We start from the raw sequence: 96,294 nt of genomic DNA, 5'->3' as shown, positions 1-96,294 counted from the left end.
GTGGCCTCCTCGGTGGTGCCCCGGCCCCCGGCCTCCGGCCTCCGGCCCCGGCCTTTGGCCCCGACCTCGACCCCGACCTCGACCCCGGCCCCGGCCTCCGGTCTCTGGCCCCCGGCCCCGGTCTCTGGCCCCCGGCCTCCGGTCTCTGGCCCCCGGCCTCCGGTCTCTGGCCCCCGGCCCCGGCCTCTGGCCCCCGGCCCCGGCCCCGGCCGCCGGCCTCCGACCCCGGCCCCGGCCCCGGCCTCCGACCCCGGCCCCGGCCTCCGGCCCCGGCCCCGGGTCGCCTTCGTGCGGCCGTGCCCCGAGGGTGCCGCTGTTTCGCGGCGAGGCGTTTCCTGTGGGCGCCGAGGTTTCCGGACGAGACCCTCCCTGTGGGTGACGCCGTTGCCGGACTGGTCGCTCCTCGCAGGTGCCGCCGTTGCGCGGCGAGGCCCTACCTGCGGGCGCCCCCGTTTCCGGACGAGGCCCTCCCCGCAGGTGCCGCCGATTGCCGCCGGCCCTCCCCACAGGTGCCCCCGTTTCCGACAAGCCCCTCCCCGTGGTTCTCGCCGTTTCGCGACAAGACCCCGGCAGCCCCTCCCCGTGGTGCATACCGGTCGGTATGCTCGGCCTCGGTGTCGCGTGCTCCGTGCGCGCGGCCCGCCGTCCGAGCGTCACCGTCGCCGCCGCCCCCTCCGGGAGGACCCGTGTCCACCACCACCGACTCCCGCACCGCCCTGCGGGTCTGCCCGCTCTGCGAGGCGACCTGCGGACTCACCCTCACCATCGAGGGCACCCGGGTGACCGGGGCCCGCGGCGACCGGGACGATGTGTTCAGCAAGGGGTTCATCTGCCCCAAGGGTGCCTCGTTCGGGGCGGCCGACGGCGACCCCGACCGGCTGCGCACCCCGCTGGTCCGCAAGGACGGGGAGCTGCGGGAAGCCACCTGGGCGGAGGCCTTCGACGCGGTCGCCGCCGGGCTGCGACCGGTCGTCGAGGCGCACGGCCCGAACGCCGTCGGCGTCGTCCTCGGCAACCCGAACGTCCACACCATGGCCGGCGCCCTCTACCCGCCCGTCCTGCTCGCCGGACTCGGCACCCGCAGCCTGTTCACCGCCTCCACCGTCGACCAGATGCCCAAGCACGTCTCCAGCGGACTGCTCTACGGCGACGCCCACGCCATCCCCGTCCCCGACCTGGACCGCACCGACCATCTGCTGCTCCTCGGCGCCAACCCGCTGGAGTCCAACGGCAGTCTGTGCACCGCCCCCGACTTCCCCGGCAAGCTCAAGGCCCTCAAGGCGCGCGGCGGCACCCTCACCGTCGTCGACCCCCGCCTGACCCGCACGGCCAAGCTCGCCGACCGGCACATCGCCATCCGGCCGGGCACGGACGCCCTGCTGCTGGCGGCGATGGCCCAGGTGCTGTTCGAGGAGGCGCTCACCGACCTCGGGGACCTCGCCCCGCATGTGCAGGACGTCGACGAACTCGCCGCCGCCGTGCGGGAGTTCACCCCCGAGGCCGTCGCCGGCGCCTGTGACGTCGACGCCGGCACCATCCGCGCGCTCGCCCGCGAGCTGGCCGCCGCGCCCACCGCCGCCGTCTACGGCCGCATCGGCAGCTGCACCGTCCCGCACGGCACCCTCGCCAGCTGGCTGGTCGACGTCCTCAACATCCTCACCGGCAACCTCGACCGGCCTGGCGGCGCGCTGTTCCCGCACTCCGCGACGGACAAGACCCCCCGCCCCGCCGGACCCGGCCGGGGCTTCGGCCTCGGACGCTGGCACAGCCGGGTCGGCGGCCACCCCGAGGCCAAGGGCGAACTGCCGCTCTCCGTGCTCGCCGAGGAGATCGACACCGCCACCCCCGAGGGCAGCCCCGTCCGTGCCCTCATCACGATCGCCGCCAACCCGGTGCTTTCGGCACCCGACGGGGACCGTCTCGACAAGGCGCTCGGCTCGCTGGACTTCATGGTCAGCGTCGACCCCTACCTCGGCGAGACCGCGCGCCACGCCGACGTGGTCCTGCCGCCGCCCCCGCCCTCGCAGGCCCCGCACTTCGACTTCGCGTTCAACGCCTTCGCCGTGCGCAACCAGGTCCGCTACAACCGCGCCGCCGTCCCCCTGGAGGACGGCCGCATGGCCGAGACCGAGATCCTCGCCCGCCTCACCCTCGCCGCCACCGGCATGCACGGCGCCGACCCGTCCGCCGTGGACGACCTGGTGATCGGCCAGACCCTGGGCAAGGCCGTGCAGGAGGCCCACTCGCCCGTCCAAGGCCGCGATCCGCGCGAACTCGCGGGCCTGCTCACCGGCGACACCGGCCCCGAGCGCCGGCTCGACATGATGCTGCGCCTCGGCCCGTACGGCGAGGGCTTCGGCGCGAACCCGGACGGACTGACGCTGGCGAAGCTCCTCGCCCACCCGCACGGCATCGACCTCGGACCGCTGAAGCCCCGGCTGCCGCAGCCGCTGAAGACGGTCAGCGGCCGGATCGAGCTGCTGCCGGGGCCGATCGTCGACGATCTGCCGAGGCTCCGCACCGCCCTGCGCGAGCGCCCGGACGGCCTGGTCCTCATCGGCCGCCGCCATCTTCGCTCCAACAACAGCTGGCTGCACAACATCCCCGCCCTCACCGGCGGCACCAACCGCTGCACCCTCCACATCCACCCCGACGACGCCGACCGCCTCGGCCTCGCCGACGGGGACGCCGTACGGATCAAGGGCGCCGGGGGAGAGGTCACCGCTCCCGCCGAGGTCACCGACGTCGTACGACAGGGTGTCGTGAGCCTTCCGCACGGCTGGGGACACGACCGTCCGGGCACCCGTATGAGCCACGCGGCGGTCGACCCCGGGGTCAACGTCAACCAGCTCCTCGACGGCTCCCTGCTCGACCCGCTGTCGGGCAACGCGGTCCTCAACGGCATCCCCGTCGAGCTGTCCCGAGCAGGCGCAACGCTGTGACCTGGAGTTCTGCGCTTATTGCTCGCATGTCAACGTCTTGTTAACGCTTGTGGAGCCGCCCTAACGTCGTCGCACCGCCGGTGCCCTGGTGGGAGTTCAAGGGCGAACGTTAGGTATCCACATGTTGACCATCCTCGGCTTCGCCATGATCGCGACCTTCCTGGTCCTGATCATGATGAAGAAGATGTCGCCGATCGCGGCACTCGTACTGATCCCCGCGCTCTTCTGCGTGTTCGTCGGAAAGGGAGCCCAACTCGGCGACTACGTCATCGAGGGGGTGGGCAATCTCGCGCCCACCGCCGCGATGCTGATGTTCGCCATCGTCTACTTCGGCCTCATGATCGACGTCGGCCTCTTCGACCCGATCGTCCGAGGCATCCTGAAGTTCTGCAAGGCCGACCCGCTGCGCATCGTCATCGGCACGGCCCTGCTCGCCGCGATCGTCTCGCTGGACGGCGACGGCTCGACCACCTTCATGATCACCGTCTCGGCGATGTACCCGCTGTACAAGCGCCTGAAGATGAGCCTGGTCGTGATGACCGGTGTCGCCGCCACCGCCAACGGCGTGATGAACACGCTGCCCTGGGGCGGCCCGACCGCCCGCGCCGCCACCGCGCTCAAGCTCGACGCCGGCGACATCTTCGTCCCCATGATCCCGGCGCTCGCCGTCGGTCTGCTCTTCGTCTTCGTCCTCGCCTACTTCCTCGGTCTGCGCGAGCGCAAGCGCCTCGGTGTGCTGAGCCTCGACGAGGTCCTGGAGCAGGAGAAGATCGTCAAGGACGAGGAGACGTCCGGCTCCGAGGAGACCGTGCTCGTCGGCGCGGGCGCCTCGTCGGCCGCCGGATCCGGTGCGGGTTCCGCCTCCGCCTCCGGTGACGACAAGGTCCGTACGACGAAGAGCACCGGCGGAGCGGGCTCCGGCACCGACGCCGAGGACGACGACGCGGACGACGTCCGCCTCCAGGGCCTGGACCCCAACCGCCCGACGCTGCGCCCCAAGCTGTACTGGTTCAACGCGCTGCTCACGGTCTCGCTGCTGACCGCCATGATCATGGAGTGGCTGCCGATCCCGGTGCTGTTCATCCTCGGCGCCGCGCTCGCGCTGACGGTCAACTTCCCCCACATCCCCGACCAGAAGGACCGGCTCGCCGCCCACGCGGACAACGTCCTCAACGTCTCCGGGATGGTCTTCGCCGCCGCCGTCTTCACCGGCGTCCTCCAGGGCACCGGCATGGTCGACTCGATGGCCAAGTGGATCGTCGACGGCATCCCGGCCGGCATGGGCCCGCACATGGCCCTGGTCACCGGCTTCCTGAGCCTGCCGCTCACCTACTTCATGTCCAACGACGGCTTCTACTTCGGTGTCCTCCCGGTCCTCGCCGAGGCCGGTGCCGCCCACGGGGTCTCCCCGCTGGAGATCGCCCGCGCCTCCCTCGTCGGCCAGCCGCTGCACATGTCCAGCCCGCTGGTCCCCGCCGTGTACGTGCTCGTGGGCATGGCCAAGGTCGAGTTCGGCGACCACACCAAGTTCGTGGTCAAGTGGGCGGCGGCGACCTCGCTGATCATCCTCGGCGCGGGCGTGCTGTTCGGCATCATCTGACGGCATCGCCCGAACCGTCGGACCCGACTCCCGCGCCATGGAGCGAAGTTCGCTCGGACCGGCGTGAACTTCCCCCAGGAGGACCCGCATCGTGAGGCCCGGTAGGAACCGAGGCTGGCTGCTCCGCCTCGTCATCGCCTTCAGCTTCGCGCAGGGGGCGGTGTCGATGGCGCGGCCCGCCGTGTCCTACCGGGCCCTCGCGTTGGGCGCCGACGAACGGGCCGTCGGTGTGATCGCGGGGGTCTACGCCCTGCTCCCGCTGTTCGCCGCCGTCCCGCTCGGCCGCAGGACCGACCACGGCCGGTGCGCGCCCCTGCTGCCGGTCGGCGTCGTCCTCATCTCCGGCGGCTGCGTCCTGAGCGGTCTGGCCGACTCCCTGGTGGCGATGGCCGTCTGGAGCGGCGTGATGGGCCTCGGACACCTCTCCTTCGTCATCGGCGCCCAGTCCCTGGTGGCCCGCCAGTCCGCGCCGCACGAACACGACCGCAACTTCGGCCACTTCACCATCGGCGCCTCCCTCGGCCAGCTGGTCGGTCCGATCGCCGCGGGCGCCCTGATCGGCGGCCCGGACATGGCCCGTACGAGCGCCCTGGCGCTGGTGGTCGCGGGGGCCGGGGCGGCGGTCGCGTTCACCTCGCTGTGGCGGATAGAGCGCCCGGTCGAGCCCAAGTCCCGTACGGCACCGGGCGATCGCGTGCCCGTGCACCGCATCCTGCGCACCCGCGGCGTGCCGGGCGGCATCTTCATCAGCCTCGCCGTGCTGTCGGCGACGGACATCCTCACCGCGTATCTGCCGGTGGTCGGTGAACACCGGGGCATCGCGCCGTCGGTGATCGGCCTCCTGCTCAGCCTGCGGGCGGCGGCGACCATCGCGTGCCGTCTGGTGATGACACCCATGCTGCGGCTGCTCGGCCGGACCGCGCTGCTCACGGTCACCTGTGTGCTGGGGGCCGTGCTGTGCGCCGGGATCGCGCTGCCGGTGCCGGTGTGGGCGCTCGCCCTGATCCTCGCCGCGCTCGGGTTCTGCCTCGGGGCCGGGCAGCCGCTGTCCATGACGACGGTGGTGCAGGCCGCGCCGGACGACGCCCGCTCCACCGCGCTCGCCCTGCGGCTGACGGGGAACCGGCTGGGACAGGCCGGGGCACCGGCCGCCGCGGGTCTGATCGCCGGCGTCGCGGGCGTGGCCGCGCCGTTCGTGATGCTGGGAGCACTGCTGCTGGTGTCGTCGGTCATCGCCCTGCGCTCGCCGGCGGAGCCGGGGCGGGGGAGCGGCACCTCGGGGAAGCGCAAGGGGAAGGGCGCGCGGTCGGGTGCGTCGGACGCGTCCCTGCGCCGTAAGGGGGACATCTGAGGGGTCGTCGGGCGCGGCTCCCCCCGTGTCCGGTGCGATGTGACAGAGAGTCAGGCGAAAGAGCGATTTGTGTGAAAATCGTCTGACTCGGAGGTTCTGCATGTCCACCTCGTCCCGCCCGCGCCCCGCCGGAGTGCGCGCGAGTGCCGCCGCCGTCCTCGCGGCACTCACCGTCACGGGAGCCAGCCTGATCACGGCACCGGCCGCCGTCGCCGCTCCGGGCGACCCCGACGTCGTGATCCACAAGGTGGGCTTCCCGTTCGACAACCAGCGCAACCAGCCGCTGGTCTGCGACTTCTACCTCTCCGCCTTCAACTTCCCCGAGGACCCCACGCCGTCGCAGCGCATCAGCTGGACCATCGACCGCCAGCCCCCCGCGCCGCGCACCGACCCCGTCGCCACGGGCGAGATCACCCTCGCGGCCGACGGCACCGGACACAGCACGCCCGTGGCGCCCCCGAACGCGGCACGCCTGCCCGACGGCAACTACGTGCTGACCTGGAGGACCATCGGCGGGACACTGGAGGAGGGGCGCCGGGACATCAACGTCGACTGCCCGCTCAACGGCCTCGCGGGACCCGAGGGCGCGGTGCCGGCCGGTGGCGGCGGTCTCGCCCTCACCCAGAACTTCTCGCCGGTCGCCGGCGCGGCCGCCGTGGGTCTCGCCGCGGTCGGCGGCGTGGCCTATCTGCGGCTGCGCCGTCGCCGCGCCGATGGCGCCGCGTAGACGCCGGCGCAGGCCCTGGCACCGGACGCGCGCCTACCGCCTGGCGCGGACGGCCGTCATGGCCACCGCGCTGGTGGTGGGCGGCGTCCACCTGACGGAGGGCAGGGAGCGGACCGGGACCGCCGAGGCCGGCTCCGCCTGGGCCGACTCCGGGGCGCGCGGTGCGGCCGCGCCACGCGCCCGGGCGTCCCTGTACTTCACGCCCCCACCACCCGACGAGCCCGCCTCCCCGCCGCCCTCGACGGCGACGCCCGACCAGGGGGCCGAACCGACCGCGTCGGCCGCCCCGGGGACCGCGCGGGAGACCGGGCCGTCGTCCGGGTGGGAGACCCGGCCGCCCACCCCGCCGACGGTGTCCACCCCTGCGACCCTGGCGACGGGCCGGACCCCCGCCGGGTCCACGAGTCCGACGCCCGCCGCGCCCACCCCCGCCCAGCCGGTGCGGCCCGCGCCGCCCGCACCCGGCCCGGCCGGCCCGAGGAAACCCGCCCGTCCCCGTACGCTGCCGCCGTCCCCGGCCAGGACCGTCAGCATCCCCTACCTCGGCATCGAGGCGCCGGTGACCGGTCTGCGCCTCGACGCCCGGCGGCGGCTCCCCGCGCCGCCGGACGACCAGCCGAAGCTGGTCGGCTGGTACGCGGACGGGCCCGCGCCCGGCGGACCCGGCACGGCGGTCGTCGTCGGTCACCGGGACACCCGCACGGGCCCCGCCGTGTTCGCCGCGCTCGACGTGATCAAGCCCGGCCGCCTGGTGGAGGTCCTGCGGGCCGACGGCCGCACCGCCGTCTACACGGTGGACGCCGTGCAGTCGTACGAGAAGGACCGCTTCCCCAGCAAGAAGGTGTACGGCCATCGCGGGCGCCCCGAACTGCGCCTGATCACCTGCGGCGGGACGTACGACCGGAGGAAGGGGTACGCGAGCAACGTCGTCGTCTTCGCCCACCTCACCACAATCAAGGAACCGGCGCGCAAGCCGTGAACCAGCGTGCGGGGCGTGCGCCGCACGCCTCGCCGAGCCCCGGGGGCGTACGGACGCACACGGGAACCGGCACCGGCGCGGCCCACGCAACCGGAAGCAGCGGTACCGCTAGAGGTGGACGCATGAACGCACTCCCCACCTCCCCCCGCGCCCACCGCCGTACCCGCGCCCGGGTCGCCCTCGCGGCCACCGCCTGTCTGCTGGTGGTGGGCGCCCCGACCGCGTACGCCACCCTCGCCGAGGACGCCCCCGCCGGGTCCGTGATCGCCCCGGCGCGCGGGACGCCGTACATGGAGACCCGGCTCCTCTTCGGCACCGAGCGCCCCGACGGCGGTCCGGCCGTCACCGACGAGCAGTTCATGACCTTCGTCGACCGCGAGGTCACCCCCGGCTTTCCGGACGGGCTGACCGTGCAGGAGGGGCGCGGGCAGTGGCGGGACGCGGGCGGGACGATCGAGAAGGAGCGGTCGTACGAGCTGATCCTGCTGTATCCGCCGGCGTCGGCCGCCGAGAGCGACCGGCGGATCGAGGAGATCCGCGGCGACTACCGCGAGGAGTTCGCCCAGGAGGCCGTGGCCCGGGTCGACGACAGGAAGCGGGTCGACTTCTGAGCCGGTCGACGCCCCGTCACCTCTCGACCCGTCGCCCGCCCCCCTCGACCCATCACCCGCCCCCTCAGCCGCCCTTCCGCGACGCGCCGCCGACGAGTCCTGCCTCACTCCCCGGAGGCCTGGTGCCGGAAAACTATCAGGGCTAGTTTTTGGGGCGGACGACCACGCCCGCCCGGGAGGCAGCACGATGAAGGCACACGACGGTATGTACATCGGCGGTACCTGGCGCCCCGCCGCCGGGACCGACACGATCGAGGTCGTGAACCCGGCCGACGAGCAGGTGATCGGCCGTGTCCCGGCGGGCACCGCCGAGGATGTCGACGCCGCCGTGCGGGCCGCCCGCGCCGCACTCCCCGGCTGGGCCGCCACCCCGCCCGCCGAGCGGGGAGCGATCATCGGCGCGCTGCGCGACGTGCTCGCCGCGCGCCGGGAGGAGATCGCCGAGACGGTGACGGCGGAGCTGGGTTCGCCGCCGCCGTTCTCCCAGAAGGTGCACGCGGACCTGCCGGTCGCGGTCGCCGGCTCGTACGCCGAACTGGCCGCGGGGCACGCCTTCGAGGAGAAGGTCGGCAACTCCACCGTGCACCACGAGCCCATCGGCGTCGTCGGCGCGATCACCCCCTGGAACTACCCGCTGCACCAGATCGTCGCCAAGGTCGCCCCGGCCCTCGCCGCCGGCTGCACCGTGGTCCTGAAGCCCGCCGAGGACACCCCGCTGGTCGCCCAGCTCTTCGCCGAGGCCGTCCACGACGCGGGCGTACCCGCCGGAGTGTTCAACCTGGTCACCGGCCTGGGTCCGGTCGCAGGACAGGCGCTCGCCGAGCACGACGGCGTCGACCTGGTCTCCTTCACCGGCTCCACGGCGGTGGGCCGTCAGATCGCCGCGACCGCCGGGGCCGCGATCAAGAAGGTCGCCCTGGAACTCGGCGGCAAGTCCGCCAATGTCATCCTTCCGAGCGCCGACCTCGCCAAGGCGGTGAGCGTCGGCGTCGCCAACGTCATGTCCAACTCCGGTCAGACGTGCAGTGCCTGGACGCGGATGCTCGTCCACACCTCCCAGTACGACGAGGCCGTCGAGCTGGCCGCCCAGGCCGCCGCGAAGTACGGCGACCGCATCGGCCCGCTCGTCAACGCCAAGCAGCAGGCGCGGGTGCGGGGTTACATCGAGAAGGGCGTGGCCGAGGGCGCCCGCCTGATCGCGGGCGGCCCCGAATCCCCGCGCGAGCAGGGCTACTTCGTCAGCCCCACCGTCTTCGCCGACGTCACCCCCGAGATGACGATCGCCCAGGAGGAGATCTTCGGCCCGGTCCTGTCGATCCTCCGCTACGAGGACGAGGCCGACGCCCTGCGGATCGCCAACGGCACGGTGTACGGGCTGGCCGGCGCGGTCTGGGCAGGCGACGAGGACGAGGCCGTGGCCTTCGCCCGCCGGATGGACACCGGCCAGGTCGACATCAACGGCGGCCGCTTCAACCCGCGGGCCCCGTTCGGGGGGTACAAGCAGTCGGGCGTGGGGCGCGAACTGGGCGCGCACGGCCTGGCCGAGTACCTCCAGACCAAGTCCCTCCAGTTCTGAGCCCCTGCTTCCGAGTCCCCTCGTTCTGACCCGGTTCCAGGCGAACCAGTAGGAGAGTCGTTCCCATGGCCGTTCGAGCCGCCGTACTGCCCGCCGTCGGTGCCCCGTTGGAGATCACCGAGATCGAGCTGCCGGACCCCGGGCCCGGCCAGGTCCGGGTGCGGCTCGCCGCTGCCGGGGTCTGTCACTCCGACCTGTCGCTGTCCGACGGGACCATGCGGGTGCCGGTGCCCGCCGTGCTCGGCCACGAGGGCGCGGGCACCGTCCTGGCGGTCGGCGACGGGGTCACCCATGTCGCGCCCGGCGACGGAGTCGTCCTCAACTGGGCCCCGTCCTGCGGGAGTTGCCACGCCTGCTCGCTCGGCGAGGTCTGGCTGTGCGCGAACGCGCTGCTCGGCTCCGGGAACGTGTACGCCCGGCGCGCCTCGGACGGCGCCGACCTCCACCCAGGCCTGAACGTCGCCGCCTTCGCGGAGGAGACGGTCGTGGCCGCCGGCTGTGTGCTCCCCGCGCCGGACGGCGTTCCGCTCACCGACGCGGCCCTCCTCGGCTGCGCCGTCCTCACCGGCTACGGCGCGGTCCACCACTCGGCGCGGGTCCGGGAGGGCGAGACGGTCGCCGTGTTCGGGGCGGGCGGCGTCGGGCTGGCCGCGCTCCAGGCCGCGCGGATCGCCGGCGCGTCGCGGATCGTCGCCGTGGACGTCTCCCCGGCGAAGGAGGAGCTGGCCCGGGCGATGGGGGCCACGGAGTACGTGGTCGCCTCCGAGAACACCGCCCGTGAGATCCGCGCGCTCACCGGCAAGCAGGGCGTGGACGTCGCCGTGGAGTGCGTGGGCCGCGCGGTCACCATCCGGACGGCCTGGGAGTCGACCCGGCGCGGCGGCCGCACCACGGTCGTCGGCATCGGCGGCAAGGACCAGCAGGTCACCTTCAACGCGCTCGAGATCTTCCACTGGGGCCGCACGCTGGCCGGGTGCGTCTACGGCAACTCCGACCCGGCCCGCGACGTACCGGTCCTCGCGGACCACATCGCCGCCGGCCGCCTGGACCTCGCCGCCCTGGTGACCGACCGCATTGCCCTGGAGGACATCCCGGCGGCCTTCGACAACATGCGAGCGGGCAAGGGCGGCCGGGCGCTGGTGACGTTCTGAGACTTCGGGCGCCGCCCATGCTTTCAAGGGGCGCGGGGAACCGCGCGACCAGCCCCCACCACCCGCGCCCGAAAAACTCGCCGGCCGAAAAACCCGCCGACGCGAAGAAGTCCCCTCACCCGAAGCACTCACTCCGTAACCCAAAGCAACCCACGCACGACCGTTGACCGGCATACCGTCCGGTCAGTACGTTCCCGGGAACGTCCCCGCACCCACCGGAGTGTGCTCGCATGGACACCGCTCCCGTTTCCTCCCCCGTCACCACCTCCCGCCCCCAGAGCCACCGCAAGGTGGCCACCGCCGCCGCGCTCGCCTCGGCGGTGGAGTGGTACGACTACTTCGTCTTCGGCATAGCCGCCGCCCTCGTCCTGGGCGACCTCTACTTCCCGGCCGGCAGCTCCTCCGCGGGAGTGCTCGCCGCGTTCGCCACCTTCGCCGTCGGCTTCCTCGCCCGCCCCCTCGGCGGCGTCGTCGCCGGTCACCTGGGCGACAAACGGGGCCGCAAGCCCATGCTGGTGCTGGCCCTCACGCTCATGGGTCTGGCCACCACCGCCATCGGCCTCCTCCCCACCTACGAGACCATCGGGATCGCCGCTCCGATCCTGCTCGTCCTGCTCCGCGTCGCCCAGGGCGTCGCCGTCGGCGCCCAGTGGGGCGGCGCGATGCTGCTGGCCACCGAGTACGCCCCCGAGGGCAAGCGCGGCGTGTACGGCAGCTTCGTCCAACTCGGCGTCCCCATCGGCGTGGTGAGCGCCAACACGATGTTCCTGGTCGTGGGCGCGGCCACCAGCGACTCGGCGTTCTCCGCCTGGGGCTGGCGCGTGCCCTTCCTGGTCGGCCTGTTCGTCCTCGGCCTCGCCTGGTACATCCACCGCCATGTCGAGGAGACCCCCGAGTTCCGGGCGGCCGAAAGGGAACTGGCGGAGCAGGAGAAGGGCGAGAAGAGCTCCCCGCTCAGGACGATCCTGCGCGGTCATCTCGGCACGGTCTTCCTGGCCGGCGGCTCCTTCGCCGTGAACACCGCGACGTTCTACATCCTCATCACCGGTGTCCTCGACTACACCACCCGCGAACTCGACATGAAACGCAGCGCCGTCCTCGCGGTCTCCCTGTGCGTCAGCCTCACCCAGCTGGTGTTGATCCCGGCCGCGGCGGCCCTCTCCGACCGCGTCGGCAGGATCCGGATCTACGCGTTCGGCGCGGCCGGCATCGCTCTGTGGGCCGTCCCGCTGTTCCTGCTCATCGACACCGGCTCCCTGCTGTGGCTCGCCGTCGGCACCTTCGTCGCCAGCTGCTTCCTCAGCATCATGTACGGGCCCCAGGCCGCCCTGTTCGCCGAGTTGTTCACCCCCGAGATGCGCTACACGGGGGCCTCCCTCGGCTACCAGATCGCCGCGGTGTTCGGCGGCGGCCTCGCCCCGTTCCTGATGGTCCTCCTCCTGGAGGCCACCGGCACGTCCATGGCGGTGTCCGCGTACATCATCGGGCTCTCGGTGATCGCCCTCGTCTCGATCAAGATCCTCGCGGGAAGGGCGAGTTCACGAGCCGAGAGCTAGTGCCGCGTCAGGCCAAGCCCCTCGCGTCGACGGCCGCGGCTCCGGACTCCGGTCCGGGGCCGCGGCCCGGGCCGTTCGCGGCGCGAGGTGCCCCGCACCCGCGCCCGGAGCCCTGTCGGCACCGCCCTACCGGGGCCCGACCTGCTCGTACTGCTGCTCCAACCCGTCCAGCAGCGCCCGCAACCCCACCTCGAACGCACGCTCGTCGACCTTCTGCTGCTGCTCGGCCAGCAGGTGGGCCTGGCCGAGATGCGGATAGTCGGCGGGGTCGTAGGCGCTCTCGTCGTCCACGAACCCGCCCGCGAACGACCCGATCGCCGACCCCATGATGAAGTACCGCATCAGCGCCCCGATGGACGTCGCCTGGGCCGCCGGCCACCCCGCCTCGACCATCGCCCCGAACACGACGTCGGCGACCCGCAGCCCCGCCGGCCGCCGCCCGGGTCCCCGCGCGAGGATCGGCACGATGTTGGGGTGGTCGCGCAGCGCCGCCCGGTACGACACGGCCCAGTCGTGCAGCGCGGTCCGCCAGTCCCGCCCGTCCCGGAACATCGACAGGTCGACCTGCGCGCTCACCGAGTCGGCGACCGCCTCCAGGATCTGGTCCATGGTGCGGAAGTGGTTGTAGAGGGAGGGCCCGCTCACCCCGAGCTCGGCGGCGAGCCGTCGCGTGGAGACCGCCGCCAGTCCCTCCGCGTCGACCAGCGCCCGCGCCGTCTCAATGATGCGGTCGGTGCTCAACAGGGGCTTGCGCGGTCGGGCCATGGCGCACATAGTAGGGCTGCGGCATAAAACTAGCAGTGGTAATTTAACGGGGAACGGATGAGAGGCGGGCCGCGTGAACCTGGAGCTCAGCGAGGAACAGACCGCCGCGCGCCGGCTCGCGAGCGACTTCGTGGAGCGCGAGATCGCCCCGCACGTCATCGAGTGGGACCGCGCCGAGAGCGTCGACCGGGCGATCGTGAAGAAGCTCGGCGAGGTCGGCTTCCTGGGGCTCACCGTCGACGAGGAGTACGGCGGCTCCGGCGGCGACCACCTCACGTACTGCCTGGTCACCGAGGAGCTGGGGCGCGGCGACTCCTCCGTGCGCGGCATCGTCTCCGTCTCCCTCGGTCTGGTCGCGAAGACGATCGCGGCCTGGGGCGACGAGGAGCAGAAGCGCCGCTGGCTGCCGGGGCTCACGGCGGGGGAGTACGTCGGCTGCTTCGGCCTCACCGAACCCGGCACCGGCTCCGACGCGGGCAACCTCGCCACCCGGGCCGTCCGCGACGGCGACCACTACGTCATCAGCGGCACCAAGATGTTCATCACCAACGGCACCTGGGCCGATGTCGTCCTGCTCTTCGCCCGCTCCACCGACGCCCCCGGCCACAAGGGCGTCTCCGCCTTCCTCGTCCCCACCGACACCCCCGGCCTGACCCGGCGCACCATCCACGGCAAGCTCGGTCTGCGCGGCCAGGCCACCGCCGAGCTGGTCCTGGAGGACGTCCGCGTGCCCGCCTCCGCCCTGCTCGGCCCCGAGGGCAAGGGCTTCACCGTCGCCATGTCCGCGCTCGCCAAGGGCCGGATGTCGGTCGCCGCCGGCTGCGTCGGCATCGCCCAGGCCGCGCTGGACGCGGCGGTCCGGTACGCCGGCGAGCGCGAGCAGTTCGGCAGGCCCATCGCCCACCACCAGCTCGTCCAGGAACTCATCAGCGACATCGCGGTGGACGTCGACGCGGCCCGGCTGCTGACCTGGCGCGTCGCCGATCTCGTCGACCGGGGGCAGCCCTTCGCCACCGAGGCGAGCAAGGCCAAGCTCTTCGCCTCCGAGGCCGCCGTCCGCGCCGCGAACAACGCCCTCCAGGTCTACGGAGGTTACGGCTACATCGACGAGTACCCGGCCGGAAAACTCCTGCGCGACGCCCGGGTGATGACGCTCTACGAGGGCACCAGCCAGATACAGAAGCTGCTCATCGGGCGGGCACTGACCGGCGTCTCGGCGTTCTGATCCCGGCCCGAGCGAGGGCCCGGGTGCGCGCGGGCCTGAGTACGGGGGAGCGCCGGCTGAGTATCCCGACGGATGTGGTTCGGGCCACATCCGTCGGACCATGTCCCCATGAGTGAGACACCGGTCAAGCAGCAGAACACGGCGGCCTTCTACGGCCAGGCCGTCGCCTCCTTCGCCGTCGCCATGGCGGCCACCACGGTCGGCATCTACCAGCTCGACGCCGACACCTGGGTCCGCGCCTTCCTGGCCATCGCGGTCCTCTACCTCGTGACCTCGTCCTTCACGCTGGCCAAGGTGATCCGCGACCGCCAGGAGGCCGGGCGGATCGTCAGCAGGGTCGACCAGGCCCGGCTGGAGAAGCTCCTCGCCGAGCACGACCCCTTCGAGAAGCTCTGAGGCCGGGCGCGCGGCCCCCGGCGCGCGACCCCGCTCCCGTACGGCACGGCCCTGAACGGGCCTTCTAAGCGCTCGCTCACCTTCGGCGGTATGGTGGTGCCGAGCCATCGGAAGGGGCGAACGAGCGATGAGTACGGCGGAGGAGACGGCGGGCGGCGAGCCGCAGCCGTGGGGCGAGGTCAACCCGGACGCGGCCCGGCGGCTGCTGGTGGCCGCCGTGGAGGCCTTCGCCGAGCGTGGCTACCACGCGACGACGACCCGGGACATCGCGGGCCGCGCGGGGATGAGCCCCGCCGCGCTGTACATCCACTACAAGACCAAGGAAGAGCTGCTCCACCGGATCAGCCGCATCGGTCACGAGAAGGCCCTCGACGTCCTGCGTACGGCGGCCCGTTCCGAGGGAGGACCGGCCGACCGGCTCGCCGAGGCCGTGCGCTCCTTCGTCCGCTGGCACGCGGGGCAGCACACCGTCGCCCGTGTCGTGCAGTACGAGCTGGACGCCCTCGGCCCCGACGCCCGCGCCGAGATCGTCACCCTGCGCCGCGAGAACGACGCTGCCGTGCGCGGCATCATCGAGGACGGCGTCGCCTCGGGTGACTTCGACGTCCCCGACGTCCGCGGCACGACGGTCGCCATCCTCTCCCTCTGCATCGACGTGGCCCGCTGGTTCAACGTCAACGGTTCGCGCACCCCGGACGAGGTCGGCGCGCTCTACGCGGATCTGGTGCTGCGCATGGTGGGCGCGAAGAAGTGACCCCCGGCGATCGGGCCGACCTTCGAAACATTCGAAGGTTGCGGCCGTTCCGCTGATCCCGCCCTCGACGGTCTTGGCGGGTAGTCGCTGGTGCGGGGTGCGAATGTTTCGGGTCCGGTGCCGAAAGCATTGACAGTTGGCAGGGGCAGGCCAACACTCCCGGGGTGACAGGGCGAACCCCACGAGCCCGAGGAGGACGCGCGCGTATGAACGACGCTCCCGCACCCACTCCCACCCCACCCCCCAGCCGCCGGCTCTTCATGAGCGGCGTCTGCGCGACCGCCATGGCGGCGGCGACCACGCTGGCCCTGCCCGGCCCGGCCCGCGCGGACACGGTGGTCACCACCAACCAGACCGGAAGCAACAACGGCTTCTACTACTCGTTCTGGACCGACGCCCCGGGAACGGTCTCCATGACCCTGGCCGCCGGCGGCACCTACCGGACCTCCTGGCGGAACACCGGCAACTTCGTCGCCGGCAAGGGCTGGAGCAACGGCTCCCGCAGGACCGTGACCTACTCGGGCTCGTTCAGCCCGTCCGGCAACGCCTATCTGACCCTCTACGGCTGGACCGCCAGTCCGCTCGTCGAGTACTACATCGTCGACAACTGGGGCACCTACCGGCCGACGGGCGCGTACAAGGGCACGGTCACCAGCGACGGCGGCACCTACGACATCTACCGGACCACGCGGTACAACGCGCCCTCCGTCGAGGGCACCCGCACCTTCGACCAGTACTGGAGCGTGCGCCAGTCGAAGCGGACCGGCGGGAACATCACCACCGGCAACCACTTCGACGCCTGGGCCCGCGCCGGGATGCCCCTCGGCAGCTTCCGGTACTACATGATCATGGCCACCGAGGGATACCAGAGCAGCGGCAGCTCCAGCATCACGGTGTCCCCGTGACCGCCGGACCGCACCGCCCGGCGCACCGCTCGCCGCGCCGGTCGGTGAAGCGGCTGGCCGCCGTCGCGACCGCCCTGGCGAGCGTCGTCCCGCTGACGCTCACCGCCGCCACCGCCGCCACGGCCGCACCGGAGCGGGCCGCCGCCTGCACCGGCTATGTCGGGCTCACGTTCGACGACGGTCCGTCCGGCAGCACGTCGGCCCTGCTGAACGCGCTCCGGCAGAACGGCCTCAGGGCCACCATGTTCAACCAGGGCCAGTACGCCGCCGCCAACCCCGCCCTGGTCCGGGCGCAGGTCACCGCCGGCATGTGGGTGGCCAACCACAGCTACACCCACCCGCACCTCACCCAGCTGAGCCAGGCGCAGATCGACTCGGAGATCTCCCGCACCCAGCAGGCCGTTGCGGGCGCGGGCGGCGGCACCCCGAAGCTGTTCCGGCCGCCGTACGGCGAGACCAACGCGGCCGTGCGGTCGGCGGCGTCCAGGTACGGCCTGACCGAGATCCTCTGGAACGTCGACTCGCAGGACTGGAACGGCGCGAGCACCGACGCGATCGTGCAGGCGGCGGCCCGTCTGACGAACGGCCAGGTCATCCTCATGCACGACTGGTCGGCCAATTCCCGCGCGGCGCTCCCGCGCATCGCGCAGCAGCTGTCCGGCCGTGGTCTGTGCGCGGGGACGATCTCGCCGCAGACCGGCCGGGCCGTGGCGCCGGGATAGGGCACGCGGGTGGCGCGGCGGTCGCGAACGCCGCGCCACGGCGCGCTCAGAAGTAGTACCGGGACACCGACTCCGCCACGCACACCGGCTTCTCCCCGCCCTCGCGCTCCACGACGACCGCGGCCGTCACCTGGACGCCGCCGCCGACCTCCGTGACGTCCTGGAGTGTCGCGGTGGCCCGCAGCCGGGAACCGACCGGCACCGGCGCAGGGAAACGGACCTTGTTGGTGCCGTAGTTCACCCCCATGGTGACGTTGTCGACCTTGAGGATCTGGGGGACGAGCAACGGCAGCAGGGACAGGGTCAGATAGCCGTGGGCGATGGTCGTCCCGAAGGGCCCGGCCGCGGCCTTCTCGGGGTCCACGTGGATCCACTGGTGGTCACCGGTGGCCTCGGCGAAGAGGTCCACGCGCTTCTGGTCGACCTCCAGCCAGTCGCTGTGCCCCAGCGACTCACCCACCGCCGCCTTCAGCTCCTCGGCGGACGTGAAGATCCTCGGCTCTGCCATCTCTCGGCCTCCCTGGTCCCATATCTAAGCGACTGCTTAGCATGGTCGGCCGGGCGGTCCCTGTCAACGGACCACGACCCTTTCGGGTATGGGTAGGCTCGGAGGGGTGCCCCAGATCCCTGAGAAGATCCACGAGTTGACCGTCGGCCAGCTGTCGGCCCGTAGCGGTGCCGCCGTCTCCGCACTGCACTTCTACGAGTCCAAGGGGCTGATCAGCAGCCGCAGGACCGCGGGCAACCAGCGCCGCTACAGCCGCGACGCCCTGCGCCGGGTGGCGTTCGTCCGGGCCGCGCAGCGCGTCGGTATCCCGCTCGCCACGATCCGCGAGGCGCTCGCCCAACTGCCCGAGGAGCGGACGCCGACCCGCGAGGACTGGGCCCATCTCTCCGAGGCCTGGCGGTCCGAGCTGGACGAGCGGATCAAGCAGCTGAACCGGCTGCGGGACCACCTCACCGACTGCATCGGCTGCGGCTGTCTGTCCATGGACGCCTGTGTGCTCTCCAACCCCGACGACGTCTTCGGTGAGCGGCAGAGCGGCTCCCGCCTCCTGGTGGAGCGCCGCAGGGCCGAACGGCGGGAACCGGGAGCCGACACGGCGGCTCCCGGGCCCCGGGCCCCGGACACTCGACCCGAGGGCGTCACTCGTACTCCGTGCCGCCCTTACGGGTCAGATACGCCGGGCTGACCGCCTTGGCGACGGCCCGCCCACCGGTCACCGGGCTGTACCGCTCGGTGGCCGGCCGGATCACCACGCCCTCGCGCAGGTGCAGTTCGCGCCCGGAGACCGTCTCCCGTCCGCTCGCCACCTCCAGGACCCGGTCGACGGCGTACGGACCCTCGTACAGCCGTGGCACCAGCGGCAGTTCGCCGTCGAGCAGTTCCGGCAGCTCCGCCGAGTCCAGCCAGCGGACCCGGCCGTCGATGTCCGCGGAGACGTCGAACACGGCGTACCCGAGGGTCTCGCGGCGGCCGTCCGCGCCGTACGTCAGGTCCTGCACCCCGGCGCCGTAGACCTCGCCGAAGATGCCGACCCGGCGCGCGCCGAGCCGCTCGGCGAGCCGGGCGGCGACCTCGCCCACCCGGTGACCGTGGACGGCACGCCAGTACAGATTCCGCGGATCCTCCTTCAGGGCCAGGGACTTCGACCCGAAGCCCTTCGAGGAGACCTGGACGCGGCCGTCCTCGGCGAGATAAGTGACCAGGCAGGCCGTGCCGTGCAGTTTCTCCGTCAGGACGACCGACTCGCCGGGCGTGAAGATGCCGGGGTGCCGCTGGATGTTCTCGATGTCCACCCAGGGCAGCAGCTCCGGCGCCGACTCGACCTCACCGCTCATGGTGGGCGGGATCGGCGGCACCCACTTGACGATGCCGAGCCGCTCCGCGAAGTCCGTGCCGTCGGTGGCGGCGGCCGTGAGATCGACGTCCGCGAGCGCCCGGGGGCGGCAGACGATGCCCTGCGACAGCTCGCCCCGCAGCCGTACCGCCTTCACCCGGTCCGCGTTGCCGCCGGCCAGCCGGCCGGTGAGCCCCAGCTCCTCGATCAGCGGGGCGGGGAGCACGGACTGCTCCGGGATGTACACGGCGGTGTCACCGGTGCGGTACGCCCCCTTCGCCACGACGGCTCGGTACAGGCCCACCTGGGCCAGTTCGAGGGCGTCGGCGTTCGGGTGTTCGTGGATCGTCAGCACTTCGGCGGTGACGCGCAGCGTCGACATCGGCCTCTCCTCGGTCCTGGGTCGCTCAGGGCTGTGTCATCGCCCCCAACTGTCCGGACGGGAAAGGGGTGGAGCGAGGGAATTTCGGACTGGTAAGAGCCCCCGCGCCGCAACCGCTTTCACCCCCACGGTGTCATGGACACGGAGGGGCGGCACGGTGCGTCCCCGGCCGGGCAGGGCACATGCACAGCCAGGGCACAGTGAGGGCAAGGAGCGCCGATGAGCGTCGTCATCAGTTCGCTGAAGTGGGAGCGGGCACACTCGGGTCCGCAGCGGATCACCTACGACGCGGACGGCTACCACCTGGTGCGCTTCCCCTACGAGGCGACCGAGGAGTCGTACGACCCCTGGAAGATGCACGACCCGGCGAACGGCGCCGGAGCCCCCTCGAAGTTCCCCGACCCGCGCTCAGGGCTGATCTGGCCCAGCCACGACGGCTGGGGCGTGCTGTCGGCGATGGTCTTCTGGGAGGCCGACCCCAGGACGCTGGAGTACCGCACCCGCTTCGTGCGCGACCCGCTGAGCCTGACGAAGAAGAAGTACGACTCCACGGGCACGACGGACAGCGTGAGCACCCGGGGCGGCCAGTACCGCACCTGTGTGTGGCAGATGTTCGTGCACAAGGGCATGCCGTTGGGCCTGAAGATATCCGCGCGCGGGGCGGGGGACACCAGGCGGGCCACGGCGATCACCCTCGCCGAGTTCAAGCTCGCCATCCACACGGACGTCAAGAGGCCCTAGGAGTCCTTCCGGCGGATCTCCGCGGCGTCGTCCTGGTCATCGCGCCGTACCTGAGTGTCGTCCACGCACATGCACGGGGGTGCGGCATCCCCGGCGCACCCCCGCCGGGCTAGGCCGAGACCAGCAGCCGTCCGCGCCTGGACTCCGCCAGGGCCTCGGGTGTGAGCACCGGTCGCGGCACCACGATTCCGCACTCCGTGCAGACCGGGCCCGAGGACGGTTCATGGGCCAGGTCGTACATCCAGACGAGGCGCTCGCCCTCGCACACCGGGCAGGTCGAGCCCGGCTCGCGCTCCAGCGCGGCGATGAGCCGGCGCAGCACCTCCGCCAGGGGTTCCCGGGGGTGGACCTTCGGGTCGTCGCACCACGCGACACCGAAACCGCCCCAGGTCAGCCGGTGCCAGTCGTCGACACTGCCCGGCCTGCGCAGCCCGTCGTACTTCTCCTTCTTGCGGCGCCGCGCGAACTGCACCTCGTAGTCGAGCCAGACGGAGCGGGCCTCTTCCAACTCCTCCAGTGCGGCCACGAGCCGCGCCGGGTCGGGGTTGCGGTCCTCGGGGCCGAAGCCGGCCCGCGAGCACAAGTGGTCCCACGTCGCCCGATGCCCGTAGGGGGCGAATCGCTCAAGGCACTTGCGCAGCGAATAACGCCGCAGTGCCAGATCGCACCTGGGATCTCGCACCTGTCTTGCCAGACTCCGGAAACCGGCCATCGCCCTGCACCTCCGTCACACCTGCACCTGTACTTCGGTCACTTCGGCGTCGTCGTCGGGACGTCGCCGAATAGACGTATCGACACGCGATTCGGCTCCATCCGATTTCCGATGACCTCCATAAGTCGTCTGCTGAGCCGTTCACGGACCGTTCCTGCCTACGCCTGACTGCCTCTGACGTCTTGTCGCGCTTCTTGTTGTACTTCCTCTTGGGCTTACGACTACTTCTGAGTACCTGTTCACGCTGTGCGTCACCTGTCCGTCGACGGTGATCCCAAAAACGTGACGCTTGCTCATCTTCAAAGTCGGGGATACCGGCGGTAACATCCGGCCCACCCCCGTCAGGAGGAGCTGCCATGCCCTGGCGCACCCCACGCACCTCACGCAACGCACCGGACAGACTGAGAACTCCCCACAGATTCCCGGAGTTCCTCAAGGCCGCCTCCCTATGCGCACTCGTTGCCGGTCTTTTGTCGCCTCTTTCCCCGGCTTCCCCGGCGTCGGCCGCCGACACCGGCGCCGTGCAGGCCGCGGCGGTCACCGACCACTGCGGCGGACAGTGCTCCGACATCCTGCCGCCCGGCCAGAACGGCAACGCCACCCTCGCCCAGATCCTGCTCAACCAGGGGTTCGGCTCCATGCCGGAGAACGCGAGCAACCAGCTCGGCCCCTACAACAACCTGGCCACCGGCTACCCGGGCCTCACCAACTCCACCATCAACACCTTCTTCAACGACGCCTCCTTCGGCGTGGCCTCCGACCAGGTCGCCTCCACCCTGAAGCCGGCCGGCCGCACCGACGTCACGATCGTCCGCGACAAGAAGACCGGTGTGCCGCACATCACGGGCACCACCCGCTACGGCACCGAGTTCGGCGCGGGCTACGCCGCCGCCCAGGACCGGCTGTGGCTGATGGACGTCTTCCGGCACGTCGGCCGCGGCAAGCTGACCCCGTTCGCGGGCGGCGCCGCCTCCAATCAGGGCCTGGAGCAGGAGTTCTGGCGCCACGCCCCCTACACCGAGGCCGACCTCCAGGCCCAGATCGACAAGGCGGTCGCCACCAACGGCGAGCGCGGGCAGCTGGCCCTCGCCGACGTCAACGCCTACGTCGCCGGCATCAACGCCTACATCGACGCCTCCGACAGCGGGCGCTACTTCCCCGGCGAGTACGTCCTGACCGGCCACAAGGACTCCGTCACCAACGCCGGCACCATCGAGAAGTTCAAGCCCACCGACCTGGTCGCCCTGGCCTCCGTCATCGGCGCACTCTTCGGCTCCGGCGGCGGCGGCGAGGTCAACAACGCCCTCTCCCTGCTGGCCGCCCAGGAGAAGTACGGCGTCACCGAGGGCACCAAGGTCTGGGAGTCCTTCCGCGAGCGCAACGACCCCGAGGCCGCCCTCACCGTCCACGACGGCAGCTTCCCGTACGCCACCAAGCCCGCGAACCCGCAGGGCATGGCCCTCCCCGACGACGGCACGGTCACCGAGGAACCCCTCGTGTACGACCGCACCGGCAGCGCGGCCACCTCGGCCAGCGCGGGCCTGTCCGCCGAAGCCACCGACAGCGCCCTCAGCTCCGCCCGGCGTGGCATGTCCAACGCCCTCGTCGTCAGCGGCGAGCACACCGCGAGCGGGCACCCCGTCGCCGTCTTCGGCCCGCAGACCGGTTACTTCGCCCCGCAGTTGCTCATGCTCCAGGAGATCCAGGGCCCGGGCATCAGCGCCCGCGGCGCCTCCTTCGCCGGCCTGAGCATGTACGTCGAGCTGGGCCGGGGCCAGGACTACGCCTGGAGCGCCACCACCTCCGGCCAGGACATCATCGACGCGTACGCGGTCGAGCTGTGCCAGGACGACGTCCACTACCTCTACCACGGCACCTGCACGGCCATGGAGAAGATCGAACAGACCAACGCCTGGAAGCCCACCACCGCCGACTCCACCCCGGCCGGCTCGTACCGTATGCAGGTCTGGCGCACCAAGTACGGCCCCGTGACCCACCGCGCCACGGTCGACGGCAAGAAGGTCGCCTACACCACCCTGCGCTCCTCGTACCTCAACGAGGCCGAGTCGATCATCGGCTTCCAGATGCTGAACGACCCGGACTACGTCAAGGGCCCGGACACCTTCCAGAAGGCCGTCCAGAACATCAACTACACCTTCAACTGGTTCTACGCCGACTCCACCCACACCGCGTACTACAACAGCGGTGACAACCCGGTGCGCGCCGCGAGCGTCGACCCGGAGTTCCCGGCCTGGGCGCAGTCCGCGTACGAGTGGCGCGGCTGGAACCCCACCACCAACACCGCCGACTACACCCCGCCGTCCCAGCACCCCAACTCCGTCGACCAGGACTACTACATCTCCTGGAACAACAAGCAGGCCGCCGACTACACCACCGCCCCCTGGGGCAACGGCTCCGTCCACCGCGGGAACCTCCTCGACGACCGGGTCAAACGCCTGGTCGCAGCGGGAGGCGTCACCCGGGCCTCGCTGACCAAGGCCATGGCCGAGGCGGGCCTCGCCGACCTGCGGGCCGAGGACGTCGTCCCCGACCTGCTCAAGGTCATCAACAGCAGCACGGTCACGGACACCGCGGCCGCCGCGGCGGTCACCAAGCTCCAGACCTGGGTCACCTCCGGCTCGAAACGCACGGAGACCTCCGCCGGTTCGAAGACCTACGCCAACGCCGAGGCGATCCGCATCCTGGACGCCTGGTGGCCGCTGCTGGTGAAGGCCGAGTTCGAACCCGGCCTCGGCACCGACCTGTACACCGCCATCACCGCCAACCTCCCCGTCGACGAGTCCCCGTCGGCCGCGCACGGCCCGACCGGCTCGCACGCGGGCAGCTCGTTCCAGTACGGCTGGTGGAGCTACGTCGACAAGGACATCCGCTCGGTGCTGGGCGAGACGGTGCGGGGCCCGCTGGCGAACCAGTACTGCGGCGGCGGCAGTCTCAGCGCCTGCCGCACCCTCCTGATCAACACCTTGAAGGAGGCGGCCGGCAAGACCGCCGCACAGGTCTACCCCGGTGACGCGTACTGCTCGGCGGGCGACCAGTGGTGCGCCGACTCGATCATCCAGCAGCCCCTGGGAGGCATCAAGCACAACAAGATCAGCTGGCAGAACCGGCCGACCTACCAGCAGGTCGTGGAGTTCACCTCACACCGGTGAGCCCCGGCCGTCGCCTGCGGGTGACGCCGGTGAACGTGTGACGGCGGCGGGCCGGGATCAGCCGATACGGCCCGCCGCCAGCACCACCCGGGCCAGCTCACGGTGGCAGATGTCACTGTGGGCGCCGGAGGGCGCGCCGCCGCGCTTCACCACGGCCGACGCGTCGATGTTCACGCACCCCGCCGCCGGCAGCCGGGCCTTGAGCGCGTCGGCCAGGCTGAACGACCGCGTGCCCTCGACCGCCTGCACCCCGTCGTAGCCGAGGGCGCCCCATTTCCTGCCCAGCAGGCTGTTCACGCTCAGCCCCAGCACCGTGCGCGCGTCGCCCGCCATCCGGGAGGCCAGCGGGTAGATCGTGCCGAGCGCCGAGTCGTGCTTGGAGTGGCAGCACACCAACGGGCCGTCCACGCGCTTGTGCTGCCCGTTCAGCACGCCGCTCGTCCGGGTGTCGTGCGGCAGCCGGGCCGCGAACGCGTAGTGCGAGAAAGCGGCCTGAAGGAGCGTCACCGACTTCACGCAGCGCGCGCCCTCCGGCAGACCGGGCAGCGCGAACGACACCAGCCGGGCGCCGAAGCTGTGCCCGACGAGGTGCACCCGCACCTTCGGCGAGGTCCGCGCGAGCCGGCCGAGCAGCGGTCCGAGCCCCCGCTCGCCGACGGTCCCCGCCCTGCGCTTCATCGCGAAGTAGGTGGCCTGCCGCAGGAGTTCGTGCGCGCCGTCCCACACCTGGGGCGGGGCGAGGGCGGCCCCGGCCGGCCCCGGCGGGGTCTCGACCTCCGCCAGCGCCGCCGCGAAGTCCGCGCACACCGCCGCCGCGTCCCCGCAGAGCATCCCGGGCGTGCCCTCCGGCACCCCCTCCGCGACGGTGTCCGCCGTGAACGCGCCCTGCGGCCCCTGCGGCTCCACCTCGACCAGCAGCCGTACGAGCCGCCCGAACTCCTCCAACGAGGCCCCGTCGTCCGGCCGTTGCTCCAGCAGCCGGGCGAGCTGCTCGACGACGACGGCCCGCCCGGGGAAGACCTCCACCAGCGCGTGCCGGGTGTGCTTGTCCAGCGCGGGGCGGCCGGGCGCCAGGGCCGGCACCGGCTTGAGGTCGGGGATCGGCTCGTCCGAGAACCGCATCGAGGGCCACAGCACACCGACGTACCCCAGCTTCGCGTGCGGCGCGAGCACCGGGAACGGCTCGAAGAAGCGGCTGTAGAGCCTTGTCGCGCCCGACCGGTCGCTGTTCCAGCCGTGCGCGAAGACGACCAGATCCGCCACCCCGCGCCGCGCGACCCCGTCGAGCAGCCGGTCCCGCTGACCGGTGTCCACGTCCCCGTCCGCGTCGAAGGTCAGTTCCCAGTAGGGAGTCACGCTCATTTCCGGATCCGCCATGACGAGCCCCCTTCGGCCCCCGCTGGTGGTGCGCTCAGGCGCATGGTCCTGCCAACGGCGAAAGATGGCCATACGTCACGTACAAGCACATCCGCGATGGGGCGGCCTAGCGGTACAGCAGATACTCCTCGCGCACCCGGCGGAACGCGGCCAGCTCCTCCTGCCAGCCCGCCACGACCTCCTCCGTGTCCGCCCCCGCGTCGATCATCGTCCGCACCCGCGCCGAACCGGTCAGCTTGTCGATCCAGTTGTCCGGCCGCCAGGCGAAGCCGCTCCACACCCTCTTGGCGGTCACCAGGAGGCCGATCCCGGTGCGCACGGGGTCGTACGCGGCCCGGTCGTGGACGTGGATCTGCACACCCCCGATGGTCTTCCCCTGGAACTTGGAGAACGTCGGCGCGAAGTACGCCTCCCTGAAGTGCGCGCCGGGCAGGCCGAGGTCGTTCGCGGCGGCCGCCCACCGCCGGTCGATCCCCTCCGCGCCGAGCAGCTCGAACGGCCGCGTGGTGCCCCGCCCCTCCGACAGGTTCGTCCCCTCGAACAGACACGTCCCGGAGTAGACGAGCGCGGTGTCCGGCGTCGGCATGTTCGGGCTGGGCGGCACCCACGGCAGCCCGGAGGAGTCGTAGAACCGCGACCGCTTCCACCCCGACATCAGTACGGTCTCCAGCGGTACGGGCGTGGTGAGGAACTCCCCGTTGAACAGGCGCGCCAGCTCCGCCACCGTCATCCCGTGCGCCTGCGCGACGGGCTGCCGCCCGACGAAGGACGCGAACTCCTTGTGCAGCACGGGCCCCTGGGCGCGACGCCCGGTCACCGGGTTCGGCCGGTCCAGCACGACGAAGCGCTTCCCGGCCAGCTGCGCCGCCTCCATGCAGTCGTACAGCGTCCAGATGTACGTGTAGAAGCGGGCGCCCACGTCCTGGATGTCGAAGACGACCGTGTCCACGCCGGAGGCGGTGAAGACGTCCGCGAGGGCGCGGCCGCTCTTCTGGTACGTGTCGTGGACGGGCAGCCCCGTCGCCGGGTCGTCGTGACGGCCCTCGGAGCCGCCGGCCTGGGCGGTGCCGCGGAAGCCGTGCTCGGGCCCGAAGACGGCCCTGAGGTCCACCCGGTCGTCGGCGTGCATCACGTCGACGATGTGGCGGGCGTCGCGGGTGACGCCGGTCGGGTTGGTGACGATGCCGACCTTCTGGCCGCCGAGGAGTTTGTAGCCGTCGTGGGCCAGGCGCTCGAAACCGGTACGGGGCCCTGGGCGGGCTGCCTCGGCGGGGGGTGCGGTGGTGAGGCCGGCGGTGGCTGCGGTCGCCGTGGCCGCCGTGGCCGCCGTGGAGGCGGCGAGGAAGGTGCGGCGGGAGAGGTGCATAGGGGTGACCTCCGGGTCGCGGGCGCGTCGCTGTCATGGAAGCGGTGCTTGGGGAAAGCTAAGCGCTTCCGCCGGTGGTTTGTCGTCTGCGGGTGGGGTGTGGCTGGTCGCGCAGTTCCCCGCGCCCCTTTGGGGCGGGGTTGGTGGCACCCTTTCTCCGAGACATACCGACCGGTTAGTCTGGGCCCCTTGGTGGGCGTTGCTGATGTGTCGCGTCGAAGGAGACCGATCGTGGGAGACGTACAGGGTGCGGGTGCGGGTGTGGTCGTCACGGGAGCCGGTGGCGGGATCGGGGCCGCCCTGGCGCGGCGGTTCGCGGCCGAGGGGGCCCGGGTCGTCGTGAACGACCTCGACGCGGACCGGGCGAAGGCCGTGGCCGACGAGATCGGCGGGATCGCGGTGCCCGGGGACGCCTCGACGATCGTTCCTCAGGCGCGTGACGCGCTCGGTGGGACCGTGGACGTCTACTGCGCGAACGCCGGACTGGCCTCCGGGGGGACCGAGGCCGCCGACGAGAAGGTGTGGGCGCTCGCCTGGGACGTCAACGTGATGGCGCACGTCCGGGCGGCCCACGAGCTGCTGCCCGCGTGGCTGGAGCGCGGCGGCGGGCGATTCGTGTCGACGGTCTCGGCGGCCGGCCTGCTGACGATGATCGGCGCGGCGCCCTACAGCGTCACCAAGCACGGGGCGTACGCCTTCGCCGAGTGGCTCTCGCTCACCTACCGCCACCGGGGCGTCAAGGTGCACGCGATCTGCCCGCAGGGGGTGCGCACCGACATGCTGACGGCCTCCGGCAGCGCGGGCGACCTGGTGCTCGCGCCGACCGCGATCGAGCCGGAGGACGTGGCCGACGCGCTCTTCGAGGGCATCGAGAAAGACCGCTTCCTGATCCTGCCGCACCCCGAGGTGGCCGGTTACTACCAGGCCCGGGCCGCCGATCCGGACCGCTGGCTGACCAACATGAACCACATCCAGCAGAAGTGGGAGACGACGGGCTGACCGCCCTGCCCGCCGCACGGGCGCCGGAGAATGGGATGATCCTCCGGCGGGAGCGCCCGATTCCGCCCGATCGGGAACCGATCGAGGCGGGACGGACGACCAGTAGGCGACAACAGAACCTCGGAAGGCAGGTGGCGGCAGTGCCCAGGACGACGGACGGAGACGGTACGCCCGTCCCGCAGCGGCTGCTGGCCGCCGCCACCCGGCTCTTCGCCGAGCGGGGGTACGACCGCACCTCCGTGCAGGAGATCGTCGAGGCGGCCGGGGTCACCAAGGGCGCGCTGTACCACTACTTCGGCTCCAAGGACGACCTGCTGCACGAGGTGTACGCGCGCGTGCTGCGGATCCAGCAGGAGCGGCTGGACGCGTTCGCGGGGGCCGACGCGCCGGTGGAGGAGCGGTTGCGGGGGGCCGCGGCGGACGTCGTCGTCACCACCATCGACAACCTCGACGACGCGTCGATCTTCTTCCGCTCGATGCACCACCTGAGCCCCGAGAAGAACAAGCAGGTCCGCGCGGAGCGCCGCCGCTACCACGAGCGCTTCCGCGCGCTGGTGGAGGAGGGCCAGGAGGCCGGGGTCTTCTCCAGGGCGACTCCGGCGGACCTGGTCGTCGACTACCACTTCGGCTCGGTCCACCACCTGTCGACGTGGTACCGCCCCGACGGCCCGATGACCCCCCAGGAGGTAGCGGACCACCTGGCGGACCTGCTGCTGAGGGCACTGCGACCGTAGGGGCGGTAGGGCGCATTACGCTCGGGGGTGCGGGTTCGTCGGCGGGTGCGGGTGGTTCGTGGTTGCTCGCGCAGTTCCCCGCGCCCCTCAAGGGCCTACAGCCCCTTCGGGCCGAAAAAGCACGGGGCGCAGCCCCTGCTTTTTCAGGGGCGCGGGGAACTGCGCGAGAAGCCCCACCGGACCCGCACCCGCCGACGAACCCGCACCCCTCACCCCCTAGGCGCCCCGGCCTCACACGTACCGCTTCAGCTCCCGCCGAGCCAACGACCGCTGATGCACCTCATCAGGCCCGTCCGCGATCATCAGCGTCCGCGCCCCCGCGTACAGCTCCGCCAGCGGGAAGTCCTGACTGACACCCCCCGCGCCGTACAGCTGGATCGCCCGGTCGATGATGTCCACGACCGTCCGGGGCGTGGCGATCTTGATCGCCTGGATCTCCGTGTGCGCCCCCCTGTTGCCCACCGTGTCCATCATCCAGGCCGTCTTCAGCACCAGCAGCCGCAGCTGCTCGACGGCCACCCGCGCGTCGGCGATCCAGTTGTGCACGACCCCCTGCTGCGCCAGCGCCTTGCCGAAGGCCTCCCGCGCCACCGCCCGCCGGCACATCAGCTCGATCGCCCGCTCGGCCATCCCGATGAGCCGCATGCAGTGGTGGATGCGCCCGGGACCCAGCCGCGCCTGCGCGATGGCGAACCCGCCGCCCTCCTCGCCGATCAGGTTCGACGCCGGCACCCGCGCGCCCTCGAAGATCACCTCGGCGTGACCGCCGTGGTAGTGGTCCTCGTACCCGAAGACCCGCATCGCCCGCTTCACGGTGACGCCCGGGGTGTCACGCGGCACCAGGATCATCGACTGCTGACGGCGGATGTCGGCCCCGTCCGGGTCCGTCTTGCCCATCACGATGAAGATCCGGCAGTCGGGGTTCATGGCCCCGGAGATGTACCACTTGCGTCCCGTGACGACGTAGTCGTCGCCGTCGCGCTCGATCAGCGTGGTGATGTTGGTGGCGTCCGAGGAGGCGACCTCCGGCTCGGTCATCGCGAACGCCGACCGGATCTCACCGGCGAGCAACGGCTCCAGCCACTGCTTCTTCTGCGCCTCGTCGCCGAACTGGCTCAGCACCTCCATGTTGCCCGTGTCGGGCGCGGCGCAGTTCAGCGCGGTCGGCGCCAGCTGCGGGGACCGGCCGGTGATCTCGGCGAGCGGGGCGTACTGGAGGTTGGTGAGGCCCGCGCCGTACTCGGAGTCGGGCAGGAAGAGGTTCCACAGGCCCTGCCTGCGGGCCTCGGCCTTCAGCTCCTCCACCACGGCCGGCGTGTCCCACGGCGAGTCCAGCTCGGCCCGCTGCTCCTCGGCCACGGCCTCCGCCGGGTACACGTGCTCGTCCATGAAGGCGAGGAGCTTGGTACGCAGCTCCTCCGTACGCGCGTCGAATGCGAAATCCATGGGGATCAGCCCTCCTGGGAGCCGGAACCGGAGCCGGTACGAAGAGTCGTCAGGCCGTGTTCGATGAAGACGGGGACCAGGTCGCCGATGCGGTCGAAGCCGCGGCCGACCGTCTGGCCGAGGGTGTACCGGTAGTGGATGCCCTCCAGGATCACGGCGAGCTTGAACCACGCGAACGCCGTGTACCAGGACACCGCGGAGACGTCGCGGCCCGAGCGCGCCGCGTACCGCTCGACGATCTCGGCCGGATCCGGGTGCCCGGCGGCCGTCGCGGTCGTCGAGACGGGGGAGTCGGGCGTGGCCAGCGGCACGCTGTACATCACCAGCAGGCCCAGGTCGGTGAGCGGATCACCGAGCGTGGACATCTCCCAGTCGAGGATGGCCTTGATCGCGTCGTCCTCGCCGAGCAGCACGTTGTCGAGGCGGTAGTCGCCGTGGATGACCGTCGCCGCGGGGGAGTGGGGGAGCCGGCGGCCCAGCGTCGCGTGGAGTTCGTCGATGCCGGCCAGCTCGCGGTTGCGGGACGCGTCCAACTGCTTCCCCCAGCGCCGCAGTTGGCGGTCCAGGAAGCCCTCGGGGCGCCCGAAGTCGGCGAGGCCCACCTCGGCCGGGTCCACCGCGTGCAGTTCGACGAGGGTGTCGACCAGGCCCAGCACGGCGGCCCGGGTGCGCTCCGGACCGAGCGGGGCCAGCTGTTCGGCGGTGCGGTACGGGGTGCCCTCGACGAAGTCCATGACGTAGAAGGGCGCGCCGAGCACGTCCTCGTCCTCACACAGCAGCACGGGACGGGGCACCGGCACATCCGTCGGGTGCAGCGCGCTGATCACGCGGTGCTCCCGCTTCATGTCGTGCGCGGTCGCCAGCACATGGCCCAGCGGCGGCCGCCGTACGACCCACTTCGCGGTGCCGTCCGTGACCTCGTAGGTCAGGTTCGACCGCCCGCCCTCGATCAGCCGGCCGGTGAGCGGGCCGCCCACGAGTCCGGGCCGCTCGGCGTCGAGCAGGGCACGGAGCCGGTCGGGGTCGAGACCTGGCGGGTGGTCTGGGTGCATCATCGCTCCTACACGCGAACGCGTTCTACCGGGACCCGTCTCATGATGCCGACCGGTCGGTATGTCGTCCAGTGGGCCACACGAAAGTGATCGGCGTCTCCACGCGATCCGGCCGCTCGGGAGCGGCCGGATCCGACGCACCCCGGCACACGCGCCGTGACGCGTACCGCCGGGCGGGCCGTCAGGCGTGGCAGGTCATCATCTCCCCGCCGTTCAGGGTCGCCATGTCCATGAACCCGGCGAACGGGTCGACGCCCTCGCCCTCAGGCTCCCCGTCCAGCTCGGCGTACGCCCGCCGCAGGTTCGCCACCAGCCGCTCGCTCTCCGGCAGTGCGGCGTACTCCCCGAGATCCGTGTTCCGGGCGGCCTCCAGCGGCGTGAGCCCCGCCGCGTGCGACTTCTCGGCGACCTCGGCCACGAACCGCATGTACCGCTCGGCCCTGTCGAACGCCGACGGGTCGGTCACGGGCCCGTGCCCCGGTACGACGGTCTCGGCGCCCAGCTCGCGCAGCATCGCCAGCGCCCGCAGCGAACCGCTCAGCGACCCCATGAGGAAGAACGGCGTCCCGCCCTCGAAGACCAGGTCCCCCGCGAACAGCACCCGGCGGTGCGGCAGCCACACCACCGAGTCGCCGACGGTGTGCGAGACACCGGGGTGGATGACCTGGGCCTCGATGTCGCCGACGTGCAGCGTCACCCGGTCCTCGTACGTCAGGTCCGCGCCCTCGATGCCCACGTCGCCGAAGTCGGTCTGCGGCCACAGCAGATGCAGGTGCTGCCCGCTGGCGAGGGCCTCGCGGCGGCAGGCCGCGTGCGAGACGAGGGTGGCGGCCGGCGTGAAGAAGCCGTTGCCGTAGGTGTGGTCCCCGTGGTGGTGGGTGTTGACCAGGAGACGGGGCCTCGGGACGCCGGTCGCGTCGAGCGCGGCGGCCAGGGCCCGGGTCCGGCGCTCCGTCGCCGCCGTGTCCACGAGCAGGGTGGAGGTGCCGTCACTGACGAAACCCGAGTTGTTCAGACACCATCCGCCGTCCGGCTGCACATAGGCGTACACGTCACTCGCGAGCTCGACGGTGTACGGCTCTTCCGCGGTCATAGTGATTCCCTTCATCCCCCCGGATCGTCGCCAACTGCCGGTCAGAGCCTGCCAGTCGGTGACGATCCGGTGGAATCCGGGGTGCGGCGACGGCGTGGGTCAGTGGTCGTCCCAGTGCCCGTCGTGGGCGGCGTGCCGGTGTCCGTCGTGCACGTAGTCCACATGGTCCCCGTGTGTGACCGCCTGGTGCCCGCAGTCCTCGCCGTGCTCGTGGGAGTGCCCCTCGTGCGACGCGTGCCCGCTCGGCTCGCACTCGTCCCAGTGCCCGGAGTGCTCACGGTGCAGATGCCCGTCGTGCGCGTAGTCCGTGTGGTCCCCGTGCGCCACGGCGGTGTGCCCGCAGGCCGGCCCGTGGTCGTGGTCGTGGACGGGGTGTTCCTGGTGAAGGGTGGTCATGGTGCTCGCCTTCGCTGGTACGAGGGGTGACCTGTCCAGGCTAGGCACAGAAGTCTCAATTCTTCCTTTCTGAAACTCCATGCACACACCAAGACTTGCACCTCAGAACACCAGCGCCGTGCCGCACACCGCGAGGGCGATCACGCACAGGACGGCCGTCGTGGCGGCCGGGGGCGCGAGGACGGGCGGCCGGGCGGCGGCCAGGGCGGCGATACGGCGGTGGGCCAGCGCCAGGAGGCCCAGCCACAGCACCGCGCACAGGGCCGCCGCCAGTACGCCGCCCGTGGACGGTCCACCGTGCAGCGCGGACTTCGCCGCCAGTACGGCGATCACGGCTCCCGTGAGGGTCGTACGGCGCCAGGCGAGCCGGGTGCGCTCGGGCTGGAGCCCGGGATCGCGGTCGGGGGACGCCGGGGGAGCGGACGGCGTGCTCACCCCTCCCATCCGAGCAGGACGACGGCGACCATCGCCACGGCGACCACGGCGACGACGACGCCGAGCAGCGCCGGGAAGCGCGAGACCGGCAGGTCCTCCCCGCGCCGCATCGCCCGCTCGCAGCGCACCCAGTGGTTGACCGCCCGCAGCGCACACAGCACCCCTGCGGCCAGCAGGGCGAGCGCGAGTCCCACCCGCCAGCCCCAGCGCAGGTCGGGCAGGAACTGGTCCACCGCGAAGCCGCCGCCGATGAGCGCGAGCGAGGTGCGCAGCCAGGCCAGGAACGTCCGCTCGTTGGCCAGGGAGAAGCGGTAGTCCGGGGTTCCGCCGTCCTTGCGGACGTCCTCGGGGACGAACCAGAGCCGGACGTTCCGTGCAAATTCGATCACATGTAGGACACTACCGGTCGGCTTCGAAGCCTCCGCCGCCCCTGTGCTGCTTCCACCGCTCGTACGCCGCTGTCCCGTCCGGCACCCACGGCCACTCGCCCAGCCGCCGCTCCACCTCGTCCTCCGTGAGGAAGTCGTGCCAGGCGACCTCCGCGACCTGCGGGCTGACCGGCGACTCGCAGCGGACCTCGTACACGGCCGACCACCAGCCGGACCCAGCTCCGTCCTCGTAGAGGAACGTGAACAGCGGGGTGGGGCGCGGCAGCCCCGTCACCCCCAGCTCCTCCTCGGCCTCGCGCAGCGCGGCGTCGTCGTAGGACTCGCCCGCGCCGACGACGCCGCCCACGAACATGTCGTACAGCGACGGGAAGGTCAGCTTCGTCGCCGTGCGCCGATGCACGAAGATCCGCCCCTCGCCGTCCCTGGCCAGCACGAACACGACCCGGTGCCGCAGACCCCGGGCGTACACCTCCCCGCGCGGTGCCTGCCCGATGACCTGGTCGTCCTCATCCACGATGTCAAGGATCTCGTCGGCGCTCATGCCCCCATCCAAGCAGGGGGTGGGGCGGCGCGTTCTCGGCTGCCGGCCCGGTGGGGCTTCTCGCGCAGTTCCCCGCGCCCCTGAAAAGCAGGGGCTGCGCCCCATGCTTTCCAGGCCCGCAGGGCCGTGGTCTTTCAGGCCCGCAGGGGCCTGAAGCTTTCAGGGGCGCGGGGAACTGCGCGAGGACCCCCACTCAGCCGCAGTCGCCGACACACCCGCACCCCCGAGTTACCGGGCGCCCCGCTGCAGCTCCCTCACCCGCCCACCCCCGGCGGAGCCGCACGGCATGGCCGGATGCATCCCGAGCAGCACCACGCCCACCACGACCCCCGCCAACCCAACGCCCTCCCACGCGAGCGCCCCCGCGTCCATCCGCAGCCGGTCACCCAGGAACCCCACCCCGCACGCGATCCCCGCCAGCGGCTGCGCCGCCGTGAGCGCCGGCAGGGACATCCGCAGCGGCCCCGTCTCGAACGCGCTCTGCACCAGCACCAGGCCGGTCACGCCGAGCGCGGCGACCCCGTACGGCTGCCACGAGGTGAACAGCCCGCCCCAGCCCGTCTCCGCGAACAACTGCCCGCTGACCCGCGTGAGCGCGTCCTGCACGCCGTACAGCAGCCCGGCGGCCACCGCCAGCAGCACCGGCGCGGCGCCCATCCGCGACCGCTTCGCGTACGCCGTGAGCAGCAGCGCGAGCCCCACCATCACGCCGATGATCAGCCACTGCCGGAACGGCCCGCCGACCGCCGCCCCGCCCTCCGGCCGCCCGGCGACGATGAACGCGGTGACACCGCCCGCGAGCAGCAGCAGACCCGCCCAGCCCTGGCGGCCCAGCGGCTGCCGGGTCTGCCGCCGGGACAGGACCAGGGCGAAGAGCAGGTTCGTGGCGAGGAGCGGCTCGACGAGGGTGATCTCGCCCTGACCGAGCGCGACCGCCCCGAGCGCCATGCCGCACACCATCAGCCCGATGCCGCCGAGCCAGCGCGGCACCCGGATGAGGTCGAGCAGCAGGCGGGGCGAGAGGAAGTCGCTCAGCGGGGCGTGTGCCGCGGCCTGCTGCTGCAGGACGAAGCCGAAGCCCAGACAGCAGGCGGCGCCCACGGAGAGGAGGAGAACAAGAACCGACACGCGGAATACCTCGGGTCGTCGGACGGGCCGCGGCGGGTGCCCCCGGAGGGGGTTTCCGCTCGACTTCCCGGTCGGAGGGGGATTTGTCCCTCGATGGGTGGCCCGATACGTAATCAGCCGACTGTAACCGCCCCGCCGTGGGCTGTCCGTAAGAGGAGACACATCTCGGCAGTTGACTAGGTCACGCCTTCTGCCGAAGGATCTGATCCCTAAGCTGCTGACCGGCCGGTAACAAAGCGCGGGGCCGTGCCCGGCCCGTTTCGGCGTGCCCCCGTTCGCCCGCGCTTGCCTGACCCGTTCCCGAGAGGACGTCCTCCATGTCGTACGACGCAGATGTGATCGTGATCGGGGCGGGCCTCGCCGGGCTCGCGGCGACCGCGGAGCTCGTCGACGCGGGCCGCAAGGTGATCCTGCTCGACCAGGAGCCGGAGCAGTCGATCGGCGGCCAGGCGCACTGGTCGTTCGGCGGGCTCTTCTTCGTGGACTCGCCCGAGCAGCGCAGGATGCGGATCAAGGACAGCCACGCCCTCGCCCTCCAGGACTGGATGGGCACGGCCGCCTTCGACCGCGAGGAGGACCACTGGCCGCGCAAGTGGGCCGAGGCGTACGTGAACTTCGCGGCCACCGAGAAGCGGTCCTGGCTCCACCAGCAGGGCGTCCGCTTCTTCCCCGTGGTCGGCTGGGCCGAGCGCGGCGGCTACGACGCCAACGGACACGGCAACTCCGTCCCCCGGTTCCACATCACCTGGGGCACCGGCCCCGGCCTCGTCGCGCCCTTCGAGCGGCGGGTGCGCGAGGGGGTGGCCCGGGGACTGGTCCAGCTGAAGTTCCGGCACCGGGTGACGGGCCTGTCGCGCAGCGCGGGCGCCGTCGACACCGTCACCGGCGAGATCCTGGAGCCGTCGGCCATCGAGCGCGGCCAGGCCAGCAGCCGCGAGGTCACCGGTGCCTTCGAACTGAAGGCCCAGGCCGTGATCGTCACCTCCGGCGGCATCGGCGGCAACCACGACCTGGTCCGCGCCAACTGGCCCGAGCGCCTCGGCAAGGCCCCGGAGAAGATGATCTCCGGCGTCCCCGCGCACGTCGACGGCCGGATGCTCGGCATCGCCGAGGAGGCGGGCGCCAACCTGATCAACCGCGACCGCATGTGGCACTACACCGAGGGCATCCAGAACTGGAACCCCATCTGGGAGAACCACGGCATCCGGGTCCTGCCCGGCCCGTCCTCGCTCTGGCTGGACGCCCGCGGCAAGCGACTGCCCGTGCCGCTCTTCCCGGGCTTCGACACCCTCGGCACCCTCGAACACATCATGAAGACCGGGTACGACTACACCTGGTTCGTGCTCGACCAGAAGATCATCGGCAAGGAGTTCGCCCTCTCCGGATCCGAGCAGAACCCCGACCTGACCGGCAAGTCCATCAAGGACGTCTTCATCCGGGCCCGCGCGGACGTCCCCGGCCCGGTGAAGGCGTTCATGGACCACGGCGTCGACTTCGTCGTCGAGAAGGACCTCGGCTCCCTCGTCCGCGGCATGAACGCGCTCACCAAGGAACCGTTGATCGACGAGGCCGAGCTGCGCCGCGAGATCGTCTCCCGGGACCGCGAGGTCGCCAACCCCTTCACCAAGGACCTCCAGGTCATGGCGATCCGAGGGGCCCGCAACTACCTCGGCGACAAGCTCATCCGCACCGCGACCCCGCACCGCATCCTCGACCCCAAGGCCGGCCCGCTCATCGCCGTCCGCCTGAACATCCTGACCCGCAAGACCCTCGGCGGTCTGGAGACCGACCTCTCCTCCCGCGTCCTCACCGAGGGCGGCGACCCGCTGGAGGGCGTGTACGCGGCGGGCGAGGCCGCCGGCTTCGGCGGCGGCGGCGTCCACGGCTACCGCTCCCTGGAGGGCACGTTCCTCGGCGGCTGCCTGTTCTCGGGCCGCACGGCGGGCCGGGCGGCGGCGAAGGCGACGGGCTGAGCCCCGGCCCCGTCGAGGCTTACGGAACTCTGACGAATCTCCGCCGCCGCTGGCCGGACAGGGGCGGCGGATGGTCGAATCAATAGGTGAACCCTGAACATCCCGAGGCGCGACAGGCGCCGCCGGAGCACCCCGACGACGACACCAGGGAGGCGGAGCGCGGCAAGTCGATCGGCCGCCGCGTCCTCCTCGGCACCCTCGGCCTGGGCGCCCTCGGCGTCGTCGCCGCGCCGGTCCTCCAGCGCGGCATGGAGGCCTTCCTCGGCGAGGCCGCCCAGAAGGACCCCACCGGACTGACGGGCCTGCTCCCCAACGGCGGCGGCTTCCGCTACTACTCGGTGACGGCGTCGGTCCCCCGCAAGTCCGCCACGAACTACCGCCTCACCGTCGGCGGACTGGTCGACAAGCCCGCCACCTACACCCTCGCCGACCTGCGGGCCCTCCCGCAGACCCGGATGGTGAAGGACGTCCAGTGCGTCACCGGCTGGCGCGTGCCGGACACCCCGTTCGAGGGCGTACGGCTCTCCGCGCTGCTGGACGCGGCGGGCGTGCGCCCCTCGGCGACGGCGGTCCGCTTCACCTGCTTCGACGGGGCGTACAGCGAGAGCCTCACCCTGGAGCAGGCCCGCCGCGCGGACGTCCTGGTGGCCCTGCGCATGCAGGACAAGGACATCAGCCACAACCACGGCGGCCCCGTCCGCCTCTACGTGGCCCCCATGTACTTCTACAAGTCGGCGAAGTGGCTCTCCGGCATCGAGGTGACCGAGGAGGTCGAGCCCGGCTACTGGGAGGAGCGGGGCTACGACATCGACGCGTGGGTCGGCCGATCGAACGGACGGGACGATGAACCGACGACTTGAGGAGCGGCCGGTCGTCACCGACGCCCGGGTCGCCCGCTTCACCGCCGCCGAACGCTGGATCCACCGGACGACCGCCGCCCTGATGGGCATCTGCGTGGCGACGGCGGCCTGCCTCTACCTCCCCGCCCTCGCGGAACTCGTCGGCCGGAGGGCTCTGGTGGTGACGGTCCACCAGTGGGCCGGTCTGATCCTCCCGGTCCCGGTCCTGGCGGGCCTCGCCTCCCGCGCGTTCCGCGCGGACCTCGGCCGCCTGAACCGGTGGGGCCCGCACGACCGCCACTGGCTCCGCGCCGCCCGCCGCCGGGTTCCGGGCCCGCGCCCCGCCGCCAAGTTCAACGCCGGCCAGAAGCTCTACGCCGCGTGGATCGCCGGTGCCACCCTCGTCATGCTCGCCACCGGGCTGATGATGTGGTTCACCCACCTCACCCCCCTGATGTGGCGCACCAGCGCGACCTTCGTCCACGACTGGCTGGCGTTGACGATCGGCATCGTCCTGGCGGGCCACATCGGCATGGCCCTGGGCGACCCCGAGGCCCGCCGAGGGATGCGCACGGGGCTGGTGAGCCGGAAATGGGCGGACCGGGAGCATTCGCTCTGGCGCCCGTAGAACCGTGGGCCGCCGCCCCGTGACCCTGAGCCCGATACGGCGTCCCGTCAGGTGCCGAGATCCTCGATGATCGCGCTCACCTGCCGGTTGACCTTGGGCGCCCACCACAGGGGGAGGGGCGCCAGCCGGTCGACCGCCGCGCCCAGCCACTCCGGATCGCCGAGACGGCGCAGCGCCTTGGCCTCGGACGTCTTCCGGAACAGCGCTTTCAGGAGGAAGACATGGGCGCTCGTGTACCCGCGCTCGTGGTGGGTGTAGCGCACGGACCAGTCCTCGTACGGATGGCGCAGATATCCGCCGACGGCACAGCCGTCGGGCCCGGACTCCATGCGGCTCCCGCCGAGCGCGTCGAGGACGCCCGCGGTGCGTGTGGTCTGCCACGCCTTGTAGGCGGCGGTCACCCCGGCACTCACGAACCTGGTCCACGGGACGAAGACCAGCGGTTCCGGCACATCCCGCTCGTGGTGCTCGACGCCTTCGGCGGTGAGCACCACGCACAGGCCTCTCTCGCGCTTCGGATCCCCGATGACCCAACGGTCCCCGACCAGCTCCAACGGCCCCAAGTACGGCACCCTGCCCCCCGTCGATCACGCGTTCGCCCGGCCCGAGATCCTATCCGCCGCGACGCCCGCGGACGCGGGGCTAGATCACCAGGGACAACAGCAGCACGATCGCCCCGGCGACCACCGAGATGATCGTCTCCATCACCGACCAGGTCTTGATGGTCTGGCCGACGCTCATCCCGAAGTACTCCTTCACCATCCAGAAGCCCGCGTCGTTGACGTGGCTGAAGAAGAGGGAGCCCGCGCCGATGGCGAGGACGAGCAGGGCGGTGTGGGCCGTCGACATGTCCGCGGCCAGCGGCGCCACCAGGCCCGCCGCCGAGATCGTGGCGACCGTGGCCGACCCGGTCGCCAGCCGGATCGCCACCGCGATCAGCCAGGCCAGCACGAGCGCGGGGATCGACCAGTCCTCGGAGATCTCCAGGATCATCCGCCCGACCCCGGAGTCGATGAGCGTCTGCTTGAAGCCGCCGCCCGCGCCGACGATCAGCAGGATGCCCGCGATCGGCGCGAGGGACTTCTCGACGGTCGACCCCAACCGCTCCTTGGTGAACCCGGCCGCCCGCCCCAGCGTGAACATGCCCACGATGACGGCCGCGAGCAGCGCGATCAGCGGCGAGCCGGCCACGTCGAAGACCCGCTGGACCATGTTCTCGGGATCGTCCACGACGATGTCCACGAGCGCCTTGGCCAGCATCAGCACCACCGGCAGCAGCACCGTCGCGATGGTCGCGCCGAACCCGGGCCGCTTCTCCAGCTCCTCCGAGGCGCGCGGCGGAATCATCCGCTCGGGCACCGGCACGTCCACCCAGCGGGCCGCGTACTTCGAGAACAGCGGCCCGGCGATGATCACGGTCGGTATCGCGACGACCAGCCCCAGCGCCAGCGTCACGCCCAGGTTGGCCCCCACGGCGTCGATCGCGACCAGCGGGCCGGGGTGCGGCGGGATCAGGCCGTGCATCACGGACAGACCGGCGAGGGCCGGGATGCCGATGCGCATCAGCGAGTAGTTGCCGCGCTTGGCGACCATCAGCACGACCGGGATCAGCAGCACGATCCCGACCTCGAAGAACAGCGGCAGCCCGATCACCGAGGCGATCAGCACCATCGCCCAGGGCATCGCCCGCCCGCCGGCCTTCGCGAGGATCGTGTCGACGATCTGGTCGGCGCCCCCGGAGTCCGCCAGCAGTTTGCCGAGGATCGCGCCGAGCGCGATGAGCACACCGACCCCGGCCACGGTCGTCCCGAGGCCGGTGGTGAAGCTGGCGATCGCCTTGTCCAGCGGGGCCCCGGCGAACGCGCCGAGCGCGAGCGAGCCGATGGTCAGCGCCAGGAAGGCGTGCACCTTGAACCTGGTGATGAGCACGACGATCACGGCGATGCCCGCCAGTACGGCGATGCCCAGCTGTGCGTGCCCCGCCGAGGTGATCGGCTCGACGGGGTCCGCTGCCAGCAGCTCGACGTTGAGTCTGGTCACGGTGATTCCTTGGTGGGTGGGTTTCGGGGGAGGTGAGGGGTGGGGGAAGGAAGACGACGGGCCGAGGGCCTACGACGACGCCGGATCCGACTCCCGCAGCGCGGTGACCGCCCGCTCGGCGATCTCCTCGGGCGCGCCCGACACGTCGACCGTGACGCCCGCCTCGTCCGCCTCCAGCGGCTGGAGCGTGGCGAACTGCGAGTCGAGCAGCGCCGTGGGCATGAAGTGGCCCTGCCGGTGTGACATCCGGTCCTCGACGAGGGCCCGGTCACCGGCGAGATGCACGAAGACGACTCCGGGCGCCGCGGCCCGCAGCCGGTCCCGGTAGGCCCGCTTCAACGCGGAACAGCTGACCACCCCGCCGAGTCCGGCCCGGTCGTGCGCCCAGGCGCCGATGGCGTCCAGCCACGGCCCCCGGTCCGTGTCGTCCAGTGGTGTTCCGGCCGACATCTTGGCGATGTTGGCCGCGGGGTGGAAGTCGTCGCCCTCGGCGTAGGGAACGCCGAGCCGGGCCGCGAGCAGGGGACCGATCGTGGTCTTCCCGGTCCCCGCCACGCCCATCACCACGACGACATGAGGGGTTCGCATCACTACCTCGCTGTCTTCGTCGACATCTGGGACGTCATCCGACGCCGACGACACTGAAACCCATTAGGTACGACGAATTCAAGCCCCCGACACAATTAAGTCTGACTTTTTCTTCACTCCCCGCTCCTCGTACCCTGACCCCATGACCACACCGGGCCGGGGGCTGCACGGCCGAGTACTGGAGACCCTCGGACCGGCGATCACCGCGGGCGAGTACCCTCCGGGCAGCGTGCTGCGCACGGACGAACTCGCCCAGACCTTCGAGGTGTCCCGCTCCGTGATGCGGGAGGCGGTCCGCGTGCTGGAGTCCATGCACCTGGTCGAGTCCCGCCGCCGCGTCGGCGTGATCGTCCGCCCGCCCGCCGAGTGGAACGTCTACGACCCGCAGGTCATCCGCTGGCGGCTGGACGGCGCCGACCGCCCCCGCCAGCTGCGCTCCCTCACGGTCCTGCGCTCCGCGATCGAACCGATCGCCGCCGGCCTCGCCGCGCGCCACGCCACCGCCGAGCAGTGCGCCGCGCTCACCGAGTGCGCCATCGGCATGGTCGCCCACTCACGCGGCCACAAGCTGGAGGGCTACCTCCGGCACGACGTCGCCTTCCACCGCCTGATCCTCGACGCCTCCGGCAACGAGATGTTCGCCCGCCTCGGCGACGTCGTCGAGGAGGTCCTCGCCGGCCGCACCCACCACGCCGTGATGTTCCACGACCCCGACCCCGCCGCCGTCACCCTCCACGTCCAGGTCGCCGAGGCCATCCGCGAGCACGACGCCCCCCGGGCCGAACGACTCACTCGCGAGATCACGGTCGGCGCCCTCCAGGAACTGGACATCCTGGCCCCCAACGGCCATTCCCCGGCCGCCGGTTGACCGGGACGGAGGGTCCGCTAACCCCGGTCGTCCGCCAGGAACTCCCCGTCCACGTACACCCACGCCCCGTCCACCCGCTCGAACCGGCTCCGCTCGTGCATCGAGCCGCCCCGGAACGAGGCACGGAAGGTGACGGTGCCGGTGGTGTGGAAGGCGGAGCCGTCCCGGGTGTCCAGGATCTCCAGGCCGGTCCACCGCATGGTCGTGTCGAAGGCGACGTCGGCGGGCCGCGTGCGGGGATGCCAGCTGCGCAGCAGATAGGCCTCGTCGCGCATGACGAACGCGCTGTACCGGGACCGCATCAGGGCCTCGGCGGTCGGCGCGCCGGCGCTCCCGGAGTGGTACCGCCCGCAGCACTCCTCGTAGGTCTTCCCCAGCCCGCAGGGACACGTGCGAGGGGCCGGCGAAGACACCCCGGAGGCGCTCTTCGACCTGGCCCTGGAACCACTGCGGCGCGACGACATGCCCGCCATTGTGCCCGCTACCCGACCGCCCCCGCGCACGCCGGCCGCTACGCCGACCCCGCGTTCGTCGGCGGATACGGCGGTCGTGCCGGGACCCCGGAGCCCCTCGGGGCGGGCAGGGGCGGCAGCGACGGCTCCCGCAGCCAGGCCCGGAACAGGGCGTCCAGCGGACCGTCGGCGTAGCGGCCGGCGTGCGCCGTGAAGCCGGCCGTCGTCACGGCACCGCCGCGGTGCACGGGCGCCCAGCCGCGCAGCATCCGGAAGAACGCCTCGTCACCGAGGGCACAGCGCACGGCGTGGACGGTGAGACCGCCGCGCTCGTAGAGCCGGTCGTCGAACATCAGCTTGCGGCCCGGGTCGGCCAACCGCAGATCCTGCGGCAGCGCGGCGAGCTTCTGGTGCGCCGCGGCGGCCAGTTGATGCGCCGTGCGCCCGCCGGAACGCTCCGACCACAGCCACTCGGCGTACTTGGCGAACCCCTCGTTCAGCCAGATGTGCCGCCAGTCGGCGATGGAGACGCTGTTGCCGAACCACTGGTGCGCCAGCTCGTGCGCCACCAGCCGCTCCGAACCCCGGGCGCCGTCCACGTGGTTGGCGCCGAACAGCGACAACCCCTGGGCCTCGACCGGGACATCGAGCTCCTCCTCGGTCACCACCACCGCGTACTCCCCGAACGGGTACGGCCCGAAGAGCTCCTCGAACAGCTCCATCATGGCGGGCTGCCGCGCGAAGTCCCGCGAGAACTCGGTGAGCAGGTGCGCCGGGATGTGCCCGTGCTGCGGCACCCCGCCCGGCCCCGGATCGCCCAGCAGCACCGTCTGGTACCGGCCGATCGCCAGCCCCACCAGATAGCTCGACGTCGGCGCCGACTGCTCGTACACCCACGTCGTCGTGGACGCCTTCGCCGTACGCGTGAGCAGCCGCCCGCCCGCCACCACCTGGTACGCCGACGGCGTCGTCACCGAGATCTGGTACGAGGCCTTGTCGGCGGGCCGGTCGTTGCACGGATACCAGGACGGCGCCCCCACCGGCTGGCTCGCCACCAGCGCACCGTCCGTCAGCTCCTCCCAACCCAGCCCGCCCCAGGGGCTGTTCACCGGCTTGGGATTGCCCGACCAGTGCACCTCCACCGTGAACGCGGCCCCGGGCCGGATCGGCTTGGCGGGCCGGATCCGCAGCCTGCCGCCCCGGTGCGAGTAGTGCGGCGCCCGCCCGTCGACCCGCACCCGACCGATCTTGAAGTCGGCGAGGTTCAGCTGGAACTCGGCGAGCGCGGCCCGGCCCGCTATGGCGTTGAGCCGCGCGGTGCCCGACAGCCGGTTCGGCCCCGGCCGGTAGTCCACGGCCAGCTCGTACCGATGCACCCGGTAACGGGAATCGCCGTTCGCCGGGAAGTACGGGTCCGGACCCACTGACTGCACAACCGCCACTGCCGCTTCTGCTCCCCGCTCCGCTCTCGTACGACGTCCATCGTCCCCCGGGTTCCCCGGCGCCGCACGAGCCGCGTTCAGCGGCGCCACGACTCGATCGGGTTGCCCAGCCACCGGGTGTCGTCGGGAACGGACTCCGCGGCCATGACCAGCGACGCCGGACCCAGCGTGGTGCGGGCCCCGACCACACTGCCGGGCAGGACGATTCCGCCCGGGCCCAAGGTGGCACCCTCACGGAGTTCAACAGTATCCGTCCGCAAGATCCGGTCGTGGAAGAGGTGGGTCTGCAGGACGCATCCCCGGTTCACCGTGGCCCCGTCGCCCAGCGTCACGAGGTCGGTCTCGGGTAGCCAATAACTCTCGACCCACACCCCCTTGCCGATCCGCGCCCCCAGCCCGCGCAGCCACACGGTGAGCACCGGCGTACCGGGCACCGCGCCCGCCAGCCACGGCACGGCCAGCACCTCCACGAAGGTGTCCGCCAGCTCGTTGCGCCACACGAAACCGCTCCACAGCGGATGCTCACCCGTGCGGTGCCGCCCCACCAGCAGCCACTTCGCGACCACGGACACCAGACCCGCCAGCACGCCCGCCGCGAGCAGCACCAGGCCGCCCGCCGGCCACGCCCAGCCGCCCAGCGCGCTCAGCGCCGCCACCGTCAGCAGCGCCAGCCCGGCGGAGCAGAACACCGGCACGATCCGGCACAGCTCCACCAGCGCCCGCGCCCACAGCAGCCGCGCCGGCGGCTCGTAGGTGAGGCTCTGGTCGCTGTCCGCCGCCGCCCGGGGCAGCCTGACCGGCGGCAGCCCCAGATACGAGCTGCCCTTCTTCGCCTTCTTCGGCGTCGCCGACAGCACCCCCACCAGACCGCCGTCCGGCACCGAACGCCCCGGCGCGGTCATCCCGGAGTTCCCCAGGAACGCCCGCCGCCCGATCTCCGCCCGCCCGATCCGCATCCAGCCGCCGCCCAGCTCGTACGGCGCGGTCAGGGTGTCGTCCGCGAGGAACGCCCCGTCCCCGACCGTCGTCAGACTCGGCAGCGCGAGCACCGTCGACACCTCCGCGCCCCGGCCGATCCGCATCCCGAGCAGCCGCAGCCACACCGGCGTGACCAGCCCCGCGTACAGCGGGAAGAGCGTCTCGCGCGACCGGTCCATCAGCTGGGTGACCGTCCACGCCTGCCAGCCGACCCTGCTGTGCGTGGGATGCGTGCCCTCCCGCAGCCCGAGACTCAGCAGCCGCACGGCGACCAGCAGGAGCAGCGCGTACGCCGCCCCGAACGCGAGCGTGGCCGGCACCAGCCCGAGCGCCGCGCCGCGCAGGGCTCCGCCGAGCCCGGCGTCCGGGTCCACGAACAGACTCAGCACCACCAGCGCGGCGACCCCGGCGAGCACCGGCAGCGCGGTCAGCCCGAACCCGGTCACCCCGTACGACGTCCGCCAGATCAGGCCCCGCCGCGGCCGCTGCTTGGGCCAGTTCCGCTTCGCCTTGCCCAGCTTGACCGCGGGCGCCCCGGCCCACCGCTGCCCGGTGGGAACCTGGCCGACCACGGCCGACCCGGGCGCCACCTCGGCCCGCTTGCCGACCCTGGCCCCCGGCAGCAGCATGCTCCGCGTCCCGACGACCGCGCCGGCGCCCACCTTGACCGGCCCGATCTCCAGCCGGTCCCCGTCGATCCAGTACCCGGAGAGGTCCACCTCGGACTCCACCGCCGCGCCCCGCCCGAGCTTCAGCATCCCCGTCACCGGCGGCAGCGCGTGCAGATCGACATCGGCGCCGACCCTGGCACCCAGAGCGCGCGCGTACCGCTCCAGCCAGACCCCGGTCAGCGAGGTCGCCCCGCTGAACTCGGCCAGCCGCTCGGCCGCCCACAGCCGCAGGTGCACGCTCCCGCCGCGCGGGTACCGGCCCGGCTCGACGCCGCGCAGCAGCAGCCGTGCCCCGCCCGCCGCGATCGCCAGCCGCCCCGGCGGGGTGAAGAGCAGCACCGCCCCGACCGCCACGGCCCACCAGGGCGCGGTCGGCAGCCAGGCGTACGAGCCGAGCAGATTCCCGAGCGCCGCCAGCGGGACGACCCACCGCAGACCGAGCAGCGTGAACAGCGGCAGCAGCAGCGCGAGCTGCACGAGCCGCGCCCGCGCCGGCACGGGGACGACGGCTCGCCGGGCCCCGTCCTCGCCGCCGGACTCCTCCAGGTACCGGGCCAGCTTCTTGAGCGTGGGCCGCTGGTAGACGTCCACCACCGCGACGCTCGGGTACCGGGTCCGCAGCCGCGTCGTCAGCTGCGCGGCGGCCAGACTGCCCCCGCCGATGGCGAAGAAGTCGTCGCCCGCGCCGCCGACCGGGATCCCCAGCACCTCGGCCCACTGCTCGGCGAGCCACGCCTCGGTCCCGTACAGCTCCTCGGCGGGACCGGCGGTCTCCAGGTCCGCGAGCGGCCACGGCAGCGCGTTCCGGTCGACCTTCCCGGACGTCCGGGTCGGCAGCTCCGCCACCGGCGCCAGCAACGGCACCAACGCGGCCGGCAGCCCGGCCCGCAGCTTCTCCACGGCCGCCGCGTGGTCCCACCCTTCCTGGGTGACCACATAGCCGACGAGCAACTGGTTGCCGCTGCGCGCTGTCCGTACGGCCGCCGCGGCGCCCGCGACTCCGGGCAGGGCCTGCAACGCGGCGTCGACCTCGCCCAGCTCGATCCGCCGGCCGCCGAGCTTGATCTGCTCGTCGGCCCGCCCGAGGAAGACCAGCCCCTCGGGCTCAGCCTTCACCAGGTCACCACTGCGGTAGGCGCGCTCCCAGCCCAGCGACTGGAGCGGCGCGTACTTCTCCGCGTCCTTCTCGGCGTCGAGATACCGCGCGAGCCCGACCCCGCCGATCACCAGCTGTCCACTGCCGCCCATCGGCACGGGTTCCCCGGCCTCGTCCACGACGGCCAGCTCCCACCCGTCGAGCGGCAGCCCGATCCGGATCGGCTCCGCGCCGGACATCAGCGAGGCACAGGCGACGACGGTGGCCTCGGTCGGCCCGTACGTGTTCCAGACCTCCCGCCCCTCCGTCACCAGCCGCTGCGCCAGCTCCGGCGGACACGCCTCACCGCCGAAGATCAGCAGCCGTACGTCGTTGAGGGTCTCGGGCTCCCACAGCGCGGCCAGCGTCGGCACGGTCGACACCACCGTGATCTCCTGCTCGACCAGCCAGGGCCCCAGATCCGCGCCGCTCCTGACCTGCGCGCGCGGCACCGGCACCAGACAGGCGCCGTACCGCCAGGCCAGCCACATCTCCTCGCAGGACGCGTCGAAGGCCACGGACAGCCCGGCCATCACCCGGTCCCCGGGGCCGATCGGCTCCTCGGTCAGGAACAGCGCCGCCTCGGCGTCCACGAACGCGGCGGCGCTGCGATGGCTGACGGCCACCCCCTTGGGCTTGCCGGTCGACCCGGAGGTGAAGATGATCCACGCGTCGTGCTCGACGCCGGGCCGCGTGGCGGGGTAGCCGGACGCGCCGTGCGCCGTCAGTTCGTGCCCGGCCCCGACGACCGCCCGTACCTCGGCCTCGCCGAACACCAGCTCGGCCCGCTCGTCGGGGTCCTCGGCGTCGACGGGGACATAGGCGGCCCCGGCGGCCAGCACCGCGAGGATCGCGACATACAGCTCGTTGGTGCCGGACGGCACCCGCACCCCGACCCGGTCCCCGAGCCCGACGCCGGCGGCTCCCAGCCGTCTCCGCAGGTGCTCCACCTCGACGGCCAGCGCGCGATAGGTCAGCCGCCGCTTGCCGTCGTCCAGCGCGGGCTCGTCCGGGTAGGACCGCACGGACGCCTCGAAGACGTCGACGAGCGTGCGGGGGGAGGCCGCGGGACCGGCCGAGAAACGCGCCGCACCGCCGAACCGCCCGGCCGCCTCGGCCAGCTCCCCGTCGAGCAGCGTCAGGTCAGGACTCTCGTACACGGCGGCCATCGGATCCTCGCCTCTCGAACCCGGACCATCCGGGGGCGCCGGAGGGCCACAGGTCTGCCTGGGGATATTTCCGTACCGGTGCCGAACAAGCCCCATACTCTAGTGCTCGGGTGACTACGGCCTGTCGTGACGGCCAAGCGAGGGCATCCGGACGGCGGCCCGCAGGGTTCGATCGGGCGGCTGTGACCTGGGGTTTCTCCAACACGGAGAGATATGTCCCACATTTCGTCCCCGTCAACGCACGAAGGCCGCGACCCGAGGGTCGCGGCCTTCGCCACTGTGTGTCCGAGGGGGGACTTGAACCCCCACGCCCGATAAAGGGCACTAGCACCTCAAGCTAGCGCGTCTGCCATTCCGCCACCCGGACAAGGTGTCTGTCGCGCGGGGTCTCCCTCGCGGCGACGAAGGAAACATTACCAGGCTTTCGAGGGCCCCCGATCACACCCCGTCCCCGGGGACGGGCGGGCGTGAACGGCGTGTGACGGGCCGGTCCCGGTCTTGGGGCGGGCGGTGGGGCAGGAGGAGGATGAGGGGGAACCACCAGCAGCGACAGCGGGAGGAACCAGCGTGAGTGAGACGGACACGGGCAGGCGCGTGACCGGCGAGGACGAGGTCGTCGACCTCTGCAGCGAGCTGATCCGCATCGACACCAGCAACTTCGGCGACCACTCGGGCCCGGGTGAGCGCGTGGCCGCCGAGTACGTCGCCGAGAAGCTCGCCGAGGTGGGACTGGAACCGCGGATCTTCGAGTCGCATCCGGGCCGCGCCTCCACGGTGGCCCGGATCGAGGGTGAGGACCCGTCCCGGCCCGCGCTGCTCATCCACGGCCACACCGACGTCGTCCCGGCCAACGCGGCGGACTGGACCCACCACCCGTTCTCGGGCGAGGTCGCGGACGGCTGTGTGTGGGGCCGCGGCGCGGTCGACATGAAGGACATGGACGCCATGACGCTCGCGGTCGTCCGCGACCGCATGCGCAGCGGCCGCAAGCCGCCGCGCGACATCGTGCTCGCCTTCCTCGCGGACGAGGAGGCCGGCGGCACGTACGGGGCGAAGCATCTGGTGAAGAACCATGCCGATCTCTTCGAGGGTGTCAGTGAGGCGATCAGCGAGGTCGGCGGCTTCTCGTTCACGGTGAGCGAGCAGCGACGCCTCTATCTGATCCAGACGGCCGAGAAGGGCATGCACTGGATGAAGCTGACCGTGGCCGGAACGGCGGGCCACGGTTCGATGATCCACCGCGACAACGCCATCACCGAGCTGTCGGAGGCCGTCGCCCGTCTGGGCCGCCACCAGTTCCCGGTGCGGGTCACCAAGACCACCCGCGCCTTCCTCGACGAACTCGGCGACGCGCTCGGCACCGAGCTCGACCCGGAGGACATGGAGGGCACCCTCGCCAAGCTGGGTGGCATCGCCAAGCTCATCGGCGCGACCCTGCGCAACACCGCCAACCCCACCCAGCTCGGCGCCGGTTACAAGGTCAACGTCATCCCCGGCGAGGCCACCGCGCATGTCGACGGACGGTTCCTGCCCGGGTTCGAGGAGGAGTTCCTCGCCGACCTCGACAAGATCCTCGGCCCGAAGGTGCGGCGTGAGGACGTGCACTCCGACAAGGCGCTGGAGACCTCCTTCGACGGGGCGATCGTCGACGCCATGCAGTCGGCGCTGCTCGCCGAGGACCCGGCCGCGAAGGCGGTCCCGTACATGCTCTCCGGCGGTACGGACGCCAAGTCCTTCGACGACCTCGGCATCCGCGGCTTCGGCTTCGCGCCGCTGAAGCTGCCGCCGGAGCTGGACTTCGCGGGCATGTTCCACGGCGTCGACGAGAGGGTGCCGGTGGACGGCCTGAAGTTCGGTGTGCGCGTCCTCGACCGCTTCATCGACGCGTCCTGATCCGTCCTGGCCCGTCCGGCACTTAATTCGGCCGGGCGTACGAAGGTCGACCGTGACGAGTGAATCCGACCATAAGCTCGTAGCTCCATTACTCCCTCCTCGTTACAGGTGATGCGACTCGCTACTTGGGGTCGCTTTGCCAACAAGGAGGAATAATGCTCAAGAAGGTCGTCGCCGCTGCGGCAGCCACCGGTGGTCTGGTTCTCGCGGGCGCGGGTCTGGCCGTCGCCGACGCCGGGGCTCAGGGTGCCGCCGTCGGCTCCCCGGGTGTCGCGTCCGGCAACGTCGTCCAGGTGCCGGTTCACGTCCCCGTGAACGTGTGCGGCAACACGATCTCGGTGATCGGGCTGCTGAACCCCGCCTTCGGCAACACCTGCATCAACAAGTGACGTTGTGCCTCACCCGGTGAGGGTCTGAACAAACCGTCGGCCCCGGAGTGCGCGCCATGCACTCCGGGGCCGTTCGGTCTCCCGACAAGGTGTACAAGATCACAACATAGGGCTTAAGGCAGGTAATTCAGCAATGCGACAGGTCACCCGCAAAGGCCTCATGACGGTGGCGGCCGCGTCCGGGGTCTTCGCCGCGGCCGGAGGCATGGCGCACGCCGACTCCGGCGCGCAGGGCTCCGCCACCAACTCCCCGGGCGTGCTCTCCGGCAACACCGTGCAGGCGCCGGTGGAGGCCGAGGTCAACGTCTGCGGCAACACGGTGAACGTGGTCGGGCTGCTCAACCCCGCGGCCGGCAACAAGTGTTCCAACGGCGGCGGCAAGCACGCCGGCGGCGGCCACGGCGACCAGGGCCGCGGTTCCTCCCACGGGGGTTCCCAGGCCCGGGGTCACGCCAGTGACTCGCCGGGCGTGGCCTCCGGCAACGTCGTGCAGGCCCCGGTGCACGCGCCGGTCAACGTGTGCGGCAACAGCGTCAACGTGGTCGGCGTCGGCAACACCGCCGTGGGCAACGACTGCGCGAACGGCTCGGGCGGCGGCGGTTACGGCGGCGATTACGGCGACGACGGCCACGGTCCGTCGTACGGCGGCTCCCACGCCGGCGGTCACACCGGTGACTCGCCGGGGGTGGCCTCCGGGAACCACATCCAGGTTCCGGTCCACGTGCCGGTCAACGTGTGTGGCAACAGCGTCAGCGTGATCGGCATCGGCAACGGGGTCGCGGCCGACGACTGCGGGAACTCGGGCGGCGGAGGGGCGCACGAGAACCCGGGCGGCCCGCAGAACCCGCCGGGCGACTCCGAGGAGGCGTCCCCGCAGGCGCCGAGCAAGCCCGACCGGCCGGGCGGCCCCGGCGGCGAGGTCCCCGGCGGTGACAGCAACACCCCGGGTACGCAGACCGTCACCCAGCCCGACGGTGCCGCGCAGCTCGCCCAGACCGGCGGCGACCTTCCCCTGGGGCTGATGCTCCCCGTGGGCGCGGGCGCACTGATCGGCGGCGCCCTGATCTACCGCAAGGCACGGGCCGCCGCGCTGTAACCGGCCCGGGCGTCCACCGAACGGAGCGGGCCCCGCACCAGCGGGGCCCGCTCCGTTCCGTCGCGCCCGCTCACCATGTGGCGCGCACCTGGCGGATGATCCGTCGGCGCAACCGCACCCTGCGGCTGCCGTCACGCAGCAGGCTCAGTCGGTCCAACTCCCAGTGTCCGTACTCGGCATGGTCCGTCAGCAGGCGTGTGGCGTCCTTGCGGGAGACCCCGCGCGGTACGTACACGTCGACAAATTCGTATTCCGGCATCGGTATCTATTGTGCGGGCTGGGGCCCGGTACGGATAGCGTCTGCACTATGTCTGATGCTGCGCAGCCCACCGCTGCCGAGGTACGCGCCGCCGCCGAGGCGGTCAAGACCGCGCTCGACCGCCACCTGGCCGCGGTCGAACGCCGGTCGGGGGAGGACGACCCGGCCGTCTACGAGGCGTTCAACGAGCTGGCCGCGGCCGCCGAGGAGTACGACGAACTGCTCTACGACCGCTATGACGAGGTCACTCCCTTCGAGATCCCCGGCACCGAGGACAGGCCGCCGTACATCGGCCCCGACGAGCCCGGCGCGCTCAGTGTGCTGATCCGCCGCGACTACACGGTGGGCGAGCCGCAGCGGCTGCTGGCACAGGCACAGCGCGTGGAGGCGGCCGAGGAGCCGACCGCCTCCGAGGGGGCGGCGAGCACCGTGCTCGGCGCCCTGGGTGTGCTGTTCGGCGAGTTCGAACCGGACGAGATCGCCTCCCGGCACAAGGAGTTCGGCCTGGAGGAGGGCGACTCCACGCTCTGGGTGACCGCCGCGGACGACGCCGCCGAGCCCGGGGAGTGGCTGGAGGCCCCCTTCGAAGGGGTCGACACCCAGCTGACCGTCTGCCGCTTCGACGTCAGCGCGGTCTTCGACGACGAGCCGGACGACGACGACCTGGACGACGACGTCACGCTCGTCACGGAGCTGGACGAGGACGAGGATCTGGAGCCGCTGGACGTGGACCGGTAGGGGTCCACGGCGGGGCCCTGTGGCCGGGAACGCCCCCTGGCTCGGGGCTTTCCGTCGTCGGGCGGCCTCGGGTCGCATGTGGTTGCTCGCGCAGTTCCCCGCGCCCCTGGAAGACGGCCCTGCGGGCCGCCCCAGGGGCGCGCGTCCGTTGTCGGGCGGCGCCTCAATCGGCCGACGGCACCTGGGCCTTGAGCAGCGCCGGCAGCCGGGTCGTGCGGGGCTTCGGCGGGACCTCGGCGACCGCGCGGGGCAGGGCCTGCTCCACCCCGTGCACCACGGACAGGTGCCGCTCGGCGCGGCCGAAGGCCGTGTAGACCCAGGGGCGTGTGAGGGCCTGCGCCGCGTCACCCGGCAGCACCACCACCGCCGCCGGCCACCGGTGCCCCACGGCCTGGTGCGCGGTCAGCGCCCACCCGTGCCGCACGGTCTGCTCGACCCGCTCCTTCGGTACGACGACGGCCGTGCCCGCGCACTCCAGGTGCAGCCCCTCGGCATCGGCCTTCACCACGCGGCCCGGCGTCGTGCGGCCCGGCGCGGGGGAGTGGGCCACACGGTCGCCCGGGTCGAAGCCGCCGAAACGGCCGGGACCGGGGTTCAGCCGCTCCTTGAGCGCGGCGTTCAGCGCGCGTGTGCCGGCGGCGCCGCCATGACCGGGGGTGATCACCTGCACCTGCTCCGCGGGGATCCCGAACGCCCTCGGCACCGAGTCCACGACGAGCTGCGCCGTCCGGTGCACCGCCTCACCGGCGTCCCGCACCGGCACGATCACGACCTCCTTGCCGGGCGCGTCGACCTGGTTCAGCTCGCCGATCCCGATGCCGGAGACCAGTTCGCCGATGGGACCCGGGTCGGGCGTCCGCGAGGCCACCTGCGGGCAGGCGCGGGCGGCGAGCAGGTCGGCGAAGACCCGGCCGGGCCCGGCGGACCAGAGGACCCCCGGGTCGCCGCTGAGCACCAGCCGGGACCCGTCGGGCAGCGACTCGGCGAGCAGCGCGGCGGTCTCGACGTCCACCTGGGGAGCGTCCAGCACCACGAGCAGGTCCAGGGCGAGCGCACCCTCCGCGTCACGGCCGGGTCCCTCCGCGCCGGACAGCAGCCCGGCGAGGGTCGTCACCACGGATTCGGCCCCCTCGACGGTGCCGGCCCCCTCGGCGGGCTCGGCATCGGCGGAGGACAGCTGTGCGGCGAAACGGCGCCTGCCGTCCGCGCTGTGCGTCGCCGCGTAGGCCCGTAGCCCGAGCGTCCGGGCGGCCGTGACGAGTGCCGCCGGTTCCGCGCGGGCCGCCTCGCCGCCGGTGTGCAGCACGAGGCTGTGTCCGGCGACGGCGCGGATCAGCTCGGCCGTAGAGCGCGGTGCAGACGCCGCTGCCGGGGCCCAGTCGGTCGGACCGTCCTTGGGCAGGGAGTTCATGACGCGGGCCAGGCCGTCGGCGAGGCTCTCCTCGGCGAGGGCGTAACGCTCCAGACCGATGAGAACACGGACCGGGCGCTCCTCCTCCGCCTCATCGTCCTCGCCGTCCCCCTCGGAGCCGGAGCCGGCGTTCGCGGAAGCCGGCGTGGGGGCTGGGGCGGACCGGGGCGTGGACGGGGCGTCGTCCAGCGCGTCCTGGAAGACCAGGGCCTCGCCCTCGGCCACGGTGCTCTGGACGGCCTCGTCGGGGTCGGGGACGGAGCGCTGACCCAGCGCGGCGATCAGGGCCGGGGCTTCCAGCGCCGTGTGGCCGGCCACGGCGGCCTGCTCCAGCAGCCACACGGTGACCGCCCGGCCCCGCCGCTCGTCGTCCGGGCGGCACTCCGTGCCGAGCAGGGCCCGCGCGAAGCCGTCCGCCTGCTCCGGCCGTACACCCGGGACGCGCAGCAACTGCCAGGGATCCTCCCGCAGCCGGGCGCCCGCGCCCTCGCCGAGCGCCTCCGCGACCTGCGGCACCAGCGCCTCGGGAGCACCGCCCTCGGTCAGTACCGCGCGCACCGCCTCGACCGTCTCGCCGGAGGGCGCCGCCGCGCCGGCCGGGGGCGCCACGGGCCGCGGTCGCCGCGCCGGTTCCTGCGCGGGCCGACGGGGCGCGGGCTCCGGCTCGTCGAAGACGGTGGCCGTGGGCTTCCGGCCGCCCTCCACGGCCCGCACGGCGGCCAGCAGATCGGCGGCCGTCCCGCTGAGCTTGGTCCCGCTGGTGACCGGTGTCTTCTTCTCCGCCTTGCGCTTCTCGATCCGCTCCCGCTCCAGCCGCTGAGCCGCCAACTCGGCCTGGGCCTCGGAGACTTCGGCCGCGGTCTCGGAGGCGGCCCCGGAAGCGGTCTCGGGCACGGCTTCGGACGCGGCCTCGGAAGCGGTCTCGGGCGTCTCGGCGGTCTCGGCAGTGCCGGCGTCGTCGGCGGAGCCTTCCGGAGTGCCCCCGGCGGTCGCGTCGTCGGGCGCCTCGGAGGCCGTCGCGTCGCCCCGTCCTCCCGGCTCGTCCGTCCCCGTGGTCGAGGGCTCCGTGCTCACAGCGTGCTCCAGTCGTGATCGGGATAGCGGTGCACGGGCGCCGACACGTCGTCGAGCGCCCGGCAGATCTCGTCAGGAAGACTAAGGCTCTCCACTGACAATGCCCCCGTGAGCTGCAGCGCGTTGCGCGCGCCCACGACGGGCGCGGCCACGCCAGGCCGGTCGCGCACCCAGGCGAGGGCCACCTGGAGCGGGGTCACGGCGAGACCGTCCGCGGCGGTCTGCACCGCCTCCACGATGCTGGTCGCCGTCTCGTCGAGGTAGGGCGCGACGAACGGCGCCATGTGCTCGGAGCCGCCCCGCGAGTCGGGGGGCGTGATGTGGCGGTACTTGGCGGTCAGCACACCGCGCCCCAACGGTGACGAGGGGAGCAGACCGATGCCCAGGTCCAGCGCGGCGGGCAGCACCTCGCGCTCGACGCCGCGTTGCAGCAGGGAGTACTCCAGCTGCGTACTGGCGAGGCGGGTGCGTATACCGGGGGCCGCGAGCTGCCAGGTGGCCGCCTTCGCGAGCTGCCAGCCGCAGAAGTTGGAGACCCCGACGTACCGGGCGCGACCGCTGCTGACGGCCAGGTCGAGGGCCTGGAGCGTTTCGTCGAGCGGCGTCTCGGGGTCGTAGGCGTGGATGTGCCAGAGGTCGACGTAGTCGGTGCCGAGGCGGGCGAGGGAGGCGTCCAGGGCGGCGAGCAAGTGGCCCCGGGAGCCGTCGAAGCGGCGGTCGGGGTCGGGGACGCTGCCGGCCTTCGTGGAGATGACCAGGTCGCGGCGGGGCACCAGGCCGGCCATCAACTGCCCGAGCAGATACTCCGCTTCGCCGTCCCCGTACACGTCGGCCGTGTCCACGAGGTTGCCGCCCGCCTCCCAGAACACCTTCAACATGTCCGCGGCGTCGTGCTCGTCCGTGTCACGGCCCCACGTCAGGGTGCCGAGCCCGATCCGGGACACGCGCAGGCCGGTACGGCCGAGATGCCTCTGCTCCATGAACGCCGACATTACTGGCCACGGTTGGTCACGTGGCGGCCTGTGGATAACCGATTTGGCAGTTGCGGGCCGATGCCGAAAGGCCGCAGGCCTTTCAGGGGCGCGGGGAACTGCGCGAGCAACCACGACCGACCCGCGCTCGCCAGACAACCTCAGCCTCCCGAGCTCCCCCGCCCCCTCAGCGGAGCGCAAGGGTAGGGTCGGCGGAAACACGGACGTTACCGATGGGTAAGGGAAGGCGGTCTCTATGAAGCTCGGGATCAACCTCGGCTACTGGGGTGCCGGAATGGACGGGGACAACCTGGCCGTGGCCCAGGAGGCCGACCGGCTGGGGTACGCGGTGTGCTGGGCCGCGGAGGCGTACGGCTCCGACGCCGCCACCGTCCTCAGCTGGGTCGCCGCCAAGACCGACCGCATCGACGTGGGCTCGGCCATCTTCCAGATCCCGGCGCGCCAGCCCGCGATGACCGCGATGACCGCCGCGACGCTGGACTCGCTCTCCGGCGGCCGCTTCCGGCTCGGCCTCGGCGTCTCAGGGCCGCAGGTCTCCGAGGGCTGGTACGGGGTCAAGTTCGACAAGCCCCTCGCCCGCACCCGCGAGTACGTGGAGATCGTCCGCAAGGCGATGACCCGGGAGCGCCTGTCCCACGAGGGCGAGCACTGGACGCTGCCGCTGCCCGGCGGCCCCGGCAAGCCGCTGAAGCTGACCGTGCACCCCACTCGTGAGCACATCCCGCTGTACATCGCCGCGATCGGCCCGAAGAACCTGGAGCAGACCGGCGAGATCGCCGACGGCGCCCTGCTGATCTTCCCCTCCGCCGCGCACCTGGAGGACACGGCGATCAAGTACCTGCGGGCGGGACGGGAGAAGGCCGGCAAGACCCTCGACGGGTTCGACGTCTGCCCGACCCTGCCCCTCGCCGTCGGCGACGACAAGGACGTGACCACGCTCGCCGACACCTTCCGCCCGTACACCGCGCTGTACGTCGGCGGCATGGGCAGCCGCAAGCAGAACTTCTACAACCAGCTCGCCCAGCGCATGGGGTACGAGAAGGAGGCCGCCGAGATCCAGGACAAGTACCTGGCCGGCGACAAGGCGGGCGCCGCGGCGGCGATTCCGCACGAGCTGATCGACCAGACGACGCTGCTCGGTTCCGTGGAGCGCATCGCCGACCGGATGAAGGCCTACGCCGAGGCCGGCGTCACCACCCTCACCCTCGCCCCGGCGGGCTTCACCCTGGACGAGCGGATCGCCTCGCTCCGGGCCGGCACCGAGGCCATGGAGCTGGCCGGGCTCGCGTAACCCGAACGGAGCAGCGGCCGGCGCGCGGCGGAACCGGCCGGAATCGGCCGGACCGGGGGCCGGGAAAGTTCCGCGGCCGTGGTGGGGGCTCGGGGGTCTTCCCCGCCACGGCCGTCACGGAGGACAACGCGGCGGTACCCGCTCGGTTACGCGTTCGCGCCGCCCCGGCATCCTTCGTTCGGCGGATTTGTCCGACACAGCTGTTGCCCGGCTCCTGGTACCCCATTTGACTCGTTTTCTGCAGGACCCCTGCCAGGACCCCTGCAGAGAGGTGCCTCAGATGCTTTCGGCCAAGAGTCTCTTCCAGGAGATCGTCGACAACGACGAGTCGTTCCGGCTGTTCTGTTCCATCGCCGCCAGCGGCGAGACACAGGGCGGCTGGGAGAACGCGCGCATCGCCGCGCTCGTCCCGCAGAGCGAGCGCGCGCTCGCACCGAAGATCACCCGTCACGGTGCCGACGAGGACAAGCACGGGCGGATCTTCAACGCCCTGATGAAGAAGCGCGGCCTCCAGCCGGTGGAGGTCCCGCCCGAGACCGACTACACCATGCTCCTCGAACGCCGTGGCATCGGTCTCGCGCACGAGAAGCTCAAGGCCGACCAGGCCCTCACGCTGCGGGACGTCATCGTCTACCTGTCCCACAGCCGGGTCACCGAACAGCGCGCCTCCGACCAGATGGTGATGCTCCGCAAGCACTTCGCGGACCACCCCGAGATGGGCAAGGCCGTCCGGATGATCTCCGACGACGAGGACAACCACCTCGCCTACACCCACGAGGAACTGCTGCGCTACGCGGCCGCCGGACACGGCCGTCTGATCCAGCGGACCCTGCGCGAGTGCGCCCTCGCGGAGATCGCCGTCTACCGGGACGTCAGCCTGGCCGTGATGGACCGGATGGGGCGCGTCCTCGGCTGGCCCAGGGCGAAGGCGGCCGTCCTCGCCGCCGGTATCCACGCCGTGTACGCGTACGAGCGGGCCGTCGGCTGGCGCCGCATGGTGACCCTGGCGATGCCGGAACGCCGTGACGCACTGGGCGGACCGGCTACTGCCGCCCCCGAGTTCGCCTGAGCACCTCGGCACACCCGTCACGCGCGCGTGGAGCCGCACGGTCCGCCCACGCGCGCGTACGGCACGGGCGGACGGTCCGCCCTCGCGCGCGTACGGCACGGGCGACGGCGGCACGGGGCGTTCGCTCGCTACAGCCAGCCGCGGCGCTTGAAGAGCCGGTACACCAGCACCTCCGTCATGACCATCAGGGCCATCAGCGCCGGGTAGGACCACACCCAGCGCAGTTCGGGCATGTGCTCGAAGTTCATGCCGTAGACGCCGGCGGCCATGGTCGGGATCGCGGCCATCGCCGCCCAGGCGGAGATCTTCCGCATGTCGTCGTTCTGGCGGACGCTCATCTGCGCCAGATGCGCGGAGAGGATGTCGGAGACCAGCCGGTCCAGCCCCTCGACGGACTCGTTGACGCGGGTGAGGTGGTCGTTGACGTCACGGAAGAACGGCTGGGCCTTCTCCTCGACGAAGGGCACCGCGAGGGTGGAGGTGCCGGTGCCCGAGAGCCGGGCGAGCGGTGCGGCGAGCGGGCCGGTGGCCCGGCGGAACTCCAGGACCTGGCGTTTGAAGGTGTAGATCCTGGACGCCGTGTTCCGTGAGCCGCCGAGGTCGGGGGAGAAGACCTCCGTCTCCAACTCCTCCAGGTCGGTCTGGAGCTCGGTCGCCACCTCCAGATAGTGGTCGACGGTGGCGTCCGTGATCGCGTACAGCACCGACGTGGGCCCCTTGCCGAGCAGTTCGGGCTCCCGCTCCAGACGACGGCGTACGACGCCCAGCGGTGAGCCCTTGCCGTGGCGGACGGTCACGACGAAGGCGTGGCCGAGGAAGACCATCACCTCGCCGGAGGTCACGGTGTCACTGGACGGCTCGTACACGACCGGCTTGAGGACCATGAACAGCGAGTCGTCGTACACCTCCAGCTTCGGCCGCTGGTGGGCCTTCAGGGCGTCCTCCACGGCCAGCGGATGCAGCGCGAACTCCTCGGTGACCAGGGCGAACTCCTTCTCCGACGGCTCGTGCAGGCCGATCCACACGAAGCCGCCGGAGGCACGGGCGGCGGCCAGGGCGTCGGAGAGGTCGTCGGGGCCCTCGATGCGGTGCCCGTCGCGGTAGACGGCGCAGTCGACGATCACGGGGAGTTTCCTTTCGCGGGGCCTTGTCCACAGGGCCGGGGGAGGTCGTCGGGCAGGCGTCTAGGCTGGGGCGCATGCCCACGTTGATCCTCGTCCGGCACGGACGTTCCACCGCCAACACCGAGGGCGTGCTCGCCGGGTGGACGCCCGGGGTCGCGCTCGACGAGCGAGGCGCCGCGCAGGCCGCGGCGCTGCCCGGCCGCCTCGCCGGGCTGCCGATCGCCGAGGTCGTCACCAGCCCGCTCCAGCGCTGCCAGGAGACGATCCGGCCGCTGCTCGACAGCCGGCCCGGCCTCGTCCCCCACACCGACGAGCGGATCGGCGAGTGCCACTACGGCGACTGGTCCGGCCGCAAGCTCGCCGAGCTGAACGACGAACCGCTGATGCAGGTCGTCCAGACGCATCCGACGGCCGCCGCGTTCCCGGGCGGCGAGTCGATGCGGGCCATGCAGCACCGGGCCGCGGAGGCGGTCCGGGAGTGGAACGCGCGCGTGGAGCGCGACCACGGCGCGGACGCCGTGTTCGTGATGTGCTCGCACGGCGACATCATCAAGTCGCTCGTCGCGGACGCACTCGGACTTCATCTGGACCTCTTCCAGCGGATCTCTGTCGAACCGTGTTCCATCACCGCGATCCGTTACACCCGACTCAGGCCGTTTCTCGTCCGTCTCGGCGACACCGGGGACTTCTCGTCCCTGGCGCCGCGCGAGGAGCCCCCGAGCGGTGACGCGACCGTGGGGGGCGGTGCGGGGGCACCGTGATCGTCAACCGCAGTAGGGTGAAGCGGTCGCGGCGGCGCTGAACCTTCTCAGCAGCCGACGCGGCCGGTCCCGACGTCGATTCCAATGGAGACAGGACGTGTCCCGTCAGGTGTTCCTCTACGACCCCCCGGACCGCTTCGTGGCCGGTACGGTCGGGCTGCCCGGGCGCCGTACCTTCTTCCTGCAGGCCTCCTCGGGGCAGCGCGTCACCAGCGTCGCCCTGGAGAAGACCCAGGTCGCCGCGCTCGCCGAGCGCATGGACGAACTGCTGGACGAGGTCGTGCGGCGCAGCGGCGGCAACGCCGCGGTGCCGGCCGTCGCCCCCACCGAGGTGTCCGACACGGCACCGCTGGAGACCCCCGTCGAGGAGGAGTTCCGGGTCGGCACCATGGCCTTGGCCTGGGACGGCGACGAGGAGCGGATGATCGTCGAGGCCCAGGCCCTGGTCGAGCTGGACGCCGACTCCGAGGAGGACCTGGCCGAGGCGGAGGAGCGGATGCTCCAGGACGAGGAGAACGGCCCGCCGATGCTCCGCGTCCGCCTCACCGGCTCCCAGGCCCGGGCCTTCGCCAAGCGCGCCCTCGACGTCGTCAACGCGGGGCGGCCGCCGTGCCCGCTGTGCAGTCTGCCGCTCGACCCGGAAGGACACGTATGTCCGCGCCAGAACGGATACCGGCGCGGGGAGTGACCTCCTCCGCCGAGCTGTCGCCCACCCCGGCCGAGCCGTCGGTCCGGCTGCTGGCCGAGGGCGAGCTGACCGTGCGCGGACAGGTGCGGGAGGCGTCCAACGCGGTGCTGTACTGCACGGTCTCGCTCGACGGCCGGGAAGCCGCCTGCGTCTACAAGCCCGTCGCCGGGGAGCGGCCCCTGTGGGACTTCCCCGACGGGACGCTCGCACAGCGGGAGGTCGCCGCGTACGAGGTGTCCGAGGCGACCGGCTGGGGGCTGGTCCCGCCCACCGTCCTGCGCGACGGGCCGTACGGGCAGGGCATGTGCCAGCTGTGGATCGAGGGCGCGCCCGGATCCGAGCTGCTGGCCCTCGTCGAGGGCGAGGAGGCCGGGGAGGGCTGGAAGGCCGTCGGCTTCGCGGAGGTCGGGGAGGGCGAGACCGCGCTCCTCGTGCACGCCGACGACCAGCGGCTGCGGCGGCTCGCGGTCCTCGACGCGGTCGTCAACAACGCCGACCGCAAGGGCGGGCACCTTCTGCCCGCCGCCGAGGGGCGGCTCTACGGCATCGACCACGGAGTGACCTTCAACGTCGAGAACAAGCTGCGGACACTGCTCTGGGGCTGGGCGGGGGAGCCGCTCACGGACGAGGCCGTGGGCGTGCTGGAGCGGCTGCGGGACGCGCTCGGCGAGGGCGGGGCGCTGGCCGAGAAGCTCGTCGCGTTGATCACACCGGCCGAGCTGGACGCGACACGGGAGCGGGTCGCCGCGCTGCTGAAGAGCGGACGCCACCCGGAGCCGAGCGGCGAGTGGCCGGCGATCCCCTGGCCCCCGGTCTGAGGCGCGCCCCGTCAGGGGCGCGGGGAACTGCGCGATCAGCCACATCCCGGCGGCAGTCGCCGCACAGCCCGAACCCCCGAGTCGGCAGGCGGCCCACCCGCCTGGCGGCACTCGCGCGACAGCCCGTACCCCCGAGCCACCGGGCGACCGGCCGAACCCCCGGAGGGCCCCGCATGGCAACGCGGCGATCGGGTTAGGCTCGTGGCATGCATGCCTGGCCCGCTTCTGAGGTCCCCGCCCTGCCCGGCAAGGGCCGCGACCTTCGGATCCACGACACCGCGACCGATGGGCTCATCACCCTTGACCCCGGTCCCGTCGCCCGTATCTACGTCTGCGGCATCACGCCGTACGACGCGACCCACATGGGTCACGCGGCGACCTACAACGCGTTCGACCTCGTTCAGCGTGTGTGGCTCGACACCAAGCGGCAGGTTCACTACGTCCAGAACGTGACGGACGTCGACGACCCCCTGCTGGAGCGGGCCGAGCGCGACGCCATCGACTGGGTGGCCCTCGCCGAGAAGGAGACCGCCCTCTTCCGCGAGGACATGACCGCCCTGCGGATGCTCCCGCCCCGCCACTACATCGGCGCGGTCGAGGCCATCCCCGGCATCATTCCGCTCGTCGAGCGGCTCCGTGACTCCGGCGCCGCGTACGAACTCGAAGGGGACATCTACTTCTCCGTCGAGTCCGACCCCGACTTCGGCAAGGTCTCCCGCCTGGACGCCGCCACGATGCGCCTGCTCTCCGCCGAGCGCGGTGGCGACCCGGACCGGCCGGGCAAGAAGAACCCCCTCGACCCCATGCTCTGGATGGCCGCACGCGAGGGCGAGCCCAGCTGGGACGGCGGCTCCCTCGGCCGCGGCCGCCCCGGCTGGCACATCGAGTGCGTCGCCATCGCCCTCGACCATCTCGGCATGGGCTTCGACGTCCAGGGCGGCGGCTCCGACCTCGCCTTCCCGCACCACGAGATGGGCGCCTCCCACGCGCAGGCGCTGACCGGCGAGTTCCCCATGGCCAAGGCGTACGTCCACGCCGGCATGGTGGCGCTGCACGGCGAGAAGATGTCGAAGTCCAAGGGGAACCTGGTCTTCGTCTCCGCGCTGCGCCGCGACGGGGTCGACCCGGCCGCGATACGGCTCGCGCTCCTCGCCCACCACTACCGGTCCGACTGGGAGTGGACCGACCAGGTGCTCCGGGACGCCGTGGCCCGGCTCGACCGGTGGCGCGCCGCCGTCTCCCGGCCCGACGGACCGCCCGCGGAGGCGCTGGTCGAGGAGATCCGCGAGGCCCTCGCGCACGACCTGGACGCGCCCACCGCGCTCGCCGCGGTCGACCGCTGGGCCGCCCTCCAGCAGGAGCGGGGCGGTACGGACGAGAGCGCGCCCGGCGTGGTGTCGCGCGCCGTGGACGCGCTCCTCGGCGTGGCCCTGTGAAGCCGTTGCAGTAACGACTCCGCCGTTGCAGTAACGACTCTGCGCAGGCGTCCCCGACGCCACACCTGCCCGAGGGACCTCGATGGGGCGCGTTCTCCGACCGGAGGACGCGCCCCATCGCTCGGCGCCGGGCCGCACGCCGGGCGGACGGCCGACCCGCGAACGGCCAGGCCCGGACCCGAAGACGCGGTGCCCCGAGGGAAGTTCACGGGGCAGCGGGGGAGGAGCTGTTCGGCCGAGTCGGCCAGACCGGCACAATCCGGCCGCGAGCCGTTCCGGGGCTGTCAAGGCGCTGTCGGTCGTGGGGCGAAGGGCTGCGGGGCCGGTCGGCATGTGATGGGGTGACAGACGTCAGTTGAAGCCGGACCGGCCAGCTGCCGGTCCCTTCGTGGAAGGGACGCACAGTGGCACCCCCGCTCCCCCCGCATCCCACGCACTCCCTGTCCGCCCGCCCCGCCCCCCACCTCAGTCGGCGAAGACTGCTCACGGCGTCGGCCGCCACCGCCGGCGCACTGCTCGTCGGGACCTCCGCAGCCTCCGCCACGTCCGCCGCCTCCGCGACCGGCTCGGCCTCCGGGGACCCGTGGCCCGACGTCATCCCCCTGCCGAACGGCTTCCGCCCCGAGGGCATCACCATCGGCGCCGGCCCGTACGCCTACCTCGGCTCCCTCGGCGACGGCTCGATCTACCGCGCCGACCTGCGCACCGGCGCGGGCCGCGTCATCTCGGCCGGCCCCGGTACGCCCTCCGTGGGGCTCAAACTCGACGACCGGGGGCGGCTGTTCGTCGCCGGGCGCGGTCAGGGCGCTCGGGTGGTGGACGTCCGTACCGGCAGGATCGTCGCGTCGTACACGCTCACCACCAGGACGCCGACCTTCGCCAACGACGTCTTCCTCACCCCGAGCGCCGCCTGGTTCACCGACTCGTTCCAGCCCGTCCTGTACGCCCTCCCGATCGGCCGCGACGGCCGGCTGCCGGGCCCGGACGAGGTCGTCACGGTCACCCTCGGCGGCGCCTGGACCCAGACGCCGGGCGAGGCGGTCAACGCCAACGGGATCACCCGCACCCCGGACGGCAAGGCGCTCCTGGTCGTCCAGTCCGGTGTCGGCGGACTCCACCGGGTGAACCCGCGGACCGGCGTCACGACCCTGGTCGACCTGGGTGACGCGGCGCCCCTCACCAACGGTGACGGCCTGCTGCTGCTGGGCCGGCGGCTCTATGTCGTGCAGAACCGGCAGAACGCGATCGACGTGTTCCACCTCTCGGCCGACGGCCGCAGCGGCATCTTCGAGGGCCGCCTCCACGACGCCGACTTCGACGTCCCGACCACGGTCGCGGCCCACAAGAACCGCCTGTATCTGCCCAACGCCCGCTTCACCACGACCCCGACCCCGGACACGACCTACGCGGTGGTGGCGATCAAATGCTGAGCACCTGACAACTCCCGGTCCACTTCCCCGCGCCGCCCAAAGGGGCGCGGGGAACTGCGCGACCGGCCACGACAGACCCGCGGATCCCGCGCAGCGTCATCCGCGGCTGCCGGACTCACTCGTCCGACGAATCGTCATCCTCGGTCTCGGTCTCGGCCTCGGTCTCGGCGTCGGCCTCGCCCGAGGCCTCCGGCCGCGACGGCTTCGCCGGTCGCGTACGCCCGCCGGGGTTCTCCTTCGGGTTCCACGCGCCGGGGCCCGTGTCGCCCCCGTCGGCCGTGGCATGACCCCCGGCCGGACCGGCGGAGCCGGGCCCGCCGTCCCGCCGCCGCAGATACCGCTCGAACTCGCGAGCGATCGCCTCGCCCGACGCCTCCGGCAGCTCCGCCGTGTCCCGGGCCTCCTCCAGCGTCTGCACGTACTCGGCGACCTCGCTGTCCTCCGCCGCCAGCTGGTCCACGCCCACCTGCCAGGCACGCGCGTCCTCGGGCAGCTCGCCCAGCGGGATGCGTACGTCGATGAGGTCCTCCAGGCGGTTCAGGAGGGCCAGTGTCGCCTTCGGGTTCGGCGGCTGCGACACGTAGTGCGGCACCGCCGCCCAGAGCGAGACCGCGGGGACACCGGCGTGCGTGCACGCCTCCTGGAGGATGCCGACGATGCCCGTCGGTCCCTCGTACTTGGTCTCCTCCAGATCCATCCGCTGCGCCAGGTCCGGGTCGGACGTGACACCGCTGACCGGCACCGGACGTGTGTGCGGGGTGTCGCCGAGCAGCGCGCCCAGGACGACCACCAGCTCCACGCCCAGCTCGTGGGCGAAGCCCAGCAGCTCGTTGCAGAACGAGCGCCAGCGCATCGACGGTTCGATGCCTCGGACGAGTACGAGATCGCGGGGCTTGTCGCCGCCGACCCTGACCACCGACAACCTTGTCGTCGGCCAGGTGATCTTCCGTACGCCGCCGTCCAGCCACACTGTGGGACGGTTCACCTGGAAGTCGTAGTAGTCCTCGGCGTCCAGCGCCGCGAACACCTCGCCCTTCCATTCCCGGTCCAGATGCGCGACCGCGGTGGAGGCGGCGTCGCCGGCGTCGTTCCAGCCTTCGAACGCGGCCACCATCACTGGGTCGATCAGCTCGGGAACCCCCTCCAGCTCGATCACCCAGCGCCTCCTTCCGACGTGCCCTCGCGTACGCCCCAACCTTACGGCGTGCCGAGGGGCCCTCCGCAGCCCCCTTGCACGGGGGAGTGAACGGATCACTGCCCCGTTCGCACGACTCAAACACGCGTCGGCGGCCGGAGCCTGAGGTGATCGACTTCTCGGGGCGACGTCAGAGTGACGATCGCAGCCACTGCTCCACGCTCGCGATGTGCACCGTCGCCCAGGAACGCGCGGCGTCGGCGTCGCGGTCGCGGAGGGCGGCCAGGATGGCGCGGTGCTCGTGCAGGGTCCGGCTGACGGCGTCCTCCTGGGTCAGTCCGCGCCAGATGCGGGCCCGTGTGGTGGGGCCGGACAGACCGTCGAGCAGCGAGCAGAGCACGGAGTTCCCCGAGGTCTGCACGATGCCTCGGTGGAACTCCAGGTCGCAGGCGACCAGTTCCTCCACCGACGGAGCGGTGCCGAGCTTGTCCAGCTGGGCCGAGAGCGCGTCCAGTTGCTGCTCGCTGATCTTCAGGGCGGCCATCGCCGTCGCCGCCGGTTCCAGGATGCGGCGCACGGCGAGGAACTCCAGGACCGTGTCGTCGCGATGGAAGTCGACGACGAAGCTCAGTGCCTCCAGCAGGAGTTGGGGATCGAGACTGGTCACATACGTGCCGTCGCCCTGGCGTACGTCCAGGATGCGGATCAACGACAGGGCGCGCACGGCCTCGCGCAGGGAGTTGCGGGACAGTCCGAGGTCGGCGGCGAGCTCGCTCTCCTTGGGGAGCCGGTCGCCGGGGCGCAGCGCGCCGGAGACGATCATGCCCTTGATCTTCTCGATCGCCTCGTCGGTGACTGCCATGGCGACCCCTCCCTGTCATACACGATCGTTCCGGACATTCTTCGTGCTTCGGTCGTTACGGGTCGTTCAGACATCCGATGTATCAGGCCATTATGAGGGCTCCACCGTGTCCATCAGGCCAAAGCCTCCAGGTCCGCCAGGGCCGCCGCCTCGTCCAGGGTGGTGAGGACCCGCTCGCGCATCAGCACCCTCCCCTCGACGACGGTGTCGCGTACGTCCGCCGAGTGCGCGGCGTAGGCGAGGGTGGACCACGGGTCGTGGTGGGGCCGCAGATGCGGGGCGCCCAGGTCGAGCACGATCAGATCGGCCCGCTTGCCCGGCTCCAGGGACCCCAGGTGATCGCCGAGACCCAGCGCGCGGGCCCCCTCGATCGTCGCCATGCGCACCGCCCGCTCCGCGCCCACGGCGGTGGGGTCGCTGGCCGCCTCGTGCACCAGCGCCGCCTGCCGGACGGCACCCAGCACGTCCAGCGTGTTGGAGCTGACCGCCCCGTCCGTGCCCAGCCCGACCGTGACGCCCGCGCCCAGCAGCCGGGGCACCGGCGCGATCCCGCAGCCCAGCTTCAGGTTCGACACCGGGCAGTGGGCGACCGAGGTCCCGGTCCGGGCCAGCGCCGTGATCTCCGGGCCGGTGAGGGCGACCGCGTGGGCGAGCAGCAGGTCGGGGCCGAGCAGCCCGAGCGAGTCCAACAGCTCCACCGGGCGCTTGCCGTACCGCCTCTCCACCGTGGCGACCTCGGTGGCGTTCTCCGCCGCGTGCAGGTGCAGCAGCGCCCCGAACTCCCCTGCCAGGGCTGCCGTGCCGAGCAGCTGCTCCGGGCTGAGCGTGTAGGTCGAGTGCGCGGAGAGGACCGGGCGCGTCCCCGGCCGGCGGGGGCGGTCGGCGAGGTCCCGCCGGGCCCACTCCAGGCGGTCCCCGTACGCCCGGCCGTCCGGGGGGTCGGGCACGTCCATGAAGGTCGGGCCGGTGTGCAGCCGCCAGCCCGTCTCGCGCGCCACCCGCTCGGCCGCCTCGTGGAACCAGTACATGTCCAGCGCGGACGTCACCCCGGCCCGCACGCTCTCGGCGATCGCCACCCGCACCGCCGCCGCCACGTTCCTCGGCGACAGCAGTCGCGCCTCCCACCGCAGCACCCGCTCCAGAAACCCCTGGAGGGTGACGTCGTCCGCGCGGCCCCGCAGCAGCGTCATCGCCAGGTGGGTGTGGGCGTTGACCAGCCCGGGGAGCACCAGACAGCCCACGGCGTCGAGGCTCTCGGCCGGCGCGTACGCCGTGCGGAGCCGGTCCGCCGGTCCGACCGCCAGGATCGTGCCGTCCCGGACGGCGACCGCCCCGTCCCGCAGGCGCGTTCCGGCCGCGTCGACCGTCAGGACGTCACCGCCGTGGACCAGCAGATCGACGTACTCGCTCACGCGGCGTCCCCCTCGGCCCCGTACTCCTTCGGCGAGGCCGGGATGCAAGGCCGCCCTCGTCCCTACGATGCCCTGCCGGCCAGGCGCGGACTCTCGTGCGTCAGTTCCCGAAACAGACTGTTCTTCGAGGTCATGTACGGTGTCGGGCACCTTCGAAACACCAGGAGTGCCCCGCTATGCCCCAGGAACTGCGCGCCGTCGACTGGACGGGAGACGGCCTTGCGCTCATCGACCAGACGGTCCTGCCGCACCGCACCGAGACGGTCGAGATCCGTGACGTCGACGCCCTGGTCTCCGCCATCCGGCGCCTCGTCGTGCGCGGCGCTCCCGCGATCGGGGCCGCGGGCGCGTACGGGGTGGCGCTCGCGATCCTGGAGGGCGAGCGCGAGGGCCGGTCGGCCGAGGAGATACGGGCCGCGGTCGCCCGCGTCCGTGAGGCCCGGCCGACCGCGGTGAACCTGATGGTGTGCGTGGACCGGGTCATGACCCGGTTCGACGAGGGGCTGGACGCGGTGCTGGAGGAGGCGGCCGCCGTCCAGCGCGAGGACGTCGAGGCGAACCGGGCCATGGGGGCCTTCGGCGCCGACTGGCTGCTGAAGCGCGTGGGCCTGGACCGGCCGCTGCGCGTGCTGACGCACTGCAACACCGGGGCGCTGGCGACCGCCGGCTGGGGTACGGCACTCGGCGTCATCCGTGAACTCCACGCGCGGGGCCGGCTCGAAGTCGTCTACGCCGACGAGACGCGTCCCCTCCTCCAGGGGGCCCGCCTGACCGCCTGGGAGCTGGTCCAGGAGGGCATCCCGCACTACGTCCAGGCGGACGGCGCCGCCGCCGGCACGATCCTGCGGGGCGACGTCGACGCGGCGATCGTGGGCGCGGACCGTATCGCCGCCAACGGCGACACCGCCAACAAGGTCGGCACGGTGGGCGTCGCCCTCGCCTGCGCCGACGCGGGCGTCCCGTTCCTCGTGGCCGCACCCACGACCACGGTCGATCTCGACACCGCCTCCGGGGCCGACATCCACATCGAACTGAGGGGCGAGGACGAGGTGTTGGAGTGGGGCGGCATCCGCACGGCCCCGGCCGGGTCCCGGGGGCACAACCCGGCCTTCGACGTGACCCCCGGCCGCCTGGTGACGGCCCTGGTCACGGAGCGCGGGGTGCTGGAGGTGTCGACGGGCGAACTGCCGGGCGGGCACCTGGAGCCGCACGCCTGACCACCGGTGAGGGTCCGGGCGGCAGTGGCGCCGGACCCTCACCCGCTCACCGGTTCAGCGGCCGGTGAGTTCCAACTCCAGCAGCCACTCCACCACTTCGGTGTGGTGGCGGGCCTGACGGGGCGTGGCGCCCCAGACGTACAGGCCGTGTCCGGCGACGACCACCGCCGGCATACGGGGGTCACGGGCGGCCTCCAGACGGTCGCCCAGCTCCTTCATGTCCTGGCTGTTGGCGATGACGGGGAGGGTGACCTCGACGTCGTGGGCGGGCTGGCCGACGCCCTTGAGCATCTCCAGGTCCCGGAAGACGACGCCACCGGGCTCGCGGCGCCCCATGGCGACCGAGGCGACCGTGTGGACGTGGACCACGGCACCAGCCCCGGTCAGCGCGGCCACGCGCGCGTGCAGCTCGGCCTCGGCGGACGGCCTGCCATCCCGTACGGCGGCTCCGTTCCCGTCGACCAGCACCACGTCCGCGGGCGTCAGTTCACCCTTGTCGTGACCGCTCGCCGTCACCGCCAGCCGCAGCGGATCGCGCGAGAGCACCACCGACAGATTGCCCGAGGTGCCGCGCATCCAGCCGAAGGAGGCGAAGCGGGCCGACTCGGCGGCCAGGACCGCGCCCGCCTCCTCCAGGTCGAGTGCCGAGATCTCGGTGGTCATGCGGTGCTCCTCGTGATGGTGATCTCGTCGAACGTCCCCGCCTGCGCGTGGTCGCCGACGCCTTGCTCGTAGTACGGCTCCCCGGGCCGCCGGATGCCGACGGTCCGCCAGCCGGCCTCCCGCGCCGCGTCCAGCTCGCCGGGCCGGTCGGAGAGGAAGAGGATGCGCCCCGGGGTGGCGGCGAGACCGAGGGCCGACGCGATCACGCGGTACGACCCCGCCTCCTGCTTCGGCCCGGCGTTCTCCGTGTCGTACAACCCCTCGACCAGCGGCAGCAGATCCCCCTCGGGGCTCGACCGGAACCAGGCGCGCTGGGCGGCCACGGAACCCGACGAGTACACGTGGAGGCGTACGCCGGCCGCGTGCCAGGCGCGCAGGGCCGGCAGGACGTCGTCGTAGAAGTGGGAGACGAGGTCGCCGCGCGCGAAGCCCTCGGACCAGATGATGCCCTGGAGGGTCTTCAGCGGGGTCGCCTTGCGGTCCTCGTCCAACCAGGCGTTGAGCGCCTTCTCGACACGGGCGTCGTCCGCGTCCGGCTCGGCGAGGAGTTCCCGCACCTGGGCGACGGCCCGCGCCACGTCCGGATCGCCGCGCCGCTCGACGAGCAGTTCCCCGAAGCGGGAGCGGGAGTACGGGTAGAGCACGTCGACGACGAACCCCGTGGCGCTCGTGGTGCCCTCGATGTCGAGCACCACGGAGTCGGGGGAGCCGATGCCGAGGTCCTGGCTCACACCGCTGCCTTGTCCTGCTCGTCCTGCTGGTACCCGGCGTCGATCGTGTCGTAGTCGGGGAAGCGGGAGGCGATGGTGGAGCCGGTGAAGTTGCCGATCCAGCCGTCCTCCTCGTGGAAGAAGCGGATCGCGGTGAACGACGGCGCGGTGCCCATGTCGAACCAGTGCGTGGTGCCGCGCGGCACGCCCAGCAGGTCGCCCTTCTCGCAGTAGACCGCGTGCACCTCACCGTTCACGTGCAGATAGAAGATGCCGGAGCCGGACACGAAGAAGCGGACCTCGTCATCGTCGTCGTGGGTGTGCTCCTGGAGGAACTTCTCCCGGGCGGCCTTCGCCTTCACCGGGAACTCGGGGTCGTCGCTCGGGTGGAGGCCGAGCACGTCGACCGTGGTGAAGCCCTCCTCGGCGTTGAGCCGCTCGATCTCCGGGCCGTACGCGGCGAACACGGTCTCGCTGTCCGCGTCGAACGGGACGTCCTCACGAACCGGCCACTGCTCGTAGCGCACCCCGAGCGGCGCCAGCGCGGCCGCGATCTCGACGGGGTCGGCGGTACGGCGCACCACGGTCTCCGGACCGGACTCGGGCCAGGTGGTCAGCAGGGTCATGAGAGCAACTCCAGGAGTCTGGAAGGGATGTCCGGATACCGGGACGGGCACCCGGGCGGCTGGAAATGGGGGGAAGGCGAGGGGACGAGCGACCGGTCAGCGGTGACACGGGGCGCCGGGACAACAGCGCGTACCGGGCATGCGCTGCGCCGTCGCGTCGGAAGTCGTCATCAGGGCCTCACTGTGTGCCGGTCGGGTGCCGGTACCGCGATGGTAACGCCGGTGCGTGTACCGGCCATGTGTGACGTAGTCGTTGTCTCACGTGCTGAGAAACCGCTCTCATCACTTTGACGCATGGCTGAAATCGTTCTCATGATCTGCGTATGAAGACGCTGCTGCTCGTACGGCGGCTGTACGTGGACCTGCTCCGGTCGACCACGGCCAGCTGTCGCTGACCACTCCCGGAGCCCCGACACGCCCTGACGTGCCCTGCCGTCCCGGGCGTTCGCCGTGCCACGCACGGTGGCGCGTTTTCGCCCTCGCTCCGGGTCGAGTACTTCCTTCCTCCCCTCGCACCGCACCTGGAGCCGTCATGTCCCGCTCGTCCCGCCGTACCCGCCTCCCGCTCGCCGCCCTCTCCCTCGCCTCCGCCTCGGCCCTGCTGCTGTCGGCCTGCTCGCAGTCCACGGACGCCTCGAAGGACACCGGCGACACCGCCGCCAAGGCCTCCGCCGCCACCGGCGAGAAGCCCGCCCCCTTCGCCGACGGCGCGGTCAAGGTCGCCCTCGTCCGGCAGAGCGGCGCCGGCGACTACTTCGAGCAGTGGGGCAACGGCGCGAAGGCGCAGGCCAAGGCCCTCGGCATCGACCTCACCGTGTACGACGCCCAGGCCGACAACGCCAAGCAGGCCACCGACCTGTCCTCGGCGATCAACTCCGGCGCCAAGGCGATCATCATCGACCACGGCTTCCCGGCGACGATCCAGCCGGAGATCGACAAGGCGGTGAAGAAGGGCATCAAGGTCGTCGTCTACGACGTGGACACCGACACCGAGGGCGTCGTCTCCACCCGGCAGAACGACGCGAGCATGGCGCAGGCCGTCCTCGACGTGATGGCCAAGGAGGTCGGCAAGGACGCCAAGGTCGGTTACGTGAACGTCGCCGGCTACGCGGCCCTCGACAAGCGCGACACCGTCTGGAAGTCCACCGTCGAGGCGCAGGGCTGGAAGCAGGCCTTCAAGGTCGGCAAGGTCACCGACTCCACGGCCACCGACAACGTTCCCCTCGTCTCCGCCGCCCTCACCCAGAACTCCGACGTGGCGGGCGTCTTCGCCCCCTACGACGAGCTCGCCAAGGGCACCGTCCTCGCCGTGCAGAACAAGAAGCTCCAGGACAAGGTCAAGGTCTTCGGCGCCGACGTCTCCAACGCCGACATCCAGGCCATCACGGCCAAGGACAGCCCCTGGGTCGCCACGGCCGGCACCGACCCGTCCGCCGTGGGCGCGGCCGTGGTCCGCACGACCGCGCTGGAGCTGGCCGGCCGGCTGAACAAGACCACCGTCGAGTTCCCGGCCGTCGCGATCACCCAGGACTTCCTGCGCGAGAAGAAGATCGAGAACATGGACCAGCTGCGCGAGGCGCTGCCCGCGCTGAACCTGTCGCAGGTCTCGACCGCCGACTGGATCTCGAATGTCGCCCACTGACACCGGTCCCGGGCAGGCGGACGGCGGCGAGGGCGTCGCCGCCGTCCGCCTGCGGGACATCAGCAAGGCCTTCGGCGGCAGAACGGTCCTCGCCTCCGTCTCGCTGGACATCGCGCCGGGCAGCGTGGTCGCGCTGCTCGGCGCGAACGGGGCCGGCAAGTCCACGCTGATCAAGATCCTGTCCGGGGTCCACGCCGACCACGGCGGCGAGGTCCTGGTCGACGGCCGTCCGGTCGCCCTCCACAGCCCCCTGGCCGCCCGGCAGTTGGGCATCCAGACGGTCCACCAGCGCATCGGCGAGGGGGTCGTCCCCGGCCTGACCGTCGCCGAGAACCTGGTCTTCGAGGAGCTGGCGCAGAGCCGCGGCAACCCGTTCCTCAACGGCGGCCGGCTGCTCGCCCGCGCCCGGGAGATCCAGGCCGGCCTGGGCCTCGACTGGTCCGACGCCGTCCTCAAGCAGGACGTCACCGAACTCGGCATCTCCGACCGCCAGTTGCTGATCCTGGCCCGCGCCCTCGCCACCCGCCCCCGGCTGCTGATCCTGGACGAGCCGACCTCCGCGCTCTCCGCCGCCGAGGCCGAGCGCCTGTTCGCGCTGGTGGAGCGGATGCGGGCGGACGGCATCGCGGTCCTCTACGTCTCCCACCGCCTCGGCGAGATCGACGCCCTGGCCGACCGCCTGGTCGTCCTGCGGGACGGCCGTCTCACCGAGGACCAGGCGCGCCCCTTCGACTGGGACGCCGCCCTGCGCGCGATGCTCGCCCAGGCCCAGGAGACCACCACCGCCCGCCCGGTCCGCGAGGGCGACCAGGGCGACGTCGTCCTCTCCCTGCGGGGCGTCCGCCTCTTCGAGGGCCGCACCCCGCTGGACCTCGACCTCCGCGGCGGCGAGGTCACCGGTGTCGTGGGCCTGCTGGGCGCCGGCAAGACCGAACTGGCCCGGGGCCTCTTCGGCGCCGAGCCCTTCACCACCGGCACGGTCGAGCTGGACGGAAAGGCGTACTCGCCCCGCCGCCCCGCCGACGCCATCCGCGGCGGCGTCCACCTCGTCCCCGAGGACCGGCACGCCGACGCCCTCGTCCCCGGCTGGTCGGTGGCCCGGAACATCTCCCTGCCGTTCCTGAAGTCCTTCTCCCGGCTGGGCCTGATGAACACGGCCCGGGAGAACGCCCTCGGCCGCGACACCATCGACGCCCTCGGTGTCGTCGCCCGCGACGAGCACAGCACCGTCGAGGAGCTGTCCGGCGGCAACCAGCAGAAGGTCGTCGTCGGCCGCTGGCTCGCCGAGACCCCCCGTGTCCTCATCCTGGACGAGCCGTTCCGAGGGGTGGACATCGGTGCCCGCCGGGACATCGGCCGCCGCGCCCGCTCCCTCGCCGCCGAGGGCGCCGCCGTGCTCGTCCTGTCCGCCGATGTCGACGAGGTTCTGGAGGTCGCCGACCGGGTCGTCGTCCTCGCCGCCGGAGAGATCCACCTCGACGCCTACGGCGAGGACGCGGAACGCGACCGCGTCATCCAGACCATCTCGGCGTCCGTGTGACCCCGGCCCGCCGCGCAGCGGCCCCAGCCCCAGGACCGACACCCGGACCAGGACCAGGAAGTCCGAGGAAGCACCCATGACCACCACCCAGAGCACCGAGGTGCCCACCAAGGCGGCGCTCCCGCCCGCCACCTCGACCGCCGTCCGCGTCCAGAACGCCGTCATCAAGTACGGCTTCATCTTCGTCACGGTCGCGCTCTTCGCGTACTTCGCGCTCAGCGAGGGCTCCTTCCGCGAGTCGGCGACCCTCCTCGACACCCTCCGGTACGTCTCCGTCGCCGCCATCCTCGGCCTCGGCGTCACCCTCACCATGGCCGTCGGCGGCATGGACATGTCCGTCGGTGCGGTCGCCGGCCTCGGTGTCTCCGTCGCCGCCCAGAGCATGGTCGTCCTCAACCAGATCGGTACGGTCGCGATCCTGGCCGTCCTCGCGGCGGGCGCCCTCGCGGGCCTCCTCAACGCCCTGCTGATCGTGGTGCTGAAGATCCCCGACATGCTGGCCACGCTCGGCACCATGTTCGTCATCCAGGGCACCAAGCTGATCCTCGTCGACGGCCAGTCGATCACCCCCGGCATGACCCTGGATGACGGCACCACCGCCCCCGGCAAGTTCACCGCCGGCTTCCTGAAGATCGACCGGGGCACGATCCTCGGTGTCCCGATCTCCGTGCTGATCTTCGGCGCGCTCACCGTCGCCGCCTGGGTCTTCCTGGCCCGCACCCGCTGGGGCCGCGTCTTCTACGCGATCGGCGCCAACCCCGAGGCCTCCCGGCTGGCCGGCATCCGCGTCGGCGCGTATCGCGCGCTGGCGTACGTCCTCTCCGGCGTCCTCGCTTCCGTCGGCGGCCTCATCCTGGCCTCCCGCATCGGCCAGGGCGACGTCAGCGCGGGCACCTCCCAGCTGCTGGAGGCGGTCGCGGTCGCCCTCGTCGGCACCTCGGTCCTCGGCCGGGGCCGCCCGAACGTCTGGGGCACCGCCCTCGGCGCGGTCCTCATCGGCGTCATCACCACCGGCCTCACCATCAAGGGCCTGCCCTACTACACCCAGGACGTCGTCGAGGGCGCGGTCCTCATCCTCGCCCTGGTCTTCAGCTTCACGTTGTCCAAGCGCCGCACCGCATAAGGGAGTTCACCGACCATGGGCTACCGCATCCTGGAGACCGACGACATCCCCGCGTACCTGCGCGAGCGGGGCCACTGGGAGGACACCGGTGACATCACCGTCCGCGAGGTGTCGGACGGCAACGTCAACCGGGTCTTCCTCGCCTCGAACCGCGACGGCAGCCGCAGCCTCGCCCTCAAGCAGGCCCTGCCGTGGGTCCGCGTCGCCGGCCCCTCCTGGCCGCTGAGCCCCGACCGCTCCGACGCCGAGGCCCGCGCCTACGAGCAGCTCGCCAAGGTCGCGCCCGACGAGATCCCGTCGATCCACGGCTACGACCCCGAGAACCACGCCCTCGTCATGGAGGACCTCTCCGACCTGGAGGTCCTGCGCACCCTCCTCAACGAGGGCGCCTCCTACGGCCCGCACACCTCGCCCCAGATCGGCCGTCTCGTCGCCCGGCTCTCCTTCGCCACCAGCGACTTCGGCATGACCTCCGCCGACCGCAAGGCGCTGCTCGCCGCCTCGGTCAACCCCGAGCTGTGCAAGATCACCGAGGATGTCGTCCTCTCCGAGCCCTACATCGAGCACGAGCACAACCACTGGCACCCCGGCCTGGACGACCTGGCCGCCGCCTTCCGCGCGGACACCGTGCTGCGCACCGAGGTCGCCGACCTGCGCCATGCCTTCATGACGAGCGCCCAGGCCCTCCTGCACGGAGACCTCCACTCCGGCAGCGTCATGGTCGGGACGCGCGCGGGCGCCCATGTCGTGCGGGTCTTCGACCCCGAGTTCTCCTTCGTCGGCCCCATCGGCTTCGACCTCGGCCTGTACTGGGCCAACGCGCTCGTCTCGGAGGAACGGGCCCGCGCCCTGGGGACCCTGACGGACCACGGCGACCAACTGCGGCTCTCCTGGGAGGCCTTCCAGACCGAGTTCCGCCGTCTGTGGCCCACCCGGGTCGACACCTTCTTCGACGACGCCTACCTCGACCGCTTCCTGACCCGCGTCTGGACGGAGTCCCTCGGCTTCGCCGGCACGGAACTCGTCCGCCGCATCATCGGCTTCGCCCACCTCACGGACCTGACGACCCTCGACGACCCGGTCCCGGCGTCGCGCCGGGCGCTGCTGCTGGGCCGTGAACTCATCGTCCGCCGTACGGAGCTGACCTCACCGGACGCCGTCCGCGACCTCGTCGCCTCACCACTCGGCTGACGCGGCGTCGAACCACTCCTTCCCGGCGGCCCAGTGCGCCACCCAGCCGCCGAAGCCGGGCGCGGAGGTCGTATGCCCGAACTCCGCGCCGAACGGCATGGCACCCACGTCGGTGATGTGCCATATGTGTCCCCGATGGGGGCCGGTGACGACGAGATGCCAGTTCATGGCGCACCCGTCCGTGCCGAGCACGATCGAGCCGTGGTGGTAGACCTTGTCGACGGCTTCGTGCCAGTCGTCGTCGTACGGGCCCTCGTCCTCCTCCCACAGCCAGGGCGCGGTGAGCGGGAACGGCTCGCCGAGGGCTCGTTTCGCGCCGTCGTCGCCCCAGTCCGACGGCAGCTCGGCCGGCCCCACGAGCCCGTACTCGGGCGGCCCCTGCGAGGAGCCGTCGGAGATCTCCGCCACGAACGTCCGGTACGGCTCGGGGAGCACCACCGAGTGCTCCGCCTCGAAGGCGCGCACGGCGTCCCAGCCGAGCGCCGACCTCCCGCCGCCGTCGACGGCGAAGGCCGTGCGCAGGGCGGCCAGTTCGGCGGGGTCGGCGTGATCGATGTCCATGCGGTCATGAAAGCACCCGGCACTGACAACCGGCCCGACGGCAACGGCAGAGGCCACGGCAATGGCCACGGCAAAGGTGACGGCAGCGCGAGGGTATTTCGCGACAAAGGGGCGGCTCCGTCGAGGGAGCCGCCCCTTCGCCGTGGTCCGGCCCCAGAGCGGAAGGGGGCCGACCCTCTCGATGCCGGCCCCGGTCAGGGGAGGAGCCGGCACCGACATCCGGTTACTTCTTGTCGAGCAGGTCCTGGACCTTCGCGCGGACCTCGTCCGTCGCCAGGCCCCTTATCGTCAGCGTCGTCCGCCGGCGCAGGACGTCGTCGGCCGTCTCGGCCCACTCGGTGTCGCGGGCGTAGACGACCTGCGCCCAGATCTCGGGCGCGTCGGGGTGGACCCGCTCGCCCAGCTCGGGGTTCTCGTTGGCGAGGCGGGCGATGTCGAAGGCGAGCGACCCGTAGTGCGTGGCCAGGTGCCGTGCCGTGTCGGCGCCCATCCGCGGGCCCGGCGCCGGACGGTCCACCAGCAGCCGGTGCGCGACCGCGCGCGGGTTGGCGACACCCGGCAGCGGCAGCTTCTTCGGCAGCGAGGCCACCGGCTCGAAGTCCTCGCCCAGCGGGTGCCCGGGCAGCGCCTCCAGCTTCTTCATGATCGTGCGGCCGATGTGCCGGAACGTCGTCCACTTGCCGCCCGCGACGGACAGCATGCCGCCCCGGCCCTCGGTGACGACCGTCTCCCGCTTGGCCTTGGCGGTGTCACCGGGCCCGCCCGGCAGCACCCGCAGACCGGCGAAGGAGTACGTGATCAGGTCACGGTCGAGCTGCTGGTCCCGGATGGAGAACGCGGCCTCGTCGAGTATCTGGGCCGTGTCCTTCTCGGTGACCGCGACGTCCGCCGGGTCGCCCTCGTACACCTCGTCGGTCGTACCGAGCAGCAGCATGTCCTCCCAGGGGAGGGCGAAGGTGATGCGGTACTTGTCGATCGGGGTGGCGAGCGCGGCCTTCCACGGAGCCGTCCGCTTCAGCACCAGGTGCGCACCCTTGGACAGACGGATGGAGGGGGCCGCGTCCGGGTTCTCCATCCGGCGCAGGTGGTCGACCCACGGCCCGGTCGCGTTCAGCACCAGCCGGGCGTCGACGCCGAACTCGTCGCCGGAGAGCCGGTCGCGCAGCTCGGCACCGGTCACCCGGCCCTTGGTGAAGCGCAGCCCGGTGACCTCGGCGTGGTTCAGGACGACGGCACCCGACTCGACGGCCGCGCGGACCGTCATCAGGGCCATCCGGGAGTCGTTCATCTGGTCGTCGCCGTACACCGCGACGGCCTTGAGGTTGTCGGTGCGCAGCTCGGGCACGTCCTGCGCCGCCTTGGCGGGGGAGAGCAGGTGACCGACACCGTCACCGAAGGCGGAGAGCGCGGAGTAGGCGAAGACGCCCGCCCCGAGCTTCGCCGCGCCGTGCGGCCCGCCCTTGTACACGGGGAGGTAGAACGTGAGCGGGTTCGCCAGGTGGGGGGCCACCTGGCGGGAGACCGCACGGCGCTCGAAGTGGTTCTCCGCCACCAGCTTCACCGCGCCGGTCTGCAGATAGCGCAGACCGCCGTGGAGCAGCTTGGAGGAGGCGGAGGAGGTGGCGCCGGCGAAGTCGCCGGCGTCGACCAGGGCCACCCTGAGCCCGGACTGCGCGGCGTGCCAGGCGGTGGAGATGCCCAGGATGCCGCCGCCGATCACGAGGAGGTCGTACGACGCCTTGGAGAGCTGTTCCCGGGTCTCGGCACGGCTCGGGTTCGAGCCGGACGCCGGACGCGTCCCCAGGGCAGGCAGGGTCTGCAGGGTGGTCTGACTGGTCATGTCGGGTTCTTACTCCTCATCAGAGCCGGTACGGAGCCTTCGCGGGCCCCTGAATCAGCTCTCGTCCTCGATCCAGCCCATGGTCCGCTCGACGGCCTTGAGCCAGCTCTTGTACTCACGGTCGCGGGTGTCCGCGTCCATACGGGGGGTCCACTCGGCGGCCCGGCGCCAGTTGGCGCGCAGGTCGTCGGTGCTGGTCCAGAAGCCGACGGCGAGACCGGCGGCGTAGGCGGCGCCGAGGCAGGTGGTCTCGGCGACCATCGGACGGACCACGGGGGCGTCCAGGAAGTCCGAGAGCGTCTGCATCAGCAGGTTGTTGGAGGTCATGCCGCCGTCGACCTTGAGGGCCGCAAGCTCGACGCCCGAGTCCTTGGTCATGGCGTCCGTGATCTCACGGGTCTGCCAGGCGGTGGCCTCCAGGACGGCGCGCGCGAGGTGCGCCTTGGTGACGTACCGGGTGAGACCGGCGATCACACCGCGGGCGTCGGAACGCCAGTACGGGGCGAACAGACCGGAGAAGGCCGGCACGAAGTACGCGCCGCCGTTGTCCTCGACCGAGAGCGCGAGGGTCTCGATCTCGGCGGCGGTGGAGATCAGGCCCATCTGGTCGCGCATCCACTGCACCAGCGAACCGGTGACGGCGATCGAGCCCTCCAGGGCGTAGACCGGCTTCTGGTCGCCGATCCGGTAGCCGACCGTGGTCAGCAGGCCGCTGTAGGAGTTGATGATCTTCTCACCGGTGTTCAGCAGCATGAACGTGCCGGTGCCGTACGTGGACTTGGCCTCGCCCTCCTCGAAGCAGGTCTGGCCGAACAGGGCCGCCTGCTGGTCGCCGAGCGCGGAGGCGACCGGGATGCCGCCGAGCAGGTCGCCGAGGCGGCCGCCGGTGACCTCGCCGTACACCTCGGCGGAGGAGCGGATCTCCGGGAGCATCGACAGCGGGACGCCGATGGACTCGGCGATCTTCTCGTCCCACTCCAGGGTGTGCAGGTTCATCAGCATGGTGCGGGAGGCGTTGGTGACGTCGGTGTAGTGCTTGCCGCCGTCGACACCGCCCGTCAGGTTCCAGATGACCCAGGTGTCCATGGTGCCGAAGAGGATGTCGCCGGCCTCGGCGCGCTCGCGCAGGCCCTCGACGTTGTCGAGCAGCCAGCGGGCCTTCGGACCGGCGAAGTACGAGGCCAGCGGCAGACCGGTCTCGCGGCGGAAGCGGTCCTGGCCGACGTTGCGGCCGAGCTCGCGACAGAGGGCGTCGGTACGGGTGTCCTGCCAGACGATGGCGTTGTGGACGGGCTCACCGGTGTTCTTGTCCCAGAGCAGCGTGGTCTCGCGCTGGTTGGTGATGCCGATGGCCTTGATGTCGTCACGGGTGATGCCGGCCTTCTCGATGGCCCCGGCGACGACCTCCTGGACGTTCGTCCAGATCTCGGTGGCGTCGTGCTCGACCCAGCCCGGCTTCGGGAAGATCTGCTCGTGCTCCTTCTGGTCGACGGAGACGATGCGTCCGTCGCGGTCGAAGACGATGCAGCGGGACGAGGTCGTGCCCTGGTCGATGGCGGCGATGAACGGGCCGGCGGTGTGGGCGTCGGTCACGGTGTGCTCCTGAAAGGTCAACTGGTCAACGGGCTGTACGTACGGCGCGTGCTGAGCGTTCCGCGGGACGGGCCCGCGGAACGGCGGCTCAACGGGTTTCTCAGACGAATGCGACGTTGTAGAGGCCTGCGGCGAGGGCGGCACCGATCAGGGGGCCGACCACCGGGACCCAGGCGTAGCTCCAGTCCGACCCGCCCTTGTTGGGCAGGGGCAGCAGGGCGTGCACGATGCGCGGACCGAGGTCACGGGCCGGGTTGATCGCGTAACCGGTCGGGCCACCGAGGGACAGACCGATGGAGACCACGACGAGCGCCGTGATCAGGGCACCGAGGGTGCCGAGGCCCTTGCCGGAGTCGTTGAGACCCTGTGTGAGCACCGCCAGGACCAGCACGACGGTGCCGATGACCTCGGTGGCGATGTTCAGGACCGCGTTGCGGACCTCCGGGCCGGTGGAGAAGATGCCGAGCACGGGGCCGGCGCCCTGCTCCCGGGCCTCGACCGACTTGGCCTTGGCCCGCGTCTTCTCGTCACCGACGATCTCCGCGTCGGTGAGGTGCGCCTGGAACTGCCCGTAGTAGGCGATCCAGACCAGAGCGGCACCGATCATGGCGCCGAGCAGCTGCCCGCCCCAGTAGATCGGGACGTCGCCCCACTCGATGCCGTCCTTCTTCAGCGCGAGCGCGAGGGTCACGGCCGGGTTCAGATGGGCGCCGGAGAGCGGCGCGGAGGTGTAGACGGCGGTGAGAACGGCAAAACCCCACCCGAAGGTGATGGCGAGCCAACCGGCGTTACGGGCCTTGGAGGCCTTCAGCGTGACGGCCGCGCAGACGCCGCCGCCGAGCAGGATGAGTATGGCGGTACCGATGGTCTCGCCGATGAAGATGTCGGAGCTGGACACCCGCGACTCCTTTGTCCTTCGTCCAGGGGAAAGAGTTCGGCCCATGGCGTTGTCACACTCTAGCGCGTATTGCCGGTAGGTGTTCGACAATGTCGACCGATGGACGGGAGTCTTGCTCCGGGGTTACAGGCGCGTCAAGAGCTGAGTTGTCGAAAACGGGATCGTTATTGATCGAAACGGCCCGTTGATCTTGGGGTCGCTGCTACGGGCGTACACGCGCGCACGGCGAAGGCCGGGACATCGTGGGATGTCCCGGCCTTCGCCGTGTCGTGTGGCGGGAGAGGAGGACGGTCAGAACCGTCCGGCGCCCAGGTCCCGCGAGACCGCGCGGGCACAGTCCCGCACGGCCGCGATCAGCTCGGGGCGCAGCTCGCCGTCGCGGCACAGCCGCTCCACGGCGCCGGTGATGCCGACCGCGCCGACGGGCATCCGCCGCCGGTCGTGGATGGGTGCGGCGATCGACGCCACGCCCTCCCAGGTCTCCTCGACGTCGGCCGCGTACCCGCGTGCGCGGGTGAGGTCCAGGACGTGCTCGAAGTCGGCCAGCACGTGCACGGTCCGGTCGGTGAACGCCTTGCGCTCGCTCTCCAGCACCTCGCTGTGGGCCACCGGGTCGTAGGCCGACAGGACCTTGCCCAGGGCCGTGGAGTGCAGCGGCTGCATGGCCCCTATCTCCAGGACCTGCCGGCTGTCGTCGGGCCGGAACACGTGGTGCACGATCAGCACGCCCTGCTGGTGCAGCACCCCCAGGTGGACGCTCTCGCCGCTGGAGCGGGCCAGGTCGTCCGTCCAGACCAGTGCGCGCGCCCGCAGCTCGTGGACGTCGAGGTACGTCGTCCCGAGCCGCAGCAGCTCGGCCCCCAGCTGGTAGCGCCCCGAGGCGTCGTCCTGCTCGACGAAGCCCTCATGCTGGAGCGTGCGCAGTATGCCGTGGGCGGTGCCCTTGGCGAGGCCCAGCGAGGAGGCGATGTCCGACAGGCCGAGCCGCCGTTCGCCGCCCGCGAGCAGGCGCAGCATCGCGGCCGCCCGTTCGAGCGACTGGATGTTCCGTGCCATCGCCGTCCTGCCTCCGTCCCCTTCGGCCGCCGTACGCGACTGAACTTCCATCGTTCGGCAATGTCGAACACTACCGGTCGTTGCCGACCTCCCGCTAATGGCCGTCACTAGCTTTTCGGCCACGCTCGCCGTGCGGTGGCGTTCACGTGGCCGTCCGGTGTCCTTCCGGTGCCCGTGGCGCGCACATGTGGCCGTGGGGTGTCCGAAGCGTGCCGGAGTGGTGTCCGTCGTTCTTTTCGTCGTCGGAGTAAACCGCACCCGAGCGGGTGCGCCACGCCGGTCCGCCTCGTGGACGCCCCTGACCATCCGTGCCCCGCCGGGCTAGGCTTGCCGCGTGCGCCTTCCGTGGGAGGGCGCAAAGCCGACAGCCGTCGCACTCCAGGGAGCAGCTCCATGGCCTCGTCGCCGAACACGTCCCTCACGTCCGCCGCCGCAGGCCGGGCCCGATCCGAGGCCCTCCGCGAGGCCCTCGCCACCCGTGTGGTGGTCGCCGACGGCGCGATGGGCACGATGCTGCAGGCGCAGGACCCCACACTGGAGGACTTCCAGCAGCTGGAGGGCTGCAACGAGGTCCTCAACGTCACCCGCCCCGACATCGTCCGCTCGGTGCACGCCGCGTACTTCGACGCGGGCGTCGACTGCGTCGAGACCAACACCTTCGGCGCCAATCTCACCGCCCTGGGCGAGTACGACATCCCCGAGCGCACCACCGAGCTGTCCGAAGCCGGCGCCCGCATCGCCCGCGAGACGGCCGACGAGTACGCCGCCCGCGACGGGCGGCAGCGTTGGGTGCTCGGCTCCATCGGCCCCGGCACCAAGCTGCCCACCCTCGGCCACACCACCTTCACCGCCATCCGCGACGCCTACCAGCAGAACGCCGAGGGCCTGCTGGCCGGCGGCGCCGACGCGCTCCTGGTGGAGACCACCCAGGACCTGCTGCAGACCAAGGCCTCCGTCATCGCCGCCCGCCGCGCGATGGAGACCGCCGGATACGACGTCCCCCTGATCGTGTCCGTGACGGTCGAGACGACCGGCACGATGCTCCTCGGCTCCGAGATCGGTGCCGCGCTGACCGCGCTGGAGCCGCTCGGCATCGACATGATCGGCCTGAACTGCGCCACCGGCCCCGCCGAGATGAGCGAGCACCTGCGCCATCTGGCCCGCCACTCCCGCATCCAGCTCTCCTGCATGCCCAACGCCGGCCTGCCGGTGCTGACCAAGGACGGCGCCCACTACCCGCTGACCGCGCCGGAGCTGGCCGACGCCCAGGAGAACTTCGTCCGCGAGTACGGCCTCTCCCTCGTCGGCGGCTGCTGCGGCACCACCCCCGAGCACCTGCGCCAGGTCGTCGAGCGGGTCCGGGACCTCGCCCCCACCGCCCGTGACCCGCGCCCCGAGCCGGGCGCCGCCTCCCTCTACCAGAGTGTGCCGTTCCGTCAGGACACCGCCTACATGGCGATCGGTGAGCGCACGAACGCCAACGGCTCGAAGAAGTTCCGCGAGGCCATGCTTCAGGCCCGCTGGGACGACTGTGTGGAGATGGCCCGCGACCAGATCCGCGAGGGCGCCCACATGCTCGACCTCTGTGTCGACTACGTGGGCCGCGACGGCGTGGCCGACATGGCCGAACTCGCCGGCCGTTTCGCCACCGCCTCCACCCTGCCGATCGTGCTGGACTCCACCGAGGTGGACGTCATCCGGGCCGGGCTGGAGAAGCTCGGCGGCCGGGCGGTCATCAACTCCGTCAACTACGAGGACGGCGACGGCCCCGAGTCCCGATTCGCCAAGGTCACCCGCCTGGCGCAGGAGCACGGCGCCGCGCTGATCGCGCTGACCATCGACGAGGAGGGCCAGGCCCGCACCCCGGAGAAGAAGGTCGAGATCGCCGAACGGCTCATCGACGACCTCACCGGGAACTGGGGCATCCACGAGTCGGACATCCTCATCGACACCCTGACCTTCACCATCTGTACCGGTCAGGAGGAGTCCCGGGGGGACGGCATCGCCACCATCGAGGCGATCCGCGAACTCAAGCGCCGCCACCCGGACGTGCAGACCACCCTCGGCCTGTCGAACATCTCCTTCGGCCTGAACCCGGCCGCCCGGATCCTGCTGAACTCGGTCTTCCTCGACGAGTGCGTGAAGGCCGGACTCGACTCCGCCATCGTGCACGCGTCGAAGATCCTCCCCATCGCCCGCTTCAGCGAGGAGGAGGTGAACACGGCCCTCGACCTCATCCACGACCGCCGCGCCGAGGGCTACGACCCGCTGCAGAAGCTGATGGCGCTCTTCGAGGGCGCCACCGCCAAGTCCCTGAAGGCGGGCAAGGCCGAGGAGCTGGCCGCTCTGCCGTTGGAGGAGCGTCTCAAGCGGCGCATCATCGACGGCGAGAAGAACGGCCTGGAGGCCGACCTCGACGAGGCCCTCCAGACCCGCGCCGCCCTCGACATCGTCAACGACACCCTCCTGGACGGCATGAAGGTCGTCGGCGAACTCTTCGGCTCCGGCCAGATGCAGTTGCCGTTCGTGCTCCAGTCGGCGGAGGTGATGAAGACCGCCGTCGCCCACCTCGAACCGCACATGGAGAAGTCGGACGCCGAGGGCAAGGGCACCATCGTCCTGGCGACCGTCCGCGGTGACGTGCACGACATCGGCAAGAACCTCGTCGACATCATCCTGTCCAACAACGGCTACAACGTCGTCAACCTCGGTATCAAGCAGCCGGTCTCGGCGATCCTGGACGCCGCCGCCGAGCACCGCGCCGACGTCATCGGCATGTCGGGCCTGCTGGTGAAGTCCACAGTGATCATGAAGGAGAACCTTCAGGAGCTGAACCAGCGCGGCCTGGCCGCCGACTACCCCGTCATCCTCGGCGGCGCCGCGCTCACCAGGGCGTATGTCGAGCAGGACCTGCACGAGATCTACGAGGGCGAGGTCCGCTACGCCCGCGACGCCTTCGAGGGGCTGCGCCTGATGGACGCCCTCATCGGCGTCAAGCGCGGGGTGCCGGGCGCGCAGTTGCCCGAGCTGCGGCAGCGCCGGGTCAAGGCCACGGCCGCGGCCACGGTGGTGGAGGACCGGCCGGAGGAGGGCCACGTCCGCTCCGACGTCGCCACCGACAACCCCGTGCCCACGCCCCCGTTTCAGGACACCCGCGTGGTCAAGGGCATCCAGCTCAAGGAGTACGCCTCCTGGCTGGACGAGGGGGCGTTGTTCAAGGGCCAGTGGGGGCTGAAGCAGGCCCGCACGGGCGACGGGCCGACGTACGAGGAGCTGGTCGAGACCGAGGGGCGGCCCCGGCTGCGCGGGCTGCTGGACCGGCTCCAGACCGAGAACCTGCTGGAGGCGGCCGTGGTCTACGGCTACTTCCCTTGCGTCTCCAAGGACGATGACCTGATCATCCTGGACGACGACGGCAACGAACGGACCCGGTTCTCCTTCCCGCGCCAGCGCCGTGGCCGCCGGCTCTGCCTGGCCGACTTCTTCCGCCCCGAGGAGTCCGGCGAGATCGACGTCGTCGGTCTCCAGGTCGTCACCGTCGGCTCCCGCATCGGTGAGGAGACCGCCAAGCTCTTCGAGGCCAACGCCTACCGGGACTACCTCGAACTCCACGGCCTGTCCGTGCAGTTGGCCGAGGCCCTCGCCGAGTACTGGCACGCCCGCGTCCGCTCCGAGCTGGGCTTCGCCGGCGAGGACCCCGCCGCGATCGAGGACATGTTCGACCTGAAGTACCGGGGCGCGCGTTTCTCCCTCGGCTACGGTGCCTGCCCCGACCTGGAGGACCGCGCCAAGATCGCGCAGCTCCTCGAACCCGAGCGGATCGGTGTCCAGCTCTCGGAGGAGTTCCAGCTCCACCCCGAACAGTCCACCGACGCCATCGTGATCCACCACCCCGAGGCGAAGTACTTCAACGCCCGGTAGGCCCCCACACAGGGCCTCAGCCGCATCGAAAGGCGCTTGTCCGCGCGGCGTCGTAGACTAGTCGGTCCACCGCAGGCCGGTTCCCCACCCGGGAACCGGCCTGCTCGTCCCACAAGGAGGTGCGCCGGATGACCACGACGATTCCCGCGCCAGGAACCCGTACGGCCGAAGGCTCGGCCCTCCAGGCCGTGCTCCTGGACATGGACGGCACCCTGGTGGACACCGAGGGATTCTGGTGGGACGTGGAGGTCGAGGTCTTCGCCGGCCTCGGACACGCCCTCGACGACTCCTGGCGCCATGTCGTGGTCGGCGGACCCATGACCCGCAGCGCGGGCTTCCTGATCGAGGCCACCGGCGCCGACATCACCCTCGCCGAGCTCACCGTGCTGCTCAACGACGGCTTCGAGGCACGCATCGGGCGCTCCCTGCCGCTGATGCCCGGCGCCTCCCGGCTCCTCGCCGAACTCGCCGCGCACGGCGTCCCGACCGCCCTGGTCTCCGCCTCGCACCGGCGCATCATCGACCGTGTGCTGACCTCTCTCGGCCCCCAGCACTTCGCGCTGACCGTCGCCGGCGACGAGGTCGAGCGGACCAAGCCCTTCCCCGACCCCTACCTGCTCGCGGCCTCCGGCCTCGGCGCGGATCCGACCCGCTGCGCGGTCATCGAGGACACCGCGACCGGTGTCGCCGCCGCGGAGGCCGCCGGATGCCACGTCGTCGCCGTCCCGTCCGTGGCCCCCATCGCCCCCGCCGTCCGGCGCACCGTCGTGACCTCGCTGGAAGAGGTCGACCTGCCATTTCTGCACGGCCTCATGGCGATCACGGCCAATTGAAAACGCAAGGAATTCCAAGATCGCGCCCACGGCCCCGCCACGCGGAATTCGACGGGCCGCGATGACTGAATTCCCGCACAGGGGAATACCTTTCCACCTGTGACGTTGCCCACTTCCCAGGGCCGCCGACGCGGCGGCCCGACGCCCTCAGACCCCGAGTTCGAGGGCGTCGGGCCCGCCTTTGTGTCCTGATTGGCGAAGCGTGCCCCAAACATTCCGTGGGCACTACACCATTTGTGTCCACACCCGGTTCCGCAGCGTGATGGGAACTCAACTCCGGTGCGCGCGGGCCCCTCTGGCGGTGCGGGCTAATCTCGTCGCGAGAACATCGCCGTACTTCCCGGGACACGCTCGCACCACCCCGCCAGCACCCGTCTCGGAACACAGCTCTGGAGAATCGCGAGCATGAACCGCAAGACCTTGGTGCTGTCGGCCGTGATCGGTCTGCTCACCCCGGTACTCGCCGCCTGCGGTGCCACCGACAGCGCGGGCGACAGCGGTGACGCGATCGTCGTCGGCACCACCGACCAGTTCACCGCCTCGAAGGGCGCCCCGGCCCCCATCGACCCGGCCTACGCCTACGACGTCGGCACCTGGAACATCCTCCGCCAGACCGTCCAGACCCTCCTGGTCCAGCCGCGCGGCGACGGCGAACCGGAGCCCGAGGCCGCCTCCAGCTGCTCCTTCACCGACTCCGGCAACGAGCGCTACGCCTGCACCCTGCGCGACGGCCTGAAGTTCGCGAACGGCGACCCGATCACCGCCGAGGACGTGAAGTTCTCCATCGACCGGGCCCGCTCCCTCAAGGCCGACAGCGGTGTCTTCGCCCTGCTGTCCACCATCGACCTCGTCGAGACCAAGGGCGACAACGAGGTGATCTTCCACCTCAACAGCCCCGACGCGACCCTCCCGTACAAGCTCTCCACCCCGGTCGCCGGCATCGTCAACCCGGCCGACTACGACAAGGGCAGGCTGCGCGACGGCTTCGAGGTCGACGGGTCCGGCCCGTACACCCTGGACGCCGAGGTCGAGAACAACGAGCTGGTCCGGGCCGTCTTCACCAAGAACCCGAACTACAAGGGCCAGTTGGACCCGAAGAACGACAAGGTCGAGCTGCGCTCCTACGCGAGCGCCGACGCCATGGGCACCGCCCTGAAGAACGGCGACATCGACCTGATGACCCGCACGATGACCCCTGAGCAGATCACCAAGCTCTCCGACGCGGCCGACAGCGACATCGACGTCATCGAGTCCGCCGGGCTGGAGATCCGCTACCTCGCCTTCAACACCGACGCCTCACCGGTCAGGAGCACCGCCGTCCGCCGAGCCATGGCCGAGGTCATCGACCGGGGCGAACTCGTCTCCAAGGTGTACGGCTCCCAGGCCGAACCCCTCTTCTCGCTGGTCCCCGCCGGGATCACCGGCCACTCCAACTCGTTCTTCAACAAGTACGGCGACCCGGACGTCGCCAAGGCGAAGTCGACCCTGGAGACGGCCGGCGTCACCGCCCCGGTCAAGCTGACCCTGCACTACACGACGGACCACTACGGCGCCGCCACGAAGAAGGAGTTCGAGCTGCTGAAGAAGCAGCTCGACGACAGCGGCCTGTTCGACGTCACCATCAAGGGCACCCCCTGGTCCACGTTCCGCCCCGCCGAGCAGGAGGGCGAGTACGCCGTCTACGGCATGGGCTGGTTCCCGGACTTCCCCGACGCCGACAACTACCTCGCGCCCTTCCTCGACAAGGACAACTTCCTCGGCTCGCCCTACGCGAACAGCGAGATCCGCGGCAAGCTGATCCCCGAGTCCCGCCGCGCCGCCGACCGGCTCTCCGCCGCGGAGAGCCTCGCCGGCATCCAGGACATCGTCGCCGACGACGTGCCCGTCCTGCCGCTGTGGCAGGGCAACCAGTACGTCGCCGCCCGCGACGACGTCACCGGCGCCGAGTACGCCCTCAACGCCGCCTCCACCCTCCAGCTCTGGGAGCTGGGCCGCGGCAGAAGCGACTGACCGGACCTCACCACCCCTCCGGACCAGGGCCGTTCGGCCTCGGGGGAGCCCGGAGCGCCCGCAATGCACCCACGACACAAGGCATCCATACGTGAACATACGCACCCAGTGGCCCGTCCTGACCATGGCGACAGGGCTTGCCGCCGGCCTGCTGACCGGTTGCGGCACCGACTCGGGGGGATCCGGTGACTCCGGCTCCAACGTCGTGATGGGAATGTCCGACGACGTCCTGGCCACCGACCCCGCCTCCGGCTACGACCCGGGATCCTGGCTCCTCTTCAACAACGTCTTCCAGTCGTTGCTGAGCTTCCCCAACGGCGCCACCGAGCCCGAACCGGACCTCGCCAAGGAGTGCTCCTTCGCGGCCGGGGGCACCACGGTCTACGAGTGCACCCTCAAGGACGGCCTGAAGTTCAGCAACGGTGAGGCGCTCACCGCGAAGGACGTCAAGTTCTCCTTCGACCGCATGCTGAAGATCAACGACGACGCCGGCCCGGCGATCATGTTCCCGATGCTCGACAAGGTCGAGACCCCGGACGACAAGACCGTCCGCTTCGACCTCAAGTACGCGGACGCCACCTTCCCCAGCAAGATCGCCTCCGGCGCCGGCTCGATCGTCGACGAGAGCTCCTACGACGCCGACGGCCTCCGCAAGGACGGCCAGGCGGTCGGCTCCGGCCCCTACAAGCTGGAGTCCTTCGGCGAGGACGAGGCCGTCTTCACCGTCAACGAGAACTACCAGGGCACCGCCGACGTCGAGAACAGCGGCGTCACCCTCAAGTTCTTCCACGGTGACCAGGACGCCCTGAAGAAGTCCCTGCTGGAGGGCGACCTCGACGTCACCTACCGCGGCCTCAGCGCCTCCGACATCTCCGACATCGAGACCGACACCTCCACCGCCAGCGGCATCGAGATCGTCGACGGCACCGGCGCCGAGGTCCAGCACCTCGTCTTCAACATGGACGACCCGGTCACCGGCAAGCTCGGCGTCCGCCAGGCCATCGCCTACCTCCTCGACCGCGAGGCACTCGTCGACGAGGTCTACCAGGGCACCGCCACCCCGCTGTACTCGATCATCCCGGCCGGCATCACCGGCCACAACACGGCCTTCTTCGACACCTACGGCGCCCGCCCCTCCAAGGCCAAGGCCGAGGCCGCGCTCCGCGCCGACGGCATCGACGACAAGGTCGAACTGACCCTCTGGTCCACCCCGTCGCGCTACGGCCCCGCCACCGACCAGGAGTTGAAGGCCGTCGCCAAGCAGCTCAACGACAGTGGGCTGTTCGACGCCAAGGTGGAGTCCGTCGCCTTCGATCGGTACGAGAAGGACATCGCCGCCGGCAAGTACGGCGTCTACGTCAAGGGCTGGGTCCCCGACTACCCGGACCCCGACAACTTCACCGGCCCCTTCTTCGGCAAGGGCAACGTGCTGGACAACAACTACACCAACAACACCATCACCGGTGAACTCCTCACGAAGACCGCCGCCGAGAGCGAGCGCTCCTCCACGGAGCAGGAGTACGCCGAGCTCCAGAACATCGTCGCCACCGACGTCCCCCTCATCCCCGTCTGGCAGGCCAAGCAGTACGCCGTCGTCCGCGACGACGTCTACGGCCTGGAGTACTGCCTGGACGCCTCGACCGTCTTCCGTTTCTGGGAGATCAGCAAGGGCTGACACCGAGCACGGGCCGACACCACGGCCCCGTACGACCGAGGGCGCTCCCTTCCACAAGAAGGGAGCGCCCTCGGTGCGTACCGCCCGGTGCGCGCTACTGCGCGCCGGGGCGCACCAGCCCGCTCTCGTACGCGTACACCGCCGCCTGCACACGGTCCCGCAGCCCCAACTTCGTCAGCACATGGCCCACATGCGTCTTCACCGTGGTCTCGCTGACGAACAGATCGGCGGCGATCTCCGCGTTCGACAGCCCCCGGGCCACCAGCTTCAGCACCTCGACCTCACGGTCCGTCAGCGTGTGCAGCGTGTCCGGCACCGGCTCCTCGCCCGACGGCAGATGCTCCGCGTACTTGTCGAGCAGCCGGCGCGTGATGCTCGGCGCGAGCATCGCCTCCCCGTTCGCCACGACCCGGATCGCCTGCACCAGCTCATTGGCCGGAGCGTCCTTCAGCAGAAAGCCGCTGGCCCCCGCCCGCAGCGCCTCCACCACGTACTCGTCCAGATCGAACGTGGTCAGCACCAGTACCTTCGCCGGGCCGTCCCGTCCGGGGCCGGTGATCTGACGGGTCGCCTCCACCCCGTCCATCCGGGGCATCCGGATGTCCATCAGCACCACATCGGGCTGGAGCGCCCGCACCTGGTCGATCGCCTGGAGGCCGTCCCCGGCCTCCCCGACGACCGCGAGGTCCTGCTCCGCCTCCAGAATCATCCGGAAACCGGTACGCAGCAGCGGCTGGTCGTCGACCAGTAGGACGCGGATGGCCACGAAAATCTCCTTCGGCTAGTCCGGGCCCATTCTGCCCTGCGCCTCGCCGACAGACTCGGGTGACCTCACCTGGAGGGGGTACGGCGGGGGAGTCCCACCGAACTCCGGACACACCGCCTGGTGATCGCACCAGCCGCACAGCTTCGTCGGCCGCGGCCGCCAGTCACCCGTCTCCGTGGCCAGCCGGATCGCCTCCCACAGCGCCAGCAGCTTGCGCTCCACCCGCTCCAGATCGGCGACCACGGGGTCGTACGTCAGCACGTCACCACTGCCGAGATAGACCAGCTGAAGACGGCGCGGCACCACCTGCTTCAGCCGCCACACCACCAGCGCGTAGAACTTCATCTGGAACAACGCGCCCTCGGCGTACTCCGGTCGCGGTGCCTTCCCCGTCTTGTAGTCGACGATCCGCACCTCGCCGGTGGGCGCCACGTCCACCCGGTCGATGATCCCGCGCAGCCTGAGCCCCGACTCCAGCTCCGCCTCCACGAACAACTCCCGCTCGGCGGGTTCCAACCGCGTCGGGTCCTCCAGCGTGAACCAGCGCTCCACCAGCTGCTCGGCCTCCGCCAGCCAGCGCGCCAGCCGCTCGCCCTCCGCGTCGTCCGCGAACAGCTCCACGACCTCCGGCCTGGACTCCCGCAGCCGGTCCCACTGCCCGGGCACCAGCGACCTGGCCCGCGGCGCCGTCCGCTCGGCCGCCGGCGCGTCGAAGAGTCTCTCCAGCACCGCGTGCACCAGCGTGCCGCGGGTCGCCGCCTCGCTCGGCTTCTCCGGCAGCCGGTCGATCACCCGGAACCGGTACAGCAGCGGACACTGCATGAAGTCACTGGCCCGCGACGGCGACAGCGAGGCGGGCGGCGCGGCGGCCCGCACGACAGGACGGTCGCCCTCGCCACCCACGGGAACGGCGGGGGTGCCCTCGGTGCTGGTTTCCATGACCACAGACCATACGGCCCACCACTGACAGTGACAGCCACGGGCCAGTACGACCGCCGGCCGACACCGTGTCCGCCGGCACCTGTGTGCCTCGTGCGACGCGGGGGAAAACAGAGGGGGTGCCGGGGCGGAACGTGTCCCGGTGACGGCATAGCATCGACGACAGACCCTTCCGCCCGGCCACCGGGTGCGGAAGACGCTTCGAACGAGGGGACATCGTGGAGACGAGCGGCGGGAGCGGGCAGCCGCGGTCCGACAGCGAGCAGGCGCCCGAGCGCGCCCACCGCGACGCGACCGGGACACCGGCGAACCAGGACGCCCCCACCGACCCCACCACCGACCGCCCGGCCGCCCCCGCCCCGACGACCGCGAACCCGACGGACAGAGCGCAGAGTCCCACCGCGTCCGACGCCGACGGCGAAACCACCGACGCCGCCACGCCCGCCGACGACGCCAAGGCCGCCGACAACGGCAAGGCCGCTGCTGACTCGGCGTCGGCCGGCAATGGCTCGACGGCCGACACCGGTACGACGACCGGCACGGGCATGACACCCGGCAAGGGCACGCCTGCTGAAAACGGCGCGACGGCCGACACCGGCACGACGGCCGGAAACGGCAAGACGGCAGGCAACGGCGAGGCTCCAGACCCCTCCGCCACGCCCCCTGGCACCGGGACGCCAGCCGACGCCGGAACGGCGACGCCGCCGAGCGACCCGCCCACCGCCTCCACCCCCACCGACCCGGTGAAGGCCCCCGCGCCCGCCGACCCGGAGCAGGCTCCCGCCCCCGCCGACCCGGAGCAGGCTCCCGCGCCTGACGGCCGGGACGAGGCCTCCGCCCCCGCCGACCTCACCAAGGCACCCGCCCCGGCGGACGAGTCGGAGCGCACCGCCACGTCCTCGCGCCCCTTTGCCCACTCGGACGCCGCGCCCAAGCCCCCCGAGCGCCCCAAGGAGCCCGGCGGCGGCATCCTCATGGGCCGCCCCTTCGGCGTGCCCGTATACGTCGCGCCCAGCTGGTTCCTGGTCGCCGCCCTGATCACCTGGGTCTTCGGCGGTCAACTCGACCGCGTCCTCCCCGAACTCGGCGCCCTCCGCTACCTTGTAGCCCTCTTCTTCGCGGTCGCCTTCTACGGCTCCGTACTCGTCCACGAACTCGCCCACACCATCGCCGCCCTGCGCTACAAGCTGCCCGTGCGCCGCATCCAGCTCCAGTTCTTCGGCGGCGTCTCCGAGATCGAGAAGGAGTCCGAGACCCCCGGCCGCGAGTTCGTCCTCGCCTTCGTGGGCCCCCTCCTCTCCCTGATCCTCGCGGGCGTCTTCTACGTCGCCCTGCTGGCCGTCGAGCCGGGCACCGTCCCCGGCGTCCTGCTCGCCGGCCTGATGATCTCCAACCTGATCGTGGCCGCGTTCAACCTGCTCCCCGGCCTGCCCCTCGACGGCGGCCGCATGCTCCGCGCCGTCGTCTGGAAGATCACCGGCAAGCCCATGAGCGGCACCATCGCCGCCGCCTGGGTCGGCCGCGCCCTCGCCGTCTCCGTCCTCATCGGACTCCCGCTGCTGACCCAGTCCGGCCTGCTCGGCTCCGCCGCCGAGGACAGCGTCGGCATGGACACCGTCCTGGACGCCCTGCTCGCCGCGATCCTCGCCGCGATCATCTGGACCGGCGCCGGCAACAGCCTCCGCATGGCCCGCCTGCGCGAACACCTGCCCGAACTCCAGGCCCGCGCCCTCACCCGCCGCGCCGTCCCCGTCGAGACCGACACCCCCCTCTCCGAGGCCCTCCGCCGCGCCAACGAGGCCGGCGCCCGCGCCCTCGTCGTCGTCGACCCCGACGGCGAACCCCTCTCCCTCGTCCGCGAGGCCGCCATCGTCGGCGTCCCCGAACACCGCCGCCCCTGGGTCGCCGTGAGCGGCCTCGCCCAGGACCTCACCGACGGCATGCGCGTCTCCGCCGAACTCGCCGGCGAGGAACTCCTCGACGCCCTCCGCGCGGCCCCGGCGACGGAGTACCTGGTGGTCGAGGCGTCCGGAGAGATCTACGGAGTCCTGTCGGCAGCCGACGTGGAACGAGCCTTCGTGAAGGCCATGGCCCGCCCCAGCTGAGCGGGTCCTCGAGGACCCCGGTGCGGTACCGCAGCTGAAGGGGCGCGAGGCGGTATCGACGTGCGGCTCCGCCACGTGGGCGCGACCAGCCACGACGAACCCGGAGTGCCCCACGGGCCCTGGCTCACCCGGTGGTCGGCGGCCCCGTCAAACGCCGGTAGGCTGAGTCACATGTCCGAACCGACCGGTGCCGCCCGCCGTCGCGGGCCCTTCAAGGTCGGGGACCAGGTCCAGCTCACCGACCCCAAGGGACGCCACTACACGTTCACGCTCGAAGAGGGAAAGAACTTCCACACCCACAAGGGTTCCTTCCCGCACGACGAGCTGATCGGCGCTCCCGAGGGCAGTGTTGTCCGCACCACGGGGAACGTCGCCTACCTGGCGCTCCGCCCCCTGCTCCCCGACTACGTCCTGTCCATGCCCCGCGGCGCCGCCGTGGTCTACCCCAAGGACGCGGGGCAGATCCTCGCCTTCGCCGACATCTTCCCCGGCGCCCGCGTCGTCGAGGCCGGCGTCGGCTCCGGCTCGCTCAGCAGCTTCCTGCTGCGCGCCATCGGCGACCAGGGCATGCTGCACAGCTACGAGCGTCGCGCCGACTTCGCCGAGATCGCCCAGGCCAACGTGGAGCGCTACTTCGGCGGCCCCCACCCCGCCTGGCAGCTCACCGTCGGCGACCTCCAGGACAACCTGAGCGACACCGAGGTCGACCGCGTCATCCTCGACATGCTCGCCCCCTGGGAGTGCCTGGAGGCCGTTTCCAAGGCCCTCGTCCCCGGCGGCATCGTCTGCTGCTACGTGGCCACCACCACCCAGCTCGCCCGGACCGTCGAGTCCATCCGCGAGATCGGCTGCTTCAACGAGCCGAGCGCCTGGGAATCGATGATCCGCAACTGGCACATCGAGGGCCTCGCCGTCCGCCCCGACCACCGCATGATCGGCCACACCGGCTTCCTGCTCACCGCCCGCCGCCTCGCCGACGGCGTCGAGCCCCCCATGCGCCGCCGCCGCCCCGCCAAGGGCGCCTACGGCGAGGACTACGCCGGCCCCAACGCCGACGGCGGCTCCGGCCGCTGACCTACGTACGACGAACGCGCCCTCGACGTGGCCGAGTTCCCCGCAGCGCCCGGGAACTCGGCCACGGCGCTTTCCCGTTGACGCGCCACCGAAAAGCTGCGGGAACCACGTACCCCGCCGTTCCACCCCCCTGTGACGTGTGGCACCATGCGGGTCATCCCAACCGGCACAGCACCCTCAGGAGACGCTCCTAGTGCAGCAATCCGCCGTCCCGGAACTGGCACACACGCACACCCGCCCCATCCACTGGCTCGCCACGGCCACCGCCCTCGCCGGCGTCGTCGCCCTGTCGTCCGCCCTCCAGCCCGACGCGGCGAGAGCGGCCCAGCCGGCCCCCGAGGCGGCCCACGCCCCCGCCGCCGTGACACCCCCCGACCCCGCCGAGGTGGACCTCCCGCTCGACTGCGGACCCGTCGGCGTCGTCGTGAAGAAGCAGGCGTCCGGGGACCTCGACGGGGACGGCCGGCCCGAGACCGTGGCGGTCGTCCACTGCGACGCCAGCATGGGCACCCCGCCCGACGGCGTGTACGTACTCACCCGCTCCACCGACGCCGCGCAGCCCCGGGTCGTCGCCACCCTGGTGAACCC

83 protein-coding genes and 1 tRNA gene (1 of these 84 only partly in view) are annotated in these 96,294 nt (G+C 71.8%); 46 read left to right on the top strand and 38 right to left on the bottom strand.

All coding sequences use genetic code 11. The features are described 5' to 3' along the window. Window positions 1-686: 686 nt before the first annotated feature. The 9 genes from HW837_RS30325 (at window position 687) to HW837_RS30285 (ending at window position 12,493) form a co-directional block, all read left to right on the top strand. Complete coding sequence (locus tag HW837_RS30325; protein WP_045557014.1) at window positions 687-2,942, top strand: molybdopterin oxidoreductase family protein; 2,256 nt, start codon at window positions 687-689, stop codon at window positions 2,940-2,942. Window positions 2,943-3,063: 121 nt separating this feature from the next. Continuing rightward, entirely contained in the window at window positions 3,064-4,542 is a 1,479-nt protein-coding gene (locus HW837_RS30320; RefSeq protein WP_045557015.1) for a CitMHS family transporter, read from the top strand. Between the two features lie 91 nt (window positions 4,543-4,633). Next, window positions 4,634-5,893 carry an MFS transporter gene (locus HW837_RS30315; protein ID WP_193380427.1) on the top strand — a complete coding sequence of 420 codons (1,260 nt, stop codon included), beginning with the start codon at window positions 4,634-4,636 and terminating at the stop codon, window positions 5,891-5,893. Between the two features lie 100 nt (window positions 5,894-5,993). Next, complete coding sequence (locus HW837_RS30310; protein ID WP_045557017.1) at window positions 5,994-6,620, top strand: hypothetical protein; 627 nt, start codon at window positions 5,994-5,996, stop codon at window positions 6,618-6,620. Beyond that, window positions 6,607-7,599, top strand: a complete 993-nt coding sequence (locus tag HW837_RS30305; protein ID WP_193380428.1) for a class F sortase — start codon at window positions 6,607-6,609, stop codon at window positions 7,597-7,599. The genes HW837_RS30310 and HW837_RS30305 overlap by 14 nt, the downstream gene beginning before the upstream one ends. A 122-nt stretch (window positions 7,600-7,721) precedes the next feature. Further along, the gene (locus HW837_RS30300) at window positions 7,722-8,210 is read left to right on the top strand and encodes a DUF3574 domain-containing protein (protein ID WP_045557019.1); all 489 of its coding nucleotides are present in this window, start codon (window positions 7,722-7,724) and stop codon (window positions 8,208-8,210) included. 187 nt (window positions 8,211-8,397) lie between these two features. After that, window positions 8,398-9,786, top strand: coding sequence for an aldehyde dehydrogenase family protein (locus tag HW837_RS30295; protein ID WP_193380429.1), 1,389 nt, complete (start codon window positions 8,398-8,400; stop codon window positions 9,784-9,786). Between the two features lie 65 nt (window positions 9,787-9,851). Next, the gene (locus tag HW837_RS30290) at window positions 9,852-10,937 is read left to right on the top strand and encodes a Zn-dependent alcohol dehydrogenase (RefSeq protein WP_045557021.1); all 1,086 of its coding nucleotides are present in this window, start codon (window positions 9,852-9,854) and stop codon (window positions 10,935-10,937) included. A 230-nt stretch (window positions 10,938-11,167) separates the two neighbouring features. After that, the gene (locus HW837_RS30285; protein ID WP_045557022.1) at window positions 11,168-12,493 is read left to right on the top strand and encodes an MFS transporter; all 1,326 of its coding nucleotides are present in this window, start codon (window positions 11,168-11,170) and stop codon (window positions 12,491-12,493) included. Window positions 12,494-12,619: 126 nt separating this feature from the next. On the opposite strand, the gene HW837_RS30280 is transcribed toward HW837_RS30285, so the two are convergent. Continuing rightward, entirely contained in the window at window positions 12,620-13,258 is a 639-nt protein-coding gene (locus HW837_RS30280; RefSeq protein WP_045557023.1) for a TetR/AcrR family transcriptional regulator, read from the bottom strand. A 73-nt stretch (window positions 13,259-13,331) separates the two neighbouring features. Between HW837_RS30280 and HW837_RS30275 the strand changes: the two genes are divergently transcribed. The 5 genes from HW837_RS30275 (at window position 13,332) to HW837_RS30255 (ending at window position 17,260) form a co-directional block, all read left to right on the top strand. Continuing rightward, a complete protein-coding gene (locus HW837_RS30275; protein ID WP_093789426.1) occupies window positions 13,332-14,483 on the top strand; it encodes an acyl-CoA dehydrogenase family protein in 1,152 nt (383 codons plus the stop codon). Between the two features lie 108 nt (window positions 14,484-14,591). Further along, on the top strand, window positions 14,592-14,879 hold the full coding sequence (locus HW837_RS30270; RefSeq protein WP_045557025.1) for a YiaA/YiaB family inner membrane protein: 288 nt from the start codon (window positions 14,592-14,594) through the stop codon (window positions 14,877-14,879). 127 nt (window positions 14,880-15,006) lie between these two features. Beyond that, entirely contained in the window at window positions 15,007-15,633 is a 627-nt protein-coding gene (locus HW837_RS30265) for a TetR/AcrR family transcriptional regulator (RefSeq protein ID WP_045557026.1), read from the top strand. Between the two features lie 206 nt (window positions 15,634-15,839). Continuing rightward, on the top strand, window positions 15,840-16,538 hold the full coding sequence (locus tag HW837_RS30260; protein WP_237270431.1) for a glycoside hydrolase family 11 protein: 699 nt from the start codon (window positions 15,840-15,842) through the stop codon (window positions 16,536-16,538). Then, window positions 16,535-17,260, top strand: a complete 726-nt coding sequence (locus HW837_RS30255; RefSeq protein WP_193380430.1) for a polysaccharide deacetylase family protein — start codon at window positions 16,535-16,537, stop codon at window positions 17,258-17,260. Before HW837_RS30260 ends, HW837_RS30255 begins: the two co-directional genes overlap by 4 nt. 46 nt (window positions 17,261-17,306) lie before the next feature. Here HW837_RS30255 and HW837_RS30250 read toward each other — a convergent pair whose 3' ends face one another. Then, window positions 17,307-17,768, bottom strand: a complete 462-nt coding sequence (locus HW837_RS30250; RefSeq protein WP_045557029.1) for a MaoC family dehydratase — start codon at window positions 17,766-17,768, stop codon at window positions 17,307-17,309. A 106-nt stretch (window positions 17,769-17,874) separates the two neighbouring features. On the opposite strand from HW837_RS30250, the gene soxR reads away from it, so the two are divergent. After that, complete coding sequence (gene soxR, locus HW837_RS30245; RefSeq protein ID WP_078853387.1) at window positions 17,875-18,453, top strand: redox-sensitive transcriptional activator SoxR; 579 nt, start codon at window positions 17,875-17,877, stop codon at window positions 18,451-18,453. Here the strand turns inward: soxR and HW837_RS30240 are convergent. Further along, window positions 18,407-19,483 carry an RNA ligase (ATP) gene (locus HW837_RS30240; protein WP_093789425.1) on the bottom strand — a complete coding sequence of 359 codons (1,077 nt, stop codon included), beginning with the start codon at window positions 19,481-19,483 and terminating at the stop codon, window positions 18,407-18,409. The genes soxR and HW837_RS30240 overlap by 47 nt on opposite strands. 219 nt (window positions 19,484-19,702) lie before the next feature. Between HW837_RS30240 and HW837_RS30235 the strand changes: the two genes are divergently transcribed. Then, on the top strand, window positions 19,703-20,224 hold the full coding sequence (locus HW837_RS30235) for a hypothetical protein (protein WP_060885316.1): 522 nt from the start codon (window positions 19,703-19,705) through the stop codon (window positions 20,222-20,224). A 109-nt stretch (window positions 20,225-20,333) separates the two neighbouring features. On the opposite strand, the gene HW837_RS30230 is transcribed toward HW837_RS30235, so the two are convergent. Beyond that, a complete protein-coding gene (locus HW837_RS30230; protein ID WP_045557032.1) occupies window positions 20,334-20,936 on the bottom strand; it encodes a hypothetical protein in 603 nt (200 codons plus the stop codon). Window positions 20,937-21,292: 356 nt separating this feature from the next. Between HW837_RS30230 and HW837_RS30225 the strand changes: the two genes are divergently transcribed. Further along, window positions 21,293-24,106, top strand: a complete 2,814-nt coding sequence (locus HW837_RS30225) for a penicillin acylase family protein (RefSeq protein WP_045557033.1) — start codon at window positions 21,293-21,295, stop codon at window positions 24,104-24,106. A gap of 57 nt (window positions 24,107-24,163) precedes the next feature. Here the strand turns inward: HW837_RS30225 and HW837_RS30220 are convergent, their stop codons facing one another. Continuing rightward, window positions 24,164-25,483, bottom strand: a complete 1,320-nt coding sequence (locus HW837_RS30220; RefSeq protein ID WP_193380431.1) for a serine-threonine protein kinase — start codon at window positions 25,481-25,483, stop codon at window positions 24,164-24,166. Window positions 25,484-25,589: 106 nt separating this feature from the next. Beyond that, window positions 25,590-26,849 (bottom strand): exo-beta-N-acetylmuramidase NamZ family protein, encoded by a 1,260-nt coding sequence (locus tag HW837_RS30215; protein ID WP_045557035.1) that lies wholly within the window; start codon window positions 26,847-26,849, stop codon window positions 25,590-25,592. Window positions 26,850-27,080: 231 nt separating this feature from the next. On the opposite strand from HW837_RS30215, the gene HW837_RS30210 reads away from it, so the two are divergent. Then, on the top strand, window positions 27,081-27,848 hold the full coding sequence (locus HW837_RS30210; RefSeq protein ID WP_107073702.1) for an SDR family oxidoreductase: 768 nt from the start codon (window positions 27,081-27,083) through the stop codon (window positions 27,846-27,848). A gap of 140 nt (window positions 27,849-27,988) precedes the next feature. Continuing rightward, a complete protein-coding gene (locus HW837_RS30205; protein ID WP_045557036.1) occupies window positions 27,989-28,582 on the top strand; it encodes a TetR/AcrR family transcriptional regulator in 594 nt (197 codons plus the stop codon). A 231-nt stretch (window positions 28,583-28,813) separates the two neighbouring features. On the opposite strand, the gene HW837_RS30200 is transcribed toward HW837_RS30205, so the two are convergent. The 8 genes from HW837_RS30200 to HW837_RS30165 all read right to left on the bottom strand — a co-directional run bounded on the left by HW837_RS30200 (window position 28,814) and on the right by HW837_RS30165 (window position 35,062). Next, entirely contained in the window at window positions 28,814-30,028 is a 1,215-nt protein-coding gene (locus HW837_RS30200; protein WP_045557037.1) for an acyl-CoA dehydrogenase family protein, read from the bottom strand. Window positions 30,029-30,033: 5 nt separating this feature from the next. Continuing rightward, on the bottom strand, window positions 30,034-31,080 hold the full coding sequence (locus HW837_RS30195) for a phosphotransferase family protein (protein ID WP_045557038.1): 1,047 nt from the start codon (window positions 31,078-31,080) through the stop codon (window positions 30,034-30,036). A gap of 181 nt (window positions 31,081-31,261) precedes the next feature. Next, complete coding sequence (locus tag HW837_RS30190; RefSeq protein ID WP_045557039.1) at window positions 31,262-32,173, bottom strand: MBL fold metallo-hydrolase; 912 nt, start codon at window positions 32,171-32,173, stop codon at window positions 31,262-31,264. A 99-nt stretch (window positions 32,174-32,272) separates the two neighbouring features. Beyond that, window positions 32,273-32,569: a hypothetical protein gene (locus HW837_RS30185; protein WP_045557040.1), complete on the bottom strand. Its 297-nt coding sequence runs from the start codon at window positions 32,567-32,569 to the stop codon at window positions 32,273-32,275. Between the two features lie 102 nt (window positions 32,570-32,671). Continuing rightward, on the bottom strand, window positions 32,672-33,013 hold the full coding sequence (locus HW837_RS30180; RefSeq protein WP_193380432.1) for a DUF202 domain-containing protein: 342 nt from the start codon (window positions 33,011-33,013) through the stop codon (window positions 32,672-32,674). Beyond that, a complete protein-coding gene (locus HW837_RS30175; protein WP_045557042.1) occupies window positions 33,001-33,393 on the bottom strand; it encodes a YidH family protein in 393 nt (130 codons plus the stop codon). The genes HW837_RS30180 and HW837_RS30175 overlap by 13 nt, the downstream gene beginning before the upstream one ends. Window positions 33,394-33,403: 10 nt before the next feature. Then, window positions 33,404-33,934 (bottom strand): NUDIX hydrolase, encoded by a 531-nt coding sequence (locus HW837_RS30170; RefSeq protein ID WP_045557043.1) that lies wholly within the window; start codon window positions 33,932-33,934, stop codon window positions 33,404-33,406. A 228-nt stretch (window positions 33,935-34,162) separates the two neighbouring features. After that, complete coding sequence (locus HW837_RS30165) at window positions 34,163-35,062, bottom strand: DMT family transporter (protein ID WP_045557044.1); 900 nt, start codon at window positions 35,060-35,062, stop codon at window positions 34,163-34,165. A 317-nt stretch (window positions 35,063-35,379) separates the two neighbouring features. On the opposite strand from HW837_RS30165, the gene HW837_RS30160 reads away from it, so the two are divergent. The 3 genes from HW837_RS30160 to HW837_RS30150 all read left to right on the top strand — a co-directional run bounded on the left by HW837_RS30160 (window position 35,380) and on the right by HW837_RS30150 (window position 38,502). Continuing rightward, entirely contained in the window at window positions 35,380-37,035 is a 1,656-nt protein-coding gene (locus tag HW837_RS30160; protein WP_093789420.1) for an FAD-binding dehydrogenase, read from the top strand. A gap of 86 nt (window positions 37,036-37,121) precedes the next feature. Beyond that, complete coding sequence (locus HW837_RS30155) at window positions 37,122-37,895, top strand: molybdopterin-dependent oxidoreductase (protein WP_193380433.1); 774 nt, start codon at window positions 37,122-37,124, stop codon at window positions 37,893-37,895. Continuing rightward, window positions 37,879-38,502, top strand: coding sequence for a cytochrome b/b6 domain-containing protein (locus tag HW837_RS30150; protein ID WP_045557047.1), 624 nt, complete (start codon window positions 37,879-37,881; stop codon window positions 38,500-38,502). Before HW837_RS30155 ends, HW837_RS30150 begins: the two co-directional genes overlap by 17 nt. Before the next feature lie 47 nt (window positions 38,503-38,549). Here HW837_RS30150 and HW837_RS30145 read toward each other — a convergent pair whose 3' ends face one another. From HW837_RS30145 to HW837_RS30135, 3 genes are all read right to left on the bottom strand, one after another. Then, window positions 38,550-39,074 carry a hypothetical protein gene (locus HW837_RS30145; protein WP_045557048.1) on the bottom strand — a complete coding sequence of 175 codons (525 nt, stop codon included), beginning with the start codon at window positions 39,072-39,074 and terminating at the stop codon, window positions 38,550-38,552. Between the two features lie 70 nt (window positions 39,075-39,144). Continuing rightward, window positions 39,145-40,542 (bottom strand): GntP family permease, encoded by a 1,398-nt coding sequence (locus HW837_RS30140; RefSeq protein WP_045557049.1) that lies wholly within the window; start codon window positions 40,540-40,542, stop codon window positions 39,145-39,147. Between the two features lie 69 nt (window positions 40,543-40,611). Continuing rightward, window positions 40,612-41,130, bottom strand: a complete 519-nt coding sequence (locus tag HW837_RS30135) for a gluconokinase (protein WP_045557050.1) — start codon at window positions 41,128-41,130, stop codon at window positions 40,612-40,614. Between the two features lie 142 nt (window positions 41,131-41,272). Between HW837_RS30135 and HW837_RS30130 the strand changes: the two genes are divergently transcribed. Beyond that, window positions 41,273-41,998 (top strand): FadR/GntR family transcriptional regulator, encoded by a 726-nt coding sequence (locus HW837_RS30130; protein ID WP_045557051.1) that lies wholly within the window; start codon window positions 41,273-41,275, stop codon window positions 41,996-41,998. A 17-nt stretch (window positions 41,999-42,015) separates the two neighbouring features. On the opposite strand, the gene HW837_RS30125 is transcribed toward HW837_RS30130, so the two are convergent. The 4 genes from HW837_RS30125 to HW837_RS30110 all read right to left on the bottom strand — a co-directional run bounded on the left by HW837_RS30125 (window position 42,016) and on the right by HW837_RS30110 (window position 48,212). Beyond that, a complete protein-coding gene (locus tag HW837_RS30125) occupies window positions 42,016-42,462 on the bottom strand; it encodes a YchJ family protein (protein ID WP_107073707.1) in 447 nt (148 codons plus the stop codon). A gap of 47 nt (window positions 42,463-42,509) precedes the next feature. Continuing rightward, window positions 42,510-43,892: a M1 family metallopeptidase gene (locus HW837_RS30120; protein ID WP_193380434.1), complete on the bottom strand. Its 1,383-nt coding sequence runs from the start codon at window positions 43,890-43,892 to the stop codon at window positions 42,510-42,512. 77 nt (window positions 43,893-43,969) lie between these two features. After that, the gene (locus HW837_RS30115) at window positions 43,970-47,845 is read right to left on the bottom strand and encodes a Pls/PosA family non-ribosomal peptide synthetase (protein WP_193380435.1); all 3,876 of its coding nucleotides are present in this window, start codon (window positions 47,843-47,845) and stop codon (window positions 43,970-43,972) included. Between the two features lie 282 nt (window positions 47,846-48,127). Next, a tRNA-Leu gene (locus HW837_RS30110) sits at window positions 48,128-48,212 on the bottom strand. Window positions 48,213-48,412: 200 nt separating this feature from the next. Between HW837_RS30110 and HW837_RS30105 the strand changes: the two genes are divergently transcribed. The 3 genes from HW837_RS30105 (at window position 48,413) to HW837_RS30095 (ending at window position 51,223) form a co-directional block, all read left to right on the top strand. Further along, complete coding sequence (locus HW837_RS30105) at window positions 48,413-49,738, top strand: M20/M25/M40 family metallo-hydrolase (protein WP_045557055.1); 1,326 nt, start codon at window positions 48,413-48,415, stop codon at window positions 49,736-49,738. Window positions 49,739-49,893: 155 nt separating this feature from the next. Beyond that, on the top strand, window positions 49,894-50,127 hold the full coding sequence (chpH, locus tag HW837_RS30100; protein ID WP_033531632.1) for a chaplin ChpH: 234 nt from the start codon (window positions 49,894-49,896) through the stop codon (window positions 50,125-50,127). 133 nt (window positions 50,128-50,260) lie between these two features. Continuing rightward, complete coding sequence (locus tag HW837_RS30095) at window positions 50,261-51,223, top strand: chaplin (RefSeq protein ID WP_193380436.1); 963 nt, start codon at window positions 50,261-50,263, stop codon at window positions 51,221-51,223. A gap of 70 nt (window positions 51,224-51,293) precedes the next feature. Here the strand turns inward: HW837_RS30095 and HW837_RS30090 are convergent, their stop codons facing one another. Then, window positions 51,294-51,482, bottom strand: a complete 189-nt coding sequence (locus HW837_RS30090; RefSeq protein WP_005485166.1) for a DUF5703 family protein — start codon at window positions 51,480-51,482, stop codon at window positions 51,294-51,296. 48 nt (window positions 51,483-51,530) lie between these two features. On the opposite strand from HW837_RS30090, the gene HW837_RS30085 reads away from it, so the two are divergent. Continuing rightward, a complete protein-coding gene (locus tag HW837_RS30085) occupies window positions 51,531-52,220 on the top strand; it encodes a hypothetical protein (protein WP_045557057.1) in 690 nt (229 codons plus the stop codon). Between the two features lie 163 nt (window positions 52,221-52,383). Here the strand turns inward: HW837_RS30085 and HW837_RS30080 are convergent, their stop codons facing one another. Then, a complete protein-coding gene (locus HW837_RS30080; protein ID WP_193380437.1) occupies window positions 52,384-54,705 on the bottom strand; it encodes a helix-hairpin-helix domain-containing protein in 2,322 nt (773 codons plus the stop codon). Continuing rightward, on the bottom strand, window positions 54,702-55,685 hold the full coding sequence (locus HW837_RS30075; protein WP_045557346.1) for an aldo/keto reductase: 984 nt from the start codon (window positions 55,683-55,685) through the stop codon (window positions 54,702-54,704). Before HW837_RS30075 ends, HW837_RS30080 begins: the two co-directional genes overlap by 4 nt. Before the next feature lie 247 nt (window positions 55,686-55,932). On the opposite strand from HW837_RS30075, the gene HW837_RS30070 reads away from it, so the two are divergent. Next, window positions 55,933-56,988, top strand: coding sequence for an LLM class F420-dependent oxidoreductase (locus HW837_RS30070; RefSeq protein ID WP_045557059.1), 1,056 nt, complete (start codon window positions 55,933-55,935; stop codon window positions 56,986-56,988). 280 nt (window positions 56,989-57,268) lie between these two features. Next, window positions 57,269-58,057 carry a VOC family protein gene (locus HW837_RS30065; protein WP_045557060.1) on the top strand — a complete coding sequence of 263 codons (789 nt, stop codon included), beginning with the start codon at window positions 57,269-57,271 and terminating at the stop codon, window positions 58,055-58,057. A gap of 128 nt (window positions 58,058-58,185) precedes the next feature. Here the strand turns inward: HW837_RS30065 and corA are convergent, their stop codons facing one another. After that, window positions 58,186-59,181: a magnesium/cobalt transporter CorA gene (gene corA / locus HW837_RS30060; RefSeq protein ID WP_093789412.1), complete on the bottom strand. Its 996-nt coding sequence runs from the start codon at window positions 59,179-59,181 to the stop codon at window positions 58,186-58,188. A 74-nt stretch (window positions 59,182-59,255) separates the two neighbouring features. Here corA and HW837_RS30055 point away from each other — a divergent pair, with 74 nt between their 5' ends. From HW837_RS30055 to HW837_RS30035, 5 genes are all read left to right on the top strand, one after another. After that, a complete protein-coding gene (locus HW837_RS30055; protein WP_093789411.1) occupies window positions 59,256-59,942 on the top strand; it encodes a histidine phosphatase family protein in 687 nt (228 codons plus the stop codon). Between the two features lie 97 nt (window positions 59,943-60,039). Then, window positions 60,040-60,630: a DUF3090 domain-containing protein gene (locus HW837_RS30050; RefSeq protein WP_045557063.1), complete on the top strand. Its 591-nt coding sequence runs from the start codon at window positions 60,040-60,042 to the stop codon at window positions 60,628-60,630. Then, complete coding sequence (locus HW837_RS30045; RefSeq protein WP_177261794.1) at window positions 60,594-61,448, top strand: SCO1664 family protein; 855 nt, start codon at window positions 60,594-60,596, stop codon at window positions 61,446-61,448. Before HW837_RS30050 ends, HW837_RS30045 begins: the two co-directional genes overlap by 37 nt. Before the next feature lie 206 nt (window positions 61,449-61,654). Then, window positions 61,655-62,884 carry a cysteine--1-D-myo-inosityl 2-amino-2-deoxy-alpha-D-glucopyranoside ligase gene (gene mshC, locus HW837_RS30040; RefSeq protein ID WP_093789410.1) on the top strand — a complete coding sequence of 410 codons (1,230 nt, stop codon included), beginning with the start codon at window positions 61,655-61,657 and terminating at the stop codon, window positions 62,882-62,884. Window positions 62,885-63,288: 404 nt separating this feature from the next. Continuing rightward, the gene (locus HW837_RS30035) at window positions 63,289-64,314 is read left to right on the top strand and encodes an SMP-30/gluconolactonase/LRE family protein (RefSeq protein ID WP_093789409.1); all 1,026 of its coding nucleotides are present in this window, start codon (window positions 63,289-63,291) and stop codon (window positions 64,312-64,314) included. Between the two features lie 115 nt (window positions 64,315-64,429). Here the strand turns inward: HW837_RS30035 and HW837_RS30030 are convergent, their stop codons facing one another. From HW837_RS30030 to HW837_RS30020, 3 genes are all read right to left on the bottom strand, one after another. Next, on the bottom strand, window positions 64,430-65,470 hold the full coding sequence (locus tag HW837_RS30030; protein ID WP_193380438.1) for a PAC2 family protein: 1,041 nt from the start codon (window positions 65,468-65,470) through the stop codon (window positions 64,430-64,432). A gap of 169 nt (window positions 65,471-65,639) precedes the next feature. Further along, on the bottom strand, window positions 65,640-66,311 hold the full coding sequence (locus tag HW837_RS30025; RefSeq protein ID WP_045557068.1) for a FadR/GntR family transcriptional regulator: 672 nt from the start codon (window positions 66,309-66,311) through the stop codon (window positions 65,640-65,642). A 113-nt stretch (window positions 66,312-66,424) separates the two neighbouring features. Then, window positions 66,425-67,723 (bottom strand): amidohydrolase, encoded by a 1,299-nt coding sequence (locus tag HW837_RS30020; RefSeq protein ID WP_193382477.1) that lies wholly within the window; start codon window positions 67,721-67,723, stop codon window positions 66,425-66,427. A gap of 176 nt (window positions 67,724-67,899) precedes the next feature. On the opposite strand from HW837_RS30020, the gene mtnA reads away from it, so the two are divergent. Then, window positions 67,900-68,940, top strand: a complete 1,041-nt coding sequence (gene mtnA, locus HW837_RS30015) for an S-methyl-5-thioribose-1-phosphate isomerase (RefSeq protein WP_045557070.1) — start codon at window positions 67,900-67,902, stop codon at window positions 68,938-68,940. Between the two features lie 54 nt (window positions 68,941-68,994). Here mtnA and mtnB read toward each other — a convergent pair whose 3' ends face one another. The 3 genes from mtnB to HW837_RS30000 are packed head-to-tail and all read right to left on the bottom strand — an operon-like array spanning window position 68,995 to window position 70,939. Then, window positions 68,995-69,603, bottom strand: coding sequence for a methylthioribulose 1-phosphate dehydratase (gene mtnB, locus HW837_RS30010; RefSeq protein ID WP_045557071.1), 609 nt, complete (start codon window positions 69,601-69,603; stop codon window positions 68,995-68,997). Next, window positions 69,600-70,334, bottom strand: coding sequence for an acireductone synthase (gene mtnC / locus HW837_RS30005; RefSeq protein ID WP_193380440.1), 735 nt, complete (start codon window positions 70,332-70,334; stop codon window positions 69,600-69,602). The genes mtnB and mtnC overlap by 4 nt, the downstream gene beginning before the upstream one ends. After that, entirely contained in the window at window positions 70,331-70,939 is a 609-nt protein-coding gene (locus HW837_RS30000) for a 1,2-dihydroxy-3-keto-5-methylthiopentene dioxygenase (protein WP_045557072.1), read from the bottom strand. The genes mtnC and HW837_RS30000 overlap by 4 nt, the downstream gene beginning before the upstream one ends. Before the next feature lie 532 nt (window positions 70,940-71,471). Here HW837_RS30000 and HW837_RS29995 point away from each other — a divergent pair. The 4 genes from HW837_RS29995 to mtnK all read left to right on the top strand — a co-directional run bounded on the left by HW837_RS29995 (window position 71,472) and on the right by mtnK (window position 76,435). Beyond that, window positions 71,472-72,581 carry a substrate-binding domain-containing protein gene (locus HW837_RS29995; protein WP_193380441.1) on the top strand — a complete coding sequence of 370 codons (1,110 nt, stop codon included), beginning with the start codon at window positions 71,472-71,474 and terminating at the stop codon, window positions 72,579-72,581. Further along, the gene (locus HW837_RS29990) at window positions 72,568-74,121 is read left to right on the top strand and encodes a sugar ABC transporter ATP-binding protein (RefSeq protein WP_193380442.1); all 1,554 of its coding nucleotides are present in this window, start codon (window positions 72,568-72,570) and stop codon (window positions 74,119-74,121) included. Before HW837_RS29995 ends, HW837_RS29990 begins: the two co-directional genes overlap by 14 nt. 76 nt (window positions 74,122-74,197) lie before the next feature. Continuing rightward, complete coding sequence (locus tag HW837_RS29985) at window positions 74,198-75,244, top strand: ABC transporter permease (RefSeq protein ID WP_045557075.1); 1,047 nt, start codon at window positions 74,198-74,200, stop codon at window positions 75,242-75,244. A 15-nt stretch (window positions 75,245-75,259) separates the two neighbouring features. Beyond that, window positions 75,260-76,435 (top strand): S-methyl-5-thioribose kinase, encoded by a 1,176-nt coding sequence (gene mtnK / locus HW837_RS29980; RefSeq protein WP_193380443.1) that lies wholly within the window; start codon window positions 75,260-75,262, stop codon window positions 76,433-76,435. On the opposite strand, the gene HW837_RS29975 is transcribed toward mtnK, so the two are convergent. The 5 genes from HW837_RS29975 to HW837_RS29955 form a co-directional block, all read right to left on the bottom strand. Further along, window positions 76,421-76,996, bottom strand: coding sequence for an SMI1/KNR4 family protein (locus tag HW837_RS29975; protein ID WP_045557077.1), 576 nt, complete (start codon window positions 76,994-76,996; stop codon window positions 76,421-76,423). The genes mtnK and HW837_RS29975 overlap by 15 nt on opposite strands. Window positions 76,997-77,219: 223 nt before the next feature. Beyond that, window positions 77,220-78,836 carry a glycerol-3-phosphate dehydrogenase/oxidase gene (locus HW837_RS29970; protein ID WP_045557078.1) on the bottom strand — a complete coding sequence of 539 codons (1,617 nt, stop codon included), beginning with the start codon at window positions 78,834-78,836 and terminating at the stop codon, window positions 77,220-77,222. A 54-nt stretch (window positions 78,837-78,890) separates the two neighbouring features. After that, window positions 78,891-80,429: a glycerol kinase GlpK gene (gene glpK / locus HW837_RS29965; protein ID WP_060885350.1), complete on the bottom strand. Its 1,539-nt coding sequence runs from the start codon at window positions 80,427-80,429 to the stop codon at window positions 78,891-78,893. Between the two features lie 100 nt (window positions 80,430-80,529). Next, window positions 80,530-81,327: an MIP/aquaporin family protein gene (locus HW837_RS29960; protein WP_045557080.1), complete on the bottom strand. Its 798-nt coding sequence runs from the start codon at window positions 81,325-81,327 to the stop codon at window positions 80,530-80,532. Between the two features lie 291 nt (window positions 81,328-81,618). Continuing rightward, window positions 81,619-82,383 carry an IclR family transcriptional regulator gene (locus HW837_RS29955; protein WP_045557081.1) on the bottom strand — a complete coding sequence of 255 codons (765 nt, stop codon included), beginning with the start codon at window positions 82,381-82,383 and terminating at the stop codon, window positions 81,619-81,621. Between the two features lie 393 nt (window positions 82,384-82,776). Between HW837_RS29955 and metH the strand changes: the two genes are divergently transcribed. From metH to HW837_RS29935, 4 genes are all read left to right on the top strand, one after another. Then, entirely contained in the window at window positions 82,777-86,304 is a 3,528-nt protein-coding gene (metH, locus tag HW837_RS29950) for a methionine synthase (RefSeq protein WP_045557082.1), read from the top strand. Between the two features lie 128 nt (window positions 86,305-86,432). After that, the gene (locus tag HW837_RS29945; RefSeq protein WP_045557083.1) at window positions 86,433-87,137 is read left to right on the top strand and encodes an HAD family hydrolase; all 705 of its coding nucleotides are present in this window, start codon (window positions 86,433-86,435) and stop codon (window positions 87,135-87,137) included. A 405-nt stretch (window positions 87,138-87,542) separates the two neighbouring features. Beyond that, window positions 87,543-89,147: an ABC transporter substrate-binding protein gene (locus HW837_RS29940; RefSeq protein WP_193380444.1), complete on the top strand. Its 1,605-nt coding sequence runs from the start codon at window positions 87,543-87,545 to the stop codon at window positions 89,145-89,147. Between the two features lie 91 nt (window positions 89,148-89,238). Continuing rightward, window positions 89,239-90,822 carry an ABC transporter substrate-binding protein gene (locus HW837_RS29935; protein ID WP_045557085.1) on the top strand — a complete coding sequence of 528 codons (1,584 nt, stop codon included), beginning with the start codon at window positions 89,239-89,241 and terminating at the stop codon, window positions 90,820-90,822. A gap of 94 nt (window positions 90,823-90,916) precedes the next feature. On the opposite strand, the gene HW837_RS29930 is transcribed toward HW837_RS29935, so the two are convergent. Together HW837_RS29930 and HW837_RS29925 are read right to left on the bottom strand one after the other, a co-directional pair. Beyond that, the gene (locus HW837_RS29930) at window positions 90,917-91,588 is read right to left on the bottom strand and encodes a response regulator (RefSeq protein WP_045557086.1); all 672 of its coding nucleotides are present in this window, start codon (window positions 91,586-91,588) and stop codon (window positions 90,917-90,919) included. Between the two features lie 15 nt (window positions 91,589-91,603). Further along, window positions 91,604-92,527, bottom strand: coding sequence for a RecB family exonuclease (locus HW837_RS29925; RefSeq protein ID WP_045557087.1), 924 nt, complete (start codon window positions 92,525-92,527; stop codon window positions 91,604-91,606). A gap of 545 nt (window positions 92,528-93,072) precedes the next feature. Here HW837_RS29925 and HW837_RS29920 point away from each other — a divergent pair. The 3 genes from HW837_RS29920 to HW837_RS29910 all read left to right on the top strand — a co-directional run. After that, complete coding sequence (locus tag HW837_RS29920) at window positions 93,073-94,632, top strand: site-2 protease family protein (RefSeq protein ID WP_107073708.1); 1,560 nt, start codon at window positions 93,073-93,075, stop codon at window positions 94,630-94,632. A gap of 171 nt (window positions 94,633-94,803) precedes the next feature. Then, window positions 94,804-95,706 (top strand): tRNA (adenine-N1)-methyltransferase, encoded by a 903-nt coding sequence (locus HW837_RS29915; RefSeq protein WP_045557089.1) that lies wholly within the window; start codon window positions 94,804-94,806, stop codon window positions 95,704-95,706. Between the two features lie 193 nt (window positions 95,707-95,899). Beyond that, window positions 95,900-96,294, top strand: partial view of a hypothetical protein gene (locus HW837_RS29910; protein ID WP_045557090.1) — the 5' portion only. Its footprint extends 181 nt past the window's final position; the window shows 395 of its 576 coding nt (coding positions 1-395); the start codon lies at window positions 95,900-95,902; its stop codon lies beyond the right edge, outside the window.

This window comes from Streptomyces caniscabiei (genome assembly GCF_014930365.1).
In the GTDB taxonomy this organism is placed as follows: Bacteria; Actinomycetota; Actinomycetes; order Streptomycetales; family Streptomycetaceae; genus Streptomyces; species Streptomyces caniscabiei.
The sequence above is the reverse complement of the archived record's forward strand: the minus strand, read 5'-3'. Positions and strand labels throughout refer to the sequence as shown.

Coding starts and splice junctions, on each gene's coding strand:
- HW837_RS30320 (WP_045557015.1), top strand. CDS start 3,064: ATGTTGACCATCCTCGGCTTCGCCATGATCGCGACCTTCCTGGTCCTG.
- HW837_RS30310 (WP_045557017.1), top strand. CDS start 5,994: ATGTCCACCTCGTCCCGCCCGCGCCCCGCCGGAGTGCGCGCGAGTGCC.
- HW837_RS30305 (WP_193380428.1), top strand. CDS start 6,607: ATGGCGCCGCGTAGACGCCGGCGCAGGCCCTGGCACCGGACGCGCGCC.
- HW837_RS30300 (WP_045557019.1), top strand. CDS start 7,722: ATGAACGCACTCCCCACCTCCCCCCGCGCCCACCGCCGTACCCGCGCC.
- HW837_RS30295 (WP_193380429.1), top strand. CDS start 8,398: ATGAAGGCACACGACGGTATGTACATCGGCGGTACCTGGCGCCCCGCC.
- HW837_RS30290 (WP_045557021.1), top strand. CDS start 9,852: ATGGCCGTTCGAGCCGCCGTACTGCCCGCCGTCGGTGCCCCGTTGGAG.
- HW837_RS30285 (WP_045557022.1), top strand. CDS start 11,168: ATGGACACCGCTCCCGTTTCCTCCCCCGTCACCACCTCCCGCCCCCAG.
- HW837_RS30280 (WP_045557023.1), bottom strand. CDS start 13,258: ATGGCCCGACCGCGCAAGCCCCTGTTGAGCACCGACCGCATCATTGAG.
- HW837_RS30270 (WP_045557025.1), top strand. CDS start 14,592: ATGAGTGAGACACCGGTCAAGCAGCAGAACACGGCGGCCTTCTACGGC.
- HW837_RS30265 (WP_045557026.1), top strand. CDS start 15,007: ATGAGTACGGCGGAGGAGACGGCGGGCGGCGAGCCGCAGCCGTGGGGC.
- HW837_RS30260 (WP_237270431.1), top strand. CDS start 15,840: ATGAACGACGCTCCCGCACCCACTCCCACCCCACCCCCCAGCCGCCGG.
- HW837_RS30250 (WP_045557029.1), bottom strand. CDS start 17,768: ATGGCAGAGCCGAGGATCTTCACGTCCGCCGAGGAGCTGAAGGCGGCG.
- HW837_RS30240 (WP_093789425.1), bottom strand. CDS start 19,483: ATGTCGACGCTGCGCGTCACCGCCGAAGTGCTGACGATCCACGAACAC.
- HW837_RS30235 (WP_060885316.1), top strand. CDS start 19,703: ATGAGCGTCGTCATCAGTTCGCTGAAGTGGGAGCGGGCACACTCGGGT.
- HW837_RS30230 (WP_045557032.1), bottom strand. CDS start 20,936: ATGGCCGGTTTCCGGAGTCTGGCAAGACAGGTGCGAGATCCCAGGTGC.
- HW837_RS30225 (WP_045557033.1), top strand. CDS start 21,293: ATGCCCTGGCGCACCCCACGCACCTCACGCAACGCACCGGACAGACTG.
- HW837_RS30220 (WP_193380431.1), bottom strand. CDS start 25,483: ATGGCGGATCCGGAAATGAGCGTGACTCCCTACTGGGAACTGACCTTC.
- HW837_RS30215 (WP_045557035.1), bottom strand. CDS start 26,849: ATGCACCTCTCCCGCCGCACCTTCCTCGCCGCCTCCACGGCGGCCACG.
- HW837_RS30200 (WP_045557037.1), bottom strand. CDS start 30,028: ATGGATTTCGCATTCGACGCGCGTACGGAGGAGCTGCGTACCAAGCTC.
- HW837_RS30195 (WP_045557038.1), bottom strand. CDS start 31,080: ATGCACCCAGACCACCCGCCAGGTCTCGACCCCGACCGGCTCCGTGCC.
- HW837_RS30190 (WP_045557039.1), bottom strand. CDS start 32,173: ATGACCGCGGAAGAGCCGTACACCGTCGAGCTCGCGAGTGACGTGTAC.
- HW837_RS30185 (WP_045557040.1), bottom strand. CDS start 32,569: ATGACCACCCTTCACCAGGAACACCCCGTCCACGACCACGACCACGGG.
- HW837_RS30180 (WP_193380432.1), bottom strand. CDS start 33,013: ATGGGAGGGGTGAGCACGCCGTCCGCTCCCCCGGCGTCCCCCGACCGC.
- HW837_RS30170 (WP_045557043.1), bottom strand. CDS start 33,934: ATGAGCGCCGACGAGATCCTTGACATCGTGGATGAGGACGACCAGGTC.
- HW837_RS30160 (WP_093789420.1), top strand. CDS start 35,380: ATGTCGTACGACGCAGATGTGATCGTGATCGGGGCGGGCCTCGCCGGG.
- HW837_RS30150 (WP_045557047.1), top strand. CDS start 37,879: ATGAACCGACGACTTGAGGAGCGGCCGGTCGTCACCGACGCCCGGGTC.
- HW837_RS30135 (WP_045557050.1), bottom strand. CDS start 41,130: ATGCGAACCCCTCATGTCGTCGTGGTGATGGGCGTGGCGGGGACCGGG.
- HW837_RS30130 (WP_045557051.1), top strand. CDS start 41,273: ATGACCACACCGGGCCGGGGGCTGCACGGCCGAGTACTGGAGACCCTC.
- HW837_RS30125 (WP_107073707.1), bottom strand. CDS start 42,462: ATGTCGTCGCGCCGCAGTGGTTCCAGGGCCAGGTCGAAGAGCGCCTCC.
- HW837_RS30115 (WP_193380435.1), bottom strand. CDS start 47,845: ATGGCCGCCGTGTACGAGAGTCCTGACCTGACGCTGCTCGACGGGGAG.
- chpH (WP_033531632.1), top strand. CDS start 49,894: ATGCTCAAGAAGGTCGTCGCCGCTGCGGCAGCCACCGGTGGTCTGGTT.
- HW837_RS30095 (WP_193380436.1), top strand. CDS start 50,261: ATGCGACAGGTCACCCGCAAAGGCCTCATGACGGTGGCGGCCGCGTCC.
- HW837_RS30090 (WP_005485166.1), bottom strand. CDS start 51,482: ATGCCGGAATACGAATTTGTCGACGTGTACGTACCGCGCGGGGTCTCC.
- HW837_RS30085 (WP_045557057.1), top strand. CDS start 51,531: ATGTCTGATGCTGCGCAGCCCACCGCTGCCGAGGTACGCGCCGCCGCC.
- HW837_RS30075 (WP_045557346.1), bottom strand. CDS start 55,685: ATGGAGCAGAGGCATCTCGGCCGTACCGGCCTGCGCGTGTCCCGGATC.
- HW837_RS30070 (WP_045557059.1), top strand. CDS start 55,933: ATGAAGCTCGGGATCAACCTCGGCTACTGGGGTGCCGGAATGGACGGG.
- HW837_RS30065 (WP_045557060.1), top strand. CDS start 57,269: ATGCTTTCGGCCAAGAGTCTCTTCCAGGAGATCGTCGACAACGACGAG.
- HW837_RS30055 (WP_093789411.1), top strand. CDS start 59,256: ATGCCCACGTTGATCCTCGTCCGGCACGGACGTTCCACCGCCAACACC.
- HW837_RS30045 (WP_177261794.1), top strand. CDS start 60,594: ATGTCCGCGCCAGAACGGATACCGGCGCGGGGAGTGACCTCCTCCGCC.
- mshC (WP_093789410.1), top strand. CDS start 61,655: ATGCATGCCTGGCCCGCTTCTGAGGTCCCCGCCCTGCCCGGCAAGGGC.
- HW837_RS30025 (WP_045557068.1), bottom strand. CDS start 66,311: ATGGCAGTCACCGACGAGGCGATCGAGAAGATCAAGGGCATGATCGTC.
- mtnA (WP_045557070.1), top strand. CDS start 67,900: ATGCCCCAGGAACTGCGCGCCGTCGACTGGACGGGAGACGGCCTTGCG.
- mtnB (WP_045557071.1), bottom strand. CDS start 69,603: ATGACCACCGAGATCTCGGCACTCGACCTGGAGGAGGCGGGCGCGGTC.
- HW837_RS30000 (WP_045557072.1), bottom strand. CDS start 70,939: ATGACCCTGCTGACCACCTGGCCCGAGTCCGGTCCGGAGACCGTGGTG.
- HW837_RS29995 (WP_193380441.1), top strand. CDS start 71,472: ATGTCCCGCTCGTCCCGCCGTACCCGCCTCCCGCTCGCCGCCCTCTCC.
- HW837_RS29990 (WP_193380442.1), top strand. CDS start 72,568: ATGTCGCCCACTGACACCGGTCCCGGGCAGGCGGACGGCGGCGAGGGC.
- HW837_RS29985 (WP_045557075.1), top strand. CDS start 74,198: ATGACCACCACCCAGAGCACCGAGGTGCCCACCAAGGCGGCGCTCCCG.
- mtnK (WP_193380443.1), top strand. CDS start 75,260: ATGGGCTACCGCATCCTGGAGACCGACGACATCCCCGCGTACCTGCGC.
- HW837_RS29975 (WP_045557077.1), bottom strand. CDS start 76,996: ATGGACATCGATCACGCCGACCCCGCCGAACTGGCCGCCCTGCGCACG.
- HW837_RS29970 (WP_045557078.1), bottom strand. CDS start 78,836: ATGACCAGTCAGACCACCCTGCAGACCCTGCCTGCCCTGGGGACGCGT.
- HW837_RS29955 (WP_045557081.1), bottom strand. CDS start 82,383: ATGGCACGGAACATCCAGTCGCTCGAACGGGCGGCCGCGATGCTGCGC.
- metH (WP_045557082.1), top strand. CDS start 82,777: ATGGCCTCGTCGCCGAACACGTCCCTCACGTCCGCCGCCGCAGGCCGG.
- HW837_RS29945 (WP_045557083.1), top strand. CDS start 86,433: ATGACCACGACGATTCCCGCGCCAGGAACCCGTACGGCCGAAGGCTCG.
- HW837_RS29940 (WP_193380444.1), top strand. CDS start 87,543: ATGAACCGCAAGACCTTGGTGCTGTCGGCCGTGATCGGTCTGCTCACC.
- HW837_RS29925 (WP_045557087.1), bottom strand. CDS start 92,527: ATGGAAACCAGCACCGAGGGCACCCCCGCCGTTCCCGTGGGTGGCGAG.
- HW837_RS29920 (WP_107073708.1), top strand. CDS start 93,073: ATGACACCCGGCAAGGGCACGCCTGCTGAAAACGGCGCGACGGCCGAC.
- HW837_RS29915 (WP_045557089.1), top strand. CDS start 94,804: ATGTCCGAACCGACCGGTGCCGCCCGCCGTCGCGGGCCCTTCAAGGTC.